The organism is Salmonella sp. NW884 (assembly GCF_051700745.1).
In the GTDB taxonomy this organism is placed as follows: Bacteria; Pseudomonadota; Gammaproteobacteria; order Enterobacterales; family Enterobacteriaceae; genus Salmonella; species Salmonella enterica.
Genome location: NZ_JAMMDE010000004.1, coordinates 239,029 through 354,371 on the forward strand (window position 1 = coordinate 239,029; position 115,343 = coordinate 354,371).

The window sequence follows — 115,343 nt, forward strand, 5'->3', positions numbered from 1 at the left end:
GTGGCGCTGAGCCTGTTCGCCACCACTTCAATTGGGATTTTTATGGGCACCATCGCCCGTTCGATGCCGCAGCTGGGGTTATTAATGATTCTGGTGCTGTTGCCGCTACAAATGCTCTCCGGCGGTTCCACGCCGCGCGAAAGTATGCCGCAGGCGGTGCAGGATATTATGCTGACCATGCCGACGACGCATTTTGTCAGCCTTGCCCAGGCTATTCTTTATCGCGGCGCAGGTTTGAGTATCGTCTGGCCGCAGTTCCTGACCCTGCTGGCGATAGGCGGCGTGTTCTTCCTGATAGCGCTGTTACGCTTCAGAAAAACGATTGGCACAATGGCGTAAACATTATTGCCGGATGGCGGCTGCGCCTCATCCGGCCTACAAACGACGACGTGCGAACGTAGGCCGGGCAAGCGAAGCGCCCCCGGCAAAGCGCTGGGGCGTTAGTCTTCTTTCGGCAAACACTGCAAGTGGCCGTGGCGCACGCCGCGCTGGGCGATAACATCATCGGCAAAATGCTGTACGTCGCCCATATCGCCCTTCAGAACGGCGATCTCCAGACAGTCATCGTGGTTGATATGGACGTGCAGCGTGGCGACGGATAAATCATGATGATGATGCTGGGTGGAGACGATGCGGCTGGCTAAATCCCGTTTCTCATGTTCATAAACATATGAAAGTACCGCGAAACCCTGTGTGCCGTGTTCCTGAGTGGCCTCCTGCGCCAGAGCGCCGCGCAGAATATCACGGATCGCTTCGGAGCGATTGTTATAGCCGCGTCGCTGGCTCAGGCTGTCCAGCGTTTCCAGTAAATCGTCATCGAGGGTGATGGTGACACGTTGCATCTGACTTAAACCTTTTGGTATGGCGCGTCGGCGCATGGGAAGCTCCGCATTTTGTAACACACGTCCGCCGCCAGAGGGAAAAATTAATGTGTCATAGCGCTTTCGTTATCGTCTGCGGCGTCAGCGTAAACGGTGTGGGGGTACAGACTGCCAGACTGAGCGTATCGAGCTGACACTGGCTGACCGACAAGGCAGAGGGCAACGTGCTGTCCACGCTGACGATTTGCCAGGCGCTGCCGCCGCGTTGTTTTACGATGGCTTCTTTACGCGTCCAGATACGCCAGAATGCCGCCAGTTGTTGCTCCGGACGTTCCGCTTCCATTTCAGCATGTTCGCCGAGGCTGAATACCGCATTTGCCAGCGAACGCCAGTTATCGCGCGGGCGGATCACTTCAATATCGCAGCCGACTTCACCTTCGTCGCTAAGCAACAGAGCAATAGTGTCGCCGCTATGGCTGAGGTTAAACCACAGCGGCGTTCCGGCGGAAAAAGCCGGTTTACCCTGTTCGCCATACACCATCTCCGGTAGCGGCGAGAGCGCACGGGAAAGCAGCACGCGCCCGGCCAGCCAGCTTGCCCGGCGAACGCCCTGCGGCGCCTGAGCGATTAACGCGTCGGGCAATTGACCTGCGCTTAATGTTGACACTTTTCCCAGAACGACCTGGTACATATCAGGACCAACGTTGCCTATGAAGAAGAGGAGATTGTAGCATCTGTCGCCTCATCCCGGTAAACGGCTTTTCGGTCGGCCTGGCCCCAGTAAGATCGCCAGTTTGCTGCCGCCTTTAGTGGTTTCCATCCAGATTTTGCAGACGCTGGTCAAAGGAACGGACAAGAGCATCCCGACCGGGCCTAATAGCCATCCCCAGACCAATAACGAAAGAAATACCACCAGCGTGGACATTCCCAGACGATGGCCCATCATGCGTGGCTCCATAATGTTGCCAATCACCATATGGACCACCAAAAAGAGCGCGCCGACCAGTACGCATTCGTAAAAGCCGTTAAATAACAACGCCTGAATCATGGGGGGAACGGCGGAAATCACCGAGCCGATATTAGGAACGTAATTGAGCAAAAAGGCCAGTACGCCCCACATTAGCGCAAACTGAATACCCATTAACGCCAGCCCCAGCCAGATAATCGCGCCCGTCCATAAACTGAGCAGCGTTTTCAGCGCCAGATAATGCGAGACGCCTTTCAGGGCGCGGTGCAGGCCGGCAATATGAATTTGTGGATTGTTTAGCGCGAAACGTAATTTATAAGGCACGTGGCGCACCTCAAATAGCATAAAAACCACGGTCATCACCAGCAGCACAATGCTTGCCATCGCGCCCGATACGCCGGTCATTAATGTTGTGGTGAAGAGCATGATTTTATCGGAATCCATCCCGCGGAGCATACGTTCCGGCGACATATGTAAATTCAGGAAGGGCATTAACTCCTGAAGGTGTAAGACTTTACGCGTCAGCTCCTTGCTGTATTTAGGCAGCATAGCGATAAATTCATTAAGCGATGCGGCAAGCACACCCACCAGCGCGGTAAGCACGATCAGCATGACGACCACCACGATAGTAATCGCCAGCGGTCGCTTCACGCCCCGACGAATAAACCAGGTCACTAATGGATTAAGAACAATGGCGAAAAAGAGCGCCAGCAAGAGTTGTACAATAATATCCGCCGCGGCATGAATCCCGGCGAGAATAATAACCAGGGAGGCCAGTTTCAGCAGAATATGCATACCCGTTTTGTCGGGTTGAGCGGTTGCCATGAAGTTTTCCTTGTTGTGTTTTTTTCTAAGTGTAGCGGCTGCCCTGATACCGATAATCTGAATCTCACTACTGATTTTCACCGCGCGCCATGATAGAAAAGAAAACATGTTGTAAAAATGCGGTGATACTCATGCCCGAACCCGTCGCTGAACCGGCGCTAAACGGATTGCGCCTCAATCTGCGTATTGTCTCCATTGTGATGTTTAACTTTGCCAGCTACCTGACCATCGGCCTGCCGCTCGCCGTCTTGCCCGGCTATGTGCATGATGCGATGGGATTCAGCGCGTTCTGGGCGGGGCTTATTATCAGCCTGCAATACTTCGCCACTCTGTTAAGCCGTCCCCATGCCGGGCGGTATGCGGATGTATTAGGGCCGAAAAAAATCGTTGTCTTTGGCTTATGCGGCTGTTTTTTAAGCGGACTCGGCTACCTGCTGGCGGATATCGCCAGCGCCTGGCCGATGATCAGTTTGTTGCTACTGGGGCTGGGTCGCGTGATTTTGGGGATTGGGCAAAGTTTTGCCGGCACCGGTTCGACACTGTGGGGCGTCGGCGTCGTCGGGTCGTTGCATATTGGTCGGGTCATCTCCTGGAACGGTATCGTCACCTACGGCGCAATGGCGATGGGCGCGCCGCTGGGCGTGCTGTGTTATGCCTGGGGCGGGTTACAGGGGCTGGCGCTAACGGTGATGGGCGTGGCGCTGTTGGCGATACTGTTAGCCCTTCCACGTCCGTCGGTGAAGGCGAACAAAGGCAAGCCGTTGCCGTTTCGCGCGGTGCTGGGGCGTGTCTGGCTGTATGGTATGGCGTTGGCGCTGGCCTCGGCAGGGTTTGGCGTCATCGCGACGTTTATTACCTTATTTTATGATGCTAAAGGCTGGGATGGCGCCGCCTTTGCGCTCACGTTATTTAGCGTCGCGTTTGTCGGCACGCGTTTGCTGTTCCCTAACGGCATCAATCGTTTAGGCGGGTTGAATGTCGCCATGATCTGCTTTGGCGTGGAGATTATTGGTCTGTTACTGGTGGGGACGGCAGCCATGCCGTGGATGGCCAAAATCGGCGTTTTACTCACGGGGATGGGGTTTTCGCTGGTCTTTCCGGCGCTGGGCGTGGTGGCCGTCAAAGCCGTGCCGCCGCAGAACCAGGGCGCGGCGCTGGCGACCTATACCGTCTTTATGGATATGTCTTTGGGGGTTACCGGGCCGCTGGCGGGGCTGGTGATGACCTGGGCGGGCGTGCCGGTAATTTATCTGGCGGCGGCCGGGCTGGTAGCGATGGCGCTATTGCTGACCTGGCGTTTAAAAAAACGGCCTCCGTCTGCACTGCCGGAGGCCGCATCATCATCGTAAAGGTTACTTAATAACTAACGTATTGATGATGTTTTCAGCCGTGGTTTGCGCTTTTTGCTGATTGTCCGCAGGCAGCGTGACCTGAATCGTCAGCAATTGGTTATCCACTTTGCCCAGCACGATGGAAGAGTACGCCGTCTGGCCCTTCGCGGAGATAATGCTGTCCAGTTGTTGCAACGTATGGCCTTTGAGCTCAATAGACTTATTGGTGACGACCTGAAGCTGCGGGTCGCGGCTACGCTGTTGCTCAAGCAGGCGGTTCGCCAGCACCGGCAACGCTTCATCGGTATTATCGCCGACGATAACAATCACCGCTTTCTGGCCCGTCGGGTCAGAATAAACGTGCATATTATTCGCCTGGGTGCCCAGCTTACCGCTTTGATCGGTCATATCCGCCGGCAGCGAGAAACTGAGTTTGCCATCCATCAGGCTGATGGGCTGACCGGAGGCCTGGCTTTCTGCGGCGGCGCTTTCTGCCGACGCTTTTGTATCGTTGTTATCACAGGCCGCAAGCCCCATAACCAGCAGGCCAATACCGGCATATTTAACCAAATTGCGCATTGACTTCTTCCTTTCGATAAACGGCCATAACGGCTCATTCGCTCATCTTATCACAACTCGGAAAACGAACCTTTAACTTGCCGGTAATGGGGAAATTTCAGATTTATCTGCCAGCTTTTTCAGCAACATATTCAGTAGAACGCCGTACATCGGCAGGAAGAAAATAATGCTGATGAGCACCTTAAAGCAATAATCCACCAGTGCAATTTCCATCCAGTGTTCGGCCATAAAGGCATCGGGGCTTCGCCAGAACGCAATGAAGAAAAAGGCAAGGGTATCGCTGATATTGCCAAACAGCGTTGAAGCAGTCGGCGCCAGCCACCAGCGACGATTTTGGCGCAGGCGGTTAAACACATGGACATCAAGGATCTGTCCCAGCGCGTAGGCCATAAAGCTGGCGGCGGCGATACGGGCGACAAACAGATTAAAGTCCGCCAACGCGGCGAAACCTTGCCAGGCGCCCATATAGAACAGCGATGACACCACATACGACACCAGCAGCGCAGGGATCATGACGGCGAAGATAATGCGGCGCGCCAGAGGTGCGCCAAAAATACGCACGGTAAGATCGGTGGCGAGAAAAATAAAAGGAAAACTAAACGCGCCCCAGGTCGTGTGGAAACCAAAAATAGTGATGGGGAGCTGCACCAGATAGTTACTGGAAATGATCACCAGTAAATGGAATAGCGATAGCCAGAACAACGCTTTTATGCGCTGTGATTGTGTAAACGGAGTCATATTGTGACCTTTTTGTTGGATGGGGTGAGGGAACCCAATAAAGAACCGCCGCATAATACTGTTTTGCGCTGGCATTGCAATGGCTAATTTTCACGCAATCGTTAACCTGCCTGGCTTACTGACGAAGATGGGCGTAAAATATCGCCGTTTTTCTACCATTGAGACGAAGATGAGCGATCTGTTTTCCTCCCCTGACCATACGCTTGACGCCCTGGGGCTGCGTTGCCCTGAACCGGTAATGATGGTGCGCAAAACGGTGCGCAACATGCAAACTGGCGAAACATTGCTGATTATCGCCGACGATCCGGCGACGACGCGTGATATTCCGGGGTTCTGTACCTTTATGGAACACGATTTGCTGGCGCAAGAGACGGAGGGTCTGCCGTACCGCTATTTATTGCGTAAAGCGCATTAACCGCACGGCAGATACTATTCTGATTAGAAGCTTTCCCAGTTCGCCTGTTCTGCGGCGGGCTGTGGCGTTAAGCCTTTGCTTAACGGCGTCGGCGACGCCTCCCGACGAGGTTGTTTCTGGATGCGGAACGCGGCGACCGCCTGACGAAGCTCGTTAGCCTGATCTTCCAGCGCCGCCGCCGCTGCTGCGGATTCTTCTACCAGCGAGGCGTTTTGCTGCGTCACGCTGTCCATTTCCGATACCGCCTGCGCCACCTGCTCAATGCCTTTGCTTTGCTCATCGGAGGCAGAGGCGATTTCGCCCATAATATCGGTCACGCGGGTCACGGCGTTGACGATCTCTTTCATGGTTTCTCCCGCTTCGCGTACCTGCGTAGAGCCGGTATCAATGCGCGACACGGAGTTTTCAATCAGCACTTTGATCTCTTTGGCGGCCTGCGCGCTACGGCTGGCCAACGTGCGTACCTCTCCGGCCACAACCGCGAATCCTCGCCCCTGTTCGCCGGCGCGGGCGGCTTCTACCGCGGCGTTCAGCGCCAGGATATTAGTCTGGAAGGCGATACCGTCAATCACGCTGGTGATGTCCACGATTTTTTCCGAGCTTTCGGCGATATCGTTCATGGTGTTCACTACGTTATCCACCACGCGTCCTCCTTTACGCGCGGTTTCTGATGCGGTTTTCGCCAGACCCGTCGCCTGTCGTGCGTTATCGGTGTTTTGCCGTACCGTGGCGGTTAACTGTTCCATGCTGGCGGCGGTCTCCTCCAGCGCCGAGGCCTGCTGTTCGGTACGGGAAGAGAGGTCGCTGCTGCCGGCGGAAATTTCGCCTGCGCCAGTATAGATAGAGTCTGCGTTATCGCGCACCGCGCTGACGGTACGGATTAACGACTGCTGCATCGTTTTGAGACCGGCAGCCAGTTGGCCCATTTCACTGCGTCCCTCAGCCTCTATCTCATGGGTAAGATCGCCGTCGGCGATCGTTTGAATGTGCGCCATAATCCGTTGCAGCGGGCGGAGTAGAACGCGTTGCAGCCCCAGCCAGATAAACACCAGCACGATGAGTACGATAAGTAGAATTATCCCCAGCGTCCATTGCATCTGGGTAAAACTGCTCTGATTCTGATCGCTGGCTAATTTTATTAATTGCGCATTTTGAGAGAGCCACTTGTCATATACCTGCTCCATGTCATCCTGCGCTTTTTGCGCGTCAAGGTTGCCATAGGCGGCGTAATTATCGGCTTTAAGATAGTGGATAGACTGCTGCAAAACGTCATACATCTGCTTAAAGCTGGCTTCGGCCTGGGCATCCAACGCCGGATCTTTGCCCGCGATCGCTTCGGAGTTCACGTAGTTGTTGAAATGTTTTTCCGCTTCGTTGAGCGACGCGCCAGCGTTGGTTAACAGCGTGTTCATGGCGTCCAGCGAGGCGGGATCGCGCTGATTTTTTAACATGCGTATCGCCACGCGGTTAATGGTGACGCGGGTTTCGATCAATGTCTGAAAACTGCCGCCCAGTTCCTGTTGTTGGTAACTCAGTGCGCTCGCATTCTGGAAATTCAGCCGATCGCTGCTGACGGCGGAATAAAACAGTATTCCTGTCACCAGCAATAAGGCGCTAAATATGCCCAGCGTCGCGATAACGCCGGTGATGACTTTGATATTTTTCATAGTGCCTAACATTCCTTATTTTGTAGACGGTATGATCAATATCGGTTGGATAAAAATTAACCTTACATCAAATCACGCTATTTCTGATTAATGGTTTGATAAGTAATAGAAAATAAATAATTTTCGCGTGAATAATATGTACAAAGAAAGGAATACCGCGGGATAACCCGGCGACACGACGCCGCCGGGCGGGAGAAGATTAGTTTTTACGCAGCAAACGTAGCGCGTTGGCGGTCACCAATACCGTGGCTCCCGTATCCGCCAGGATTGCCAGCCATAGCCCGGTAAAACCCAGTAGCGTCGTCACCAGGAAAATGGCTTTCAGCCCCAGCGCAATGGTGATGTTCTGCCGGATATTCGCGTGGGTAGCGCGCGCCAGCGTAATCATCTGCGCTAACCCGCGCAGACGGTTATGAGTAAGGGCGGCGTCAGCCGTTTCCAGCGCGACGTCAGTACCGCTGCCCATCGCAATTCCGATACTGGCGGCTTTCATCGCGGGCGCATCATTAATGCCGTCGCCCACCATCGCCAGCGGCGCTTGTTGGTTAAGGGCGGTGACTGCCCGCACCTTGTCTTCCGGCAGTAGTCCGGCTTTAAACGCCAGATCCAGCTCGCCGGCAATCGCTGCCGCCGCCCGTGGGTTATCGCCGGTCAGAATCACGCCGTTAACGCCTAACTGATGCAGTTCGCGGATGGCGTCGCGCGCATCGTCACGCAACGTATCCTGGAGGGCGAGGACGCCAACAACGGTCTCGTTACGTAGCACCAGAACCACCGTCTGCCCGGCGTTTTCCAGTTCGCTAATTTGCCCGGCAAACGCTGCCGCAGGCTGTTTTCCCGCCGCGCAAATCAGAATACGTTCGCCGTTAACCTGCGCTTCAATTCCGGTGCCGGCCAGCGTTCGCTGCGATTCCGCCGTCGGGATCGCCAGATCGCGTGTCTGCGCTTCGCGGACAATAGCCTGCGCCAGCGGGTGCGTAGCGCCTTGTTCTACGGCTGCCGCCAGCGCCAACAGTTCAGCCTCGCTGATACCGCTTGCCGGATGAATCGCCGTCACCCGTGGTTTACCGATGGTCAACGTACCGGTTTTATCAAAGGCAACCTGCGTGATACGGCCCAGTTGCTCCAGCGCTGCTCCGCCTTTAATCAATGCGCCGCGCCGTGCCGCCGCCGCCAGCCCGGAGGTAATGGCCGCGGGCGTGGAGATCACCAGCGCGCACGGGCAACCGATTAATAGCAGCGTCAGCCCTTTATAAATCCACTCCTGCCAGCCGCCATCGAACATCAGCGGCGGAATAAGCGTCACCAGCAGCGCGATGACCATAATGACTGGCGTATAGATGCGGCTGAAACGGTCAATAAACCGCTCAATGGGCGCACGGCGCTCTTCCGCCTCTTCAATCAGCGTCAGGATACGGTCAATCGCGCTGGCGCCAGGTTCAGATAGCACCTCCAGGGTGACGAGACGGTCAACGCTGGTCGCGCCTGCCGGGACTTTGTCGCCCGTTGCGCGCTCCACAGGGATAGACTCGCCGGTGAGCGCGCTTTCATCAAAGCTGGCGAAACCGGAAACCAGTTTACCGTCGGCGGGTAAACGCCCCCCGGCGGCGACTTCGATAATATCGCCCGGTCGCAGGGTATTAATCGCGACCTCTTCCCGTACGCCGTCGCGCAGACGGGTCGCCGTTTCCGGTTTAAGCGCCATTAACGCGCTGACGCCTTTACGGGCGCGGCTGGCGGCCCATCCTTCCAGGCGCTCGCCGATGAGGAACAGCAGCAATACCATTGCCGCCTCCGCCGTCGCGCCAATAAACAGCGCGCCAATGGCGGCGACGCTCATCAGCGTTTCAATAGCGAACCAACTGCCGCTTTTCATCAGCCGCAGCGCCTGGCGGGCAATAGGATACAGACCGACCAGGGTGGTGGCGATAAAGGCCAGTTGGCCGAACGGGTGGTTAAATTGCTCCAGCCCCCAGCTTATCGCCATCATAATGATCAGCGTAATAAGCGGCAGGTTCTCTTTAAGACGAGATTCAGGCGCGGCGTCGCGCGAATCTTCGCTACGCAAGGTATAACCCGCCTTCTGTACGGCGCGTTCAATTTGCGCGCGGAGGTCGGCGTCGGCATCGACCACTAACTTTTCGGTGGCGAACAGCACTTGCGCCTGGTTGACGCCGCGAATTTGGCGGACCGCATTCTCCACTTTTCGGGCGCAGGCGGCGCAGTCCATGCCGGAGATTTTCCAGGTATAGCGCGTGCCTGCCACGGCAGTAGAAACAGGCGCGCTGGACGCGCAATGTTCTTCGCAGCAGCAGCTATCGGCCTTCTGTATCGCCGGGGCTAATCTGAAGGAGGTAAAGGGCGGGACTTTTTTGCCATCGGTATCAGGGGTCGACATAACGTCCTCCGGTTGATGATAATTTTCTCATTAACCGGAGGATACACTCTGGAGTCGACTCCAGAGTCAAGCGCTATTATTTACAGGTACAGCGAGCGAACAATCAGGAAGTGTCCGGCAAAGTAGCAGGCGGCGGCAATCGCGTTATCCGCCCGGAAACGGCGGCGGTAATGGCTACCCAGCCAGACGATATTGCCGATAAACAGCAGCGTCGCGCCGGTAAAGGCCGAAAGGGCTGGCGCCGTTGGGCGGAAGAACCACAGTTCGCCCGCCAGCCAGACCATGACCAGAGTCATGGCGATAAAAGTACATACCGGCCAGCGTAGCTCCTCCAGTCGCGTCCAGATAACGGCGATAAGCAACGCGCCGACTATCAGTAACGCCAGCGGCAGCGGCCAGAAGAACGACAACGTCATTTGGCTGGCAAAATAAATGGTGTAGAGCAGATGCGATAAGAAAAATGCCCCGACGGCGTACAGCAGGCGTTGACGCGGCAAGAGCGTTAACGCATCGCCGACCAGCGAGGCGCACAGTCCGGCCAACACAAGATAACTGATGGCGTCAAACATCGGCGCTTGCCAGGCCAGTAACAGCAATAGTAATAACGTGACGGGCTTAAAAACCCAGCGTTGCCAGGCTGGCCCGCGATAGGAGGCGTCCACATACAGCCATGCGGACAGGCAGACAGCGATAAACGACCAAAGCATCTTAATTCCTTGAATTCGTTATTTTTTCGCAAACGGTATGCTTGCGGCTCTATTATTCAGTGTAGAGGCCGTGACGGTCAGATGACAACACTATAACGGGCAGGGTATGCTTATTTCCGCATTTTCTGACAGGTTAACAGTATGAGTAAGCCACCGCTTTTCTTCATTATAATCATCGCATTAATCGTGGTTGCCGCGTCGTTTCGCTTCGTTCAGCAACGGCGGGAAAAAGCCGCTAATGAGGCGGCGCCGTTACAGCAAAATCAGGTCGTGGTCAGCAATAAACGGGAGAAGCCGGTTAACGACCGACGCTCTCGCCAGCAGGAAGTGATCCCGGCGGGAACCAGTATGCGCTATGAGGCAAGTTTTAAGCCGCTCAATGGCGGTCTGGAAAAAACGTTCCGTTTACAAGCGCAGCAGTACCACGCTTTGACGGTGGGCGAACAAGGTACGCTGAGCTATAAGGGAACGCGGTTCGTCGGGTTTGTTAGCCGTACCCCGGATAACGAATGAACCGTCATCCGGCAGCAAACGTTATTTTTTGTTCTTAAACTTCTTCTGCCAGACCAGCAGCTCAAACACGCCGAACAGGAAAATGCGGATTTTTTCTCCCGTCGTCATCTGCGGACCCTCTTTCGGTATCGTTGATTTCAGCAGCGCCAGTTGCATACCGTGCATCAGCGCCATGAACACCAACGCCACGTTGACGAAGATATTGAGCGGGCGCGGGAAGGGATGCACCAGATTAAGAATCAAAAATGCCCACACGAAGAGCATTAATAAGCGGCCCAGATTAATCAACATCATTTTCTCCTTGCGCGTCGCGCTGATACAGACGATAAGCGACCTGTCCGGCCACCTTTTCTCGATACAATGCCCAGTTCGCCGGAACGGGCGGCAGACCGTTTTCCACCTCGCTTTCTACGTAGATTAGCGCGTCGTCGGCCAGCCATCCCTGGGTTTCCAGCAATTGTAACGTCTCTTCCAGCAGCCCTTTACGAAACGGCGGGTCGACAAAGACGACGTGATGCGGCGTCCCCGGCTGGCTGAGGAAGGTCAGAGTATTGGTATTGACGACGCGAGCATTGTTGGCTTTCAGCGTCGCCAGATTTTTTTGCAACTGCTGCGATACGGCGCGATCCATTTCCAGTAACGTTGCCTGGGCCGCATAACGTGATAGCGCTTCCAGACCCAGCGCGCCGCTGCCGGCAAAGCAATCCAGACAATGGGCGTCTACCATTACCGGAGCCAGCCAGTTAAATAACGTTTCGCGCACGCGATCGGTGGTGGGACGCAGACCCGGGCTGTCCGGAACCGGTAATTTACGGCCACGCCATTGCCCGCCAATAATGCGGATTTGGCCGCTGCCAGAGTGAGTCGGTTTTTTCATTTCTCTTGCTCGAACCGCCTGTTGCAAGTTATTCCAGGCGGTGATGTGAATTAAGTTAAGTGATAGACTATTTCATCATTTTTTTAGCTTCCATGTATATAGCGCCGCGAGGGGTGTAGTCGCAGATGGCAAAACAGAAAAAACGTGGCTTCTTTTCCTGGTTGGGCTTCGGTGATAAAGAGCAGAAGCAGGAACAGACCGAAGAACAGCAGATTGTTGAGGAACAACGACCGGTTGAGCCCCCTGTTGAAACGGCGGCAGACGTAGACGCGCAAACGCCCGCGCACAGCAAAGCAGAAACCGAAGCCTTTGCGGAAGAGGTGGTGGACGTTACTGAGAAAGTTCAGGAGAGCGAAAAACCGCAGCCGGTAGAGCCGGAGCCCGCGGCGGCCATTGAGACGGCAGCGCCGCAGATCGCAGTGGAACGCGAGGAATTGCCGCTGCCGGAAGAGGTCAAAGACGAGGCTATCTCGCCGGAAGAGTGGCAGGCCGAAGCGGAAACCGTAGAGGTCATTGCCGCGGTAGAAGAAGAGGGCGAAAACGCGGCGAAATTCACCGACGAAGAGCTGGAAGCGCAGGCGCTGGCCGCTCAGGCGGCGGAAGAGGCGGTGATGGTTGTTCCGCCGGCGGAAGAAGACGCGCCGGTGGAAGCGATCGTTCAGGAACAGGAAAAACCGACTAAAGAAGGTTTCTTTGCCCGCCTGAAACGCAGCCTGCTGAAAACCAAAGAAAATCTCGGTTCCGGATTTATCAGTCTGTTCCGCGGCAAGAAAATCGACGATGATTTGTTCGAGGAGCTGGAAGAGCAGTTGCTCATCGCTGATGTCGGGGTGGAAACCACGCGTAAGATTATCGCTAATCTGACGGAAGGCGCCAGCCGCAAACAGCTTAAAGATGCCGAGGCGCTGTATGGTCTGTTGAAAGACGAGATGGGCGAGATTCTGGCGAAGGTAGACGAACCGCTTAATATTGAAGGTAAAACGCCTTTTGTTATTCTGATGGTTGGCGTGAATGGCGTGGGTAAAACCACCACTATCGGTAAACTGGCGCGCCAGTTTGAGCAGCAGGGTAAATCAGTGATGCTGGCGGCGGGGGATACTTTCCGCGCGGCGGCGGTCGAACAGCTACAGGTCTGGGGACAGCGTAACAACATTCCGGTTATTGCCCAGCATACCGGCGCGGACTCCGCCTCGGTGATTTTTGACGCTATCCAGGCCGCGAAGGCGCGTAATGTGGATGTGTTAATTGCCGATACGGCAGGGCGTCTGCAGAACAAGTCGCACCTGATGGAAGAGCTGAAAAAAATCGTTCGCGTCATGAAAAAGCTGGACGAAGAAGCGCCGCATGAGGTTATGCTGACCATTGACGCCAGCACCGGACAGAACGCGGTAAGCCAGGCCAAACTGTTCCATGAAGCGGTAGGCTTAACCGGTATTACCCTGACCAAGCTTGACGGTACGGCGAAAGGCGGGGTGATTTTCTCGGTAGCTGACCAGTTTGGCATTCCTATCCGTTACATTGGCGTGGGCGAACGTATCGAGGATTTGCGTCCGTTTAAGGCGGACGATTTTATTGAGGCACTTTTTGCCCGAGAGGATTAACAATGATTCGCTTTGAACATGTCAGCAAGGCCTATCTCGGCGGGAGACAAGCGCTGCAGGGAGTGACATTCCATATGCGGCCAGGCGAGATGGCGTTTCTGACCGGCCACTCCGGCGCGGGGAAAAGTACCCTGCTGAAGCTAATCTGTGGGATTGAGCGGCCCAGCGCCGGCAAAATCTTCTTCAGCGGGCATGATATTACGCGTCTGAAAAACCGCGAAGTGCCGTTTTTGCGCCGCCAGATTGGGATGATTTTCCAGGATCACCATCTGCTGATGGATCGCACGGTCTATGACAATGTGGCGATACCGTTAATCATTGCCGGCGCCAGCGGCGATGATATCCGTCGTCGTGTGTCGGCGGCGCTGGATAAGGTTGGACTACTGGACAAAGCGAGAAACTTCCCGATTCAACTCTCCGGAGGCGAACAACAGCGCGTGGGCATCGCCCGCGCGGTGGTCAATAAGCCAGCGGTATTGCTGGCGGATGAACCGACCGGGAACCTGGACGACGCGTTGTCGGAAGGGATTTTACGTCTGTTTGAAGAGTTTAACCGCGTAGGGGTGACGGTACTGATGGCGACGCACGATATTGGACTTATCTCCCGTCGTTCCTATAGGCAGCTCGTCCTGAGCGATGGACATCTGCATGGAGGCCTGGCCAATGAATAGGCGCGACGCGATTAACCAAATCAGGCAGTTCGGCGGACGGTTGGATCGACTACGTAAGTCTCGCGGCGGAACAGGCGGCGGGCGCAACGCGCCAGGACGCCAGAAGCCGACGCCGAAACCGAACTCACGTAAAACAAATGTCTTTAATGAACAGGTGCGCTATGCCTGGCACGGCGCGCTGCAGGATCTGAAAAGCAAACCGCTGGCGACGTTTCTGACGGTGATGGTGATCGCCATCTCCCTGACGCTGCCCAGCGTCTGTTACATGGTCTATAAGAACGTCAACCAGGCGGCGACTCAGTATTACCCGTCGCCGCAGATCACCGTTTATCTGCAAAAAACGCTGGATGATGATGCGGCGGCACGGGTTGTTGGGCAGCTTCAGGCCGAGCAGGGCGTTGAGAAGGTCAACTACCTGTCCCGTGAGGACGCGTTGGGAGAATTCCGCAACTGGTCGGGTTTTGGCGGCGCGCTGGATATGCTGGAAGAGAACCCGCTGCCGGCGGTGGCGGTGGTGATCCCCAAGCTGGACTTCCAGAGTACCGCCTCGCTTAATACGCTGCGCGACCGTATCTCGCAGATTAACGGCATTGACGAAGTCCGCATGGATGATAGCTGGTTTGCGCGCCTGGCGGCGCTCACCGGGCTGGTGGGCCGCGTGTCGGCGATGATTGGCGTGCTGATGGTCGCGGCGGTCTTCCTCGTTATCGGCAACAGCGTGCGCCTGAGCATTTTTGCCCGTCGCGATACCATTAACGTGCAAAAGCTGATTGGCGCGACCGATGGCTTTATCCTGCGTCCGTTCCTCTATGGCGGCGCGTTGCTCGGTTTTTCCGGCGCGTTTCTTTCACTGATATTGTCTGAAATTTTGGTGATGCGTTTATCATCGGCGGTGACTGAAGTGGCGCAGGTCTTCGGCACGAAGTTTGATCTCAATGGCTTATCGTTCGATGAGTGCCTGTTGCTGCTGCTGGTCTGTTCCATGATTGGCTGGATCGCCGCCTGGCTGGCCACGGTGCAACATTTACGTCACTTTACTCCCGATTGATAAAATCGTGGTATAATCTTTCCCTGCAATGGGCTTCCGTTCGCAGGGAAAGAGTCCCTGTTGTCTCTTCCCCGCGCGTCATCTTTATGTCACAAGATTTGTGCAAATTATGCACAGTGTTACATTGAACTTGTGGATAAAATCACTGTCTGATAAAAGAGTGGGTGATATTCTCGTTGCTCATCGGCTTTGGCACGGTTGTTGCTCGCTGACGGTGCCAGGCAATACTGATTGAGAGGATTTGAATGACCAAAGAAATGCAAAATTTAGCTTTAGCCCCTGTTGGCAACCTGGAATCTTATATCCGGGCGGCGAACGCGTGGCCGATGTTATCGGCTGACGAGGAGCGGGCATTGGCTGAAAGGCTGCATTACCAGGGCGATCTGGAAGCAGCTAAAACGCTGATCCTGTCTCACCTGCGCTTTGTTGTTCATATTGCTCGTAACTATGCGGGCTATGGTCTGCCGCAGGCGGATTTGATCCAGGAAGGCAACATCGGCCTGATGAAAGCCGTACGCCGTTTCAACCCGGAAGTAGGCGTGCGCCTGGTCTCCTTCGCCGTACACTGGATTAAAGCAGAAATTCACGAATACGTGCTGCGTAACTGGCGTATCGTTAAAGTCGCAACCACGAAAGCGCAGCGTAAGCTGTTCTTTAATCTGCGTAAAACCAAGCAGCGTCTGGGCTGGTTTAATCAGGATGAGGTTGAAATGGTGGCGCGCGAACTGGGTGTTTCCAGTAAAGACGTGCGTGAGATGGAGTCGCGTATGGCGGCGCAGGACATGACGTTTGACATGTCTTCGGACGATGAGTCCGACAGCCAGCCAATGGCGCCGGTGCTGTATCTGCAGGATAAATCGTCTAACTTTGCCGACGGCATTGAAGACGATAACTGGGAAGAGCAGGCCGCCAACCGACTGACCGACGCGATGCAGGGGCTCGACGAGCGTAGCCAGGATATTATCCGCGCTCGCTGGCTGGACGAAGACAATAAGTCTACGTTGCAGGAGCTGGCCGATCGTTACGGCGTCTCCGCTGAGCGTGTGCGCCAGCTTGAAAAGAACGCCATGAAAAAGCTTCGCGCTGCGATCGAAGCGTAATCTTCGCGAATTGCCAATGAACCCTCGAATGTGAATTCGGGGGTTTTGTTTTTTGTAGGCCGGATAAGGCGTTTACGCTGCTATCCGGCAACACGTTTGCCCGATGGCGCTTCGCTTATCGGGCCTACGGGCCCTTCCTCTCCCCCACCGACACAAATCTGTTATCTGGATGTAAATTTAGCTATTCCAAAATAATAAAAATCGGGTATGTTTTAGCAGAGTATGCTGCTAAAGCACGGGTAGCTAGCCAATAATCGAAATAAAGTGCTGAACAATAACACCACAACACACGTAACAACCAGAATAATGGGGATTATCAGGATGAATATGAAGGGTAAAACGTTATTGGCAGGATGTATCGCCCTGTCATTAAGCCATATGGCATTCGCCGAGGACATTAAAGTCGCGGTTGTCGGCGCGATGTCCGGTCCGGTGGCGCAGTATGGCGACCAGGAATTTACCGGTGCGGAGCAGGCAATTGCCGATATCAATGCGAAAGGCGGTATTAAAGGCGATAAGCTCGTCGCGGTGAAATATGACGACGCCTGTGATCCGAAACAGGCGGTAGCTGTCGCTAACAAAGTGGTGAACGACGGCATTAAGTATGTTATCGGTCACTTATGCTCCTCTTCCACACAGCCAGCGTCTGATATCTACGAAGACGAAGGCATCCTGATGATAACCCCGGCGGCGACCGCGCCGGAGCTGACCGCACGCGGCTATAACCTGATTTTGCGCACGACCGGCCTGGACTCTGACCAGGGGCCAACGGCGGCAAAATATATTCTGGAGAAGGTAAAACCGCAGCGCATCGCGATTATCCACGATAAGCAGCAGTACGGCGAAGGGCTGGCGCGCGCGGTGCAGGACGGTCTGAAGAAAGGCGGCGTTAACGTCGTATTCTTTGACGGCATCACCGCCGGCGAAAAAGATTTCTCCACTCTGGTAGCGCGTCTGAAAAAAGAGAATATCGACTTTGTCTACTACGGCGGTTATCACCCGGAAATGGGGCAGATCCTACGCCAGTCCCGCGCCGCAGGGCTGAAAACCCAGTTTATGGGGCCGGAAGGGGTGGCGAACGTGTCGCTGTCTAATATCGCCGGAGAGTCAGCGGAAGGCTTACTGGTCACCAAACCGAAGAACTACGACCAGGTCCCGGCGAACAAACCGATTGTGGATGCTATCAAAGCCAAGAAACAAGATCCTAGCGGCGCGTTTGTCTGGACCACCTACGCCGCGCTGCAATCGTTGCAGGCGGGTCTGAACCAGTCTGACGATCCGGCGGAAATTGCCAAATACCTGAAAGGCGCCACGGTCGACACCGTAATGGGACCGCTGTCGTGGGATGAGAAAGGCGATCTGAAAGGATTTGAGTTCGGCGTGTTTGACTGGCATGCGAATGGTACGGCGACGGACGCCAAGTGATTTTCCTGGCGCCTTTCGCGCTGCAGGTGCGTTGGCTACGTTATTCAACCCCGGTCACTTACTTATGTAAGCTCCCGGGGATTTCATAACTTGCCGCCTGCCTGCAACGCGAAATTCTTGGAAAATTGCGAGGTGGTTTTTATCTTTTCTCCCGGCATGTAGGCCGGATAAGCGTCAGCGCCATCCGGCTTTCTTTTAGCGCTTCTCCCAGCCGTCATGCTGGGCGGTAAAACCTAACGCCTGCATAAACGCGGCCATCACGCTGCGGTCTTCAACACCGACATCCGCCATCCACCACGACGAGACGTTGGGATTATCGCGGATGACTTCTTCTACCAGATATTGCCCGACGCCGCGGCGGCGGGTGATTTCACGCACGCGTAAGGAATCCAGCGCGCCCTGCGTTCCGCTCAGCGTCACTCTTACGGCGCCCAACAAACGCTCGTTAAACCGCGCGGCATAAATCCGGTGCGTTTCATCTACGCTTAATGAGGAGGCGGAATATTCCGGCCAGATTTTGCCCAGATCGATCTGATCCTGAGCGCTAAAGTGTTCTAAACGAAGAATGGTCAGCTTCATCGACGGCTTGTCCCGATTTCAAAAGATGCGATCAGTGTACCGAAACAGGCAGGCCAGATGCTTTCTCTTTTTTGTGTCATTTACCAGGTTATTAATTTTTTAACAACGATAATTACAGTTTGAAGCATTAGAGAATGGAAAACAGGCAGCATAATTCCCTGAATGCTAGTGAATTATTCCGCTTAATATGCCGTTATTTTATGCTGACAAGCGTGCTTTTTTTTGTTTATCTATAGCGAAAAGCAGAATATTATCTTTTCTTAATAGACTGAAAAATAGAGATTTTAATCTTATTATGCTTTAAATGCTGCGCTAACTCATTAATGAGTCAGTAAAAAGCGCACCATTTATAAAAAGTACAGTCTGCTTTTTAACCAGCAAAAAACAAAACATATAACATCACGAATGGGGATACAGGCACATGAAACGGAAAGCGAAAACAATAATCGCAGGGATTGTTGCATTAGCAGTCTCGCAGGGGGCAATGGCAGATGATATTAAAGTCGCCATAGTCGGGGCGATGTCCGGCCCGGTAGCGCAATGGGGCGATATGGAATTTAACGGCGCGCGCCAGGCCATTAAAGACATCAACGCGAAAGGCGGGATTAAAGGCGATAAGCTGGTCGGCGTAGAGTACGATGATGCCTGCGATCCAAAACAGGCGGTGGCGGTGGCCAACAAAATCGTTAACGACGGTATTCAGTACGTTATTGGTCACTTGTGTTCTTCTTCTACTCAGCCAGCATCCGATATCTATGAAGATGAAGGTATTCTGATGATCTCCCCGGGGGCGACTAACCCGGAGCTGACCCAGCGCGGCTATCAGTACATTATGCGTACCGCCGGCCTGGACTCCTCCCAGGGGCCAACGGTCGCGAAATACATCCTGGAAACGGTGAAACCGCAGCGCATCGCTATCATTCACGATAAACAGCAATACGGCGAAGGACTGGCGCGCTCCGTGCAGGATGGCCTGAAGCAGGGCAATGCCAATATTGTCTTTTTTGATGGTATTACCGCTGGCGAAAAAGATTTCTCCGCCCTGATTGCCCGCTTGCAAAAAGAGAATATCGACTTTGTGTATTACGGCGGCTACTACCCGGAAATGGGGCAGATGCTGCGCCAGGCGCGGGCTAATGGCCTGAAAACGCAATTTATGGGGCCGGAAGGCGTGGGTAACGCGTCGCTGTCCAATATTGCGGGCGGTGCGGCGGAAGGCATGTTGGTGACGATGCCAAAACGTTATGACCAGGACCCGGCGAATAAAGCGATTGTTGAGGCGCTGAAAGCCGACAAGAAAGATCCCAGCGGTCCGTATGTCTGGATCACCTACGCCGCCGTCCAGTCGCTGGCGACCGCAATGACGCGTAGCGCCAGCCATGCTCCACTGGATCTGGTGAAAGATCTTAAAGCGAACGGGGCTGATACCGTTATTGGGCCGCTGAAATGGGATGAAAAAGGCGATCTTAAGGGATTTGAATTTGGCGTCTTCCAGTGGCACGCCGACGGCTCGTCAACCGTCGCGAAGTAATGCCAGAAGATAAGTTATCCCACCGCCCGCACGCCGGGCGGGTTTAAAAAGGTTACCTTATGTCCGAGCAGTTTCTCTATTTCTTGCAGCAGATGTTTAACGGCGTCACGCTGGGGAGCACCTACGCGCTGATTGCTATCGGTTATACGATGGTGTACGGCATTATCGGCATGATCAACTTCGCTCATGGCGAGGTGTATATGATCGGCAGCTACGTCTCTTTTATGATCATCGCCGCGCTAATGATGATGGGAATAGACACCAGTTGGCTCCTGGTGGCCGCTGGATTTATCGGCGCGATTATTATTGCCAGCGCCTACGGCTGGAGTATCGAGCGAGTCGCTTACCGGCCCGTGCGCAATTCCAAGCGCCTGATCGCCCTGATTTCCGCCATCGGGATGTCCATCTTTCTGCAAAACTACGTCAGCCTGACGGAAGGTTCGCGCGACGTGGCGTTACCCAGCCTGTTTAACGGCCAGTGGATTGTGGGCAGCAGCGAAAACTTTTCCGCGTCCATCACCACCATGCAGGCGGTTATCTGGATAGTCACCTTTCTGGCTATGCTGGCGCTCACCATTTTCATTCGCTACTCCCGGATGGGCCGCGCCTGCCGCGCCTGCGCGGAGGATCTGAAAATGGCCAGCCTGCTCGGCATTAATACCGACCGCGTCATTGCGCTAACGTTTGTTATCGGCGCGGCAATGGCGGCGGTGGCGGGCGTGCTGCTCGGCCAGTTCTATGGCGTGATTAACCCCTACATCGGTTTTATGGCCGGGATGAAAGCGTTCACCGCGGCGGTGCTGGGCGGGATTGGCAGCATTCCGGGCGCGATGATCGGCGGTCTGATTTTGGGCGTTGCCGAAGCGCTCTCGTCTGCATATTTAAGTACCGAATATAAAGATGTCGTATCGTTCGCTCTGCTGATTCTGGTACTGCTGGTGATGCCGACCGGTATCCTGGGGCGTCCGGAGGTAGAGAAAGTATGAAACCGATGCATATTGCGATGGCTCTGTTCTCTGCGGCGATGTTCTTCGTTCTGGCTGGCGTCTTCATGGGCGTACAACTGGAGCTGGACGGCACCAAACTGGTGGTGGATACCGCCGCCGACATCCGCTGGCAGTGGATCTTTATCAGTACGGCAGTGGTTTTTTTCTTTCAGTTGCTGCGTCCGATGTTCCAGAAAGCGGTGAAGCACGTCTCCGGACCGAAGTTTATTCTGCCGGCGATCGATGGCTCTACCGTTAAGCAAAAGCTGTTTCTGATGGCGCTGCTGGTTATCGCCGTGGCGTGGCCGTTTATGGTGTCGCGCGGTAGCGTGGATATCGCCACTATGACCATGATTTATATCATCCTCGGTCTGGGGCTGAACGTGGTGGTGGGGCTGTCCGGTCTGCTGGTATTGGGCTACGGCGGCTTTTACGCCATCGGCGCTTATACCTTTGCGCTGCTCAACCATTATTATGGTTTGGGTTTCTGGACCTGCCTGCCGCTGGCGGGATTGGTCTCCGCCGCTGCTGGTTTCCTGCTCGGCTTCCCGGTACTGCGTCTGCGCGGCGACTATCTGGCGATTGTGACGCTCGGCTTCGGCGAAATCGTCCGTATCCTGTTGCTCAATAACACTGAAATTACCGGCGGCCCGAACGGCATCAGCCAGATTCCCAAACCGACGCTGTTTGGTCTGGAGTTTAGCCGCAACACCCGCGAAGGCGGCTGGGATACCTTCAGCAATTTCTTTGGCGTGAAGTACGACCCATCCGACCGGGTCATTTTCCTCTATCTGGTGGCCCTGTTGCTGGTGGTCTTATCGCTGTTTGTCATTAACCGCCTGCTGCGTATGCCGCTGGGCCGGGCGTGGGAAGCGTTGCGTGAGGATGAGATCGCCTGTCGCTCATTAGGTTTAAGCCCGACGCGCATCAAGCTGACCGCTTTTACTATCAGCGCCGCGTTTGCCGGTTTCGCCGGGACGTTGTTTGCCGCCCGCCAGGGCTTTGTCAGCCCGGAATCTTTCACCTTCGCCGAATCCGCCTTCGTGCTGGCGATTGTGGTGCTGGGCGGAATGGGCTCGCAGTTTGCGGTGATCCTGGCGGCGGTTCTGTTGGTGGTGTCGCGCGAGTTGATGCGCGACTTCAACGAATACAGCATGTTGATGCTCGGCGGTTTGATGGTGTTGATGATGATCTGGCGCCCGCAGGGATTGCTGCCGATGACGCGTCCGCAGTTGAAGCTGAAAAGTGGTCAGGCGAAAGGAGAGCAGGCATGAGTCAGCCATTATTAGCGGTTAACGGCCTGATGATGCGCTTTGGCGGTTTGCTGGCGGTCAACAATGTATCGCTGGAATTGCGTGAGCGGGAAATTGTGTCGCTGATTGGCCCTAACGGCGCGGGTAAAACGACGGTGTTTAACTGCCTGACCGGTTTCTATAAGCCGACAGGCGGTACGATCATGTTGCGCGAGCGGCATCTGGAAGGATTGCCGGGCCAGCAGATCGCCCGCATGGGCGTGGTACGTACTTTCCAGCATGTGCGTCTGTTTCGCGAAATGACGGTGATTGAAAACCTGCTGGTGGCGCAGCACCAGCAACTGAAAACGGGCCTCTTTTCCGGCCTGTTGAAAACGCCCGCTTTCCGCCGCGCGCAAAGCGAAGCGCTGGACCGCGCGGCGACCTGGCTTGAGCGTATTGGCCTGCTGGAACATGCCAATCGCCAGGCCAGTAATCTGGCCTACGGCGACCAGCGCCGGCTGGAGATTGCCCGCTGCATGGTGACGCAGCCAGAAATTCTGATGCTCGACGAACCGGCGGCCGGCCTTAACCCGAAAGAGACCAAAGAGCTGGATGAGCTGATTGCCGAACTACGTAACCATCACAACACTACTATCTTGCTGATTGAACACGATATGAAGCTGGTGATGGGAATTTCCGACCGTATTTACGTGGTGAACCAGGGCACGCCGCTGGCGAACGGCACGCCGGAAGAGATCCGCAACAACCCGGACGTCATCCGCGCTTATCTGGGTGAGGCATAAGATGGAAAAAACGATGTTAACGTTTGAAAAAGTCAGCGCCCACTACGGCAAGATTCAGGCGCTGCACGACGTCAGTCTGCACATCAACCAGGGGGAAATCGTTACCCTGATTGGCGCTAACGGCGCGGGGAAAACGACGCTGCTTGGCACCTTGTGCGGCGATCCGCGCGCCTCCAGCGGACGGGTGGTGTTTGACGGTAAAGACATCACCGACTGGCAGACGGCGAAAATCATGCGTGAAGCGGTGGCGATAGTGCCGGAAGGGCGGCGCGTCTTCTCGCGGATGACGGTGGAAGAGAACCTGGCGATGGGCGGTTTTTTTGCCGAGCGCGATCGGTTTCAGGAGCGTATCAAATGGGTGTACGAGCTGTTTCCGCGCCTGCATGAACGCCGTATCCAGCGAGCGGGCACCATGTCCGGCGGCGAACAGCAGATGCTGGCGATTGGTCGCGCGCTGATGAGCCAGCCGCGCCTGTTGCTGCTGGATGAACCGTCGCTGGGGCTGGCGCCGATCATCATCCAGCAGATCTTCGACACCATTGAGCAGTTGCGCGAGCAGGGTATGACCATCTTCCTTGTCGAGCAAAACGCTAACCAGGCGCTGAAGCTCGCCGACCGCGGTTATGTGCTGGAAAACGGCCACGTAGTGCTATCCGATACCGGTGATGCGCTGCTGGCGAACGAAGCGGTGCGCAGCGCCTATCTGGGCGGATAAGGCGCAGTTTACAGCTGCCATCTGGCAAACGCGCCCGGTGGCGCTACCGCTTACCGGACCTGGCGGATTACTCGCCATTCGGCAAATCAGTAGAACATTTTTCGTACCAATATGTTATAGTTGAGAATAGTTATCAACTATAACCACCGAAGAAGGAGCAAGGATGATACGTTCAGGCGCCTGCATAATGGGAACGCTGTTGTTCGCGGCTTCGTTCAGTGTTAACGCCTTAACCTCAAACGATTTTGATCCCCGCGATCCTGCTATCTGGCAAGAAGAAACCGCAACGCCTTATCCACTGGCCGCAACGACCTGCGAAGTGCGTCATCATCCGGATTGTGCAACGTGGGAGGATGAAAAATCCGACATTCAGCGTGAACGCGAGCGGCGAGATCAGCGGCGCTTACAAAATCAGTACAAAAAGTATTCTCATCGTGATTAACTGCTGACGCCAGCCAAATAACGCATGTCTGGTCAGCATTACGCTGTCAGACGTGCCGTAGCTCCCACTTTTCTTTTCCGGCGCTTTCACTGCCTTGCCATCTCTCTGTCGCCTTACTATCTTTTTTTTGTAATAAAAAAGTTATTTTTCTGTCATTCGAGCATGTCATGTTACCCCCGCGAACATAAAACGCGTGATATCGCGCATCCCGGCACAAAAAGAGAGATAACCGATGATATCGTTACGACATACAGCTTTAGGACTGGCGCTGAGTCTGGCATTTACGGGTCAGGCGTTGGCTGTCACCACTATTCCATTCTGGCATTCAATGGAAGGGGAGTTAGGCAAAGAAGTTGATTCACTGGCGCAACGTTTCAACCAGGCCAATCCGGATTACAAAATCGTTCCGGTCTATAAGGGGAACTATGAACAGAACCTGAGCGCCGGGATCGCGGCATTCCGTACCGGCAACGCGCCGGCAATATTGCAGGTTTATGAGGTTGGGACGGCGACCATGATGGCCTCGAAAGCCATTAAGCCGGTTTATGAAGTGTTTAAAGACGCCGGTATTAACTTTGACGAGTCCCAGTTTGTACCGACCGTTGCAGGCTACTACACCGATGCTAAAAGCGGGCATCTGCTCTCCCAGCCCTTTAACAGCTCCACGCCGGTACTGTACTACAACAAAGACGCCTTTAAGAAAGCCGGTTTAGATCCGGAACAGCCGCCGAAAACCTGGCAGGAGCTGGCTGACTATACCGCGAAACTGAGAGCGGCAGGCATGAAATGCGGTTACGCCAGCGGCTGGCAAGGCTGGATCCAACTGGAAAACTTCAGCGCCTGGAACGGTCTCCCCTTCGCCAGTAAAAACAATGGCTTTGACGGTACAGATGCGGTGCTGGAGTTTAATAAGCCAGAGCAGGTGAAACATATCGCGCTGCTGGAAGAGATGAATAAGAAAGGCGATTTTAGCTATGTTGGGCGTAAGGACGAGTCTACCGAGAAGTTTTATAACGGTGACTGCGCGATGACAACCGCGTCCTCCGGCTCGCTCGCCAATATCCGCCAGTATGCCAAATTTAACTATGGCGTGGGTATGATGCCGTATGACGCTGATATCAAGGGCGCGCCGCAAAACGCCATTATCGGCGGAGCCAGCCTATGGGTCATGCAGGGTAAAGATAAAGAAACCTATACCGGCGTCGCCAAATTCCTCGACTTCCTGGCAAAACCGGAAAACGCTGCTGAATGGCATCAAAAAACCGGCTACCTGCCGATTACCACCGCCGCCTACGAGCTGACCCGAGAGCAGGGTTATTACGATAAAAACCCCGGTGCGGATATCGCCACTCGCCAGATGTTGAATAAGCCGCCGTTACCCTTCACCAAAGGCTTGCGTCTGGGCAATATGCCGCAGATTCGTACCATCGTGGACGAAGAGCTGGAAAGCGTCTGGACCGGGAAGAAAACCCCACAACAGGCGTTGGATACCGCGGTGGATCGCGGGAATCAGTTACTGCGTCGTTTTGAGAAAGCGAGCAAATCTTAAGTGTATAAGTGCCTGATGGCGCTGCGCTTATCAGGCCTACAGCGTTTGTAGGCCGGATAAGGTGCTTGCACCGCCATCCGGCACCTTCCAGGAAAAGAACCTTCATGTCATCATCCCGTCCGGTGTTCCGCTCGCGCTGGCTGCCGTATTTACTGGTTGCTCCGCAGTTGGTTATCACCGTTATTTTCTTTATCTGGCCTGCGGGCGAAGCGCTGTGGTATTCGCTGCAAAGCGTCGATCCGTTTGGTTTTTCCAGCCAATTTGTCGGGCTGGAGAATTTCGTCGCGCTTTTTCACGACAGTTATTATCTCGACGCCTTCTGGACGACGATTAAATTCAGCGCGCTGGTCACGTTTAGCGGCCTGCTGGTCTCATTGTTTTTCGCCGCCCTGGTGGATTACGTGGTGCGCGGCAGCCGTTTTTATCAGACGCTGATGCTGCTGCCTTATGCCGTCGCGCCCGCCGTCGCCGCCGTATTGTGGATTTTCCTGTTTAACCCGGGGCGGGGATTAATCACCCATTTCCTCGGCGAATTCGGCTATGACTGGAACCACGCGCAAAACAGCGGTCAGGCGATGTTCCTGGTGGTATTTGCGTCAGTCTGGAAGCAGATTAGTTACAACTTTTTATTCTTCTTTGCCGCGCTGCAATCCATTCCCCGCTCGCTGGTGGAAGCGGCGGCCATTGACGGCGCCGGGCCGATTCGTCGTTTCTTCCGGCTTTCTTTGCCGCTTATTGCGCCGGTCAGTTTCTTCCTGCTGGTGGTCAACCTGGTGTACGCCTTTTTCGACACCTTCCCGGTGATCGACGCCGCGACCGCCGGCGGGCCGGTACAAGCTACCACGACGCTGATTTATAAGATCTATCGCGAAGGGTTTACCGGCCTGGATCTCTCGGCGTCCGCCGCGCAGTCGGTGGTGTTGATGTTCCTCGTCATCATTCTGACGGTGGTGCAGTTCCGCTATGTGGAAAGTAAGGTGCGTTACCAATGATAGAGAATCGTCGCGGGCTGACAATATTCAGCCATACCATGCTGATTCTGGGGATCGCGGTCATTTTGTTTCCGCTGTATGTCGCGTTTGTCGCGGCGACGCTGGACGACCGCGCGGTGTTTGAGACGCCGATGACGCTGCTTCCCGGCACGCAGTTACTGGAGAATATCAAAACTATTTGGGTCAACGGCGTCGGTGTTAATAGCGCGCCATTCTGGCTGATGATGCTTAACAGTTTCATTATGGCGTTCAGCATTACGGTAGGCAAAATCACGGTATCTATGCTTTCCGCATTCGCCATCGTCTGGTTTCGTTTTCCCCTGCGTAACCTGTTCTTCTGGATGATTTTTATCACCCTGATGTTGCCGGTTGAAGTGCGTATCTTCCCGACGGTGGAAGTGATCGCCAACCTGAAAATGCTCGACAGCTATGCCGGTCTGACGCTACCGCTGATGGCGTCCGCTACCGCCACTTTCCTGTTTCGTCAGTTCTTCATGACGCTTCCGGATGAACTGGTGGAGGCGGCCCGTATTGACGGCGCGTCGCCGATGCGCTTTTTCCGCGACATCGTGTTGCCGCTGTCAAAAACCAACCTGGCGGCGTTATTCGTCATCACCTTTATCTACGGCTGGAACCAGTATCTGTGGCCGCTGTTGATTATCACCGACGTGAATCTTGGCACTGCCGTAGCGGGTATCAAAGGGATGATCGCCACCGGCGAAGGTACCACGCAATGGAACCAGGTGATGGCGGCAATGCTGCTCACCCTTATCCCTCCGGTCGTAATTGTGTTAGCCATGCAACGGGCGTTTGTGCGTGGTTTAGTGGACAGTGAGAAATAAAAATGGCTGGTTTAAAACTACAGGCAGTAACCAAAAGCTGGGACGGCAAAACCCAGGTCATTCAACCGCTGACGCTGGACGTGGCGGATGGCGAATTTATCGTGATGGTCGGGCCGTCCGGCTGCGGCAAATCAACGTTGTTGCGGATGGTGGCCGGTCTGGAACGCGTGACCAGTGGCGATATCTGGATTGATCGCAAACGGGTCACCGAGATGGAGCCCAAAGATCGCGGCATCGCGATGGTATTTCAGAACTATGCTCTCTATCCCCATATGAGCGTAGAGGAGAACATGGCGTGGGGACTAAAAATTCGCGGTATGAGCAAAGCGCATATTGAAGAACGTGTGCGGGAGGCGGCGCGCATTCTGGAGCTGGACGGCCTGCTTAAACGCCGTCCACGCGAGCTTTCCGGCGGTCAACGGCAGCGCGTGGCAATGGGGCGCGCGATCGTCCGCGAGCCGGCAGTCTTCTTATTCGACGAACCGCTCTCTAACCTCGACGCCAAGCTGCGCGTGCAGATGCGTCTGGAGTTACAACATCTGCATCGTCGCCTTCGTACCACCTCGCTCTATGTTACTCACGATCAGGTAGAGGCGATGACGCTGGCCCAGAGGGTGATGGTGATGAATAAAGGCGTCGCAGAACAGATTGGCACGCCGGTAGAGGTGTATGAAAAACCGGCCAGTCGCTTCGTGGCGAGCTTTATCGGCAGCCCGGCGATGAATCTGTTGGACGGTGTTATCAGCGCTTCCGGCGACCGTTTCGAATTGCCTGGCGGTCTGGCGTTGCCGATTGGTGCGGGCTATCGGGGTCATGCCGGACGTAAAATGACGCTGGGTATCCGCCCGGAGCATATTGCGTTAAGCTCGCAGGCGGAAGGCGGCGTGCCGTTAACGGTAGACACGCTGGAGATTCTGGGCGCGGATAATCTGGCGCATGGGCGCTGGGGCGATCAGAAACTGGTGGTGCGGTTGGCGCATCAGCAACGCCCGGCGGCGGGCAGTACGCTATGGCTGCATCTGCCGGAACATCAGCGGCATCTTTTTGATGGCGAAACAGGACAACGTGTATGAGTAACTGGCCTTATCCCCGCATTGTCGCCCATCGCGGCGGCGGTAAACTGGCGCCGGAAAACACTCTGGCGGCGATTGACGTGGGCGCGCGATACGGGCACACCATGATTGAGTTTGATGCCAAGCTGTCGAAAGACGGCGAAATTTTCCTGCTGCATGACGATAACCTGGAGCGCACCAGCAATGGTTGGGGCGTGGCGGGCGAGTTGAACTGGCAGGATTTATTGCGTGTGGACGCTGGCGGTTGGTTTAGCGGCGAATTTAAAGGCGAGCCGCTGCCGCTGCTCTCGCAGGTGGCGGAGCGCTGCCGTAAACACGGCATGATGGCGAATATTGAGATCAAACCGACAACGGGGAGCGAAAGGCTAACAGGACGCGTCGTGGCGTTGGCCGCCCGCGAACTGTGGGCCGGGATGACGCCGCCGCTGCTCTCTTCCTTTGAGATAGAGGCGCTGGAAGCGGCTCAGGCGGCAGCACCTGAACTGCCGCGCGGGTTACTGCTGGATAAATGGCGTGAAGACTGGCGTGAACTGACGACCCGTCTGGGCTGTGTTTCCCTCCATCTCAACCATAAATTACTCGATGAGACGCGAGTGCAAGAGATTAAGGCCGCGGGTCTGCGGATTCTGGTGTATACCGTCAATCAGCCCCAGCGGGCGGCAGAGCTGCTGCGCTGGGGCGTGGATTGTATCTGCACCGATCGCATTGATGACATCGGCCCTCACTTTCAGTTTTAAGGGCTGTCAGTTTTAAGGGCTGATGGTTTTCAGCGGGATGTCAGGCTGCGGCGTCCCGCTGTCCTGCTGCAACATTGGCTGGGAATGGTTTAGCATCCGGTCCGGATTTCCGCTGCCGCTGAGCATTCCGCCCTGCGTATTGGGCAGCGTTTGCTGACCGAGCATACCGTTGCCCGGCTGTCCCTGCTGAACCCGCTGCGTATTGGCATTCAACTGCGACTGTAGATTTTGCTGCTGGCTGCGCGCCTGCGTTTGCATCTGTTGTTTCAACATACCCTGCTGCTGAATCTGCTGCGTTTGCATCTGCGTCTGCATACGCTGCTGGCTGGGAATCTTATAACCTGGCTGATTAGGATTATTCATAGTGTTAATTGGCTGGGCCAATACAGCAAAGGGTAACAAAGCCGTAATAAGTAGTAAGCGTTTCATTGTCGTCTCCTCCCGATGAGGCCTCTTTTTAAGTGTACCTCTATTTCGCCATGATGATGATTTTTTAAGCGTTGTGGACCAGGATTAAACGGGACATACACCCATTTATCTGGAGAAAAACAACGATGAAACCAACGTTTATGCGCTGGGTGGCGATCGCCGCTCTGCTGGCCGGGGGGACGTTTAGCGCGGTGGCCAATCCTCCCGTCGCGCCGCCAGTCTCCTATGGTGTTGAAGAAGATGTCTTTCATCCTGTGCGGGCGACGCAAGGGATGGTGGCGTCCGTGGATGCAATGGCGACGCAGGTTGGCGTGGATATCTTAAAGCAGGGCGGTAATGCCGTGGATGCCGCCGTCGCCGTGGGCTATGCGCTGGCTGTCACGCATCCGCAAGCCGGGAATCTGGGCGGCGGGGGATTTATGCTGCTGCGCACCAAAGACGGTAACACGACGGCGATTGATTTTCGTGAAATGGCGCCGGCTGCCGCGACCCGTGATATGTTCCTCGACGATCAGGGTAACGCCGATGCGAAAAAGTCGCTGACGTCGCATCTGGCATCCGGTACGCCGGGTACCGTGGCGGGGTTCTCGCTGGCACTGGAGAAATACGGCACGATGCCGCTGAATAAAGTGGTGCGTCCGGCGATGAAGCTGGCGGAAGAGGGTTTTGTGGTTAACGATGCGCTGGCCGACGACTTAAAAACTTACGGCAGCGAAGTGATCCCCAACCATGAGAACAGCAAAGCCATTTTCTGGAAAGACGGCGAGCCGCTGAAAAAAGGCGATAAGCTGGTCCAGAAGAATCTGGCGAAAAGCCTGGAAATGATTGCCGAAAACGGCCCGGCTGCGTTTTATAAAGGGGCGATTGCCGACCAGATTGCCGGGGAAATGCAGAAGAACGGCGGTCTGATGACCAAAGAGGATTTAGCCAGCTATAAAGCCGTTGAGCGTACGCCAATCAGCGGTGACTATCGCGGGTATCAGGTTTTCTCCATGCCGCCGCCGTCCTCGGGCGGTATTCACATCGTGCAAATCCTCAATATTCTTGAAAACTTCGATATGAAGAAGTACGGCTTTGGCAGCGCCGATGCCATGCAAATCATGGCGGAAGCGGAAAAATATGCCTACGCTGACCGCTCAGAGTATCTGGGCGATCCGGACTTTGTGAAAGTGCCGTGGCAGGCGCTGACCAACAAAGCCTATGCGAAAACGTTGGCCGATCAAATTGATATCAACAAGGCCAAACCTTCCAGCCAGATAAAACCTGGCAAGCTCGCCCCGTATGAAAGCAACCAGACCACCCACTTCTCGGTGGTGGATAAAGACGGCAATGCCGTGGCGGTGACCTATACCCTGAACACCACCTTCGGCACAGGAATTGTGGCGGGAAATACCGGTATTCTGCTGAATAATCAAATGGATGATTTTTCTGCTAAACCCGGTGTACCCAATGTTTATGGCCTGGTGGGCGGCGATGCTAACGCGGTCGAACCAAAAAAACGTCCGCTGTCGTCGATGTCGCCGACTATCGTGGTAAAAGACGGCAAAACCTGGCTGGTGACCGGCAGTCCTGGCGGGAGTCGAATCATCACTACCGTGCTGCAAATGGTAGTGAACAGCATTGATTTTGGCATGAACGTCGCCGAAGCGACCAACGCGCCGCGTTTCCATCATCAATGGTTGCCGGACGAACTGCGGGTAGAAAAGGGCTTCAGCCCCGATACGCTAAAGTTGCTGGAACAGAAAGGGCAGAAAGTGGCGCTGAAAGAGGCGATGGGCAGCACACAAAGTATTATGGTTGGGCCGGATGGCGCACTGTATGGCGCGTCCGACCCGCGTTCCGTAGATGACTTAACGGCGGGATACTGATTTTTAATACCAGGCCCGGTGTCAGGCACCGGGCTATTTGCAGATTATGCCGTGAGTAATCGGGCTGGATTATCAATACAGAGCTTGCGCAGAGTATCGTTGTCTACTCCACGGGCAGCCAGATAGGCGAGGAAGACATTCGGGACAAACCCCCAGCCATTTCCGCCATTTTTCGCCCACATCTGTTTGAGAAAAACGTCATGGCTTAAAACGATTTGGTCGGCGTAACCTAACTCAATCAGATGTGCTACCGCATCAGCTGTCTCCTGAACGCCCGGCGCGACACCTTCTTTTGGGAAGGTAATGTCCAGACCAATCATGTCAAATTCAAGCCATACGCCGCGGTCGAGCATTTTACGTTGATAGGCGACATCTTTTCCTGAAGGGTCCGAATGCGCCAGCGAGACTTTTGCCGGAGAGACGTTCATTTCTTCCAGCACGATATCCAGCACCTCATCACCCAGTCGCAGCCACCCTGGCATATGGATATTCATCGCCGTGTGGGGGTTGTTACATTGTGCCAGAGACGCTGCCCGCAGGCTGTTACGCTCCGCTTGGGTAAACGCGGGAGATACGCCGATTTCACCGATCATGCCAGCGCGAATATCCGTCTCGCCAATACCCTGATTCAGTTCTTTATCAATGAGTGAGGCTAACAGCTCAACAGGTTTATGGATCCGGGTACTTTCAAATTTCTCCAGATAAGGTCCGGATGACGCAACGATATTCAAACCCGTTTTTAAGGCAACTTCTCGCAGCGCTGAGGCGTCCCGTCCAATGGATTCTGATCCGGTGGCGTCGACAATCGTCCTGCCGCCCAAAGACATAAAGTTATTGATTTCGAAGATAACATCATCAATCTCTTTGCGGTCCATGTTATCGGCGCAGCAGTATGGGTCGTGTTTCAGCCCCCACTGCAGGTCAGCACTGACTTTCTTTCCCACCAGTTGCTGTGAAAAAGCATAATGTGGCTCGTCTACGACCGAAGACAGATCGTTAAACAGATGTTCATGCGGTAGCGTCAGCCCCATATCCGTATGCGCCACCGGGCCTGTTACGGTTTGCAGGAAACCTTTCATTCTGACACCTCCATTCTTTGCGCCATTTTGGATGCTCTGTATTCAGGGATGGTGGTCACAATCGCACCGACTAACGCGAACAGCGTACCGATGATGGTGACCAGGTAGACCGTATTGCCTAATGAAGGGATCAATTCATCAATTAGCACTGAGCCAAGCAGTTGGCCTGCTGTTGACGCTACGCCCAGCATCAATAGCCCTAAGCCTCTCACCAGAATCGCCATTAGCCCGATGGACAGCAGACCCAGCGGACCACCGAGATACATCCACCATGTATCGGGTAACTGAATGGTGACATGGCCTAATGCGATACGTATCGCCAGCGCCGCGCCCAGGACACAAAAGCCGACGATGAAGTTCCATGTAATGGACACCAGCATGGAGCCCGTTGCCTCGGCGACTTTCGCATTTCCCGCAGGCTGCCAGCCAGCGAGTAACCCTGCCAAAAAGGGGAGGATAGCGAGCAGGATAAACGAGGTTGAGTGCCACTGTGGCGACACGACAAAAATGGTGGCGATAACGGCGAATAATGCGCCAGTAATGCGCCATGGCGTAAAATATTTCTTCTCCTCCACACCGATGCCAAAACGGTCGCACAGCAGGCCGGAAAGAAGCAGAGCGGAAATTAATGCCGTTTGAAAGGTGGCAACGCCCAGCGCGCTGGCGGATGCGCCTTCAGAAAATACGACCATCGCCCCGCATAATCCTGCAAACCAATTCCATAGCGGGATTTTTCTCTTTTTAATCAGAGTAGGGATTGAGGCGAATTGCTGGCGTGTTTCTTTGCGCGCAATAATAATAAAAAACATGACGACCAGACCGCTGGCAAACGAGATTACTGCGCAAGCATTACCGTCTTGTAACCAATGTCCTAACTGCCCATTAACGGCAGACTGCATCGGGGAAAGCATACCGGCTAAGATGGTGGCAAGCATCAGTAAGGGGGTTGAGTACTTATTCTTGTTCATACATCAATCCTTATATTTTATAAAAGGAGTAACTTTCGTTACTCCATTGTTTTTTATTTTCTGGCGATGAATTGAAGCGTGTTGACCCACAGGTCGGTATAAAACGGCCATGACATAAACTGCTGGGTTCCCCAGTGTGGGGAGCAGTCACTCATAAAGCAGGCGGTTTTACCCTGTTGGTATTCACCGAACACTAACAATGGGTCATTATTTATTGTTAATACGACATCGGCATCGTCTCTGGCGACGGCCTGGTTATATCCAAGAAATACCGGATAATCTGAGAACCCGTTAACAACAGGATGTTCAGGTGAGACAGCCTCAGCACAGATACCCTCGGGCTTTTCTACCCGGTCATCGCCATCAAGCATAATAACTGGCAGAACCTCAGCAAGAACGGTGTTCTTATAATTGGCTTTTGCCTCAATACCCATGAACGACAGATAGCCACCAATCATGAGTAGTCCACCGCCATTTTTGACGTACTCTTTAATGGACTCCAGAGCGTTTGGTTTTATTTTTAGCTGATAAAATGTCTCGTTTTGCAACAGGAAGGTATTACTACCAATGTCGCTAATAACAATAACATCGTAACGGTTTAATTCGTCAATACTCTCTGGAAAGGCAATTTGTACCGTGTGGGCAGGCATGTAATCAATATCAACGCCGCCTTTCCTCAAGCATTCCAGTAACCATGTAGCGCCTTCTTCATATTTACTGGAGGTGAAACTGTCATAACCTTTTGAATGAATCATATGAATATGCCAGGATTCTCCAATAAAGAGCACCTTTAGTTTTTTCTGCGTATTGTTCATAGTCTGCTCCTTGATTTAGTGAGTAGAGATAGTTTGTTTGTAATGTGAACCCTGAATACGATGAAGAACGGAGTCGTTTTCCGGCATATCAGAGGCATTAGGCGTTTCAACCGCAAGTGAGGCAAATGCGCTGGCGTAGCACAATGCGGATGCCAGTGACTTTCCTTTTGCAAGACCAGATGCGAGGGCGCCATTGAAAGCGTCACCCGCTCCCGCCGTATTTTTTACAACTGCCGGAAATGCCGGGGAATAGATGAATTGTGTGCCATCATAAGCAAGCGAACCTTTGCTACCTAATGTAATAATGGTATTTTTGACGCCTTTCTGATGAATAATTTTGGCCGCGCATTTGGCTGATTCGATATCATTAACCGCCATATTGGCCAGCAGGCCTGCTTCCGTTTCATTTGGCGTAATATAGTCAATGTTATCAATGATGGTGTTAACCATGTCATTGTACGGCGCTGGATTGATGATGACCGGTATGTCATTTTTTTGTGCGAGACGAATTGTTTGCTGCAGCGCTTCGTAATTCGTCTCCAGTTGGACAAGAACAATATCTGAATGAACAATGGCTTCTTTCTGAATGGTGATTTCATCAGGGGAAATTGTCATGTTGGCGCCAGGGTAGATAGCGATGACGTTATCTCCGGTATCTCCATTCACCATGATGGTTGCTGTACCTGTTTGTGTTTCTTTGGTCTGGTAGATAACACTTTTATGGATTTTTGATGAGTTTATAAAATTAATGGCGTAATCACTAAAATGATCTGAGCCGACTTTAGTAATAAAATGCACATCAGAATCGGCATAGCTTGCTGCTAATGCCTGATTACATCCCTTACCGCCGGGTGAAAAAATAAATTTATCGGCCAGCAATGATTCTCCCGTTGAGGGTAATCTCGGTAGATAACTGATGATATCAACATTGAACGAGCCAATAACACATACATTATTTTTCATGGCAGAGAGACCTTTTTTTATTTTCTGCGCTGATTCATATTTTTCCAGCACATAAGCAATTTCATTTTTTGCGACGTTATCAAGAGAATCAAGGGTAATAAATGCACCACCATGACAGCGAGTAAGATATCCCTGTCCGGCAAGTTCATTGAGATCTGAACGAATAGTTTCCTTTGTTACCTTGAGACTTTTCGCCAGATTTGAAACTTTTACAACTCCCGAAATACTGAGTTCCTTCAATATTCTATGATGGCGTTCAAATTTCATTTTTTACCTCACCGTGGTTAAATTAGTCCCGGGAGGAGTATATTGTTGTGATTGTCACCATAAAGTGATGGCAGAAACCAAAAAAAAACAAAAATGTAATATTAATATTGCTAAAATTACGGAAAAAACGGTGATAAAGCTTAAAGTGGTAATAACCATTAAATTCAGATGGTTATTGTTTTGATATAGGGGAAGTAGGCTGCAATAACTGGAATGTTGTGAAGGTTTGTGACGTTTCGCCCCACAGGGTGGGGCGGGGAAGCGCTATTTCACGCGCGCCATAAAGTACGCATCAACGTACTCACCGTTGCGCAGGCCGTATTTCTTACCAGTGCCTTCGATTTCAAAGCCGTACTTCTTATACACCGCCACCGCGGGCTCGTTATCAACAAACACCGTTAACTCGATACGGTCAACGCGCAGCCAGTTGTCACACATGTCGATCATCGTGCGGATCAGCGCGCTGGCAATGCCGCGATTGTGCCACCGGGCATCCACGCAGATACCAAAATCGGCCACGTGGCTGCGACGGGGACGTTGGGTGACCTGAATAGAAAGATGGCCAACGACAATATCGTCAATGCAGGCAACCAGTTGTTTAACCCCGGCTTGCTCGGTTAGCCGCGCCTGCCACATTTCGAGGGAAGGATGAGGAACCTGTAGCGTGTTGTGGTACACCTCCGGCTGGGCGTGGATCTGACGAATGGCGTCGTAATCTTTCGGTTCAGCGTGGCGTATCACTATTTCACTCATTCCTTATCTCCTGCAGGGTTAATTGTGTATTTACACTCGCTGAGAAAGAAAATTCCGTCAACCGCATTTTTTTGCAAAAAGAAGTAGACAAGTGCGAATGAGAATGATTATTATTGCCTTGCGTTCAGGGGAACCCCTACGGAGAACCTGAAAGCACGACATTGCTCACATTGCTTCCAGTATTATTTTGGCCAGCTTTTGCTGGCTTTTTTTTTGGGTTTTGTTTCAGCCTGGCTTACTTGTCATTTTGTCCCCGGGAAGTGCTCGTGCTCCTCACGTACATTTAGTACGCTCCGGGCCCTGCGCGCTTGCCGTGAACAATCTGCCTGCGCCACTTACGCCCGATCTTGAGGCATCTGCTTTTGTAGGCCCAAAAAGGCAACGCCGCATCCGGCAAAGAATCCAACATTCAGTCTCCTCACGCTTTGCGCTATGGTGTAAACAATCATCTTCAAAAGGATCGTCTCATGACCTTACACTGCGCATTTATTGGATTCGGCAAAAGTACCACCCGTTATCATCTCCCCTATGTTCTGAATCGTAAAGATACCTGGCATGTCGCACATATTTTCCGTCGTCACGCTAAACCGGAAGAGCAGGCGCCACAGTATTCACATATTCACTTCACCAGCGATCTGGATGAGGTGTTGGGCGATCCGCAGGTAAAGCTGGTGATCGTCTGTACGCATGCTGACAGCCATTTCGAATACGCCAAACGCGCGCTGGAAGCGGGTAAAAATGTGCTGGTTGAGAAACCTTTCACGCCGACGCTGGCGGAGGCAAAAGTGTTGTTCGACCTGGCGCGAAGCAAAGGACTGACCGTCACGCCGTATCAGAATCGGCGTTTTGATTCCTGTTTTCTCACGGCTAAAAAAGCGATTGAGAGCGGGAAACTGGGCAAGATTGTCGAAATTGAAAGCCATTTCGATTATTACCGCCCGGTAGCAGAAACCAAACCGGGCCTGCCGCAGGACGGCGCATTCTATGGACTTGGCGTCCACACCATGGATCAAATTATTTCGCTATTTGGCCGTCCGGATCATGTCGCGTATGACATTCGTAGCCTGCGTAATAAAGCGAATCCGGATGACACCTTTGAAGCGCAACTGTTTTATGGCGATTTGAAGGCTATCGTTAAAACCAGCCATCTGGTGAAAATCGACTATCCGAAGTTTATTGTTCACGGCACCAAAGGTTCGTTTGTGAAATACGGTATCGATCAACAAGAAACCGGCCTGAAAGCGAACATTATGCCTGGCGAGCCGGGTTTTGCCGCTGACGAATCCGTCGGTGTGCTGGAGTATGTCAATGACGACGGCGTTACGGTGAAAGAAGAGGTGAAACCGGAAACGGGTGACTATGGTCGTGTTTATGATGCGCTGTACCAGACGTTGACCGTCGGTACGCCTAATTACGTCAAGGAATCTGAAGTTCTTACCAATCTGGAAATCCTCGAGCGTGCTTTCGAACAGGCATCGCCTGCGACGATAACCCTCGCTAAATAGCCCTTACAGACTCCTCTGCGCTTATTCATATTTTTTGAACAGAGGAGTCAATTTTCACCCTCTATGATCCCGGACGGAATGAGTCCACACTTATTCCATCGAAAACATCTGGGGATGAACACAATGATCTACTTACGCAAAGCAAACGACCGCGGTCATGCGAATCATGGCTGGCTTGACTCCTGGCATACTTTTTCTTTTGCCGATTATTACGATCCGAACTTTATGGGGTTCTCGGCGCTGCGTGTGATTAACGACGATGTGATCGACGCAGGCCAGGGGTTCGGCACGCATCCGCATAAAGACATGGAAATTTTGACCTATGTGCTGGAAGGTGCCGTAGAACACCAGGACAGTATGGGCAATAAAGAACAGGTTCCGGCCGGTGAATTCCAGATTATGAGCGCCGGGACCGGCGTTCGCCACTCCGAGTACAACCCGAGCAAAACGGATCGTCTGCGGCTGTACCAGATCTGGATCATTCCGCAAGAAACCGGCATCACGCCGCGCTACGAACAGCGTCGCTTCGACGCCGCGCAGGGCAAGCAACTGGTGCTTTCGCCAGATGCTCGCGATGGTTCGCTGAAGGTCCACCAGGATATGGAGCTGTACCGCTGGGCGCTGCTCAAAGATGAGCAGTCGGTGCATCAGATTGCCGCTGAGCGCCGCGTCTGGATACAGGTGGTAAAAGGTAACGTGACTATTAACGGTACTAAAGCCACCACCAGCGATGGCCTGGCGATTTGGGATGAGCAGGCAATCTCGATTCATGCCGATAGCGACAGTGAAGTGTTGCTGTTTGACTTGCCGCCAGTTTAACGTGCTGTAACCTTTTGTAGGCCGGATAAGACGCGAAAGCGTTGCCATCCGGCTTTTCATCGTTTGTCATTAATTCCGCACGTCCGTGGTAAACTGGGCAAATCTATCCCTTTTATACCTTTCAGGACGATGAAAAAGAAAAGACCCGTACTTCAGGATGTAGCCGACCGCGTGGGCGTGACCAAAATGACGGTCAGCCGCTTTTTGCGTAACCCGGAGCAGGTCTCCGTGGCGCTGCGGGGCAAAATTGCCGCTGCACTTGATGAGCTGGGTTATATTCCCAATCGCGCTCCTGATATCCTTTCTAACGCCACCAGTCGCGCTATCGGCGTGCTGTTACCGTCTCTCACCAACCAGGTTTTTGCGGAAGTGTTACGCGGCATTGAGGCCGTCACCGACGCGCATGGTTATCAAACCATGCTGGCGCACTACGGCTATAAGCCCGAAATGGAGCAGGAGCGCCTGGAGTCGATGCTCTCCTGGAATATCGACGGTCTTATCCTCACTGAGCGTACCCATACGCCGCGCACCTTAAAAATGATCGAAGTCGCCGGGATTCCGGTGGTGGAACTGATGGACAGCCAGTCGCCGTGTCTGGATATTGCCGTTGGTTTTGATAACTTCGAGGCCGCCCGTCAGATGACCGCCGCGATTATCGCGCGTGGTCATCGTCATATCGCCTATCTGGGGGCGCGCCTCGACGAACGTACTATCATCAAGCAGAAGGGCTATGAACAGGCGATGCGGGACGCAGGCCTGGTTCCTTACAGTGTGATGATGGAGCAATCTTCATCCTACTCTTCCGGTATCGAACTCATGCGCCAGGCGCGACGTGAATACCCACAGCTTGACGGTATTTTTTGCACCAACGATGACCTGGCGGTGGGGGCGGCCTTCGAATGCCAGCGCCTGGGGCTAAAAATCCCGGACGACATGGCGATCGCCGGGTTCCACGGTCATGACATCGGCCAGGTGATGGAACCGCGTCTGGCAAGCGTCCTGACGCCGCGCGAGCGAATGGGCAGCATTGGCGCGGAACGTTTGTTAGCCCGCATTCGCGGCGAAACGGTCACGCCGAAAATGTTAGATTTAGGTTTCACCTTGTCACCGGGCGGATCTATTTAGTCTGACAACTTTGAAGTAGCTCACACTTATTCACTTTTGGCACGAATGGTCATTGCGTCGTGAATGGTGCGGTTGGACAATGTTACCGATAACAGTTACCCGTAACAAATTTTGCAACTTGTAGAGTGGGGGCCCGCTTTGAGCACGACTAATCATGATCACCACGTTTACGTTCTGATGGGCGTATCAGGCAGCGGTAAATCCGCTGTCGCAAGCGCCGTGGCGCATCAGCTTCATGCCGCGTTTCTGGACGGCGATTTTCTGCATCCGCGCTGCAATATTGAAAAAATGGCTTCCGGCGAGCCGTTGAATGACGATGACCGCAAACCGTGGTTACAGGCGCTGAACGACGCCGCTTTCGCGATGCAGCGTACCAATAAAATCTCGCTGATCGTCTGCTCCGCACTGAAAAAACATTATCGTGACCTGCTGCGCGAGGGAAACCCGAACCTCTCCTTTATCTACCTGAAAGGTGATTTCGACGTCATTGAAAGCCGTCTGAAAGCGCGCAAAGGTCATTTCTTCAAAACCCAGATGCTGGTGACGCAGTTTGAAACGCTGCAAGAGCCGGGTGCCGACGAACGCGATGTTCTGGTGGTGGATATCGACCAGCCGCTGGAAGGCGTCGTGGCGAGCACCATTGAGGTCATCAATAAAGGCAGTACGCTGTGAGTACATTAACACTGGTTTTAACCGCCGTCGGTTCCGTCTTACTGCTGCTGTTTTTGGTGATGAAGGCGCGTATGCACGCCTTCGTCGCGTTAATGGTCGTCTCGATGGGCGCGGGGCTTTTTTCAGGGATGCCGCTTGATAAAATCGCCGCGACCATGGAAAAAGGGATGGGCGGCACGCTGGGATTCCTGGCGATTGTGGTCGCGCTGGGGGCGATGTTCGGCAAGATTCTGCATGAAACCGGCGCGGTCGATCAGATAGCCGTCAAGATGCTTAAATCCTTTGGTCATAACCGCGCGCACTATGCGATTGGCCTGGCCGGGCTGATTTGCGCGCTTCCGCTGTTCTTTGAAGTGGCGATTGTGCTGCTGATAAGCGTGGCATTCTCTATGGCGCGTCATACCGGCACAAACCTGGTGAAGCTGGTCATTCCGCTGTTTGCGGGCGTGGCGGCAGCCGCGGCGTTTTTGTTGCCTGGGCCTGCGCCGATGCTGCTGGCTTCCCAGATGCATGCTGATTTCGGGTGGATGATCCTGATTGGGCTGTGCGCCGCCATTCCTGGCATGATTATCGCCGGGCCGCTGTGGGGGAATTTTATCAGCCGTTATGTTGAGCTGCGTATTCCTGACGACATTACCGAGCCGCATCTGGGTGAAGGTAAAATGCCTTCTTTCGGCTTCAGCCTGTCGCTGATCCTGCTGCCGTTGGTGCTGGTAGGGCTGAAAACGATCGCCGCGCGTTTTGTGCCGGAAGGTTCCACCGCTTACGAATGGTTTGAGTTTATCGGCCACCCCTTCACTGCGATTCTGGTCGCTTGTCTGGTAGCGATTTACGGCCTGGCGATGCGCCAGGGGATGCCGAAAGACAAAGTGATGGAAATCTGCGGCCACGCGCTGCAACCGGCGGGCATTATCCTGCTGGTGATTGGCGCAGGCGGGGTGTTCAAACAGGTACTGGTTGACTCCGGCGTCGGCCCGGCGCTGGGCGAAGCGTTAACCGGTATGGGACTGCCGATTGCCATTACCTGCTTTGTGCTGGCGGCGGCGGTGCGCATCATTCAGGGTTCCGCGACCGTGGCGTGTTTAACCGCGGTCGGTCTGGTGATGCCGGTCATAGAGCAACTGAATTTCTCCGGCGCGCAGATGGCGGCGCTCTCTATCTGTATCGCCGGCGGTTCAATTGTGGTTTCTCATGTTAACGACGCTGGCTTCTGGCTGTTCGGTAAATTTACCGGCGCGACCGAAGCGCAGACGTTAAAAACCTGGACGATGATGGAAACTATCCTCGGCACGGTCGGCGCGATTGTCGGGATGATTGCTTTCCAACTGCTGAGCTGAGTCTTGTTGCCCGGTGGCGCTGTGCTTACCGGGCCTGGAAACGGGCACATATCGACACCGTAAGCCGGGTAAGGCGTAATCGCTACCCGGTTTTTTTATTGAGGTGTGCATGGCAATCGCCCAACGATATTTTGCCTCGCCATGTTTCAGTACGCGCATAAAAGCAGGAAAATTTCTACGCTGATCCATAATTAGGATCAATAAAACAGCGACGGAAATGATTCCCTTCCTAACGCAAATTCCCTGATAATCGCCACTGGACTTTCTGCTTGCGCGGTAAGGCAGGATAAGTCGCATTACTGATGGCTTCGCTATCATTGATTAATTTCACTTGCGACTTTGGCTGCTTTTTGTATGGTGAAGGATGCGCCACAGGATACTGGCGCGCATACACAGCACATCTCTTTGCAGGAAAAAAACGCTATGAAAAATGTTGGTTTTATCGGCTGGCGCGGAATGGTCGGCTCTGTTCTCATGCAACGCATGGTAGAGGAGCGCGATTTCGACGCTATTCGCCCTGTTTTCTTTTCTACCTCCCAGTTTGGACAGGCGGCGCCCACCTTCGGCGACACCTCCACCGGCACGCTACAGGACGCTTTTGATCTGGATGCGCTAAAAGCGCTCGATATCATCGTGACCTGCCAGGGCGGCGATTATACCAACGAAATTTATCCAAAGCTGCGCGAAAGCGGATGGCAGGGTTACTGGATTGACGCGGCTTCTACGCTGCGCATGAAAGATGATGCCATTATTATTCTCGACCCGGTCAACCAGGACGTGATTACCGACGGCCTGAACAATGGCGTGAAGACCTTTGTGGGCGGTAACTGTACCGTTAGCCTGATGTTGATGTCGCTGGGCGGTCTCTTTGCCCATAATCTCGTTGACTGGGTATCCGTCGCGACCTATCAGGCCGCCTCCGGCGGCGGCGCGCGCCATATGCGCGAGCTGTTAACCCAAATGGGTCAGTTGTATGGCCATGTCGCCGATGAACTGGCGACGCCGTCTTCCGCAATTCTTGATATTGAACGCAAAGTTACGGCATTGACCCGCAGCGGCGAGCTGCCGGTTGATAACTTTGGCGTACCGCTGGCGGGAAGCCTGATCCCCTGGATCGACAAACAGCTCGATAACGGCCAGAGCCGCGAAGAGTGGAAAGGCCAGGCGGAAACCAACAAGATTCTCAATACTGCCTCTGTGATCCCGGTTGATGGTTTGTGTGTGCGCGTCGGCGCGCTGCGCTGTCACAGCCAGGCGTTCACCATTAAGCTGAAAAAAGAGGTATCCATTCCGACGGTGGAAGAACTGCTGGCGGCACATAATCCGTGGGCGAAAGTGGTACCGAACGATCGTGATATCACTATGCGCGAATTAACCCCGGCGGCGGTGACCGGCACGTTGACTACGCCGGTTGGTCGTCTGCGTAAGCTGAACATGGGGCCAGAGTTCTTGTCGGCGTTTACCGTAGGCGACCAGTTGTTATGGGGCGCCGCCGAGCCGCTGCGTCGAATGCTGCGCCAGTTGGCGTAGTGGCTATTGCAGCGCTTATCGGGCCTGCGTGTGGTTCTGTAGGCCGGATAAGGCGCGTCAGCGCCGCCATCCGGCGGGGAAATTTGTGTTAAACCAGGGGTGCATCGTCACCCTTTTTTTTGCGTAATACAGGAGTAAACGCAGATGTTTCATTTTTATCAGGAGTTAAGCAGAGCATTGGCTATTCTTTAAGGGTAGCTTAATCCCACGGGTATTAAGCCTAACCTGAAGGTAGGACGACGCAGATAGGATGCACAGTGTGCTGCGCCGTTCAGGTCAAAGAAGTGTCACTACCTGATGTTGAATTCAGTGAGATGGAGTGACGCCACAAAACAGGATGACAAACCATGTCCAGTCGTATCGATAGAGACGTGATTAATGCGCTAATTGCAGGACATTTTGCGGACCCTTTTTCCGTACTCGGAATGCACCAGACCCAAGCCGGACTAGAAGTCCGCGCCCTATTACCTGACGCCACCGACGTATGGGTGATTGAACCCAAAACCGGACGTAAAGTCGGCAAACTGGAATGTCTCGACGCTCGCGGTTTTTTCTGCGGCGTTTTACCCCGACGTAAAAATTTCTTTCGCTATCAGCTCGCCGTGACCTGGCACGGACAGCAGAACCTCATCGACGATCCTTACCGTTTTGGTCCATTAATACAGGAAATGGATGCCTGGCTATTGTCGGAAGGCACCCACCTGCGTCCTTATGAAACGCTGGGCGCGCACGCCGATACGATGGATGGCGTCACCGGCACCCGTTTCTCCGTCTGGGCGCCTAATGCTCGTCGCGTTTCGGTTGTCGGGCAATTCAACTATTGGGATGGGCGTCGCCACCCGATGCGTCTGCGCAAAGAGAGCGGTATTTGGGAGCTGTTTATCCCCGGCGCGCATAATGGACAACTGTATAAATTCGAGCTGCTTGATGCGAACGGTAATCTGCGCATTAAAGCCGATCCCTATGCTTTTGAGGCGCAGATGCGTCCGGAAACGGCGTCGATGATTTGCGGACTGCCGGAGAAAGTGACGCCAAGCGAAGAACGACAAAAAGCCAATCAGTTTGATGCGCCGATCTCGATTTATGAGGTGCATTTAGGTTCATGGCGCCGCCATACGGATAACAATTTCTGGCTGAGCTATCGTGAGCTGGCGGATCAGCTTGTGCCTTACGCCAAATGGATGGGCTTTACGCACCTTGAACTCTTGCCAGTCAACGAACATCCGTTTGACGGCAGTTGGGGCTACCAGCCGACCGGCCTCTACGCGCCGACCCGCCGCTTTGGTACGCGGGACGACTTCCGCTATTTCATCAATGCGGCCCACGCGGCGGGCCTTAACGTCATTCTCGACTGGGTGCCGGGCCATTTCCCGTCCGATGAATTTAGCCTCGCGGAGTTTGACGGCACCCACCTCTATGAGCACAGCGACCCGCGCGAGGGCTATCACCAGGACTGGAATACGCTGATCTACAACTATGGTCGTCGTGAAGTCAGTAATTATCTGGTGGGTAACGCCCTGTACTGGATGGAGCGTTTTGGGATTGATGCGCTGCGTGTCGATGCGGTGGCCTCTATGATCTACCGCGACTACAGCCGCAAAGAGGGCGAGTGGATACCGAACGAGTTCGGCGGTCGTGAAAACCTGGAAGCCATTGAGTTTCTGCGTAATACCAACCGCATTATTGGCGAGCAGGTGCCCGGCGCGGTCAGCATGGCGGAAGAATCGACAGACTTCTCTGGCGTGACGCGTCCACCGGAAACGGGCGGCCTGGGGTTCTGGTACAAGTGGAATCTGGGCTGGATGCACGACACGCTGGACTACATGAAGCTGGACCCGGTGTACCGCCAGTATCATCACGACAAGCTGACCTTTGGTATGTTGTACAACCATACCGAAAACTTTGTTCTGCCGCTGTCGCACGATGAGGTGGTTCACGGCAAGAAATCCATTCTCGATCGTATGCCGGGCGATGCGTGGCAAAAATTCGCCAACCTGCGCGCCTATTATGGCTGGATGTGGGCCTTCCCCGGCAAGAAACTGCTGTTTATGGGGAATGAGTTTGCCCAGGGACGCGAGTGGAACCATGACGCCAGCCTCGACTGGCACCTGCTGGAGGGGAGCGATAACTGGCACCACGGAGTTCAGCGTCTGGTACGCGATCTCAACCACACCTATCGCCACCATAAAGCGTTGCATGAGCTGGATTTCGATGCTTACGGCTTTGAGTGGCTGGTGGTCGATGACAATGAACGCTCGGTACTGATTTTTGTACGCCGTGATAAAGCCGGTAACGAGATCATCGTCGCCAGCAACTTTACGCCCGTTCCTCGCCACGACTACCGTTTTGGCATCAATCAGCCGGGACGCTGGCGTGAAATTCTCAATACTGATTCGATGCATTATCACGGTAGCAACACCGGCAATGGCGGCGTGGTGCACAGCGATGAGATCGAAAGCCATGGCCGTCAGCACTCTCTTAACCTGACGTTACCGCCGTTGGCGACGATCTGGCTGATGCGGGAGGGGGAATGACGCAGCTTGCGATCGGCGAAGCAACGCCGCATGGCGCAACGTATGACGGTCATGGCGTGAATTTCACGCTCTTTTCCGCTCATGCGGAGCGCGTAGAGCTGTGCGTTTTTGATTCCCGAGGGAATGAGCGTCGCTATGACCTGCCAGGACGTCGCGGCGATGTCTGGCATGGTTATCTGGCAGGAGCCAGGCCAGGTTTGCGCTATGGCTATCGCGTACATGGCCCGTGGCAGCCAGCGCAGGGGCATCGGTTTAATCCGGCGAAGTTACTGCTTGACCCTTATGCGCGCCGGGTCGAGGGCGAACTAAAAGATCATCCGCTGTTGCACGGCGGACACGATGAACCGGACTACCGCGATAACGCGGCGGTGGCGCCGAAAAGCGTGGTAATCAGCGACCATTATGACTGGGAAGATGACGCCGCGCCGCGCACGCCGTGGGGAAAAACGGTCATCTATGAAGCGCATGTCAAAGGGCTTACCTACCTGCATCCGGAACTCCCCCAGGAGATACGCGGCACCTATAAAGCGCTCGGTCATCCGGTCATGGTGGCGTACTTCAAACAGCTTGGCATTACGGCGCTGGAACTGTTGCCGGTGGCGCAGTTTGCCAGCGAGCCGCGTCTGCAACGTATGGGGCTGACCAATTATTGGGGTTATAACCCAATGGCGATGTTTGCGCTGCATCCCGCCTGGGCCAGTTCGCCCGAGACGGCGCTGGACGAGTTTCGCGATGCGGTGAAAGCGCTGCATCGCGCGGGGATTGAGGTCATTCTGGACATCGTATTAAACCATAGCGCCGAGCTGGATCTGGACGGTCCAACCTTCTCCCTGCGCGGAATTGATAACCGTAGCTATTATTGGATAAGGGACGATGGCGATTATCACAACTGGACGGGGTGCGGCAACACGCTCAATTTAAGCCATCCCGGCGTGGTGGAATACGCGTGCGAGTGTTTGCGCTATTGGGTGGAAACCTGTCATGTCGATGGTTTTCGTTTTGATTTGGCGTCCGTCATGGGGCGCACGCCGACGTTTCGCCAGGATGCGCCGCTGTTCGCCGCGATTAAAGCGTGTCCTGTGTTATCAACGGTCAAGCTGATTGCTGAACCGTGGGATATTGGCGAGGGCGGCTATCAGGTCGGGAATTTTCCGCCACCGTTTGCCGAGTGGAACGACCATTTTCGCGATGCGGCCCGCCGATTCTGGTTGCCGCGTAACCTGACGACCGGGGAGTTTGCCTGTCGTTTCGCCGCTTCCAGCGATGTGTTTAAACGCAATGGCCGCGCGCCCGGCGCCTCTGTCAATCTGCTCACGGCGCATGACGGTTTTACGCTCCGGGACTGCGTCTGTTTCAATCAGAAACACAATGAGGCGAACGGTGAGGAAAATCGCGACGGCACCAACAGCAATTACAGCGACAATCATGGTAAAGAAGGATTAGGCGGTCCGCTTGATTTAATGGAGCGGCGGCGCGACAGCATTCATGCCCTGCTGGCGACGCTACTGCTCTCTCAGGGAACGCCGATGCTGCTGGCAGGCGATGAACACGGCCATAGCCAGCATGGCAACAATAACGCCTACTGTCAGGATAATGCCTTAACCTGGCTGGACTGGCAGCAGGCAAATCGTGGGTTAACCACGTTTACCGCCGCGCTGATTCGTTTGCGTCAGCAGATACCGGCTTTAACCGGCAATAGCTGGTGGGAAGAAGGCGATGGCAACGTGCGTTGGCTGAATAAAAACGCGCAACCCTTGAGTGCGGATGAGTGGCAAAACGGGCCTAAGCTGATGCAAATTCTGTTGTCGGACCGTTTTCTGATTGCGATAAATGCCACGCTTGAGGTGACAGATATAGTTTTACCCGAAGGGGAATGGCGCGCCGTTCCCCCATTCGCTGGAGAGGATAATCCGGTGATAACGGCGGTCTGGCAGGGACCTGCGCATGGACTGTGTGTGTTCCAGAGAGGATAAAAAAGGAGTTAATCATGGTGAGTTTAGAGAAGAACGATCGTGTAATGTTGGCGCGCCAGCTGCCATTGAAATCTGTTGCCCTAATCCTGGCCGGCGGCCGCGGCACGCGTCTAAAAGATTTAACGAACAAACGCGCCAAACCAGCCGTCCACTTTGGTGGGAAGTTCCGCATCATCGATTTCGCCTTATCTAATTGTCTGAACTCCGGGATTCGCCGTATCGGCGTGATCACTCAGTATCAGTCCCATACGCTGGTGCAGCATATTCAGCGCGGCTGGTCACTGTTTAGCGAAGAGATGAACGAATTTGTCGATCTGCTGCCAGCCCAACAGCGTATGAAGGGCGAAAACTGGTATCGCGGCACGGCAGACGCGGTGACCCAGAACCTGGATATTATTCGTCGCTATAAAGCGGAATATGTCGTCATCCTGGCAGGCGATCATATCTACAAGCAGGACTACTCGCGTATGTTGATCGATCACGTTGAAAAGGGCGCGCGTTGCACGGTGGCCTGTATGCCGGTGCCGATCAAAGAAGCGACGGCGTTCGGCGTGATGGCGGTCGATGAAAGCGACAAGATTATTGATTTTGTCGAAAAACCGGCGAATCCCCCCGCAATGCCTGGTGACGCCAGCAAATCGCTGGCCAGTATGGGCATTTACGTTTTTGACGCCGATTACCTGTATGAATTGCTGGCGGCAGACGATAAAGATGACGCTTCCAGCCACGATTTCGGTAAAGACATTATCCCCAAAATCACCCGCGAAGGTATGGCTTACGCGCATCCTTTCCCGCTCTCCTGCGTGCAGTCCGATCCACAAGCCGAACCGTACTGGCGCGATGTAGGTACGCTGGAAGCTTACTGGAAGGCGAACCTGGATTTAGCCTCGGTGACGCCGGAGCTGGATATGTATGACCAGAACTGGCCTATCCGTACGCATATGGAATCGCTACCGCCTGCGAAATTCGTGCAGGACCGCTCCGGTAGCCACGGTATGACGCTGAACTCGCTGGTCTCCGGCGGCTGCATTATCTCTGGTTCGGTGGTGGTGCAATCTGTGCTCTTCCCCCGGGTGAGAATAAATTCTTTTTGTAATATTGATTCGGCAGTGTTGTTACCTGAGGTTTGGGTAGGGCGCTCCTGCCGTTTACGTCGCTGTGTTATTGACCGTGCCTGTATTATCCCGGAAGGCATGGTGATTGGTGAAAATGCGGAAGAGGACGCTCGTCGTTTCTACCGTTCAGAAGAAGGTATTGTACTGGTCACGCGTGAAATGCTGCGCAAACTGCAGGTCAAACAGGAGCGATAATGCAGGTTTTACATGTATGTTCAGAGATGTTCCCCCTGCTGAAGACTGGGGGGCTGGCGGATGTGATAGGCGCGTTGCCTGCGGCACAAATTGCGGATGGTGTTGATGTTCGCGTTCTGCTTCCAGGGTTTCCCGATATCCGTCGGGGGATACCCGATGCGCATGTGGTGAGCCGCCGCGATACTTTCGCAGGTAAGATATCGCTGCTGTTCGGGCATTATAACGGCGTGGGTATTTATCTGATCGACGCGCCGCATCTGTACGAGCGTCCAGGCAGTCCCTATCACGATACGAATTTATATGCCTATACCGATAACGTGCTGCGCTTTGCCCTGTTAGGGTGGGTCGGCTGTGAAATGGCCTGCGGACTTGATCCATTCTGGCGCCCCGACGTGGTGCACGCCCATGACTGGCACGCCGGGCTGGCGCCCGCCTATCTGGCGGCGCGCGGGCGGCCGGCGAAATCGGTCTTTACCGTACACAACCTGGCCTATCAAGGCATGTTTTATGCAAAGCATATGGATGACATCGAACTGCCGTGGTCATTCTTTAATATGCATGGGCTGGAGTTCAACGGACAACTCTCCTTTTTGAAGGCCGGTTTGTACTATGCCGACCATATTACGGCGGTGAGCCCGACCTATGCGCGTGAAATTACCGAACCGCAGTTTGCTTATGGCATGGAAGGCCTGCTGCGTCAGCGTCATCTGGAAGGGCGCTTGTCCGGCATACTGAACGGCGTGGATGAGAAGATCTGGAACCCGGAATCCGATCTGCTGCTGGCGTCGCGCTACACGCGCGATACCCTGGAAGAGAAGGCGGAAAACAAACGTCAGCTACAAATTGCGATGGGGTTGAAGGTTAACGACAAAGTGCCGCTGTTCGCCGTGGTAAGCCGTCTGACCAACCAGAAAGGTCTGGATCTGGTGCTGGAGGCGTTACCGGGGCTGCTGGAGCAGGGCGGCCAGTTGGCGCTACTCGGCGCGGGCGATCCGGTGCTTCAGGAAGGGTTCCTCGCGGCGGCGGCGGAACACCCAGGGCAGGTTGGCGTACAGATCGGCTATCACGAAGCTTTCTCGCATCGCATTATGGGCGGCGCGGACGTTATTCTGGTGCCCAGTCGTTTCGAACCGTGCGGCTTAACGCAGTTATATGGCTTAAAGTATGGCACGCTGCCTCTGGTGCGGCGTACCGGGGGGTTGGCCGATACGGTCTCCGACAGTTCGCTGGAAAATCTGGCGGACGGTATCGCCAGCGGTTTTGTCTTTGAAGACAGTAATGCCTGGTCGTTGCTACGCGCGATTCGGCGTGCTTTTGTGTTGTGGTCACGGCCTTCGCTTTGGCGGTTTGTACAACGGCAGGCGATGGCGATGGATTTTAGCTGGCAAGTTGCCGCGAAATCATACCGCGAGCTGTACTATCGCTTGAAATAGTCATCCAGGAATCATTTATATGAATGCTCCGTTTACTTATGCATCGCCCACTCTCAGCGTTGAGGCGCTTAAGCATTCTATTGCCTATAAGCTGATGTTTACGATTGGTAAAGACCCGGTCATTGCCAATAAACACGAATGGCTGAACGCCACGTTGTTCGCGGTGCGCGATCGTCTGGTGGAGCGCTGGCTGCGTTCTAATCGAGCCCAATTATCGCAGGAAACCCGGCAGGTTTATTACCTGTCGATGGAGTTTTTGATTGGTCGTACCCTCTCTAACGCGCTGCTCTCGCTGGGCATTTATGATGACGTTAAAGGCGCGCTGGAGGCCATGGGCTTAGATCTCGAAGAGCTGATCGATGAAGAGAATGACCCAGGGCTTGGCAACGGCGGCTTAGGACGGCTGGCGGCTTGCTTCCTGGACTCGCTGGCGACGCTAGGATTACCGGGTCGCGGGTATGGCATTCGCTACGACTATGGCATGTTTAAGCAGAATATTGTCGACGGGCGGCAAAAAGAATCTCCGGATTACTGGCTGGAATATGGCAACCCGTGGGAGTTCAAGCGCCACAATACGCGCTATAAGGTGCTTTTTGGCGGGCGCATTCAGCAGGAAGGTAAAAAAGCGCGCTGGATTGAGACGGAAGAGATTCTGGCCGTCGCGTATGATCAGATCATCCCCGGTTACGACACCGACGCCACTAACACACTGCGGCTGTGGAATGCGCAGGCCAGTAGTGAAATCAACCTCGGTAAATTCAACCAGGGCGACTACTTTGCGGCGGTGGAAGATAAAAACCACTCTGAGAACGTTTCACGGGTGCTCTACCCGGACGATTCCACCTATTCCGGACGCGAGCTACGCCTGCGCCAGGAGTATTTTCTGGTCTCGGCGACGGTACAGGATATCCTGCACCGTCATTATCAACTGCATAAAACCTATGAGAATCTGGCGGATAAAATCGCCATTCACCTCAATGATACGCATCCGGTGCTGTCAATTCCGGAGCTGATGCGCCTGCTGATTGATGAACATAAATTTAGCTGGGGCGACGCGTTTGAGGTGTGCTGTCAGGTCTTCTCTTATACCAACCATACGTTGATGAGCGAGGCGCTGGAAACCTGGCCCGTCGATATGCTGGGGAAAATTCTGCCCCGTCACCTGCAGATTATCTTCGAGATTAACGACTATTTCCTGAAAACGTTGCAGGAGCAATATCCCAACGATACCAGCCTGCTTGGACGCGCGTCGATTATTGATGAGTCGAACGGTCGCCGGGTACGGATGGCCTGGCTGGCAGTGGTAGTCAGCCATAAAGTCAACGGCGTTTCTGAACTCCATTCCAACCTGATGGTGCAGTCGCTGTTCGCGGATTTTGCGAAGATTTTCCCGACCCGTTTTTGTAACGTCACGAACGGCGTTACGCCGCGCCGCTGGCTGGCGCTGGCAAACCCGCCGCTTTCTGACGTGCTGGATGAGAATATTGGTCGTACCTGGCGTACCGATCTTAGTCAGCTCAGCGAGCTGAAGCAGCATTGTGATTATCCGCTGGTCAATCATGCGGTGCGTCAGGCGAAGCTGGAAAATAAAAAGCGGCTGGCGGTAGTGATAGCGCAACAACTGAATGTGGTGGTGAACCCTAAAGCGTTATTTGACGTGCAGATTAAGCGTATTCACGAATACAAGCGGCAGTTGATGAACGTACTGCATGTCATTACCCGCTATAACCGCATTAAAGAAAATCCGGAGGCCGACTGGGTGCCGCGGGTGAATATTTTTGCCGGTAAGGCGGCTTCTGCCTATTACATGGCAAAACACATTATTCATCTGATCAACGACGTGGCGAAAGTGATTAACAACGATCCGCAGATTGGCGACAAGCTGAAAGTAGTGTTTATCCCGAACTACAGCGTCAGCCTGGCGCAGGTAATCATTCCCGCTGCCGACCTGTCTGAGCAGATTTCGCTGGCAGGGACAGAAGCTTCCGGCACCAGTAATATGAAATTTGCCCTGAACGGCGCGCTCACCATTGGTACGCTGGATGGCGCGAACGTAGAGATGCAGGAGCATGTCGGCGAGGAGAATATCTTTATCTTCGGTAATACTGCCGAAGAGGTGGAAGCGTTGCGCAGGCAGGGTTATAAGCCTCGCGACTATTATGAAAAAGATGAAGAGCTACATCAGGTACTGACGCAGATTGGTAGCGGCGTCTTTAATCCGGAAGAGCCAGGCCGTTACCGCGATCTGGTAGATTCGCTGATTAACTTTGGCGATCACTATCAGGTGCTGGCGGACTACCGCAGCTACGTGGACTGCCAGGATAAGGTGGATGAGTTGTATCGTCGCCCGGAAGAATGGACGACGAAAGCGATGCTCAACATTGCCAATATGGGCTACTTCTCATCGGACAGAACCATCAAAGAGTATGCCGAAAATATCTGGCATATTGATCCGGTGCGGTTGTAAATCCCGATGCCGACGGCGCTTCGCTTGCCCGGCCTACGTTTATGTATCCTTGTAGGCCGGATCAGGCGTTAGCCGCCATCCGGCATTTTTCTCAGGACGCCATTGAAAGTTGGTGTTTCTCAACATACGCCGCCAGCCACTGGGTGATGCGGGATTGCTGCTCGGCGGTCAGCCACATGCCTTCTTTGGTGCGACGCCAGATAGCATCTTCAGTACGGCGCACCCATTCGTGATCCACCAGGTACTTGAGTTCCGCTTCGTAAAACTCATGACCGAAATTTTCGCCTAAATCAAGCAGCGACGTGGCTTCGCCGAGAATCCACTCCGTGTTGCTGCCGTAAGTGCGCGAATAGTGGCGCGCCAGCGATTCCGTCAGGAACGGATAACGACGACGCAGCTTCGCCGCGTAATCTTCGCGGCTGCCGTCGATGTCGCCGCCGGGCAGTACGCACGTTTTGGTCCATGCCGGGCCGATGCCTGGATAATAAGACGCCAGTTTTTCCATCGCATGTTCGGCCAGCTTACGGTAGGTCGTGAGCTTACCGCCAAACACGGAAAGCAGCGGCGCTTTGCCGTTTTCATCATGAATATCAAGGGTATAATCGCGAGTGATCGCCTGCGGTGAGTCGGACTCATCATCGCACAGCGGACGGACGCCGGAGTACGTCCAGACGATGTCATCGCGCCCCAGTTGTTTCTGGAAGTGCGCGTTATAAACCTTCAACAGGTAATTAATTTCGCTCTCTTCAATTTTTACCGCTTTCGGATCGCCTTTATATTCGACATCGGTCGTGCCAATGATCGAAAACTCTTCCATCCACGGAATGACAAAGACGATACGCTTATCTTCGTTTTGCAGAATATACGCCTGCTTCTGATTATGGACGCGTGGCACGACGATATGGCTGCCTTTGATCAGGCGGATGCCATACGGCGACGGCAGGTGCATCCCTTCGTCGAAGAACTGTTTGACCCACGGTCCGGTGGCGTTAACCAGTCCGCGCGCCTGCCAGACATATTTTTTACCGGTGTCGATATCTTCCGCTTCGACAATCCACAGGCCATTTTCCCGACGAGCGGCGGTTGCGCGAGTACGGGTAAGGACTTCGCCGCCTTTACGCACCACCATCTGTGCGTTAGCCAGCACCAGACGCGCATCGTCTACCCAGCAGTCGGAATATTCGAATCCGCGCACGATTTCCGGTTTGAGCACCGAATCTGCGCCAAACCGCACACCGGTGGAACCGGGTAAACTGGTACGTTTGCCGAGGTGATCGTACATAAACAGACCGATACGGATCATCCAGGCCGGACGTAAATGCGGGCGGTGCGGCAGACGAAAACGCATCGGGAAGGCGATGTGCGGCGCCATTTTCAACAGCACTTCACGTTCTGCCAGCGCTTCGCTGACCAGACGGAACTCGTAGTGCTCAAGGTAGCGTAAGCCGCCGTGGATAAGTTTCGAACTGGCGGAAGAGGTTGCGCAGGCCAAATCCTGCGCTTCCAGCATGAGTACGGACAAACCGCGTCCGGCGGCATCAGCCGCGATGCCTGCACCGTTAATGCCCCCGCCTATCACGATCAGATCTTTGGTTTCCATGCTGCCCTCTTGCACTTTCGTTAAAGTTCAAAAATGTTCGTTATCGAACATAATAGCAAAGAAACGCGCTATTGGTAACATCGAAAAAACATTTTAGAGTGATATGTATAACATTATGGCGTTAAGCTACTCCGTCAACGTACACTGGGCGATAAAATGCCTTAATTGGCTTCACCGGCAATAATGAAAGAGCGATTCATGGAACAATTTGAATGTATCACTGTAGAAGAGGCGTATCAGAAACTGCACCAGGGCGCGGCGGTGCTGGTCGATATTCGCGATCCGCAAAGTTATGCCATGGGTCATGCGCCGCAGGCGTTTCACTTGACTAACGATACGCTGGGCGCGTTTATGCGTGAGCATGGTTTCGATACCGCCGTGATGGTAATGTGCTATCACGGCAACAGTAGTAAAGGCGCCGCGCAGTATCTGCTCCAGCAAGGCTATGATGCGGTTTACAGCATTGACGGCGGGTTTAAGGCCTGGCATCGCCGTTTCCCTGCCGATGTCGCGAATGGCGCGTAATCCCATAAAGATGCAGCCTCCGACGAGAAGGGTATATATACTGTCTTCTTTTGTATGGACTAAGCGACAGCAATAATGTTGATGATTACTTCCTTTGCGAATCCTCGCGTGGCGCAGGCATTTGTTGATTACATGGCCACCCAGGGCGTCATTCTTACTATTCAGCAACATAATCAAAGCGATATCTGGTTGGCAGATGAATCGCAGGCCGAACGTGTGCGGGTCGAGCTGGCGCGGTTTATAGAAAATCCCGGCGATCCGCGTTATCTGGCGGCTAGCTGGCAGTCCGGGCAGACTAACAGCGGACTGCGCTACCGCCGTTTTCCCTTTCTTGCCACGCTGCGTGAACGAGCCGGCCCTGTTACCTGGATCGTGATGCTCGCCTGCGTGGTGGTCTATATCGCGATGAGTCTCATCGGCGATCAGACGGTGATGGTGTGGCTGGCGTGGCCGTTCGATCCGGTTTTAAAATTTGAAGTCTGGCGCTACTTCACCCATATCTTTATGCACTTCTCACTGATGCATATTCTTTTTAACCTGCTGTGGTGGTGGTATCTCGGCGGGGCGGTAGAGAAGCGCCTGGGCAGCGGTAAATTAATCGTCATTACGGTGATAAGCGCGCTGCTAAGCGGCTATGTACAGCAGAAATTTAGCGGCCCGTGGTTTGGCGGGCTGTCCGGCGTCGTCTATGCGCTGATGGGGTACGTGTGGCTGCGCGGAGAGCGCGATCCGCAAAGCGGAATTTACCTCCAGCGCGGCTTAATTATTTTTGCATTATTGTGGATAGTCGCTGGTTGGTTTGACTGGTTTGGCATGTCTATGGCGAACGGCGCGCACATCGCCGGGCTTATCGTCGGTTTAGCGATGGCCTTTGTTGATACGCTGAATGCGCGAAAACGAACGTGAGGCGTATCCGGCCTGTGGTCGAGATATTTTTCCAGGCCGGGTAGGGCGAATGCCGCTATCCGGCGCAAGGTTGGTTACTTTCAGAGATTATTCATGAAACAAACACAACGGCATGACGCGATCATTGAACTGGTAAAAAAACAGGGGTACGTCAGTACGGAAGAGCTGGTGGAGCATTTTTCTGTCAGCCCGCAAACCATTCGTCGGGATCTTAATGATCTGGCGGAACAGAATATGATTTTGCGCCACCACGGCGGCGCGGCGTTGCCCTCCAGCTCGGTGAACACGCCGTGGCACGATCGTAAGGCGACGCAAACGGAAGAAAAAGAGCGCATCGCTCGCAAAGTCGCGGCCCAGATCCCCAATGGTTCAACGCTGTTTATTGATATCGGCACGACGCCGGAAGCCGTAGCGCACGCCCTGTTAGGGCACAGTAATTTGCGGATCGTGACCAACAATTTGAACGTAGCGAACACGCTAATGGCGAAAGAGGATTTTCGTATTATCCTCGCTGGCGGCGAACTCCGTAGCCGCGACGGCGGCATTATTGGCGAAGCGACGCAGGACTTTATCGCCCAGTTCCGTCTCGATTTCGGCATTCTCGGTATTAGCGGTATTGATAGCGACGGCTCGTTGCTGGAATTTGACTACCATGAGGTACGCACCAAGCGTGCGATTATCGAAAATTCGCGCCATGTGATGCTGGTGGTGGATCACTCTAAATTTGGCCGTAACGCGATGGTAAACATGGGCAGCATTAGTATGGTCGATGCGGTCTACACCGATACCCTGCCGCCGCCGGGCGTGATGCAGGTGTTGACGGAGAACCATATCCAACTGGAGCTGTGTTAATTCTGTAAAACGTCCCACGTCAGACCAAAACGCGCCAGGTACTTACGCAGCCGGTCAGCGTCATTCACCGTGGCTTTCCCCTGACGGGAAACGTTGAATAGCTGCCGCCCGGCGTCGGAAAGGGTTTTCGCCTGGCGGCAGACCGCAACGACGTTTTCCAGTTGCATACGGTCAAACAGATCCAGCGCCGTTGCGTCAATGCCCGGCAGTCCGTCGAGCGCGGAGGGGCGATGGTCATTCCAGCTATAGCGCAAACGCGCGATTTCATCGTCTACCGTTTCGACCGTGATTCGCCCGTTGTCCGCCAGCGTCGCCATGCGGGTGACGCTGGCGGAGAGTTCGCGGAAGTTACCGCGCCAGGCGGCCTGCGGCGAGGTGGCGAAGCTCAGCCAGGCGCGGCGCGCTTCGGTATTAAAACGCACGCTGTCGCCGGTTAGCGCCGCGTGGCGTTCCAGTTCGTAGTCAAGGTTTGGCTCAATATCTTCCTGGCGCTGACGCAGGCCCGGTAGTTCGAAGGTCCAGAGATTAATACGCGCGTACAGGTCTTCGCGGAATGTCCCCTCCGCCACCCGCTGGCGCAGGTCGCGCACCGTGCCGGCAATCAACTGGAAATCGCTGCTGACCTGCTGGTCGCTGCCGAAAGGGTAAAAGCGTTTTTCTTCAATGGCTTTCAGCAACATGGCCTGTTCATCCGCGCCCAGTTCTCCCACTTCGTCAAGAAACAACATGCCGCCGTCGGCGCTGCGCAGCAGCCCTGCACGCTCCTCTCTCGCGCCGGTAAACGCCCCCTTAACGTGGCCGAACAGCGCCGACATCGCCGTGTCGCCGCGCAGGGTGGCGCAGTTCACTTCGACAAACGGGCCGCTGAACTGGTGGCGGGCCAGTTTTAGTTCATAGATGCGACGGGCGAGAAACGACTTGCCCGCGCCGGTCGGGCCATTGAGCAGGATTGGCGAACGGGAGCGTATCGCGACGCGCTCAATTTGCTCAATCATCCGGTTGAAACACGGGTTGCGGGTTGCAATGCCGGACTTCAGGAAGTTGAGCGTCTCCACCCGCTCCTGGGCGAAGCGGGTGGCGATATCATTGTAGCGGCTGAGGTCGAGGTCAATAATCGTCACGTCGCCCGTGCTATGCGGTTTATCTTTTTTGCGCGGCGGCGAGGTCTGCGCTAATCGCGCCGGAAGATAGCGCGCCTCCGCCAGCAGGAACCAGCAGATCTGCGCGACGTGGGTGCCGGTGGTGATGTGAATCAGATAGTCTTCATCTTCGGGATGAAAAGTATGGCTGCGGGCGAAATCGTGCAGGCAGGCGTAAACCTCTTCGAAGTCCCACGGGTTGCGGATCGCGATTTCTACGCCGACGACTTCCGTTTCCGGCGAGACGCTGGCGATATCCTTCTTTAATCCTTCAAACAGCGAGCGAGAGCGGGCATCGTACAGCAGTTCCAGGCGGTGAACGACCAGCGTCTCCTGCTGGCACAGACACAAAGTAGGGCGCCATTTTTCCCAACGTTGACTGCCGCGTCCTGCATAGTCGAGTACCGTACCGACAAAACCAAAGGCCACCGTTTTTCGCATCTTAGATTTCCTTCTAAAAGACGAGATAATTTTATCGCTTTTTAATGACTACCGTGCAGGCATTTTTCTTTCACTTGAACGCTAAAGAAATAAATCAATTAAAAATCAATAGATTAAAAAATAATTTATTTTCTGGCACGCTGGTTGCAATAACCATGGCATGGAGAATAACGGAATGGGAAAAACAAATGGCTAATCCACTTTTGTTCCGTTCGCTGTTAAGGGACGTGCCGCTGGCCAACGCCAGCAATCAGCAAGGCGCAGCGGCCTTTGCCTTCACCCCGCGCCATAAACTGGCGCAAATGGTGATGACCGGCTGCATGAACGAGACTTTTTATGCCAGCGGCCAGGCGCAGCTAAATGATGTTCTGGCGACGGCGAAAGATCTCGACGATCTGTTTTTAGCGCAACTGGCGATTTATGGCCGCGAACGCGGGATGATGAAGGATATGCCCGCGCTGTTGACCGCCATTCTGGCGGCGCGTGGTTCGGCGCTGCTGCCGGTAGTATTTGCGCGGGTGATCAACAATGGCCGGATGCTGCGTAACTTTGTGCAAATTTTGCGCAGCGGCGTGACCGGGCGGCGCTCGCTGGGGACGCGGCCAAAGAAGCTGGTGCAGCGTTGGTTACAGAACGCCAGCGAAGAGCGTTTATTGCAGGCATCGGTGGGCAATGCGCCGTCGCTGGCGGATATCGTCAAAATGGTGCACCCACGGCCGCAAGCGGCGTGGCAGGAAGCCTTCTTCGCCTGGCTGATTGGTAAGCCGTGCGATAAGACGCAACTGCCGGAAAAAACGCGCGCGCTGCTGGCGTTTCGTGAAGGCGACATGGGCGCGGCCTTACCCGATGTGCCGTTTTTACTGCTGACCAACGCGCCGCTGAGTCGCGAACAGTGGGCACAACTGGCGCAGCGGATGAGTTGGCAAACGTTGCGGATGAATTTGAATACGCTGGCGCGTCATGACGTGTTTGAGAATACAACGCTTGCCGCCAGCGTGGCGCAGCGGCTGGCGGACAGAGCGCAGGTGCGCCAGTCCTGGGTTTATCCTTATCAGTTGCTGTCGGCGTGGAGCAATCTGCAAAGCGGCGTGCCGCAGGTTATTCGCGAGGCTTTAGCGCAGGCGATGGAGTACGCGCTGGAGAACATTCCGCCGTTTCACGGCAATGTGGTGGTCTGCCCGGACGTGTCGGGGTCGATGAAGTCGTCGATAACCGGCTATCGCAAGGGGGCGACCAGTAAGATCCGCTGCGTGGACGTTGCCGGGCTGATCGCCGCCGCCGTGCTGCGTAATCATCCGCAGGCCCGCGTGCTGCCGTTTGAATGCGATGTGGTTGACGTGCAGCTTGATGCGCGCCAGTCGGTTATGCACAACGCGCAAAAGCTGGCGGCGGTTGGCGGCGGCGGCACCAACTGCTCCGCGCCGCTGCGTAGGTTGTTGAACGAGCGGGCGCGGGTGGATCTGGTGATTATGGTGTCGGATAACGAATCGTGGGTTGATAAGTCGCGCCATGGCTCAACGGCCACCATGGAATGCTGGATCGAACTGAAAAAGCGCAACCCGCAGGCGCGCCTGGTGTGTATCGATCTGCTGCCTTACGGTACCACCCAGGCGGCGGAACGAAGCGATATTTTGAACGTCGGCGGCTTCAGCGACGAGGTGTTTACGGTGATAGATAACTTTGTTAACGGTCGCTATGGCAGCGCGCACTGGCTGGAAGAGATTGAAGCCGTGACGCTGTAAAGAGTATTCAGCGCGGCGCGAATGCTGGCCGGGATTACATCTTTCCCGATGCGTATCATCCCGGCTATGAATTTGTCGCGCGGCGCTGAAGGCACGAATGCTGGTGGATCTACACCTTGTATGGCCAGACGCAGGTTCGAACCCTGCCGGGGCTTAGCCCTGTAGCTCAACGGTAGAGCGGGTGATTCACCTTAACTTGTCGTGCCACCCTATTTTGGCGAATGCCTGTGGATCTACATTTGTTGCGGGTTCGAGACCCGTCAGAGCCCGGCTCTGTAGCTCAATGGTAGAGCGGTGTATTCACATAAACTTGTCGCCACCCTAATGATTAAAACGAGAAAAAAATGATGAATTACGAATTGATGACCACCCAGAACGCACCGGTAAAAATGTGGACCAAAGGCGTACCGGTAGAAGACGATGCCCGTCAGCAGCTGATCAATACGGCGAAAATGCCGTTTATTTTCAAACATATTGCCGTTATGCCGGATGTGCATTTGGGGAAAGGATCGACCATCGGTAGCGTGATCCCGACGAAAGGGGCGATTATTCCGGCGGCGGTGGGCGTGGATATCGGTTGTGGGATGAACGCGCTGCGTACCAGTTTAACGGCGGCCGATCTGCCGGAAAACCTGGCGGAACTGCGTAGCGCCATAGAGGCCGCTGTGCCTCACGGGCGTACCACCGGACGCGGGCATCGCGATGTGGGCGCATGGGGAAACCCGCCCGCCAACGTTGATGAAAAATGGGCGCAACTGGAAGCGGGATATCAGTGGTTAACGCAAAAATATCCGCGCTTTTTGAATACCAATAACTATAAGCACCTGGGAACGTTGGGAACCGGTAACCACTTTATTGAGATCTGTCTGGATGAAACCGATCGGGTATGGATCATGCTGCACTCCGGTTCGCGCGGGATCGGTAACGCCATCGGCACCTATTTTATCGGCCTGGCGCAGCAAGAAATGCAGGAGCAGTTAGAAACGCTGCCGTCCCGCGATCTGGCGTATTTTAATGAAGGAAGCGAATATTTTGATGATTATCTGAAAGCGGTACACTGGGCACAACAATTCGCCAGCCTGAACCGCGAGGCGATGATGGAAAACGCGCTGGCGGCGCTCCAGCGCTGCGTGGAAAAACCGATCGCCCTCGATATGGACGAGATAAACTGCCACCATAACTATGTGCAAAAAGAGCAGCACTTTGGCGAAGAGATCTATGTGACGCGTAAAGGGGCGGTTTCGGCGCGGCGCGGTGAGTTCGGTATCATTCCTGGTTCGATGGGGGCGAAAAGCTTTATCGTGCGCGGGCTGGGTAACGAAGAGTCGTTCTGTTCGTGCAGCCACGGCGCCGGGCGCGTGATGAGCCGAACGAAAGCGAAGAAACTGTTTAGCGTTGACGATCAGATTCGCGCCACCGCGCATGTCGAATGCCGTAAAGATGCGGACGTGATCGACGAGATCCCAATGGCGTATAAAGATATTGATGCGGTGATGGCGGCGCAGTCTGACCTGGTGGAAATCATGTACACCCTGCGGCAGGTGGTGTGCGTTAAAGGATAGAAAATGGCAAGGATCATCGCGCTGGATGGCGCACAGGGAGAGGGTGGCGGGCAGATTTTGCGCTCGGCGCTGAGTTTATCAATGATAACCGGCCAGCCGTTTGAAATGAGCGGCATCCGCGCCGGGCGCGCTAAACCGGGGCTGCTACGCCAGCATTTAACGGCGGTGCGGGCGGCAACGGAAATCTGCGGCGCGCGGGTGAACGGCGACGAGCTGGGCTCGCAACAGTTGCGTTTTACGCCGGGGCCGATTCGCGGCGGCGAGTACCGTTTCGCGATTGGTAGCGCGGGCAGTTGTATGCTGGTGCTGCAAACCGTCCTGCCCGCGCTGTGGTTTGCCGACGGTTCATCTCGCGTGGAGGTTCACGGCGGGACGCATAATCAGGCCGCGCCCAGCGCCGATTTTATTTGCCGCGTCTGGGAGCCTCTGTTGGCGAGGATGGGTATCAACCAGCGCACCACGCTGATAAAACACGGCTTTTATCCGGCAGGCGGCGGTGCGGCGGCAACGGTCGTCGAACCGGCAGCGTCTTTACGCGGGCTAACGCTGATATCGCGCGGCGAGACGCGGCGTATCACCGCCGAAGCTTTGCTGGCGGCGGTTCCTTACCACGTTGGCGAACGTGAAGTCGCAACGCTGGAAACCCACTTCCCGCAGGCGGAGAAAAACGTCGTTGCGCTGGAAGGCGGCTGCGGGCCGGGCAACGCGCTGTCGCTGATGATTCAAAGCGAACAGTTGACCGAACTGTTCGCCGCGTTCGGCGTAAAAGGCACCAGCGCGGAAGCGGTAGCTAATCAGGTTGCGCATGAAGCGCGGCGCTATCTCGCAAGCCCGGCGGCGGTGGGAGAGCATCTGGCCGACCAACTGATTTTACCGCTGGCGCTGGCGGGCGAAGGCGCGTTTACAGTGGCACGGGCCTCCGCTCACTTGCTTACCAATATTGCGGTGGTGGAACGGTTTTTGCCGGTAATGTTCAACCTGGAGGAGGCGAGGGGGATGGTGCAGGTTATGGTAAGTAAAAAGGATAGCGGATCATGACATACCACGCTGATTTCCTTGATGCTGAACAACGCGTTGCTGACGCCATCCCGGAGAGGGATGTTAATCCCTTTTCCGGCCCTTCAACGATGCGGCGAAGAGTGCTGGTGAGTCAGGACGGCGAGCCGGTTATCGTGCTGTGTCTTTTTGTCGCGCTGGAAGAGGGGCGCTGGATCGTTGAGCAGTGCTTCAGCGGCATCATGAATAATGATAAGACTATTGCGATATTATACGGTCAGCACGTTCACTTATTTGATACGGATTCACATCAGGTTAAGAGCCTGTTTCTTGATGATTATGTTGGCCATATTTATTCAATACCCGATGTTTGGGATCATAAGGCCTCGCTGAGCGAGAATTTCCTGGTCACAACCTTTCAGTATACGTTTCTTATCCACGTGAGTTCCGGCATTATCTGGCGATCGGAACCGTGTGGTATTGATGGCGTCATTATTCACGATATCCGGGAGGGTATTATTTATGGCAGTGGTGAGTGGGACCCGCCGGATGGATGGGTGCCATTTAACCTGCGGCTGAGCGACGGCCATCGGGCCTGAAGCCAACTCAGCGTCTGGATTTACGTTTATGCCGGATGGCGGCTACGCCTCTACGCCTTACCCGGCCTACAAAACCAGCAATATCAATATGTTTTAAAATGACTCTACAGGCCTGATAAGTGAAGCGCCATCAGGCACACGTTAAACCCCATACCCCATCATCTTCAGCAACTGCTGCGCGTGCTGTACCGCGTCCTGACGGTGCGCGACGCCGAGTTTTTGGTAGAGGTTGCGGATATGCGTCTTAATGGTGGTTGCGGCCACCGCCAGTTCGCCGGCAATCTGTTCGTTGCTGTAACCGGAATAGATAAGCCCTAACACCTGCCATTCACGTTGGGTGAGCGGGCTGGTGCGAATAAGCTCCGGGACATCCGGATGGTTAAGCAGGCGCTCGACGAAGCCTTCGTCAAAATGGGCGAATTTATGCCGGTGATGTTGGTTAATCTCTCGCAGGATGCGCTGCGCGCGATGCTGCTCCATCTCCGGCAGCGTATTGAGCTGGATAAGCTGACGCAATTGTTGCGCCATGGCTTCGCCTTCAATCACAAAATGGCTGATAAATCCGGTCCGGTTGGCGAGCTGTAAGGCATCAAGCAATACGCGCTGGGCGTCGTTTTTCCGCCCGGATTGCCAGTAAAGCTGATTGAGTAACAGCAGATTGCGGTTTAAATCGCTCATTAAGCGCAGGCTACGGGCATTCTCATTTAACTCTTCCAGCACGATTTCCGCAGGCTCGAATTCGCCCAGCAGGATCTGCGCGCGGGCGATATTCCGCCATTGTCCTTGCAGAAAATGGTTATTGGCAAATGCCGGTTTTGGCGTATGACGTAACCAGTTGGCGGCGGATTTTTTGTCGCCGGTTAACTGCCAGTAAATGACACGCACCTTATCGGCGTTAGAGATCCAGTCGCAGTGATAACGACCATTGCCTAATAAATTTTCCAGTCGGTTAAGCTGACTACGGGCATTATCCAGATCGCCGCGCGCCAGCGAGCACTGCACCAGTAACGTCAGGCACTGCAACTGTTGTTGCGGCTGGAAGGTGGACAGCACAGCGATACCGCTGCGCGCCGAGGCTTCCGCTTCGTCAAGGCGCGCCCACGCCCACAGCAATTGCGCGCGGATACGTACCAGAAACTCATGCATCGGCAGTTGTTCCAGATGTTGCTCTTTGATCAACTGGAAGGCTCTCTCCTGCGTTTCCCATGCGGCCTGCAGGAATCCCTGGGCGAACTGAATTTCGCTTTGTTGAATTAAGCTCCACAGCGCGTAATGCCAGACGTCATGATGGCGCGCCATTTGTTCGGTTTGCTGCATCAGCGATAAAGACTGGCTGAGATCGCCTTTACAGTGCAGCACTTCACCGTGAACGGAGGTCGCGACAATACGGCTATAAAACCAGGCGAGAGGAAGCTCATCCAGCGCCAGTTTCGCCAGCCGCTCTGCCTCTTCCGGATTGCCGTCGTTGATGGCGACCTGGGCGCGCAGCGCGTTAAATTCAGCATGCAGCGTGTCGTCCATGACCCCTTTGATCTCTTGCTCGGCGCGCGCCAGCAACGTATTCACTTCGCTGTAGCGGTGTTGGCTTTGCATCAGCCAGGCCTGTAACAACACCAGCCGCGGATTTTCCAGCAGGCTTTCCCACGGCAGCGCTTTTAATGACTCTTCCAGCAGCGCCAGTTCACTGTGATTAAACAGCCCCCACGCATGGTTAAGCAGGATATCGCGCAGCATTTGCGCGTCACCCGCCGCCAGCGCATGATGAATAGCTTCGCTGGGAAAACCTTGTTCCATCCAGCTTTCCGCGGCCGCGCGGTGAATCTCCGGCAGTTCCGCCGCCAGTTCCCACTGGCAACGCTGGCGCAGAAAGCTACCAAACAACGGGTGATAGCTAAACCATTCGCCCGTGTCGTCCATGCGTTGCAGGAATAACCCCTGGCGCTCAATCTCCTCCAGCCGCATCTGACCGTTTTCTTCGCCGGTCACGCGCACAATCAACGCGTCATTCATTGAGCGTAAGATCGCGCTTTTAAGTAAAAAATGTCGGGTGCTGACATCCACGTTATCCAGTACTTCGTCCACCAGATAATCAGAAAGGTGGCTGGCATTAATCCCGGCAAGACGGCGGGCGGAGTGATGCGCAGAGGTATGGTTCTGGCGCGCGGAGAGGGCGATCAACTGTAGCGCAGTGGCCCAACCGGCCACATCATCGCACATGCGGCTGCTCTCAGCGGCTTCAATGGGCGACGAAAGACGACGGTCAAAAAATTGCTTTGCTTCCTGATGGTTAAAAGCCAATTGCTGGCTGCCGATTTCCAACAGCTGATCGCGCACGCGCAGATTAGCGATGCCCAGTTGCGGCAAATTACGCGATAACACCACCAGGGTGAAATTTTCCGGCTGATGCCGTAAGAAAAAGCGCATCGCGTCGTGAATCACCGGATTGGTAATCAAATGGTAGTCGTCAATCACCAGATAAAGCGGGCGATGCCATTGCGCCAGTTCAATAAAGAGCTGTGCGAAGAGAGACGTCAGGCTGGCGTACTGACGTTTTTGCGCCATCGCTTCGCTGGTAGAGCAGTGTCCGCCGGTGGCCTGTTGGATAGCGGCAATTAAGTAACTGGCGAATCGCTCTTGCTGGTTATCGCCTTCGTCGAGAGAGTACCAGCCTAATTCATTTTTGCCCGCCGCCCACTGTGAGACAAGCGTGGTTTTCCCATAGCCAGCAGGACTGGTTACCAGGGCGAGCCTGAAATTGTTCGCGCCGGAAAGTTTAGCCAACAGCCGCTCACGAACCACGGTATGGTCGAGACGAACCGGACGACTTAATTTAGACGGAATCAACATAGCAATCACTTCACTGTGGGAAATGGGGGGAACTGCGATTTTTTTGCGCTTCGTAATTAATAGATATAAGGTCGGCCAGAAAGCATTTTAATGCAAGCTAAGCAGACTTTTTATGTGTCTGAATTTGCACTCTGTCACAATTCTAAATAACGGTATTAAAAAAGTATTCGGCGCGGTTGAAACGAGCGTCAGAGCTGGGCTGAGGTCATATTTCCGTTATTGTAAATAATGTCCTGGACATGATGCGGATTTAACACAATGGCGATACCAGGCGTTTAATTAATTATGTTAAGTTAGTGAACCTCCCGCTGCTGAATATTTCAGGTAAGAAACTATTTCGGCGTTCATATAATCTTCGAAAATACCCCTTCGCGATTTACTGTTATTTCTGTTTATTCATTTGATTATGCGTAACACTGGGTGTCGTTGACAGGAATCGGCGCGTTTATACAGGGGTAAGTGGCGGCGATCACACTTTTATGCTCATCCCCGCTCCTCCTCCCTCCCTAATCATTGCCGGGAGGAGGAAGGTCAACATCGAGCCTGGCAAACTAGCGATAACGTTGTTTTATTACCCGAGGACGGATTTCCTATGTCACAGCCAACCTTCAATAAAGATCAATTCCAGGCCGCCCTGACGCGTCAGTGGCAGCGTTTCGGTTTACTGTCGGCGTCCGACATGACGCCTCGTCAGTGGTGGCAGGCCGTTAGCGGCGCGCTGGCGGAATTACTGAGCGCGCAACCGGTAGCGCAGCCGACGAAAGGCCAGCGTCATGTGAACTACATTTCGATGGAATTTTTGATTGGCCGCCTGACGGGAAATAACCTGTTAAATCTGGGGTGGTACCAGGACGTTAGCGATGTGCTGAAAGCGCACGATATTAATCTGACCGATCTGCTGGAAGAGGAAGTCGATCCGGCGCTCGGCAACGGTGGTCTGGGACGTCTGGCCGCCTGCTTCCTCGATTCGATGGCCACCGTCGGGCAGTCCGCTACGGGCTATGGTCTGAACTACCAGTATGGGCTGTTCCGTCAGTCATTTGTTGAAGGCAAACAGATGGAAGCGCCGGATGACTGGCATCGCGGCAGCTATCCGTGGTTCCGCCACAACGAGGCGCTGGACGTCCAGGTTGGGATCGGCGGTAAAGTCACCAAAGAAGGGCGCTGGGAGCCCGGTTTTGTGATTACAGGCCAGGCCTGGGATCTGCCGGTGTTAGGCTATCGTAACGGTGTCGCGCAACCGCTGCGTTTGTGGCAGGCGACCCACGCGCATCCGTTTGATCTGACCAAATTCAACGACGGCGCTTTCCTGCGGGCGGAACAGCAGGGTATCGATGCGGAAAAACTGACGAAGGTGCTTTATCCCAACGATAACCACACGGCTGGCAAAAAACTGCGCCTGATGCAGCAATACTTCCAGTGCGCCTGCTCGGTAGCGGATATTCTGCGCCGCCATCATCTGGCCGGACGCAAGCTGCATGAGCTGGCGGATTATGAGGTCATTCAGCTAAATGATACCCACCCGACTATTGCCATCCCTGAACTGCTGCGCGTATTGCTGGATGAACACCAGATGAGCTGGGATGACGCCTGGGCTATCACCAGCAAAACCTTCGCCTACACCAACCACACCCTGATGCCAGAAGCGCTGGAGTGCTGGGATGAGAGGTTAATCAAAGCGCTGTTGCCGCGTCATATGCAGATTATCAAGCAGATTAACGACAGCTTTAAGAAGCTGGTCGATAACACCTGGCCTGGCGATAAGCAGGTATGGGCAAAACTGGCGGTGGTGCATGACCGTCAGGTGCGCATGGCCAATATGTGCGTGGTCAGCGGCTTTGCGGTCAACGGTGTGGCGGCGCTGCACTCCGATCTGGTGGTGAAAGATCTGTTCCCGGAATATCACCAGCTTTGGCCGAACAAATTCCACAATGTCACCAACGGCATTACACCGCGTCGCTGGATCAAACAGTGCAATCCGCAGCTTGCGGCGTTGCTGGATAAAACGCTGAAAAAAGAGTGGGCTAACGATCTCGACCAGTTGATCAACCTCGAAAAATACGCTGACGATGCGAAGTTCCGTCAGCAGTATCGCGACATCAAACGGGCGAACAAAGAACGGCTGGTGAAATTTATCCAGGCCCGTACCGGGATTGAGATTTCGAGCCATGCGATTTTTGATATTCAGATCAAACGTCTGCACGAGTACAAGCGTCAGCATCTGAATCTGTTGCATATTCTGGCGCTGTACAAAGAGATCCGCGAAAACCCGCAGGCTGACCGCGTACCGCGCGTATTCCTGTTTGGCGCGAAGGCGGCGCCGGGCTATTACCTGGCGAAGAACATCATTTTTGCTATCAATAAGGTTGCGGAAGTCATTAATAACGACCCGGCGGTGGGTGACAAGCTGAAGGTGGTTTTCCTGCCGGATTACTGCGTCTCGGCGGCGGAAATGCTCATTCCGGCGGCGGATATTTCCGAGCAAATTTCTACCGCCGGGAAAGAGGCGTCCGGCACCGGCAACATGAAACTGGCGCTGAACGGGGCGTTGACTGTGGGAACGCTGGACGGCGCTAACGTTGAAATCGCTGAGAAGGTGGGTGAAGAGAATATCTTTATCTTTGGCCATACTGTGGAAGAGGTCAAGGCGCTCAAAGCCAAAGGCTACGATCCGGTGAAATGGCGTAAAAAAGACAAAGTGCTGGATGCGGTGCTAAAAGAGCTGGAAAGCGGTCAATACAGCGATGGCGATAAACATGCCTTTGACCAGATGCTGCATAGCCTCGGCAAACAGGGGGGCGATCCGTACCTGGTCATGGCGGACTTCGCCGCTTATGTCGAGGCGCAAAAGCAGGTGGATGCGCTGTATCGTGACCAGGAAGCGTGGACGCGCGCCGCGATCCTCAATACCGCGCGCTGCGGTATGTTCAGTTCCGATCGCTCTATTCGCGATTATCAGGCCCGTATCTGGCAGGCAAAACGCTAAGGGAGCGCGATGGAAAATAAACGTCTCGATAGTGCCGCGCTGGCGGCGGGGATCAGCCCCAGTTACATCAATGCTCATGGCAAACCGCAGTCTATTGGCGCTGAAACCAAGAGACGTTTGCTGGCGGCGATGCACGGCACGACAACAGGACCACAGGCGGTCGTGCCGAATGTGAAGGTTTATACCGCGGGTAAAAAAATGGCGTTGCCGGTAGAGGGGCGCGGCGAGTTTGCCTGGCTGCTGACTACGGAAGAGGGCGTGCATTACAAAGGGCGCGTGACGGGCGGTAAAAAACTTAACCTTCCGGCTACATTGCCGGAGGGCTACCACACCCTGACGTTGACCCAGGATGAACAGCGTACGCACTGCCGGATTATCGTCGCCCCGCCGCGATGCTATGAGCCGCAGGCGCTGCTGGAAGGGAAAAAACTGTGGGGGGCCTGCGTCCAGCTTTATACTCTGCGTTCAGAAAAAAACTGGGGTATTGGCGATTTCGGCGATTTGAAGTCGATGCTGGTCGACGTGGCGACACGCGGCGGCGCGTTTATCGGCCTGAATCCGATCCACGCGCTTTATCCGGCGAATCCGGAGAGCGCCAGTCCCTACAGCCCCTCGTCTCGTCGCTGGCTGAACGTGATATATATCGACGTCAACGCCGTCGAAGATTTCCGCCTGAGCGAAGAGGCGCAGGCATGGTGGCAAATGCCCGCCACACAGCAAAAGCTGCGACAGGCGCGCGATGCGCAATGGGTGGATTACGCTACCGTTACCGCGCTGAAAATCACGGCGCTGCGGATGGCGTGGACGCGGTTTGCCGCTCGCGACGATGCGCAAATGGCGGAGTTTCGTCACTTTATCGCCCGCGAAGGCGAGAGCCTTTACTGGCAGGCGGCATTCGACGCGCTGCATGCGTATCAGGTAAAAGAGGATGAGCAGCGCTGGGGCTGGCCAGCCTGGCCGGAGGCGTACCAGTCGGTAGAGTCTCCCGCGGTAAAACAATTCTGTGAAGCGCACCGCGAAGAGGTGGAGTTTTACCTCTGGCTTCAGTGGCTGGCCTGGCGCCAATTCGCCGCCTGCTGGGATACCTGCCAGAGTTTTAAACTACCGATTGGTCTGTACCGCGATCTGGCGGTTGGCGTAGCGGAAGGCGGCGCGGAAACCTGGTGCGACCGGGAGCTGTACTGCCTGAAAGCATCTGTCGGCGCGCCGCCGGATATCCTCGGCCCGCTCGGTCAGAACTGGGGGCTGCCGCCGATGGACCCGCATATCATTGTCGCCCGGGCGTATGAGCCCTTTATCGACCTGCTGCGCGCCAATATGCAAAACTGCGGCGCGTTGCGCATTGACCATGTCATGTCGTTGCTGCGCCTGTGGTGGATACCGTATGGCGAAACAGCGGATCAGGGGGCTTACGTCCATTATCCGGTAGATGATTTGCTTTCTATTCTGGCGCTGGAGAGCCAACGTCACCGCTGTATGGTGATAGGCGAAGATCTGGGGACGGTGCCAGTTGAGATTGTCGGCAAGCTGCGCGATAGCGGGGTCTATTCTTATAAAGTGCTGTGGTTTGAAAATGACCTTGAGAAAAACTTCCGCGCGCCAGGCGCATATCCGCAACAATCGATGGCTGTCGCCTCGACGCACGATCTCCCCACGCTGCGCGGCTATTGGGAATGCGGTGACCTGACGTTGGGTAAAGCTCTGGGGCTTTATCCGGATGAAGTGATTCTGCGCGGGCTGTATGAGGATCGCGAGCGGGCGAAACAGGGGCTATTGGACGCGCTGCATAAATATGGCTGTCTGCCAAAACGCGCCGGGCATAAGGCATTGTTAATGTCGATGACGCCAACGCTAAATCGCGGACTTCAGCGCTATATCGCCGACAGTAACAGCGGTCTGTTGGGGCTTCAGCCGGAGGACTGGCTGGATATGGCCGATCCGGTTAACGTACCGGGCACCAGCGATCAGTATAAAAACTGGCGGCGGAAATTGTCTGCATCTCTTGAGGCTATGTTTGCCGATGAGGGCGTAAACAAGCTGATTAAGGACTTGGATAAGCGCCGAAAAGCGGCCGCGAAGAAGAAGTAATAAAGCCGGGGATTTCCCCGGCTTTATGATGGTGAGAGCACGTAGGTCTGATAAGCGCAGCGCCATCAGGCAATCCTGGCGCACATTGCTGCCTTATCCGGCCTACAAGCCGCCTCGCTTAAACCACCATACCCAGTAGCAGACAGCCGATCAGGCCGCAGACGGAGATGATCGTTTCCAGCATCGACCAGGATTTAATGGTCTCGCCGATAGTCAAATTGAAATACTCTTTGAACAGCCAGAAGCCCGGGTCGTTGACGTGAGAGAAAATCACGCTCCCGGAACCGACCGCGATAACCATCAGTTCAGGGCTAACGCCGGTAGTGGCGATCAGCGGCGCCGCAATGCCGCCTGCGGTAATCGCCGCGACAGTCGCAGAGCCCAGCGCGATACGCAGCACCGCCGCGATAGACCACGCCATCAACAGCGGAGAGACATTGGTTTCATGCATCATTGAAGCGATGTATTTATCCACGCCGCTATCGACCAGCACCTGCTTGAACGCGCCGCCGCCGCCGATGATCAGCAGCATCATGGCGATAATTTTGATGGAAGAGACTAGCGTATCGTTAATCTGATCCATTGAACGCCCGCGGTTCAGGCCAAAGGTGAACATCGCAATCAGTACGGCAATCAACGTAGCCATTACCGGGTCGCCCAGGAACTCGGCAACGGGCAGGAAAGCGTGGCCTTTTGGCAGAATCATCTCGGCAACCGCACGCATCGCCATCAGAATCACCGGAACCAGCGACGTCCAGACGCTGACGCCAAAGCCCGGCATCTCTTCTTCCGTAAAGGTTTTCGCGCTGTACAGGCCTTCCGGGATCGGCTTATCGATACCTTTCAGGAAACGGGCGTAAACCGGTCCGGCAAGGATCACGGTCGGGATTGCCAGAATCGTACCAAACAGCAGCGTCTTACCCATATCGGCATGGAAAATCGTGGCGATTGCGGTTGGGCCCGGGTGCGGCGGCAGGAAGCCGTGTGTGACGGAAAGCGCCGCGGCCATCGGCACGCCGACGTACAGTAACGGGATATTCGCCGCTGCGGCAATGGTGAATACCAGCGGCAGCATCAGAACGAAGCCCACTTCATAGAACAGAGCGAAGCCGACGGTAAAGCCGGTTAACACTACGGCCCACTGAATATGCTTTTTACCAAATTTCGCGATCAGGGTAGTGGCGATACGTTGAGCGCCGCCGCAGTCGGCAAGCATTTTGCCCAGCATGGCGCCGAACCCCATAATCAGGGCCAGACTGCCAAGCGTACCGCCGACACCGGCTTTGATGGAGCCGATGACTTTATCCAGCGGCATTCCCTGCATCAACCCGACAGCGAGCGCTACCAGGACAAGGGCGATAAATCCGTTCATTTTGAAGCGGATCATCAGAAGAAGTAACAAGATAACACCGATAGCAACGATGACTAATGGCATGATTTACCTGGCCTTTACTTTGTTATGGGTAACGTCATTGTTTCGACGACAAATTCCTGTTGTTCCCGACGGGAACAGAGTCGCAATAGCACCAATACTGATTACCGTTGAAACGAATGAGCGTAGTCAGATGTTATATGGATGTTAGGTGCCCATAAGAATGATACGGGTAACATGTGGGTGTTGAAAATGACCCTGGCAGGCAAAATTTAAATTATGAGACACAGGTCATGTTATCGGCGAAAGAAGAAGGACCATCGTTCTGAGATGTGGCTGATGGCGCAGGATGGCGGCGTAGACGCCTTATTCGGCCTACGGTGGGGCAGATAAGGCCCGACAGGCGCAAGCGCCATCGGGCATGGATGCGGGGAAAATCTTAGTAGTAGGAGTGCTCGCCGCGCTGGTGTTCGGTCAGATCGCGAACCCCTTTCAGCTCCGGGAATTCATTCAGCAACTGTTTCTCGATCCCTTCTTTCAGCGTGACGTCAACCATCGAGCAACCGTTACAACCGCCGCCAAACTGCAGAATTGCATAGCCTTCATCGGTAATTTCCATCAGCGAGACGCGACCGCCGTGGCCCGCCAACTGCGGGTTAATCTGCGATTGCAGAGCATATTCCACGCGCTCCATCAGCGGCGCGTCATCGGCCACTTTGCGCATCTTCGCGTTTGGCGCTTTCAATGTGAGTTGAGAACCTAGCTGGTCGGTCACGAAATCAATTTCCGCGTCTTCCAGATAGGGCGCGCTCAGCTCGTCGACATAAGCGGTCAACAGGTCAAATTTCAGTGCAGTATCGGTGGCTTCTACGGCGTCGGGCGGACAATAAGAAACGCCGCACTCTGCGTTAGGAGTGCCGGGATTAATGACAAATACGCGGATTTGCGTCCCTTCTTCCTGATTTGCCAGCAGTTTGGCAAAGTGCGCTTGTGCAGCATCGGAAATACGGATCATAGTAATGGCCTAATAGTTGACTATTTTAGTTGGTTATAATACGCCCATCATCGAGGCTCTACAAGGTTCGACACAGGCACCATACCTGGACAGTCGCTGCGCCGTTGCGCAAAAGCAGTTGCGCGATTTCCGCGACGGTACTTCCGGTAGTGACGACATCATCCACAATAACCATATGGAGACCCTGTACCGGCAATTCAAGGCGAAACGCGTTTTTCAAATTGCGCTTACGTAACCTGGCGCTGAGATGATGTTGTGTTGCGGTCGCCCGTACCCGCGTGATGGTCTGGCTGTCCCACGCGCAGCCCAGCCAGTGCGCTAACGGTTGGCATAACAGATCGCTTTGGTTAAATCCCCGCCGCCAGTGTCGGCGCGACCAGAGCGGAACGCTGACGATTCTGTCGGGAAGCTGCAAGCCAGTGCTGCGGCGCGCCATGAGGACTTCCTGCAACAGTAGACGCGCCAGAGCGGCGGCAATTTCGTTACGGCGGGTAAATTTAAGCTGATGCACCAGTAAACTCAAGGGCGGCGTATAGTTACTGACGCTCACCAGACGCTGCCAGGGCGGCGGTTTTTGCAGGCAGCGACCGCAGGGGAGCGAAGGATGCCTGGCGGGTAATCCACATTGCGGACACACGCTGACGCGCTGGCGGACGGCGCGCGCGCATACGGAACAAATCCCCCAGTGGCTTAACGCCAGCGGCATTCGGCATAGCCAGCATAATCCCGGTACTGTTAGCATAGGTGCATCCTTGTTAGACAAAAGAGAACAGTAACTGATGAATGACATCTGGTGGCAGACCTACGGCGAGGGAAATTGTCATCTTGTGCTGCTGCACGGATGGGGATTGAACGCGGAGGTATGGCATTGCATTCGCGAGGAACTCGGCTCGCATTTTACGCTGCATCTGGTCGACTTGCCGGGCTATGGTCGCAGCTCGGGGTTTGGCGCCATGACGCTTGAAGAGATGACGGCGCAGGTAGCGAAAAACGCGCCGGACCAGGCTATCTGGCTTGGCTGGAGCCTGGGCGGCCTGGTGGCGAGTCAGATGGCGCTCACCCACCCTGAACGCGTCCAGGCGCTGGTGACTGTCGCCTCTTCGCCATGCTTTAGCGCGCGTGAGGGGTGGCCGGGAATAAAACCAGAAATCCTCGGCGGATTCCAGCAGCAGCTTAGCGACGATTTTCAGCGCACGGTGGAGCGTTTTCTGGCGCTGCAAACGTTAGGGACGGAGACGGCGCGTCAGGATGCCCGCACCTTAAAAAGCGTAGTGCTGGCGCAGCCTATGCCGGATGTAGAGGTGCTCAATGGCGGACTGGAAATCTTAAAAACGGTCGATCTACGAGAAGCGCTTAAAAATGTGAACATGCCGTTTTTGCGTTTGTATGGTTATCTGGACGGTCTGGTGCCGCGTAAAATCGCGCCTTTGCTCGATACGTTATGGCCGCACAGTACATCACAGATAATGGCGAAGGCGGCCCATGCGCCGTTTATCTCGCATCCGGCGGCGTTTTGTCAGGCGCTGATGACGCTAAAATCATCGCTGTAACCAGGGCGTTGCCGGGCCCGGACCATTCTGCAAGATTAATGACTTTCAGACGCCAGATCGGCAGGTGCCAGCCCGGTAACCCTAAGCACGGTATCGCGATCGAAACCATCGTTTAGCATGGAGCGGGCAATGCGCAATGCGGCGAGCCGTTGGCCTTCCTGCTTGCCTTGCTGTAACCCGTTACGATGTCCTTCCTGACGTAATCTGTCTGCGATAGTCATGATCTTCTCCTTATGCTGTGGGATACGCATAGCCACCTGGCGGATAAACGTATTGAAGCGCGCGGCGTCGCCAGTGTGCATCATGTAATTAAACAAACTTTGAAGCTGGGTGTCATTAGCGTATCCCTTAACCAGCAGGGCGACCAGCTGTTCGACAAGCCCCATCAGATCGCGCTGGCGGATGTGTTTTTGTATGAGTTCCAGCAGCGCGACCCGTCGGTGTCGCATAATCTCGTCGTCCGGCACGACCGTAATATCGACCAGAGGAAAGGCGGTGGCGTATAGCTTACGCGCCATCACCGGGTCGGCAAATTCATCCAGCCAGCATAATGAGAACGGATACGGGCTGCGGTTTCCGTGATAAAACAGCATTGGCACCACTAACGGCAACGTCTTATGCCCGGCCTCCAGGTGCCGTTGCATTGCAGCCATTGCGTAACGCATCAGCCGAAATGCCATATGCGCGTCCGGCGTACTCTGATGTTCAATAACCACGTAAATGTAACCTTCACCTTCACTTGTTTCCAGCGACCACAGAATATCGGAATAATGGGGGCGTAAATCCTCTTCAATAAAGCTACCGGACTCCAGCCGTAACGTATTCAGATTACAGATTTGACGTAATGTCGACGGGAGATGGATTTCCAAAAAATCCCGTGCAGTATCGGGGTGGCATAAAAACTGTTTGAATACCGCGTCATGCGGCGTGGATGTTGTTGAGGTCGCCATATCGATCCGTCATCGGTGAAGTTCAATGGCGTGACACTACGCGCAGACCGGGCTGATTGCAGTAGAGGATTAGTGCGCTTGCGAGGCGCGTGGGGAGATAAATGCGCACGGCGGTAACGCTTTCATCTTTGTGGAAGGCATGACGCAAAATTGCCCGGCAGCGTGACGCGTACCGGGCAATATAACGCGGGATAAAGGCCGGATAAGACGCGTTACGTCGCTACCCGGCGAAGGCTAACGCAAGGCCCACCATTCGCGCAGGCAGGCTTTACCTTCCGGACAACTTTTACAGCTGCCTGAAAGGCAGCCGTCCGGTTCTTCCGGGATACGTACCGCTTTACCCATGATCTCCAGTTGATTCAGCATGGCGTCGATCATGGGCTGCGGAGCGTGCAGCGTATGGCTGATTTGCGTTGCTTCCATACGCCCCCGCAGCGCCAGTAGATCGCGAACCTGTATCAATGAAGCCATTTTTTACATCCCTTAGTGACAATTGCCCGCAGTGCCCGAACAACAGGAACTGACGTTTTTGCGGGTTGCCAGCAGTTCAATGTCTACACGGCTGCGGGCGCGGCGTAACAGGCTTAACACCACAACGTTAAAGACGATCACTGCCAGAATACAGATCAGGCTGTACGTCGGGTGCTGACTGAAGCTGGTAACCTGGTAGAACAGCGTGGCGAGCGAATAGGCGATATTCAGTCCCCACAGGATGGAGAAGCCCATCCAGCCGCGGCTGGACTCGCGGGCGATAGCGCCCATTACCGAGATACACGGTACGTAAAGCAGGACGAAAATCAGGTAACTGTACGCCGCCGCGGCGCTGCCGAATTTTTGATCCATCACGCCCATCGCGCCGGTCGCCATTTCGCCGTCGCCTTTACTCGCTTCGATCGGGTTAGCCAGTACGCTCAGGCTAAAGGTGTCTTTCAGGCTTTGCCAGGTATCGTCAACCGCGCCCAGCAGTTCATCGCCGAGGTGGAAGTCGGCAGGATTAAACGCTTCGTCCTGAATATTTTCGGCGGTGTAGAGCGTGTTCAGCGTACCGACGACAACTTCTTTAGCCATGGCGCCCGTAAACAGACCCACGGTCGCTTGCCAGTTATCCTCATGGACGCCGATCGGTTTAAAGACTGGCGTGATGACCCGGCTTACAGAGGCGAGGGCGGAGTCATTAATGTTATCGACGATTTTGCCGCTCAGCGAGAAACTGTTAAACGCGCTCAGGAAAATACTCACGATGATAATGACTTTACCGGCGCGTAGTACAAAACCTTTCAGGCGTTGCCAGGTCTGGATGATCAGGCTCTTGATATGCGGGACGTGGTAAACCGGCAGCTCCATCACAAACGGAGAGGCTTCGCCGCGCATAATGGTATGCTTCAGCATCAGGCCGGTTAATACCGCCATGACAATACCCAGCACGTACAGCGAGAAGACCGCCAGCGCGCCGTTTTGCCCGAAGAAGGCGGCGGCAAAGACGGCGAAAATCGCCAGGCGCGCGCCACAGGACATAAACGGCGCCATCATGATGGTCATCAGACGTTCGCGCGGAGCGTCAAGCGTGCGGGCGCCCATCACGGAAGGCACGTTACAGCCGAAGCCGACAATCAGCGGCACAAAGGATTTACCCGGTAGTCCCAGCGCCTGCATCAGGCGATCCATGACGAAGGCCGCGCGCGCCATATAACCGGAGTCTTCAAGGAAGGAGAGGAACAGGTACATCATCCCGATTTGCGGCACCAGCGGCAGGACGGTATTGATCCCGCCGCCAAGACCTTGCGCCAGGAAGATGGTTAACCAATCCGGGAAGTGCAACGTGTAGCCAATCCATTGAATGCCATGAATAAAGATGGCGACGGAACCGGCATCAAACAGGGGTTGCAACGCGCCGCCGATGTTAATGGCGAGCAGGAACATCAGGTACATCACGAACAAAAAAATCGGTAAGCCGAGGAAGCGGTTCAGGATAATTTTATCGACCGCCCTGGTGAAGCGGCTGGGTTCGGCTGTCAGGGTATTGCTGACCACGTCGCAAATAGCGGCGATACACTGATAACGGGCGTCGGCGATATGCAGCGCCGGGTCGTCCATTTCGTCCTTCAGACGGGCAAGGGAGGTGTCCAGGTTTTGCGCCGCCTCGCCTGCGTAAGCCCGGCTGTAGATATCGCCCTCCAGCATTTGCAGACCCAGCCAGCGGCGCTGTTGTAAAGGCATCTCCTGGGCCATCGCGTCGGCCAGGAAACCCGCTTCGCGCAGCAGCGGCTGGGCATAATGCACCAGTTCGACGTTGTCGTTAGCGTTGTGACGGTCAATGGCCAGTTTCAGCGCCTCGATACCGCGGCCGCGAGTCGATACCAGCGGTACGACAGGGCAACCCAGACGCGTGGACAGAGCGTCGACATCAATACGAACCTGCTGTTTTTCGGCGATATCCAGCATGTTGAGCGCGACAATACAGGGGATACCCAGCTCCAGCAGCTGCAGTGTCAAATAGAGGTTGCGCTCCAGATTGGAGGCGTCCACAACGTTTATCAACAGGTCGGCGTCGCCGCTCAGGATGTAGTGGCAGGCGATCTGTTCGTCGAGAGAGGTTTGTGACGAGATGGTCGTCAGAGAATAGGTGCCGGGTAAATCTACCAGCGTGACCTGGTGGTCAGTTGTCGCGAACTGGCCCTCTTTACGCTCGACGGTGACGCCCGCCCAGTTCCCCACGCGCTGACGCGCGCCGGTCAGTTGGTTAAATAAGGTGGTCTTGCCGGAATTAGGATTACCAATTAAACCAATGGTTAATTTTTTCATTTTTATAGACTCACTGTATTAACAGGAAACCGCTTCCACTTCTATTAACGCCAAATCCTTTTTACGTAAAACCAGACTCACGCGTCGTGTTTCGATATGGATCGGATCGCCTAAGGGCGCGACGCGGACGACATTAAATGAAGAGCCGGGCAACATGCCGAGCGAAAGCAGTTTTTGACGATACGCCGGGCTGATTTCACGCGCAAAGCCGGTGATTTTCCACGCAGTGTCAGGAGTGAATTGCATACGACCTACTTGTTTCTTACTAACTGGATGTATACCTCATGCGGCGCTCAGGGGGGCGGCAGGAGACCCGATGTTTAGCCAACGAAGGAAAGAGTAAATAATCAACAACACAATGATAATGAGAATGGTTTCTATCTTCAACGATTAAAATGTGACGGAATGTACAAATAAGCGATAATTTGCGCCGATGTTGATATGGCTCAACATTTATTTGTCTTTTTGCAAATACCCCTAATGTGCAAATATCCACCGTTTTTAATGTTTAATTAAGGTTTCATCTGTTAATAAAGTGATAATTAATAGTGCGGATAGCAGAAGAAAATTAATTAACAGGTTCTAATGGGTAAGATTTAATTGTTAATTAAAAAAGAAAGGGTTGGACGTATTGCAAAATCGCAGGCCGGATAAGAAGTAACCCGGCCTGCGTATTACCCGATTAGCGTTTTTTTCCCATTGCGGCTGCCAGCGCGTCCATCATGGCGCTGTTACCGGCTGGCTGAGCGTCACGACCGCGCGGTTTCGCCGCTTTAGATGCCGGGCGGTTGCCCTGCGCGCGATCGGCGGCGCCGCCGCGGCGAGCGGCGGTTTCGCCGGGCTGTTCGTCCAGACGCATCGTCAGCGCAATACGCTTACGTTGCAGATCCACTTCCAGCACTTTCACCTTCACAATATCGCCCGCTTTCACCACGGTGTGTGGATCTTCAACGAACTTATTCGAGAGCGAGGAGATATGCACCAGGCCATCCTGATGAACGCCGATATCGACAAACGCGCCGAAGTTAGTGACGTTAGTGACCGCCCCTTCCAGAATCATCCCCGGTAGCAGGTCGTTCATGGTTTCGACGCCATCGGCGAATTGCGCGGTTTTAAATTCAGGACGCGGGTCGCGGCCCGGTTTTTCCAGCTCTTTGATGATATCGCTCACGGTCGGCACGCCGAATTTATCGTCGGTAAAATCAGCGGCCTTGAGGTGGCGTAATTCGTTGCTGTTGCCCATCAGATCTTTTAGCGCTTGCTGCGTCGCCGCCAGAATGCGTTCGACAACCGGATAGGCTTCCGGGTGGACGGTGGACGCATCCAGTGGGTTATCGCCGTGGTTAATACGCAGGAAGCCCGCGCACTGCTCAAACGCTTTCGGCCCCAGACGGCTCACCTTCAACAGTTGCTGGCGGTTCTGGAACTGACCGTTCTCATCGCGCCAGGCGACGATGTTTTGCGCCATCATGCGCGTTAAGCCCGCGACGCGGGTCAGCAGCGGCACGGAGGCGGTATTCAAATCGACGCCGACGGCGTTTACGCAGTCTTCGACCACCGCATCCAGTTTACGGGCCAACTGGGTCTGGCTGACATCGTGTTGATATTGGCCGACGCCGATCGATTTCGGATCGATTTTCACCAGTTCCGCCAGCGGATCCTGTAGACGACGCGCGATAGAGACCGCGCCGCGCAGGGAGACGTCGAGATCCGGAAACTCCTGCGCCGCCAGCTCAGAAGCGGAATACACGGACGCCCCCGCTTCGCTGACGATCACTTTCTGCGCCGTCACGTTCGGGAACTGTTTCTGTACGTCGAGATAGAAGCGTTCGGTTTCACGCGAGGCCGTACCGTTGCCAATCGCGACCAGTTCGACATGGTATTTTTCGCACAGCGCGGCGATCACGGTAGCCGCTTTGGCCGCCTGACCGGTATGCGGATAAATGGTATCCGTCGCCACCAGCTTACCGGTGCCGTCAACGACAGCGACTTTTACGCCAGTACGCAGGCCAGGATCAAGGCCCATCGTGGCACGCAGGCCTGCGGGGGCTGCCATCAGCAGGTCGTGCAGGTTACGGGCAAACACGTTAATCGCTTCGTCTTCCGCACGTTCGCGCACGGTGCCCATCAGTTCGGTTTCGAGGTGCATTAAAACTTTGATACGCCACGTCCAGCTCACTACGCCTTTGCGCCAGCTATCTGCCGGGGCGTTATTTAGCCGCAGGCCGAGATGGTCCATGATGATTTGCTCGCAGTAGCTCTCTTTCGGCGGCTCATCAAACTGTGGGTCGGCATTGAGCGAAAGTTGCAGAATGCCTTCGTTACGACCACGGAACATGGCCAGCGCACGGTGAGACGGGACGTTAGCAATGGGCTCATGATGGTCGAAATAGTCGCGGAATTTTGCCCCTTCTTCCTCTTTGCCGTTCACGACCGTGGCGACCAGATGGGCGTTCTTCCACAGGTAATCACGCACTTTCGCCAGCAATGCGGCGTCTTCGGCAAAGCGCTCCATCAGAATGTAGCGTGCGCCGTCGAGCGCGGCTTTCGTGTCCGCCACGCCTTTGTCGCCATCAATGTACTTTGCCGCTTCCACGTCAGGATCGTGGGACGGCTCGTTCCAGAGCAGATCGGCCAGCGGCTCAAGGCCGGCTTCAATGGCGATTTGTCCACGGGTGCGGCGTTTAGGTTTATAGGGCAGGTAGAGGTCTTCGAGCTCGGTCTTACTTAACGTAGCGTTGATGGCGCCAGCCAGCTCATCGGTCAGTTTGCCTTGTTCGGAAATGGACTTGAGGATAGCCTGACGCCTGTCTTCCAGCTCACGCAGATAGCCCAGACGCGTTTCCAGGTTACGCAACTGCGTGTCATCCAGACCGCCGGTGATTTCTTTACGATAACGTGCGATAAACGGCACGGTGTTCCCTTCGTCAAGCAGGCGAACGGCAGCTTCAACCTGCCCGGCATTTGCCTGGATTTCACCCGCAATAATGCGGCAGAAAGAATCATTCATCATGGGTTAGCTTCGTCTTCAGGATAAAAATCAGGGGATAGTTATACGGATTGGCTGGCAAAAATGCCAGCCATCAGCAGGGGCTTAGGATTCTTCTTGTCTTATTTGACGTATTCGATCGCATTGACGTACCAGTTTGCTTCGCCGACAGGGGTGTTGACCACTGCCAGATCGCCCACTTCTTTTTTCAGTAGCGCCCGCGCCATCGGCGAGTCGATAGAGATGTAATCCTTACGTCCGAAAATTTCATCGTAGCCGACAATGCGGAACTTCAGCGTATCGCCGTCATCATTTTCGATTTCCACCCAGGCGCCGAAGAAGACTTTGCCCTCCTGCTGCGGGGAATAATCCACGATTTTGAGATTTTCCATGCATTTGGTCAGATATCTGACGCGTCTGTCGATCTCACGCAGGCGCTTTTTATTATACTGATAGTCGGCATTCTCGCTGCGGTCGCCCAGACTCGCAGCCCAGGTCACTTTTTTGGTGACCTCCGGGCGCTCTTCACGCCAGAGATAATTGAGCTCTTGTTTGAGTGTTTCGTACCCTTCGCGGGTGATCAGGGGCGTTTTCATCTCGTTGATTTACCTTTGCTGTCGATATTGCGCACACGGGGTATAACGTGATCGTCCCGACAGAATAAATAATGGGGTTGCCGATTAATTGTATATTTAAGCTGCTGTTAAATATGCTTTGTAACAATTTAGCCTGAAATTCATACCAGAATTTGCTGGTGACTCACGTGAGCTTTTTTAAGAATACACACTTACATTTGTTGCGAACCTTTGGGAGTACAGACAATGCAAGAGAATTATAAGATTCTGGTGGTTGATGACGATATGCGTCTGCGGGCGCTACTGGAACGTTATCTGACCGAGCAGGGCTTCCAGGTTCGAAGCGTCGCTAACGCCGAGCAGATGGATCGTCTGCTGACCCGTGAATCTTTCCATCTCATGGTACTGGATTTAATGCTGCCAGGTGAAGATGGTCTGTCGATTTGTCGTCGCCTGCGTAGTCAAAGTAATCCAATGCCGATCATTATGGTCACGGCGAAGGGTGAAGAGGTTGACCGTATCGTCGGGCTGGAAATCGGCGCCGATGACTACATTCCTAAACCGTTTAACCCGCGCGAGCTGTTGGCGCGTATCCGTGCCGTGTTACGTCGTCAGGCAAACGAACTGCCCGGCGCGCCGTCGCAGGAAGAGGCCGTTATCGCGTTCGGTAAGTTTAAACTGAACCTCGGTACGCGCGAGATGTTCCGTGAAGATGAACCGATGCCGCTGACCAGCGGGGAGTTTGCGGTACTGAAAGCGTTAGTCAGCCATCCGCGCGAGCCTCTCTCTCGCGACAAGCTGATGAATCTGGCCCGTGGCCGCGAGTATTCCGCGATGGAACGCTCCATCGACGTCCAGATCTCCCGCCTGCGCCGTATGGTGGAAGAAGATCCGGCGCATCCGCGTTATATTCAGACCGTCTGGGGCCTGGGCTACGTCTTCGTACCGGACGGTTCTAAAGCATGAGGCGAATGCGCTTCTCGCCGCGAAGTTCATTTGCCCGCACGCTGTTGCTCATCGTCACCTTGCTGTTCGTCAGCCTGGTGACGACCTACCTGGTGGTGCTGAACTTCGCGATTTTGCCGAGCCTCCAGCAGTTTAATAAGGTTCTGGCTTACGAAGTCCGTATGCTGATGACCGATAAGCTGCAACTGGAGGACGGCACGCAGTTAGTCGTGCCGCCTGCGTTTCGCCGGGAAATCTATCGCGAGCTGGGGATCTCTCTCTACACCAACGAAGCCGCTGAAGAGGCCGGGCTGCGTTGGGCGCAACACTACGAATTCTTAAGCCACCAGATGGCGCAGCAATTAGGCGGCCCGACGGAAGTGCGCGTTGAGGTCAACAAAAGCTCGCCCGTCGTGTGGCTCAAAACCTGGCTGTCGCCCAATATCTGGGTGCGCGTGCCGCTGACCGAGATTCATCAGGGCGATTTTTCTCCGCTTTTCCGTTACACGCTGGCGATCATGCTCCTGGCGATAGGCGGCGCGTGGCTGTTTATTCGTATACAGAACAGACCGTTAGTGGATCTTGAACATGCCGCCTTGCAGGTAGGGAAGGGAATTATTCCGCCGCCGCTGCGTGAATATGGCGCCTCTGAGGTGCGCTCTGTGACCCGGGCGTTTAACCATATGGCAGCCGGCGTGAAACAATTGGCCGATGACCGTACGCTATTGATGGCGGGCGTCAGCCACGACTTACGCACGCCGCTGACCCGTATTCGTCTGGCGACGGAGATGATGGGCGAGGAAGACGGTTATCTCGCGGAGTCGATCAATAAAGACATCGAAGAGTGTAACGCCATTATCGAACAGTTTATTGACTATCTGCGTACCGGTCAGGAAATGCCAATGGAGATGGCGGATCTCAATTCCGTGCTGGGCGAGGTGATTGCGGCGGAAAGCGGCTATGAGCGTGAGATTAACACTGCGCTTCAGGCAGGCAGCATCCAGGTGAAAATGCACCCGCTCTCGATTAAGCGCGCGGTGGCGAATATGGTGGTCAATGCTGCCCGCTATGGCAACGGCTGGATTAAGGTCAGCAGCGGCACCGAGTCGCATCGCGCCTGGTTCCAGGTAGAAGATGACGGGCCGGGCATTAAGCCGGAGCAGCGTAAACATCTGTTCCAGCCTTTTGTGCGCGGCGACAGCGCCCGTAGCACCAGCGGCACAGGGCTGGGGCTGGCGATTGTGCAGCGCATTATTGATAACCATAACGGGATGCTGGAGATTGGCACCAGCGAGCGTGGCGGATTGTCGATTCGCGCCTGGCTGCCGGTTCCTGTGGCTCGCGTCCAGGGGACGACAAAAGAGGCATAAGAAAGGGAGGTATTACCCTCCCTTTCTTCTCAACGCCGGATGACGCCGTTCAACGCCGCCATCCGGCCTGTTCCTTACAGCTTCGGTCCGGCGCTAACCAGCGCTTCGCCTGCCGGGGTATCCGTATACTTCTCGAAGTTCTCAATGAACAGTTTCGCCAGCGCGGTGGCTTTTTCCTGCCATTGTTCCGGCGACGCGTAGGTGTTACGCGGGTCGAGAATGTGGGTATCCACGCCTGGCAGTTCAGTCGGGATCGCCAGATCGAACAGCGGCAGACGGAAGGTTTCCGCGTTATCAAGAGAACCGTTCAGAATGGCGTCGATAATTGCGCGCGTATCTTTGATGGAGATACGTTTGCCGGTGCCATTCCAGCCGGTGTTAACCAGATAAGCCTGCGCGCCTGCTGCCTGCATACGTTTCACCAGCACCTCAGCATACTGCGTCGGGTGCAGCGTCAGGAACGCGGCGCCGAAGCAGGCGGAGAAGGTGGGGGTCGGTTCGGTGACGCCGCGTTCGGTGCCGGCCAGTTTAGCGGTGAAACCCGACAGGAAGTGGTACTGCGTCTGGTTAGCGGTTAAACGGGAAACCGGCGGCAACACGCCGAAGGCGTCCGCCGTCAGGAAGATAACCTTCGTGGCGTGACCTGCTTTGGACACGGGCTTAACGATGTTATCGATATGATAGATCGGGTAAGAGACGCGGGTGTTTTCGGTTTTGGAACCATCGTCGAAATCAACGGTGCCGTCTTCGCGCACGGTGACGTTTTCCAGCAACGCATCACGGCGAATCGCATGATAAATTTCTGGCTCCGCTTCTTTCGACAGTTTGATGGTTTTGGCGTAGCAGCCGCCTTCAAAGTTGAACACGCCGTCGTCATCCCAACCGTGCTCATCATCGCCAATCAGACGACGTTTCGGGTCGGTGGAGAGAGTGGTTTTTCCGGTACCGGAAAGGCCGAAGAAGACCGCGACATCGCCTTTTTCACCCACGTTGGCGGAACAGTGCATTGAGGCGATACCTTTGAGCGGCAGCAGGTAGTTCATTACCGAGAACATCCCTTTTTTCATTTCGCCGCCGTACCAGGTGCCGCCAATAAGCTGAATACGTTCAGTCAGGTTGAACGCCACGAAGTTTTCCGAGTTCAGCCCTTGCTCTTTCCACTGCGGGTTGGTGCACTTCGCGCCGTTCATGACAATAAAGTCAGGTTTGAAGCCTACCAGCTCTTCGTCCGTTGGGCGAATGAACATATTTTTAACGAAGTGGGCCTGCCAGGCGACTTCCGTAATAAAGCGCACGGAAAGACGCGTATCAGCATTTGCGCCGCAGAACGCATCAACAATGAATAAGCGTTTACCGGAAAGCTGATGCGTCACCAGACCTTTCAGGTGTTGCCAGGTTTCCTGGGAAAGCGGCTTATTATCGTTTTTACCTTTACCCTTATCGGACCACCACAGCGTATCACGCGTGGTGTCGTCGCGAACAATATACTTATCCTTAGGCGAACGACCGGTAAAAATACCGGTATCAACGGCAACAGCGCCCAGGTTAGTTAACACGCCACGCTCATAGCCTTCCAGACCAGGATTAAGTTCTTCCTGATAAAGGGTGTCGTAGCTGGGATTGTAAACGATATCCTGGACGTCGTTGATACCATAAGCCTTGAGATCTTGCGGGGTTAAATTGTTAACGCGCATATCACTGCTCCTTAGCCAATATATATTACCGAAAATAGTAAGGTTTTTTGAGGTTGGTTAACCGCGACAAGGCTCATAGATTTACGTATCTGGACAAAATCACGATTGACGAAAAACACTGTGACTCCTGTCACGCAGCGGCGGTTATTATGGCAGGAAACCTACTTTTGTTGTGGAAAATGTTCTGAAAACGTTAAAAGGAAGTGTTTTTGACCGACATAATGTGACTGTAATCGCATTCATGTAAGAAAGTTACGTAACACCAACATTAACAATATCGATTCACCTCTCTGCGTTTTTTTCTGAATTATGCATGACGACGCCTGGCGGTGAACAGATGATGCAATAATGCGACTTTCTCATCATTCTGGATAACGACATGGAAAGTGTAGCGCTTTCACGTACTACTCGCTGGGGTATGTTGCTCACCGGTTTGCTGCAGGGCGTCTTGTGCTACCTGCTGATGGCCTGGCTGGTACCACAAAATAGCGACTGGCTGTTCTATGGTATGCCTGCGACGATAGCGTTGTCGTCAATGCTATTGCTTACCGTGGTCTCTTTTAAACAGCGCGCGCTGTGGGGCTGGCTGGGGCTGATCTTTGTGGTCGTGCTGGCAATGAGCGGCTGGCTGAAATGGCAGGTTGAGGCGGTGGAGAAATGGCGCCTGGCCGAGCTCCTCTGGCTGTATGGTCTCCGGCTTGTGTTGATGGCGATGCTGGTATTACCCTGGATGCAATATCAGTTACATTCGCAAACCGGTTCGGCGCGTTATCCCCAGTTTTATCTGCGGTTATGGCATAACGTACTGACATTGTTTATCGTCCTGGTCGCCAACGGACTGTTCTGGCTGGTGCTTCTGCTCTGGAGCGCGCTATTCAGGCTGGTGGGCATCCGCTTTTTCAGCACCCTTTTCTTTGAAACTGAAGCCTTTATTTATGTGACCATCGGCCTGATTACGGCGCTGGCGGTCATTCTCGCCCGCACGCAGTCGCGCCTTGTGGCGGCGGTGCAAAAGCTGCTGACGCTGATCGCGACAGGTTTACTGCCGGTGGTGTCGCTGCTGGCCTTGCTGTTTATTGTGACGTTACCCTTTACCGGACTGGAGGCGATTTCTGCGCGTGTTTCCGCTGCGGGGCTGCTATCCACGCTGACGCTGATGCTGCTGCTCCTCGTGGCGATTGTCAACGAACCGCAAAAGCGCGTATTACCCTATCCGCGCGTACTACGCGGCATGATTAGCGCCTCGCTGTGCGTTGCCCCGATATATATGCTGCTGGCGGGCTGGGCGTTATGGGTACGTATTCAGCAATACGGCTGGACGCCGGATCGTCTGTATGGCGCGCTGACGGTGTCTGTCTTGCTGGTATGGTCCTTCGGTTATCTGATCGGTCTGTTACGCCGCGGACGCGACCCTGGTGAGTGGCAAGGCAAGGTGATACTGAGCGTCTCTTTGTTGACGCTGGTGATATTGCTGTTGCTGGCCTCGCCTGTACTTGATGTCTGGCGTATTAGCGTCAACAGCCATATGGCGCGTTACCATAGCGGTAAAATTACTGCGGATCAGATCAGCCTGTATATGCTGGATCACAGCGGCAAACCTGGCCAGGAAGCGCTGAAATCGTTGCGGGATGACGAGGCGTTTACGCAGAACAGAAAGCGCAATCGTGAACTGATGACGTTTTTGCAGAGAAATAAGGTCTCTCCGACGGCGGACGATTTAGCGCGGGTGGTGATGATTGCGCCCGGTAGCCAGAAGCCGGATGCCGCATTTTGGGCGTTTGTCAAAGAGCAGAGTTATTCGGGCGCTTCCTGCCTTGAACCGGATGCCTGCGTGCTGGTGAGTCAGGATCTTAACGGCGACGGTCAGCCTGAGCAGGTGCTGTATAACTTTATTGTTGCCGAGAGCCAGGTCTACGGCTTAAAAGAGGGGAAATGGACGCAGAAAGCGTTCGCCCGATTGCCGGACGGGTTTTCTAAGACGCAACTGTTGCACGCGATTGCCGGGCATCAGTTATACTCAGCCCCCAAAGCCTGGCGCGATATCATTGTTAATGGTAAGCGGTTGGATGTGGATTACTACAACGAGTAAGCTTTTTGCCGGATGGCGGCATAAATGCCTTATCCGGCCTACGGAGCAGGATGCTGTAGGCCAGATAAGCGCAGCGCCATCAGGCAATGACGTTGCCGACTACGAGGCGATTAATGAACCTGTGGATCGGCAGGAGAGGCGTTGTTACGGATCTCCGCGATATCCATCGCATTGAACAGGTAATGATTGCCGCAGTAATCGCAGTGCATATCGATTTCACCTTCTTCCGCCAGAATGCTGTCCACTTCTTCATCCGGCAATGTTTTCAGCGCGCCCGCGCAACGTTCGCGTGAACAGGTGCATTTGAATTCAACATCTTGCGGATCGTAGAGCGTGACTTCTTCTTCGTGATACAAACGCCACAGCACGTCATTTGCCGGTAACGTCAGCAGCTCTTCGCTTTTAATGGTTTCCGTCAACATGGCCAGATGGTCGAAATCCTCCGCCTGCGCGTTCTGTGCCGGCATCACCTGGAGCAACATTCCACCTGCCGCCGGTTTACCGTCGACATCGCCGGTACGGATAAACAGGCGCGTCGGCAACTGCTCGGAGCGCAGGAAGTAATCTTCCAGGCACGCCGCCAGAGTATCGCCTTCCAGACCCACCACGCCCTGATAGCGTTCACCCTCTTCCGGCGTAATGGTGATCACCAGATAGCCGTTGCCAACCAGCGTTTTGAGATCCGCATTGTCAGGGATATCGCCCTGAACGCGAGCCACGCCGCGCATCTGCTGCTGATTATTGCCATTGATCACCGCCAGGCTTAACGGCCCGTCGCCCTGGAGCTGTACCGTAATGTCGCCGGCAAACTTCAGCGTTGCGGTCAGCAGGCTAGTGGCGACCAGCAGTTCGGCCAGTACGGTTTTCACCGGCTGCGGGTAGTTATGATTGTCGAGGATCTGTTGCAAGGTTTCCGAAACGGTCACCAGCTCGCCGCGAACGGCAAAGTTTTCAAACAGATAACGATGTAATTGGTCATGTTGCGGCATAATCATCTCTCTTGCGGGTGACAGTTATTCGCTGTCGCCGTGTTTAAATCGTAACAGGTCGCGGCGCTCTTTTTTGTCCGGTCGCCTGTCCGGATGCGGCATAGTCAGGGCGTTAAGCTTGCGCGCCTGCGCCATTTTTTCGCGTTTTTCCACGCTTTCCGCCGTCTCTTCATACAGAGCGACGGCTTCGCTGGCCGGACGGCGCTGTTCGGTGATGGCTTTAACGATCACCGTCCGTTCGTCATTTCCCTGACGCAGGGTAAGGGTTGCGTTCAGCTCGACGATTTTGCTCGGCTTACTGCGCTGGCCGTTGTAATGCACCTTACCGCCTTCAATCATCTCGCGGGCCATCGCGCGGGTTTTATAAAAACGCGCGGCCCACAGCCATTTATCCAGTCTGACCTCAACGGAGGACTTTTCTTTCATGGCGTCTCCTTCACATCAGCGAGGGGATCAGACGGCGGTAGTCGTTCAGGGACGGATGGCGCGTATAGTGCTTTTCCGCCAGGCCGGAATCGGGATTCGTCACGCCAAGGCAGTAGCGAATACCAAACCGGGCGGCGGCGTCGAGAATCGGTTCGCTGTCATCGATAAACAGCGTTTTCTCTGCGCTTATTCCCGTTTCCTCAGTGACAGCGCGCCATAACCGCTGATCCTCTTTGGGATAACCAAATGTGTGGGTGGAAAGTAATAAATCAAGGTGTGAGGCCAGACCGGTATGCTCCAGCTTCACCGCCAGGTTATGTGGATGCGCATTGGTGAGCAGAATCCGACGTTTTCCGCTGGCTTTTAACGCATTCAGAAACGGTACGGTATCGTCGCGCAAAACGGCGCGCGGCCCTTGCGCCGTCGTCATGGCGCAAATATCCAGACCCAGACGCTCGCTCCAGTAATCCAGACAGTACCAGTTTAGCGTATGCTGTACGGCATGATACTGCTGGCGAATATATTCCTGCGCGTCCTGCGGCGAAATACCCTGCTGCGCGCCGTAGGTTTCCGGTACCAGCTTTTGCCAGAAATAGTTATCGAAAGCGAGATCGAGCAGCGTGCCGTCCATATCCAGCAAAACGGTATCCACGTTTTGCCAGTCAATATCAATATGCATGGGGAACTCCAGGGTAACGCAATTTGCGCGACAGGGTAGCATACCCTGTCGCACGGCGGCGCTATCAGATGAGATTTTCCGGAGAGACGGTTAACCTGGGATTGAGGCAGCTTTCATAGTATTCCTGGATGTCCGCCATACGGGTACGGTGGCGTTGATAACGTCTGAACGCCTGAATGCCGTTGTAGACCGCGCTCACTATCATTGCCAGCATCAGCAGCGTGGTGCCGAGGTAACGCCACCAGCCGGATTTATCGGGGATACGATGCAGGCTGATATGCTGCGTGCCGTTGGCATCGGTATACACGCTGGTGACAATGCCCTCGGCGCTAAATGGCGTCTGCATGAGCGTTTGCGCCAGACGCTGGAAGGCGCTCCACTGTTCCTGCGCGGGATAGTCATACAGCGGCGTTGACGGCCAGGCCTGATCAACCAGTTCGCTGCCTTCATCGCTGGCGATCAGGAATCCGCCGGGAGCGGGGCTATTCAGCGACTGGGCGGCACGCGCGGTCTCGCGAGAAATAAACGGCGCCGTTGAGGTCGTGACCAGATTTTCCAGCGACTCTGCGCTTACGGGGCGTAGCAGCACGTTGACGCCGTCCAGTTTGCCGGCGTTCGCGCGTTTCACCAGCGCGTTCCAGTCCTTACTGTTACCGAGATTAACCAGCGCATTTTTCAGACGCACGCACTCGTCTTCCGCCGCGCACAAATCAGCGGTTTTCAGAACAATATCGCCAAAGTCATCTAATAATACCATGCCCGATTTTTGGATCGCGGAGCGTAAAGATGCGCTGACGCGCGAGTCGTCTTCGGGTTTTGGATGGAGCTGACGATTTACCGCCTGGCTTAGCGCCATCGCTTTATTCACCAGGTCTGATTCCGGTAGCGGTAACGCAGGCGCGTCATTCCAGATGATTTGCGAGCAATCGAACGGCATAAACGGTGAGTTAGACTGGCCGCTCCAGGTCGCGCCGGAATGAATATTACACATTCCTTTACCGCTCAGGTGCAGCGTATCGCCCACCCGCACGCCAGCTTTTTCAAGCTGTTTTACCGTTGTCGCTTCAATGGTTTGCGCGCCTTTCATCCACGATAGCGTGAACTTGATTGGCATATCCAACGGGATCCAGAACAGCAGCATAAACAACACCAGCAGCGAACCGATAGCAATAACAGTGCTGCGTAACCAGTGCTGCAACGGAAAGTTTTTCACTTCATCATGCAGGGATAAAAAACGGCCCTGGCGCGCGACATGGCGATCAAGGTAAATATCAATATCCGTTTGTTGCCCAAGATCCTGCGTAATGTAGGGTTGCCAGTGGGCAGGGTAAATAAGGTCGATGATGCCCAGCGAAATATTGTTAATCTGCTCCTGATTATTCTCCCCAAACAGTCCCCAGCGGCGGGGCGTTCCCCGCAGACAGTGAATTTCCCGCAGCGCGCTTTTCGACGGCGGCGCAAAAAGCCCCCAAAGTCCGGCTGCCAGCAGCAGGATTGCGCCGCCTATCATCCACGGTACAAAAACGTCTGGCGTTATCAGACAGAAAAAGAATAACAAAAAGGAGGCGACGATTAACAACGCTTCGCGCAAGCCAGCTGGGCGGCTGAGCGCATATTCTTCGTGGGTCTCCTGACGGATATTCAACAGCTCAATCTGCTCGCTCTCTTCGCCGCGAATCGACGCCTGCGTAGAGGCCGTATTCTGTAGCGCGTAGCCACGCGACTCCTGCATATACTCTTGCAGCGTATGGCCGTTTAAAGAGATCACCAGCGGCAGCGTATCCGTGAGGATCAGCTCAACGTTGTTTTCATCATTGATGTACTGTTCCCAGAAAGGCGGCAGATGGACTTCGACGGAGTCGAGGTAGTAGCGCCATTTATTAGGATCGTCAGTGGTAATGCCGTAGCGGGTGATGGAGTGAGTCAGTATCACGACACTGTTGCTTTCCGCGTTCAGCGTCAGCGAGATGGGCGCAGCACTGGCGCCTGTCGGCCCCGGAACTTGCTGGATCTGGCTAAGGTTATCGAGATAGTTTTCTACCGCGCTGCGCTCTTCGGGCAACAGTTTACGCGTTTGCGCGTCCTGAAAGGCGCTGATCCACGGTAAACTCCCTCGTCTGGACTTTACCCGGAACCGCCATATTGCCAGTAGAGAGCAGGCCAGCAAAGCAGCTATAAAAATCAGAATGGTGCTCATGCTTTCCCCATCTTACTAAGTCTGTCAGGCGTGGTCAGTCGCACCCTGTCCAATAAACATTTTTCTGTGGTTGGCTATCGGCAAGCGTGGAGTTGAACTTGAGCATTGTAAAGCGCATCCCAGTGAAGGCAAATCATAGCAATACCACCAAAAACGGAATATCAGCAAATTCCTGGAGTTATTTCAACCTATTGACTTTTAATTTGAAATAAGAATTAATTTTTATTACGTTACATAAATGTAAATAAACGGCAATTCGCATTGCCGAAACCGTGCGGTATGTCGCACAATGACCACAGATTACACTGCAAAGATTCTCACAATGAGCAAATCATTACAAAAACCCACCATTCTGAAAGTGGAAACCGTCGCACAATCCCGACTGTTTAACGTAGAAAGCGTGGATCTGGAGTTCAGCAACGGCGTGCGTCGCGTGTATGAACGTATGCGACCATCAACCCGTGAGGCGGTAATGATTGTGCCGATCGTTGATGAGCATCTGATTCTTATTCGTGAGTATGCGGTGGGAACCGAATCCTATGAGCTGGGCTTCTCGAAAGGATTGATCGACCCGGGTGAGACCGTTTTTGAAGCGGCGAACCGGGAGCTCAAAGAAGAGGTCGGGTTTGGCGCGCATAACCTGACCTTCTTAAAAAAACTCAGCATGGCGCCCTCTTATTTTTCCAGCAAAATGAATATCGTGGTGGCGGAAGATCTCTATCCGGAGTCGCTGGAAGGCGACGAGCCTGAGCCATTGCCGCAGGTACGCTGGCCGCTGGCGCATTTAATGGATCTGCTGGAAGACCCCGATTTTAACGAGGCCCGCAACGTCAGCGCGCTGTTTCTGGTACGCGAGTGGTTGAAAGCGCAGGGCCGAATTGCCTGATGGCGCGGCGTTGATCAAGCCAACGGAAAGTTTGTCTCCCCGTTCGCCGTCATCCGCTAAACACAATAAAAAAGGCGCCGGAGCGCCTTTTTTGATCAGAACAGTTCGTGTGTTTCACCATTATCAATAATGGTAGTTCCCACCTCGTGTACCGCCTGTTGTGTCGGCTGCGTGCCTTCGATGAAATACTCTTCACGGCTGTTACCGCCGCTCGCCAGTTGTCCGGTACTGCGGTCGATATTCACCGTGACGATGCCCGGCGGCGGCGTTAGCGGCTGTTCCGGCACGCCTTCCAGCACGGCTTTCATATAGGCGTCCCATGCAGGTTGCGCGCTCTTCGCGCCGCCCTCATAGCCGGAGATTTGATCTTTGATCGCGCCGGAAGCGGTGGTGCGGCCTAAATCACGGCGGTGATCGTCAAAGCCGATCCATACGGAAGTGACGACGCCAGGACCATAGCCGGAGAACCATGCGTCTTTCGAGCTGTTGGTTGTACCGGTTTTGCCGCCGATATCGCGACGTTTAAGATCGCGCGCCGCACGCCAGCCGGTACCCATCCAGCCGGGTTCGCCGAAGATATTGGTGTTCAGCGCGCTTTTAATCAGAAACGCCAGCGGCGTATTGATCACATGCGGCGCGTACTCCTGCGTGCCGTTTTGCGCGACCAGCGCCTGGTTTGCCTGTTCCAGCTCAGGCATCGGTACGGCGCTGTTTTGCTGCTCTTGCGAAACCGCGACCTCTTCCACATTGGTGTTTTCCAGCACATCGGATTTCTGCGTATTGCCGTAAATGACCGGGATATCGCACTCCGGGCAGGCGATTTTCGGTTTCGCTTCGAAGATCACGCCGCCCTGATCGTTCTCAATCTTGCTGATGAAATACGGATCGATCAGGAAACCGCCGTTCGCCATCACCGCATAACCGCGCGCAACCTGCATCGGCGTGAAGGAGGCGGAGCCCAGCGCCAGCGATTCGGTATGCACGATATTCTGCGCCGGGAAGCCGAAGCGTTGTAGATACTCCGCCGCATAGTCGACGCCCATGGCGCGCATGGCGCGTACCATCACCACGTTTTTCGACTGCCCCAGCCCCTGGCGTAAACGAATCGGTCCGGCGTACTGCGGCGGGGAGTTTTTCGGACGCCAGTCTGAACCTGCCCCGGCGTCCCAGCGGGAAATCGGCACATCGTTGAGCATACTGGCGAGCGTCAGCCCTTTATCCATTGCGGCGGTGTAGAGGAACGGTTTGATGTTCGACCCCACCTGACGCAAAGCTTGCGTCGCGCGGTTAAATTTACTCTGATTAAAATCGAAACCGCCGACCAGCGCCAGTACCGCGCCAGTTTGCGGGTTAAGCGAAACCAGCGCGGAGTTCACTTCCGGTACCTGCGCCAGCCACCAGTCGTTATCCACCTGACGAACCCAGATTTGCTGGCCTGTCTGGACGACATCGGTAACTTTACGCGGCGTCGGCCCCTGCTGCGTATCCGAGCGGTAAGGCCGCGCCCAACGCATTCCTTCCATATGTAGCGAAACGGACGTACCGTCGGCAAGCGCAGCGGTCGCCTCTTGCGGATTAGCGCTAGTGACCACGGCGGGAAGCAGCGGTCCGTAGGTCGGCAACGCTTTCAACGTATCGGTAATTTTTTTACTGTCCCACGCCGTTTCGCCCACTTTCCATAGCACATTCGCCGGGCCGCGATAACCGTGGCGCATGTCATAGTCCAGCACGTTATTACGCACCGCCTGTTGCGCGGCCTGCTGCACTTTGCGGGTGATGGTCGTGTAAATACGATAACCATCTTCATAGGCGCTTTCGCCATAACGGTTATACATTTCCTGGCGCACCATTTCCGACAGATAAGGCGCGGAGAAGGCGATTTCTGGCGCGTGATAATTTGCGTCAATAGGTTCGCTACGGGCCTGATCGTACTGCGCCTGAGTGATATATCCCTCGCTTAACATTCGCGAGAGCACTACGTTACGGCGCGCTATCGCCCGATCCATCGAGTAGAGCGGGTTAAAGGTAGAAGGCGCTTTCGGTAGCCCGGCGATAACCGCCATTTCGCTTAAACTAAGCTGGTCGACCGTCTTACCAAAGTAGACCTGTGCCGCCGCGCCAACGCCATAGGCGCGGTAGCCGAGATAGATCTTGTTCAGATAGAGTTCGAGGATCTCATTTTTATTCAGCAACTGCTCAATACGAATCGCCAGAAACGCTTCCTTGATCTTGCGCATCAGCGTGCGCTCGGGGCTAAGGAAGAAGTTTCGCGCCAGTTGCTGGGTAATGGTACTTGCTCCCTGCGATGCGTGACCGGAGAAGAGCGCGACGCTGGCCGCACGGAAAATACCTACCGGGTCAATGCCGTGATGCTCATAAAAGCGGCTATCTTCGGTGGCGATAAAGGCGTTGATCATTTCCGGCGGAATTTGATCGAGCGTAACGGGAATACGGCGTTTTTCGCCATATTGCGCGATAAGTTCGCCATCCGCGCTGTAAACCTGCATCGGAATTTGCAAACGCACATCTTTCAATGTCGCGACGTCAGGTAGCTGCGGCTCAATATAGCGATAAAGGCCATAAATCGAGCCTGCTCCCAGCAGGATGCAACATACTGCAAGGATCAATAAATACTTTACGAACTTCACTGGAGATTTCCCATTTAGTGTCATTTGGGCAGTTTATAAACAAACGCGCGGTAGTATAAAGGCAAGCCAGACGCATTGATATACCCGTTAACGCGACGGGTGATAAGGAGATCGACCGTTATGGCTTTTAAAACCTGGCAAATAGGATTGCATATTCAGCAGCATGAAGCGCTGGCCATCGCCGTTATTCGCGGCGCATCGGGCTGGTCCCTGCAACGTTGGTGGCGACTGCCGCTAATGAACGCCTCCACGGCAGAGGGTACGATTCCTGACCCGCAATCGCTGGCTCACGTACTGCGACCCTGGAGCCGCGAGCTGCCGCTACGTCACCGTATTTATCTCTCTTTTCCCGCAAATCGGACATTGCAACGCGCTTTTCCACATCCGCCGATGCGTCTGCGGGAACGTGAGCAAGTCGCATGGCTTTCACAAACGATGGCGCGTGAGCTGGATATGGATCCGGACTTATTGCGTTTCGACTTTCAGGACGATGCGCTGAGCCCCGCGTTCAACGTTACCGCCGTGCAAAGCAAAGAAATTTCAGCGCTGTTAACGCTGGCGCAAACGCTCAATGTGCGCATCGCTGCTGTAACGCCCGATGCCTGCGCGTTACAGCGCTTGCTGCCGTTTATACCTTCGGGGCGGCAATGTCTGGTCTGGCGCGATGAGAGCCAGTGGCTGTGGGCGACGCGCTATGCATGGGGGCGTAAATCGGCGCGAGAGGCGATGACGCTGCATGACCTTGCCGCGACGTTATCCGTCGTGCCGGAACATATTTCGTTATGCGCCGAAGGCGAATTCGACCCCTGGCGCGCCGTTACCGTCCGCCAACCGCCGGTTCCGCCGGACGGTTATCGCTTTGCGATTGCGCTGGGTTTAGCCATGGGGGAAATACGCTGATGGCGCATTCTGTCAATTTGCTCCCCTGGCGGCGCCAACATTATGTAGCGCGTCTGCGGCTGTGGTGCGTGGTATGGGGCGCGTCCCTGCTGCTGATAGCAAGCCTCGCGACGATCGTCCGGTTGGTTTTTTGGCAAGAGGGGAGGATTAATGAACTGCTACTGACGGCGGAAAACGGACGCACGACGGCGCTTGCGGCGAACATACCGCAGTTGCAGCAGCGTCAGCGACAGCAACAGGCGCGATTACAACGTCAGGCGCAGCGTGAACTGACGCAAGCCTGGCAATCTATCTTGACTGACCTTGCCAACCTGTTGCCAGAGCAGGTATGGCTGACAAGCCTCAATTATCAGCAAGAGACGCTAGAGCTGGAAGGGCTGGCGAGAACGTTTGACGCCCTGCTCACGCTTGAGACATCGCTTCGTCACTATGTCAGTTTTCCGCTAAACCGCACGGGCGCCACGCGGCAGGATGCGCAAGGGCGCTGGCAGTTCCATTATCAGTTAACGAGGAGCGCCGCCCGTGAACGCGCTCTTTGATATCTGGTACGGGATGTCGCGCCGTGGTCGGGTTTTTGGTTGGTGTGCAGGCGTGCTGTGCCTGACGCTGACGGTCGCGTTATCTGTGGGCTATCCCGGCTGGAAGACGCTGGATACGCAACATGCGCGGTTAAGCCAACAGCGCGAGGCCGCCCGGCAACAGTGGCGTCATCTGCGCCGTCTGAGCGTCGCGGCTGAACCGCTTTTCGGGGGCTCCGTTGAAAATCCGCGTCCTTTTTCGCCGTTAGATTTCCAGGCGCCTCCCTTGCGTTTGCTGCACTGGCAGCCATCGGCGCAGGGGGGAGAAATGGCGCTGAAAACGTCCTGGGATGCGGTGCCGTCGCTGTTTGTCCGGTTGGCCGAAAGCGAGATGATCGTAAGTCGGTTTTCATTGCGTAAAGAGGGGGCGGAATTATTGATGACGCTGCAACTGGAGCGCCTGGCGAATGAAGGCTAGCCGCAGTGTATTGCTCTGTTTTTGTTTGCTGACGTTGACGGGAATGCGCGATCCCTTCCGCCCGCCGGAAGATCGCTGCCGGATAGCGGAACTCTCGCAGTGGCGGTATCAGGGCACGGTGCGTAAAGGCGAGCGATGGACAGGCATTCTTAAAGACAGTCAGCAAAAATGGCGACGAGTGGAAGAAGGGCAGACGCTGGAAAACGGTTGGACGATTGTCCGCCTGACGGCGGAAGCCTTAACGTTAACGACCGGTAAAAATTGTGCGCCGCCGCAGTGGCGGTGGCTACGTCAGGGAGCGGACAATGAAGCGATGGATAGCCATAATACTGATAGCCTTGATGCCCGCCGCGCAGGCGGGAAAAGCGGCGAAAGTGACGCTGGTGGTTGATGACGTTCCTGTGGTGCAGGTTTTGCAGGCTTTAGCCGAACAGGAGCGGCAGAATCTGGTGGTGTCGCCGGACGTCAGCGGGACATTATCGCTACATCTGACGGATGTGCCGTGGAAACAGGCGCTTCAGACGGTGGTCAATAGCGCGGGGCTTGTGTTGCGTCAGGAGGGGAATATTCTCCATGTTCATTCACAGGCCTGGCAGAAAGAACACAGTGCGCGGCAGGATGCCGAGCGGTTGAGGCTTCAGGCTAATTTACCGCTGGAAAACCGCAGCATTAGCCTGCAATACGCCGATGCCGCCGAACTGGCGAAAGCGGGCGAGAAACTCCTGAGCGCGAAGGGAACCATCATGGTAGATAAGCGTACCAACCGCCTGCTGTTGCGCGATAACCGCGCGGCCCTGGCGGAGCTGGAAAAATGGGTATCGCAAATGGATCTGCCGGTGGCGCAGGTGGAGCTGGCGGCGCATATCGTCACCATTAACGAAAAGAGTCTACGGGAACTGGGCGTAAAGTGGACGCTGGCTGACGCGACGCAAGCGGGCGCGGTGGGTGACGTGACGACGCTTTCCAGTGATTTATCCGTCGCCGCCGCCACCTCACGCGTCGGGTTTAACATCGGGCGCATTAACGGACGCCTGCTGGATTTAGAGCTGTCAGCGCTGGAGCAAAAGCAGCAGTTGGATATTATCGCCAGCCCCCGGCTGCTGGCTTCGCATTTACAGCCAGCCAGTATCAAGCAAGGCAGCGAAATTCCTTATCAGGTTTCCAGCGGCGAAAGCGGCGCGACCTCCGTGGAATTTAAAGAAGCGGTACTGGGAATGGAGGTGACGCCCACCGTTTTGCAAAAAGGGCGCATCCGCCTGAAGTTACATATCAGCCAGAATGTTCCCGGTCAGGTACTACAACAGGCTGACGGCGAAGTGCTGGCGATAGATAAACAGGAAATTGAAACGCAGGTAGAGGTAAAAAGCGGCGAGACGCTGGCGCTGGGCGGTATTTTTTCGCGAAAAAATAAATCGGGTAGCGATAGCGTGCCGCTGTTGGGGGATATTCCCTGGCTTGGTCAGCTCTTCCGCCATGACGGTAAAGAGGACGAGCGACGCGAATTAGTGGTGTTTATCACCCCCAGACTGGTGGCGACAGAATAATTTATGCATAAAAAAGCGCTGTTTTTGCACTGAACGCATCTGCGGGATTTGACGTGCGGATGTATTTAGCATACAAGGAGTACCGATTTGAGAGTCGTGCTTTTCGTTGCTTACGCATTGATTAATGCGCTTTGCCTTGCCGAAGGTGTGCATAAGACCGATGATAAACGGCTGAATGTCCGCTGATGCAGACGTATTGGTTCTGCGGATTGCGCACAATTGTTTGAAAGTAGAGCAATTTGTAAGCCGGATATGTTGTTCTGGTCGCCATCCGGCAACGCTAACTCGGGTTTTGCAACAATCAGGCTTGGTGATTTATTCAGTTGCCAAACCCGCTTGAGTATTGAGATAATTTTCAGTCTGACTCTCGCAATATCTTATGAGGTTTCAGTTCATGTCCTGCTGCGCTGGGTGTCTGTGAAGCGGGTTTACCATTAACGAATAGTCTTAGTAGTACCGAAAAAATGGCAGAGAAACGCAATATCTTTCTGGTTGGGCCTATGGGTGCCGGAAAAAGCACTATTGGGCGCCAGTTAGCTCAACAACTCAATATGGAATTTTACGATTCTGATCAAGAGATTGAGAAACGAACCGGAGCTGATGTGGGCTGGGTCTTCGATGTTGAAGGTGAAGACGGCTTCCGTAATCGTGAAGAAAAAGTTATCAACGAATTGACGGAAAAACAGGGTATTGTGCTGGCAACCGGCGGTGGCTCTGTAAAATCGCGTGAAACGCGTAACCGTCTCTCCGCGCGTGGCGTCGTGGTCTACCTTGAAACGACCATCGAAAAACAACTGGCGCGCACGCAGCGTGATAAAAAACGCCCGCTGTTGCAGGTTGAAGCACCGCCTCGCGAAGTTCTGGAAGCGCTGGCTAACGAACGCAATCCGCTGTACGAAGAGATTGCCGACGTCACCATTCGCACCGACGATCAAAGCGCTAAGGTTGTGGCAAACCAGATTATTCATATGCTGGAAAGCAACTAATTCAAGCAGAATACGCTGGGTAAGCGGGCACAAGTAACTAAGGTGGATGTCGCGTCATGGAGAGGATTACAGTCACTCTCGGGGAACGTAGTTACCCGATCACCATCGCGGCTGGTTTGTTTAACGAACCAGCTTCATTCTTGCCGCTGAAATCAGGCGATCAGGTCATGTTAGTGACCAACGAAACCCTGGCGCCGCTTTATCTGGACAAGGTTCGCGGCGTACTTGAACGGGCGGGCGTTAACGTAGACAGCGTGATTCTTCCTGACGGCGAGCAGTATAAGAGCCTGACGGTGCTGGATACGGTGTTTACGGCGTTACTGAAAAAACCGCATGGTCGTGATACCACGCTGGTCGCGCTTGGCGGCGGCGTGATTGGCGATCTTACCGGTTTTGCGGCGGCCAGCTACCAGCGAGGCGTACGTTTCATCCAGGTGCCAACTACCTTACTGTCGCAGGTTGATTCTTCCGTGGGCGGGAAGACCGCCGTCAACCATCCCCTTGGCAAAAACATGATTGGCGCGTTTTACCAACCCGCTTCTGTGGTTGTCGATCTTGATTGCCTGAAAACGCTTCCCGCACGCGAACTGGCATCGGGACTGGCAGAGGTGATCAAATACGGCATTATACTTGACGCGGACTTCTTCACTTGGCTTGAGGATAATCTGGATGCGCTGTTGCGTCTGGACGGCCCGGCGATGGCGTACTGTATTCGTCGTTGTTGCGAGCTGAAAGCCGAAGTTGTTGCCGCCGACGAGCGTGAAGCGGGCTTACGTGCTTTACTGAATCTTGGACATACCTTTGGCCACGCCATTGAAGCGGAAATGGGATATGGCAATTGGTTACATGGTGAAGCCGTTGCCGCAGGTATAGTGATGGCTGCGCGCGCATCCGAGCGTTTGGGGCAGTTCAGTTCTGCTGATACGCAGCGCATCATCGCTCTACTCGAACGGACCGGGCTGCCAGTCAATGGCCCTTGCGAGATGTCCGCGCAGGACTATTTGCCGCACATGCTGCGAGATAAAAAAGTGTTAGCGGGGGAGCTGCGTTTAGTGCTTCCGCTGGCCATAGGGAAAAGTGAAGTGCGCGGCGGAGTGTCGCACGAAGTCGTTCTTAGCGCGATTGCTGACTGTCAGCAGGCGTAACAACAAGAAAGGTCAGACTGATATTGCGTAGATGTCAGTCTTTTAGCTTCAGGTTATGTGCAATGTCGTAAGCATTAACCTTTGAGTGGGGTGTTAAATGGATGAATTCAAACCAGAAGACGAGCTGAAACCCGATCCCAGCGATCGTCGTACTGGTCGTTCTCGTCAATCTTCAGAACGCGATAATGAGCCGCAGATCAACTTTGATGACGTTGATCTGGATGCCGACGATCGCCGTCCGACGCGTACGCGTAAAGCACGTAGTGAAGAACCTGAAGTTGAAGAAGAGTACGAATCCGATGAAGACGATACGGTGGACGAAGAGCGTGTTGAACGCCGCCCACGTAAGCGTAAAAAAGCGGCCCATAAGCCAGCCTCTCGTCAGTACATGATGATGGGCGTTGGCGTACTGGTGCTGCTGCTGTTGATTATCGGTATCGGCTCCGCGCTGAAAGCCCCCTCTACGTCTTCCAGCGAGCCGTCGGCCTCTGGCGAAAAGAGTATCGATCTTTCCGGTAACGCCGCCGATCAGGCGAATGCGACCCAGCCTGCGCCGGGCGCCACCTCCGCAGAACAAACCGCGGGCAATACGTCGCAGGATATTTCGTTGCCGCCGATTTCTTCAACGCCGACGCAGGGACAGTCGCCTGTGGTCGCTGACGGTCAGCAGCGCGTGGAAGTGCAGGGCGATCTGAATAATGCGCTGACGCAGAATCCAGAGCAGATGAACAATGTTGCGGTGAACTCTACGTTGCCGACGGAGCCTGCAACCGTCGCGCCAGTTCGCAATGGCAGCACGACGCGTCAGGCGGCGGTTAGCGAACCTACTGAGCGTCATACCACGCGTCCGGAACGTAAACAGGCCGTCATTGAACCTAAGAAACCGCAGACCACGGCGAAAACCACGCCTGCGGAACCGAAGAAACCGGTCGCGCCAGTGAAACGCACGGAACCGGCAGCGCCAGCCGCGACGCCGAAAGCGACCACCACGACGACTGCGCCGCAAGCGACGGCAAGCGCTGCGCCGGTACAAACCGCGAAGCCAGCGCAAGCCTCGACGACGCCTGTCGCAGGCGGCGGGAAAAGCGCTGGCAACGTTGGCGCATTAAAGAGCGCGCCATCCAGCCACTACACATTGCAGCTCAGTAGTTCTTCAAATTACGACAACCTGAACGGTTGGGCGAAGAAAGAGAACCTGAAAAATTATGTGGTATACGAGACGACGCGTAATGGACAACCGTGGTATGTGCTGGTAACGGGGATGTATGCTTCGAAAGAAGATGCTAAACGTGCGGTGTCCACCTTACCTGCCGATGTGCAGGCGAAAAACCCGTGGGCAAAACCGTTGCATCAGGTTCAGGCCGATCTGAAATAATCCAGGCTGTGTCCTGCAATTGCCTGTGAGTGTCGCTGACAGCTATTTTTGTTCAGGACAGGCGCGAGGGGCGCATTTGCTACCGTCAAATGCGCCGTAAAGCAACGCGGCACAGCCTAAAGCGCAGGATGCTGTCGGAGCTTTCTCCACAGCCGGAGAAGGTGTAATTAGTTAGTCAGCATGAAAAAAAATCGCGCTTTTTTGAAGTGGGCAGGGGGAAAATACCCTCTGCTTGATGATATCAAACGACATTTGCCAAAAGGCGAGTGCCTTGTCGAACCTTTTGTGGGTGCCGGATCGGTGTTTCTTAACACCGACTTTTCTCGTTATATCCTCGCCGATATCAACAGCGACCTTATCAGCCTCTATAACATCGTGAAGTTACGTACTGACGAGTACGTACAGGCTTCGCGCGAGCTGTTTATGCCTGAAACTAACCAGGCTGAGGTCTATTACCAACTCCGTGAGGAGTTCAACACCTGCCAGGACCCCTTTCGTCGGGCGGTACTGTTTTTATATCTGAATCGCTACGGTTATAACGGACTCTGTCGCTATAACTTGCGCGGGGAATTTAATGTACCGTTTGGTCGTTATAAAAGACCTTACTTCCCGGAAGCGGAGTTGTACCACTTTGCAGAAAAAGCGCAGAATGCGTTCTTTTACTGTGAGTCATACGCAGACAGTATGGCGCGTGCGGACAAGTCGTCGGTGGTCTATTGCGATCCGCCTTATGCGCCGTTGTCCGCCACGGCTAACTTCACAGCGTATCACACCAATAGTTTTAGCCTGACGCAACAAGCGCATCTGGCGGAAATCGCTGAGAATCTGGTCAGTAACCGGATACCGGTGCTCATTTCCAACCATGATACGGCGCTCACACGCGAGTGGTATCAACTCGCAAAATTGCATGTCGTCAAAGTTAGACGCAGTATAAGCAGCAACGGCGGCACACGTAAAAAGGTGGACGAACTGCTGGCTCTGTACCAACCAGGAGTCGCAACGCCTGCAAGAAAATAATTCTCAAGGAGAAGCGGATGAAACAGTATTTGATTGCCCCCTCAATTCTGTCGGCTGATTTTGCTCGCCTGGGTGAAGACACCGCCAAAGCGCTGGCTGCCGGTGCTGATGTTGTACACTTTGACGTCATGGATAATCACTATGTGCCGAACCTGACTATCGGCCCGATGGTGCTGAAATCCCTGCGTCAGTACGGTATTACCGCGCCTATTGATGTCCACCTGATGGTCAAGCCAGTCGACCGTATCGTGCCCGACTTTGCCGCCGCTGGCGCGAGCATCATTACCTTTCACCCGGAAGCCTCCGAACATGTTGACCGCACGCTACAGCTGATTAAAGAACACGGCTGTAAAGCGGGGCTGGTATTCAACCCGGCAACGTCGCTCAGTTATCTCGATTACGTCATGGACAAACTGGATGTGATCCTGCTGATGTCCGTGAACCCAGGCTTCGGCGGCCAGTCTTTTATTCCGCAGACGCTGGATAAACTGCGCGAAGTGCGTCGCCGCATTGATGCCTCCGGTTACGACATTCGCCTGGAAGTGGACGGCGGCGTGAAGGTGAACAATATCGGCGAGATCGCCGCAGCAGGTGCGGACATGTTTGTTGCGGGGTCGGCAATTTTCGATAAGCCTGACTACAAAAAAGTGATTGATGAAATGCGCAGTGAGCTGGCAAAGGTAAGTCATGAATAAGTTGCAGAATATTCGGGGCGTCGCCTTTGATCTTGACGGTACGCTGGTGGATAGCGCGCCGGGTCTTGCCGCGGCGGTGGATATGGCGCTGTATGCGCTGGAACTGCCGGTCGCGGGCGAGGAGCGCGTGATTACCTGGATTGGTAACGGCGCAGACGTATTGATGGAACGCGCGCTGACCTGGGCTCGCGAGGAGCGCGCCACGCTGCGTAAGACGATGGGGAAACCGCCCGTTGATGAAGATATTCCTGCCGAGGAACAGGTACGCATTCTGCGTAAACTGTTCGACAGGTATTATGGCGAAGTGGCGGAAGAGGGCACCTTTTTATTTCCGCATGTCGCCGACACGCTGGGCGCGCTGCACGCCAGCGGATTGTCATTAGGTCTGGTGACGAATAAGCCGACGCCGTTCGTCGCGCCGTTGCTGGAATCGCTTGATATCGCCAAATACTTTAGCGTGGTTATCGGCGGCGATGATGTGCAAAATAAGAAGCCGCATCCAGAGCCGTTGTTGCTGGTGGCAAGCCGACTGGGCATGATGCCGGAGCAGATGCTTTTTGTCGGCGATTCGCGTAATGATATTCAGGCCGCAAAAGCGGCGGGCTGCCCTTCGGTTGGCCTGACATACGGCTACAATTATGGCGAAGCGATCGCCCTTAGCGAGCCGGACGTCATTTATGACAGTTTTAACGACCTTTTGCCCGCACTTGGGCTTCCGCATAGCGATAACCAGGAAATAAAAAATGACTAAGCCCATCGTTTTTAGTGGCGCACAGCCCTCAGGTGAATTGACCATTGGCAACTATATGGGGGCATTGCGTCAGTGGGTAAACATGCAGGATGACTATCATTGCATCTACTGCATCGTAGACCAACATGCTATTACCGTGCGTCAGGACGCGCAGCAGCTACGTAAAGCGACGCTGGATACGCTGGCGCTGTACCTGGCATGTGGTATTGATCCTGAAAAGAGCACTATTTTCGTTCAGTCCCATGTGCCGGAACATGCGCAGCTTGGCTGGGCGCTGAACTGCTATACCTATTTCGGCGAGCTGAGCCGTATGACGCAGTTTAAAGATAAATCTGCGCGCTATGCGGAAAACATTAACGCCGGTCTGTTTGATTACCCGGTGCTGATGGCGGCAGACATCCTGCTGTACCAAACCAATCTGGTGCCGGTAGGCGAAGATCAGAAGCAGCATCTGGAACTGAGCCGTGATATCGCCCAGCGTTTTAACGGGCTGTATGGTGATATTTTCAAAGTACCGGAACCGTTTATTCCAAAATCCGGCGCGCGCGTGATGTCGTTGCTGGAGCCGACGAAGAAAATGTCCAAATCGGACGATAACCGTAATAACGTAATCGGCCTGTTGGAAGATCCGAAATCGGTAGTGAAGAAAATCAAACGAGCGGTCACTGACTCCGACGAGCCGCCGGTAGTGCGTTATGATGTGAAAGAGAAAGCGGGTGTCTCTAACCTGCTGGATATTCTTTCCGCCGTGACCGGTCAGAGCATTCCTGAACTGGAAAAACAGTTTGAAGGTAAAATGTATGGCCATTTGAAAGGCGAAGTGGCGGAGGCGGTTTCCGGAATGCTGTCTGAGTTGCAGGAGCGCTATCACCGTTTCCGCAACGACGAAGCGTTCTTGCAGAAGGTGATGAAAGACGGGGCGGAAAAAGCCAGCGCACGTGCGGCCGAAACGCTGAAAGCCGTTTACGAAGCCATTGGCTTTGTGGCGAAACCGTAACGGTAATTGCTTGCCCGATGGCGCTAGCTTATCGGGCCTACCAACGAGCGTAAGTTGGACAAGGCATCTGTGCCGTACCGTTTATCAGACCTGTAAAAAAACCGGGAAAATCCCGGTTTTTTTGTATCTGCGCAGTCGTTTCTATTATTGATCGGCAGCCGGGCCGCAACCGCCAATAATTTTAGAAATAGAAATTGCAGGGTGCAGCAAATAATCGTAGCTGCAGTTATTTTTTTTGTTTTCGATATGACCAGTACAAGCAGTGAGCGTCGCCAGAACCCCTGCCACAACGGCAATTTTTACAAATTTAAACATTTCAAAATCCTTGTTGATAAAACGAGCACTACTGGTGGAATAAATATAAGATCTATTTAGCGTATAGTACGATAGCAATTATTAAACTATACAGGTAGTCCAAATAAGGACTTTATCTTTACCAGGGGATATGATTTAAAAAGGCCGCTTAATAATAAGCGGCCTGTATTAGTGTTATATAATGTCGTTTATTTAACGAAATGTTTTCTTAACGTTAAGCATAAAGCCTTTATCGCTGATACCGTCCTCCTTCCACTGGTATGCATCCAGATGTAGCGCGGTATCATTGCTGCTGTATTTCACGCCGATGGTTGCCAGACCATTAACGCCGCCGCCTTTTTGACCGTCATCCACGCCGAACGATTGACCTGCCGCACCCTGTAATGACGCTGTACGCTGGCTCTTGCTGTAGCTCAGGTTCGGGCCGCCTTCCAGGGTAGCGGTGGCGCTCCAGCCGTCTTTCCCGGCGTAATCCAGCTTCATACCCACAATGGAATCCACCGCCGTTTCGCTGCCAGAGTTCATCGACAGGTTAAAATCGCCAGCGTTGCGCTCTTTGTAGCCATCTTCCATGGTGTGACGGAATTTCACCCCTGCATACGGCGTCACTTTCAGCGCATCGTCCATCAGGGAGAAGGTTTTCGCCCCCTCGCTACGGAATTCCATGTACTGCTGACGAGCATCGGAATCGGCAATTTTGTTAACATCGCCATAGGCGACAGAACGGCTGCTGTCGAGGTTGTGTACGTCATAACGTAGGCTGTTATTCCACGCCAGACCTTCATCAAACGCCATGCTGTGCTTCAGACCAAAGAACTGGCTGTAGCCGCCGGTCAGGCCGTTGTCGCCCGCTTTTTGCGAACCATCGCCGTCCAGACGGGCGATACCGTATTCCAGCGTCAGGTTCTGGTTTTCGGTTAAGTCCAGTTTCTGACGCAGCGCCAGCATGTCGTACTGGGTGTCGTTGCCCAGCTCGGCGCGTGGGTCGCCTTTCGCCACCACGTTAAACGCCAGGCCGTCTTTAATCTGCGGCGCGGCGTCGGCCAGCATATTGAAGCGGTTGCTTAACACCCGGGCTTCACGGAATACCGTGGTGGCCTGGCTGCCGCTGACCTGTTTCAGGGCGCTGTTCAGCTCGGCGGTAGTACCCACGTTGAGGCTGGTGTACAGCTCGTTGTTGGTGTAGCCGGCGTCCAGCGCCTGCGCCACGTCAGACACGCTACCGTCGGTCGCCACATCGGCATAGGCGTTTTTGGTCATGGTGACGTCAACGTTGCCGTCGCTGTCCTGGCTGCCCTGGGCGTTCCACACCACGCTGGTGGACTGGATAGCGGAAGCGTCGGTGAGGTTGCTGCCTTCCACCACGTTGTCAAAGCTGACGGTGGTGTCGGCGGTGCCTGCGGTGAAGCCGGTATTGATGCCCACGCCGTCCATGCTGGCGTTGCTGACCTTAAGCTTACCAGCGCTACCGTCGGCGCTGGTACCAACCACGTAACCGTTCAGGTCGTTGGACGCGCCGGACGTGTCGCCGGCGGCGGAGCCGGAGGTCGTGTTGCTGCCGGGTTCAACAGGCGTTCCCGGTAACGTATAGTCGGCATAATGCGCCTCGTCGCTGTTGCCGTTATTACCGTTTGTCCCTTCGACGTTAACGCTGTCACCCTGTTTAATAATACCGGAACCCGTTACGCCATCGGCAATGACTACCGTCCCGTTATTAACCACATGCCCCGCACCCGCCACGCTAAACGCGTAAGAGTTATTAGCGTAAATATTAATGGTGCCGTTGTTCTCAATGACAGCATCAGCGGTGGCATTTTTATCCAGCGCCATCGCGACCATGCCGGTGTCGGTGGTGCCTTCAGTACCTAAATTGATCGTATTGTTATTGACCAGTTGCGCATTCTTGCCGCCATACATGCCGTAAGCGTTATTACCGCTGATATTCATGGTGCCGTCGTTGACCGCCACGTAATTGTTATAGGCGGAGAAATCGACGGCGCGGCCATTATCCGCATCGTAATTGATTACGCCGTTTGACTGGTTCCAGAAGAAAGCGTGTTTATCCGGGGCGTTACCTGCGCCACCGCCAGCATAAGCCAGTGCCGCAGTAGTGGCATTTACCGTACCGTCATTGATAAATGCCGCTCCCGCGCCCCAATAGTTAATCGCGCCCTTATTGGAGGTTGCCGTAAGCTCCATCGTCCCGGTGTTGTACAGCGTTCCGTTATTCGCATTCAGGTGAATGGCATTTTTGTTGTTATCAAGGATTAACGTACCGGTATTAAAGAATTGCGCGAAATCATTGATTTCCAGCATGGACGCATTTTTAGCGTCAGTCGCGGAGCCAAGATAGAACGTGCCGTCGTTAATGATTGCACTGTTAGCGCCAGTCACTTTTGCGCCGGAAGTCATCGTGCCATCCGTGCCGTTAGTTAATACGCCGTTGGTCGTCAGGCTACGGCTGTCAATGGTGCCATTATTAACGATATCGCCGCCATTTTGCGTCAGCGCACCGTTTATGACGCCGTCATTGACAAGGTTGCCGGATACCGTGGTGTTGCTATTGATAACGCCGCTGTCGTTGTTGGTCAGCGTGCCGCTATCCAGGACGGTAATGGACTCGCCGCTGACCACTCCGGCATTATTAACGTCTCCTGTCACAATCGCTTTATTACCAAGCGTTGTACTTGTTCCGGCATCGGCAATCGTAGCGCCGTCTGTGTAAGGGATAGAAACGTCACTGTTTGTTGGATTGTACTCGTCGCTGTCCTGGCAATCGTCGCCAAAACAGACGGTGCCGTAGTTAACAATCAGGCTATTGCCGTCGGTCAAGAAAGGCTTGCCGTAATCGGCATAAGTATTGATTTTGCCTGTGGTATCGTTGACAACGGTTCCGCCGTTGAGCGCCGCCATGCCTACCAGTTGATTCGGGTCGGTCCCTTCAACGCCCGCATCAGCGGTCAGATTAATCACCCCCTGGTTAATGGCGGTGCCGCCGTTAAGCGCCATCATGCCGAACCCGGCGTTATTGACGTTAATGGTGCCGGTGTTGGTGGCGGTGGCATCGCCATAACCGCTGTCGGTGGTGCCTGCGACCATTGCGGCGCTGGTGACATAAAGTTTCGGTGGCGTCCAGTAAGTTTTGTCGGTGATGTTATTTTCATCATCCAGCGTCGGGACAAAGCCGTCCAGGTAGATATCACCAGCGTTGAGCGCCGTGCCTTTGCTGGCGGATACGCCGTATACCCCTGCGCCCTGCAAATATATGGTGGCGCCGGCGTCGTTACTCACCTCGCCGTAGCCCTCTGCCAGCATGGCGTACAGGGTATTTTTGTACCAGATTAGTGGGAAGTTGCCCGCGCCGGTATTTGAAAACGGAGTTAATGATGAAACTAAGGTGATTGTCCCTTCCGCTTCATTATTAACGGTGGAACCCTGGCCGTTAGCCGCGGCGATCGCATTACGGCTGGACGTCCCTGTTGTGGCATACGCGGTAATCTTGCCGCTGTTTTGTGCCTGTGCGCCGCTATCCGCCAGTAATAAAGCGACGGCGCCATCGTCAACGACAGTGCCCTGATTATTGATTGAGGAGCCCTCGCCGCTGGCGGTTAACAGGGCCTGCGTCATGTAATAATTAGAAAGAATAACCGTTTCATTGATATTAACCGTTGAGTTTTGATCTAACGTTAAGTTGCCGCCATTTCTCACATTCGCCAGCGTCACCGCGCCGCCGGGGACGGTGGCAATATTGAGCGTGGATTCACCGCTTAGCGTTACGCTACTGTCTCCGCTGATGTTTATACCGGTAACGGCTGATTCGAGGCCGTCAGCATCTTCGGTGTAGTTGATATTAATACCGCCGGCTAAGTCCACGGTATTGCCATCACCTGCCACATCAAGGCCAACGGTATTCAGATATTGTTCGTCCACGTTACTCATATCGCTGACGTTAATATTGAGCGTGCCGCTCAGGTCCACCGCATTATTGCTGCCGCTGATAGACATCCCCATAAGGGTATCGCTGCTGCCGGCCATCACGCTGTCTTTGTCATAGTCGCCGTTGACCGTGACGCTGCCGATAATATTCAGCGTGTTGTTATTCCCCGTCATGTCGAGGCCCGTCGCGCCACGATAAACGTTATCCCCGTCCTCTGTTGCGGTGACATTAATATCGCCATCCAGCGTCGCCTGCGACGCATTGCCGCTCACCAGCGCGCCGGTGCCGTTAAGGCTGATGTTAATATTCCCCTTGTTTTTGAAGGTGTTTTGTTCGCCTGCGACCACAAACCCCACTGAGTCTGCATCACGCACGGTGGCGTTGCCGGTATTTTTTGCCTCATTTCCGGTGCCGTAGGTGATGATGCCCATCGCGCCGCCGGTGACCAGCAGATCGCCCGCCTGGGTCAGGCTGCTATTGTCGCCATTAATAATCGCCGCCGCAGAGCCTGCGCCATCGACGGCGATATCGCCGGTATTGGCGATACGGGCGTCGTTGCCGTCAATTCGCGTACCAATGGCGCCGCCGGAAATAGTCTGATTACCTTCATTGATAATGAGCGCATTGTCGCCGTCGATATACAGCGCCGTTGAGCCCGTGCCGCTGACGGTGGTGTCCCCGGCGTTATCGATAACCGCGTTATCGCCGGTGATGTGAGCACCGGTGCCGCCATCGGTGATGGTCATATCACCGTCATTGTTGACGCGGGCGTTATTGCCGTCAATGACGGTGCCGGTGGAGCCTGTGCCGTTGATGGTGGAGGTACCAGTATTCTTAATCGTGGCGTTGTCGCCGTCGATGATGATGGCGGTGCCGCCGCCGCTCACGGCAATGTCACCGGCGAAATTGGTGGTGGTTCCGTTGCCGGAAATCAGCGCGCCGGTGGCGTTGTCCACCGTTGAGTGGCCTGAAATGGTGTTGGTGGTGCCATCGCCAGTGATCACCATGCCGATGGCGCCGTCGGTCACACTGGAACCCCCGGTGAGCGTGTTGACGGTTCGATCGCCGGAAATAATCACGCCGGTGCGATCCTGACCGCTGATATCCATGCCGCGATCGGAGGTATGCGCCTGGTCATCGCCGCTGATAACGGTGGTTTTATCGTCGGCAAGGATCAGATAGCCCCGGCTGTCATACTTCCAGTAGAGACCGTTTTCCTGGGTGCCTTCAATCACGGCGGCATTGGCGTCGGTCACGTCCCAGCCGGTGACGTTCAGCGTTTTGCCGTCCAGGGTGGTGAGCTGCCACTGGTTGTTCTGTTCTGAATAATTCCACACGGCACCCTCGAGAACGCTGCCGCTATCCAGTTTGAAGCTATCGAAGGCCAGGGTGTCTTTGCCTTTATCGATGGTGACGCCGTTGCTGAAGGTTATAACAGAGTCATCCGGGGGCGTGTCGTCGTCATCGGGCGGGGTCACATCGTCATCGCCGCTATCATCGGGCGGGGTCACATCGTCATCGCCGCTATCGTCGGGCGGGGTCACATCGTCATCGCCGCTATCGTCGGGCGGGGTTACATCGTCATCGCCGCTATCATCGGGCGGGGTTACATCGTCATCGCCGCTATCATCGGGCGGGGTTACATCGTCATCGCCGCTATCGTCGGGCGGGGTGACATCGTCATCGCCGCTATCATCGGGCGGGGTCACATCGTCATCGCCGCTATCGTCGGGCGGGGTGACATTGTCATCGCCGCTATCATCGGGCGGGGTCACATCGTCATCGCCACTATCGTCGGGCGGGGTCACATTGTCATCGCTGCCATCGTCAGGCGGGGTGACATTGCCGCCATCGTCGGGCGTAGGGGGAATATAAGAATGAGTAGAATCTCCGCCACCGTTATTTTCAACGCCAATAGCCACACCCGCGACCAGTGCGGCAACGCCGCCAGCAACCCAGCCCCAGTGATTATCATTTTCAGGTGTAGCAAGGCAGGTCGGTGAGAGTTTTGCGCGTTTTTCTTTAGGCAGGGAGGAGATATTACTGGGACATTCTTTTTCATCATCGTTATTTTCTGCGGCGATGGCCGGAATGTAATAACTTTGTAGCGTTAAAGCGATAGCGATAGAAATAAGTTTTTTCTTTTGCATAGGGTTCATCCTTAATTAATATTTTCCTTGCGTACTAAACATATGCAGAGAGCGATACAGGCAATGATGAAATGGCCAGAAGAAAAATTATGATTTAGTGTTTATTTTATCACCCGATAACCAGGCCAGGTCAAATTGAAGGCTTAACGATATTATTTGTTGGGTGAATGAATAATGGGTGAATTTGACGAATGAAAGGGTTTTTACGCAATATAATTGCTATTTAAATTCGTTTGGTGTATTTAAAATGGATTGCTTAATTCAATTTTAAGTAAAAATAATTTTAGATTACGAGTAGTTGTAAAATAAAGCCCTGAATAACAGGGCGTTATTTTAATTAATGATTAGAGAACCAATTTAATTTATCGCGTAAGGCTACCACGCGACCAACGATAATCAGCGCCGGGCTTTCAACCTGTTGCGCTAATTCACCGAGCTGCGTCAGCACACCGTGGACGACGCGTTGCTTCACGGAGGTACCGTTTTCTACCAGCGCAACCGGCATATCGGCCTGCATACCGAATGCGATCAGTTTTTCCTGGATAGTCGCTGCCTGATTCAGCCCCATGTAGAACACCAGCGTCTGTTTTTCTGCCGCCAGGTTTTCCCAGTCCAGCTCGCCGCCGGTTTTCAGGTGGCCCGTGACCAGACGTACGCTCTGTGCGTAATCGCGATGGGTTAGCGGAATACCGGAGTAGGCGGAGCAGCCGGAAGCCGCGGTAATCCCCGGTACTACTGAGAAAGGAATACCGGCATGACACAGCGTTTCCAGCTCTTCGCCGCCGCGACCAAAGATAAAGGGATCGCCGCCTTTCAGGCGTACCACGCGTTTACCTTTTTGCGCTTCACGCAGCAGGATCTGGTTGATTTCCTCTTGTGGGACGCAGTGGTAACCCGCGCGTTTCCCCACAAAGACCCGATCGGCATCGCGGCGTACCAGGTTCATAATGTCGTCGGAAACGAGGCGATCGTAAACCACGATATCCGCCTGTTGGATTTGTTGTAATCCTTTCAGCGTAAGCAGCCCGGCATCGCCCGGCCCGGCGCCGACCAGCACGACTTCGCCACGGTGATCCAGCGGTTCGCTAAACAGGCGTTCGGTTGTCGCGTTAACCGCTTTCTCATCGGCATTCGCCAGCGACTGCGCCAGCCGGTCATTGACGAAAAATTTTTCCCAGAAGCGACGACGTTCGCCCATGGTGGCAAACTGCTTTTTCACCCGGGCGCGGAGTTGCCCGGCATAGCGCGCGACCTGCCCCAGATGCTGCGGCAGCAGCGATTCCAGCTTCTCGCGCAGCAGACGCGCCAGCACCGGGGAAGTGCCGCCCGAGGAGACGGCGACCATCAGCGGCGAGCGGTCAATAATGGAGGGCATGATAAAGCTGGCGGCTTTCGGCGCATCCACCACGTTGCAGAAGATACGGCGTGACTCCGCCGCGTCGCTGACACGCTGGTTGACGGTATCGTCGTCAGTGGCCGCGATCGCCAGCCAACACGAGTCGAGAAGCGTTTCGTCGAACGGTCCCTCAACCAGAGTCAACATGCCTTCATTTGCCCATACGGTGAACTGTGGAATAAAGGTCAGCGCATTGACCGTTAAACGTGCGCCTGCTTCCAGCAATAACCGTGCTTTGCGTTCTGCGACATCGCCACCGCCGACGATCAGACAGTCGCGGTCGCGTAATTGACAAAATATAGGCAAATGGTCCACGACATTACCCCTTAATGGTTGGCTGTAACCTTAATTTGGTTGGTTTTTTGCGGAACAGGACGCTCCGATTTCGGCGTAGCATACCAATAACCCAATCCCATGAACACGACGCCGGACAAAGTATTGCCCAGAGTGACCCATAATAGATTGTGTCCGATTCCGGACAGGGTATAGGCGTCGCTGTGATGACCAAACCAGGAGAGGGCAAACAGCGTCATATTCGCGACGGAGTGCTCGTAGCCGGAAGCGATAAACGCCAGCAGACACCACCAGATAGCAAGAAATTTTGCCGTACCTTCGGTGCGGATTGCCATCCAGATTGCCAGACAAACCAGCCAGTTACACAGCGCG

At 54.4% G+C, this 115,343-nt stretch carries 99 protein-coding genes (2 of these 99 only partly in view); 58 read left to right on the forward strand and 41 right to left on the reverse strand.

Translation table 11 applies throughout. The features are described 5' to 3' along the window. Positions 1 to 339 carry the 3' portion of an ABC transporter permease gene (locus NA197_RS11720; protein WP_001214750.1) on the forward strand. 786 nt of this gene lie to the left of the window's left edge, so 339 of the gene's 1,125 nt are visible here — the last part of the coding sequence; the start codon falls outside the window, past its left edge; its stop codon occupies positions 337 to 339. Positions 340 to 440: 101 nt separating this feature from the next. Here the strand turns inward: NA197_RS11720 and nikR are convergent, their stop codons facing one another. From nikR to NA197_RS11735, 3 genes are all read right to left on the reverse strand, one after another. Next, complete coding sequence (gene nikR, locus NA197_RS11725; RefSeq protein ID WP_001190057.1) at positions 441 to 842, reverse strand: nickel-responsive transcriptional regulator NikR; 402 nt, start codon at positions 840 to 842, stop codon at positions 441 to 443. Between the two features lie 91 nt (positions 843 to 933). Next, on the reverse strand, positions 934 to 1,512 hold the full coding sequence (gene acpT, locus NA197_RS11730; protein ID WP_000285379.1) for a 4'-phosphopantetheinyl transferase AcpT: 579 nt from the start codon (positions 1,510 to 1,512) through the stop codon (positions 934 to 936). A 51-nt stretch (positions 1,513 to 1,563) separates the two neighbouring features. After that, positions 1,564 to 2,613: an AI-2E family transporter gene (locus tag NA197_RS11735; protein WP_000179589.1), complete on the reverse strand. Its 1,050-nt coding sequence runs from the start codon at positions 2,611 to 2,613 to the stop codon at positions 1,564 to 1,566. An 89-nt stretch (positions 2,614 to 2,702) separates the two neighbouring features. On the opposite strand from NA197_RS11735, the gene NA197_RS11740 reads away from it, so the two are divergent. Continuing rightward, positions 2,703 to 3,962, forward strand: a complete 1,260-nt coding sequence (locus NA197_RS11740) for an MFS transporter (protein WP_077684039.1) — start codon at positions 2,703 to 2,705, stop codon at positions 3,960 to 3,962. Between the two features lie 3 nt (positions 3,963 to 3,965). Here NA197_RS11740 and NA197_RS11745 read toward each other — a convergent pair whose 3' ends face one another. After that, positions 3,966 to 4,523: a DcrB family lipoprotein gene (locus NA197_RS11745; protein ID WP_001245277.1), complete on the reverse strand. Its 558-nt coding sequence runs from the start codon at positions 4,521 to 4,523 to the stop codon at positions 3,966 to 3,968. 72 nt (positions 4,524 to 4,595) lie between these two features. Beyond that, positions 4,596 to 5,261: a 7-cyano-7-deazaguanine/7-aminomethyl-7-deazaguanine transporter gene (locus NA197_RS11750; protein WP_001533906.1), complete on the reverse strand. Its 666-nt coding sequence runs from the start codon at positions 5,259 to 5,261 to the stop codon at positions 4,596 to 4,598. A gap of 169 nt (positions 5,262 to 5,430) precedes the next feature. Here NA197_RS11750 and tusA point away from each other — a divergent pair, with 169 nt between their 5' ends. Continuing rightward, entirely contained in the window at positions 5,431 to 5,676 is a 246-nt protein-coding gene (tusA, locus tag NA197_RS11755; RefSeq protein WP_001541054.1) for a sulfurtransferase TusA, read from the forward strand. 23 nt (positions 5,677 to 5,699) lie between these two features. Here the strand turns inward: tusA and tcp are convergent, their stop codons facing one another. From tcp to NA197_RS11770, 3 genes are all read right to left on the reverse strand, one after another. Beyond that, positions 5,700 to 7,343: a methyl-accepting chemotaxis citrate transducer gene (gene tcp / locus NA197_RS11760; RefSeq protein WP_064042891.1), complete on the reverse strand. Its 1,644-nt coding sequence runs from the start codon at positions 7,341 to 7,343 to the stop codon at positions 5,700 to 5,702. A 199-nt stretch (positions 7,344 to 7,542) separates the two neighbouring features. Further along, the gene (gene zntA / locus NA197_RS11765) at positions 7,543 to 9,741 is read right to left on the reverse strand and encodes a Zn(II)/Cd(II)/Pb(II) translocating P-type ATPase ZntA (protein WP_023243430.1); all 2,199 of its coding nucleotides are present in this window, start codon (positions 9,739 to 9,741) and stop codon (positions 7,543 to 7,545) included. An 80-nt stretch (positions 9,742 to 9,821) separates the two neighbouring features. Further along, complete coding sequence (locus tag NA197_RS11770) at positions 9,822 to 10,448, reverse strand: lysoplasmalogenase (RefSeq protein ID WP_000964735.1); 627 nt, start codon at positions 10,446 to 10,448, stop codon at positions 9,822 to 9,824. Between the two features lie 141 nt (positions 10,449 to 10,589). On the opposite strand from NA197_RS11770, the gene NA197_RS11775 reads away from it, so the two are divergent. Beyond that, complete coding sequence (locus NA197_RS11775; RefSeq protein ID WP_023227421.1) at positions 10,590 to 10,961, forward strand: DUF2500 domain-containing protein; 372 nt, start codon at positions 10,590 to 10,592, stop codon at positions 10,959 to 10,961. Positions 10,962 to 10,982: 21 nt separating this feature from the next. Here the strand turns inward: NA197_RS11775 and NA197_RS11780 are convergent, their stop codons facing one another. Continuing rightward, positions 10,983 to 11,252, reverse strand: a complete 270-nt coding sequence (locus NA197_RS11780; RefSeq protein ID WP_000906759.1) for a DUF1145 family protein — start codon at positions 11,250 to 11,252, stop codon at positions 10,983 to 10,985. Continuing rightward, positions 11,242 to 11,838 carry a 16S rRNA (guanine(966)-N(2))-methyltransferase gene (gene rsmD, locus NA197_RS11785; RefSeq protein WP_000743277.1) on the reverse strand — a complete coding sequence of 199 codons (597 nt, stop codon included), beginning with the start codon at positions 11,836 to 11,838 and terminating at the stop codon, positions 11,242 to 11,244. The genes NA197_RS11780 and rsmD overlap by 11 nt, the downstream gene beginning before the upstream one ends. A 125-nt stretch (positions 11,839 to 11,963) precedes the next feature. On the opposite strand from rsmD, the gene ftsY reads away from it, so the two are divergent. The 5 genes from ftsY (at position 11,964) to livJ (ending at position 17,683) form a co-directional block, all read left to right on the forward strand. Then, positions 11,964 to 13,439: a signal recognition particle-docking protein FtsY gene (ftsY, locus tag NA197_RS11790; protein ID WP_001118686.1), complete on the forward strand. Its 1,476-nt coding sequence runs from the start codon at positions 11,964 to 11,966 to the stop codon at positions 13,437 to 13,439. 2 nt (positions 13,440 to 13,441) lie between these two features. Beyond that, positions 13,442 to 14,110: a cell division ATP-binding protein FtsE gene (gene ftsE / locus NA197_RS11795; protein WP_000617729.1), complete on the forward strand. Its 669-nt coding sequence runs from the start codon at positions 13,442 to 13,444 to the stop codon at positions 14,108 to 14,110. Then, positions 14,103 to 15,158, forward strand: a complete 1,056-nt coding sequence (ftsX, locus tag NA197_RS11800; protein WP_001081707.1) for a permease-like cell division protein FtsX — start codon at positions 14,103 to 14,105, stop codon at positions 15,156 to 15,158. Before ftsE ends, ftsX begins: the two co-directional genes overlap by 8 nt. A gap of 245 nt (positions 15,159 to 15,403) precedes the next feature. After that, complete coding sequence (gene rpoH, locus NA197_RS11805; RefSeq protein ID WP_000159621.1) at positions 15,404 to 16,258, forward strand: RNA polymerase sigma factor RpoH; 855 nt, start codon at positions 15,404 to 15,406, stop codon at positions 16,256 to 16,258. 321 nt (positions 16,259 to 16,579) lie between these two features. Further along, positions 16,580 to 17,683 (forward strand): branched chain amino acid ABC transporter substrate-binding protein LivJ, encoded by a 1,104-nt coding sequence (gene livJ / locus NA197_RS11810; RefSeq protein WP_001533929.1) that lies wholly within the window; start codon positions 16,580 to 16,582, stop codon positions 17,681 to 17,683. Between the two features lie 83 nt (positions 17,684 to 17,766). On the opposite strand, the gene NA197_RS11815 is transcribed toward livJ, so the two are convergent. Both NA197_RS11815 and panM read right to left on the reverse strand, forming a co-directional pair. Next, complete coding sequence (locus NA197_RS11815; RefSeq protein WP_001517957.1) at positions 17,767 to 17,901, reverse strand: hypothetical protein; 135 nt, start codon at positions 17,899 to 17,901, stop codon at positions 17,767 to 17,769. Continuing rightward, on the reverse strand, positions 17,879 to 18,262 hold the full coding sequence (panM, locus tag NA197_RS11820) for an aspartate 1-decarboxylase autocleavage activator PanM (protein ID WP_000778873.1): 384 nt from the start codon (positions 18,260 to 18,262) through the stop codon (positions 17,879 to 17,881). The genes NA197_RS11815 and panM overlap by 23 nt, the downstream gene beginning before the upstream one ends. 421 nt (positions 18,263 to 18,683) lie before the next feature. Here panM and livK point away from each other — a divergent pair, with 421 nt between their 5' ends. The 11 genes from livK to ugpQ all read left to right on the forward strand — a co-directional run bounded on the left by livK (position 18,684) and on the right by ugpQ (position 29,167). Beyond that, on the forward strand, positions 18,684 to 19,793 hold the full coding sequence (gene livK, locus NA197_RS11825) for a high-affinity branched-chain amino acid ABC transporter substrate-binding protein LivK (protein WP_438796690.1): 1,110 nt from the start codon (positions 18,684 to 18,686) through the stop codon (positions 19,791 to 19,793). Between the two features lie 59 nt (positions 19,794 to 19,852). Continuing rightward, entirely contained in the window at positions 19,853 to 20,779 is a 927-nt protein-coding gene (livH, locus tag NA197_RS11830; protein ID WP_000003007.1) for a high-affinity branched-chain amino acid ABC transporter permease LivH, read from the forward strand. Next, entirely contained in the window at positions 20,776 to 22,053 is a 1,278-nt protein-coding gene (gene livM / locus NA197_RS11835) for a branched chain amino acid ABC transporter permease LivM (protein ID WP_064042889.1), read from the forward strand. Before livH ends, livM begins: the two co-directional genes overlap by 4 nt. Beyond that, the gene (livG, locus tag NA197_RS11840) at positions 22,050 to 22,817 is read left to right on the forward strand and encodes a high-affinity branched-chain amino acid ABC transporter ATP-binding protein LivG (RefSeq protein ID WP_000082080.1); all 768 of its coding nucleotides are present in this window, start codon (positions 22,050 to 22,052) and stop codon (positions 22,815 to 22,817) included. Before livM ends, livG begins: the two co-directional genes overlap by 4 nt. Position 22,818: 1 nt before the next feature. Then, positions 22,819 to 23,532, forward strand: coding sequence for a high-affinity branched-chain amino acid ABC transporter ATP-binding protein LivF (gene livF, locus NA197_RS11845; protein WP_000416114.1), 714 nt, complete (start codon positions 22,819 to 22,821; stop codon positions 23,530 to 23,532). A 163-nt stretch (positions 23,533 to 23,695) separates the two neighbouring features. After that, entirely contained in the window at positions 23,696 to 23,974 is a 279-nt protein-coding gene (locus NA197_RS11850; protein WP_020838617.1) for a hypothetical protein, read from the forward strand. A 232-nt stretch (positions 23,975 to 24,206) separates the two neighbouring features. Then, a complete protein-coding gene (gene ugpB / locus NA197_RS11855) occupies positions 24,207 to 25,523 on the forward strand; it encodes a sn-glycerol-3-phosphate ABC transporter substrate-binding protein UgpB (protein ID WP_000624747.1) in 1,317 nt (438 codons plus the stop codon). 104 nt (positions 25,524 to 25,627) lie between these two features. Then, positions 25,628 to 26,515, forward strand: coding sequence for a sn-glycerol-3-phosphate ABC transporter permease UgpA (gene ugpA / locus NA197_RS11860; RefSeq protein ID WP_000099303.1), 888 nt, complete (start codon positions 25,628 to 25,630; stop codon positions 26,513 to 26,515). Beyond that, a complete protein-coding gene (gene ugpE / locus NA197_RS11865) occupies positions 26,512 to 27,357 on the forward strand; it encodes a sn-glycerol-3-phosphate ABC transporter permease UgpE (protein WP_000572196.1) in 846 nt (281 codons plus the stop codon). Before ugpA ends, ugpE begins: the two co-directional genes overlap by 4 nt. A gap of 2 nt (positions 27,358 to 27,359) precedes the next feature. Further along, complete coding sequence (locus tag NA197_RS11870) at positions 27,360 to 28,430, forward strand: sn-glycerol-3-phosphate import ATP-binding protein UgpC (protein ID WP_000907842.1); 1,071 nt, start codon at positions 27,360 to 27,362, stop codon at positions 28,428 to 28,430. Continuing rightward, a complete protein-coding gene (ugpQ, locus tag NA197_RS11875) occupies positions 28,427 to 29,167 on the forward strand; it encodes a glycerophosphodiester phosphodiesterase (RefSeq protein ID WP_064042888.1) in 741 nt (246 codons plus the stop codon). The genes NA197_RS11870 and ugpQ overlap by 4 nt, the downstream gene beginning before the upstream one ends. Before the next feature lie 12 nt (positions 29,168 to 29,179). Here the strand turns inward: ugpQ and NA197_RS11880 are convergent, their stop codons facing one another. Beyond that, complete coding sequence (locus tag NA197_RS11880) at positions 29,180 to 29,596, reverse strand: DUF2756 family protein (protein ID WP_023224168.1); 417 nt, start codon at positions 29,594 to 29,596, stop codon at positions 29,180 to 29,182. A gap of 125 nt (positions 29,597 to 29,721) precedes the next feature. Between NA197_RS11880 and ggt the strand changes: the two genes are divergently transcribed. Further along, positions 29,722 to 31,464 carry a gamma-glutamyltransferase gene (gene ggt / locus NA197_RS11885; RefSeq protein ID WP_064042887.1) on the forward strand — a complete coding sequence of 581 codons (1,743 nt, stop codon included), beginning with the start codon at positions 29,722 to 29,724 and terminating at the stop codon, positions 31,462 to 31,464. A 44-nt stretch (positions 31,465 to 31,508) separates the two neighbouring features. On the opposite strand, the gene NA197_RS11890 is transcribed toward ggt, so the two are convergent. From NA197_RS11890 to yhhY, 5 genes are all read right to left on the reverse strand, one after another. Next, positions 31,509 to 32,543: a phosphotriesterase family protein gene (locus NA197_RS11890; protein ID WP_023233972.1), complete on the reverse strand. Its 1,035-nt coding sequence runs from the start codon at positions 32,541 to 32,543 to the stop codon at positions 31,509 to 31,511. Then, positions 32,540 to 33,511 carry a DMT family transporter gene (locus NA197_RS11895; protein WP_001038949.1) on the reverse strand — a complete coding sequence of 324 codons (972 nt, stop codon included), beginning with the start codon at positions 33,509 to 33,511 and terminating at the stop codon, positions 32,540 to 32,542. The genes NA197_RS11890 and NA197_RS11895 overlap by 4 nt, the downstream gene beginning before the upstream one ends. A gap of 53 nt (positions 33,512 to 33,564) precedes the next feature. Further along, the gene (locus tag NA197_RS11900) at positions 33,565 to 34,326 is read right to left on the reverse strand and encodes a glutamine amidotransferase (protein WP_001066509.1); all 762 of its coding nucleotides are present in this window, start codon (positions 34,324 to 34,326) and stop codon (positions 33,565 to 33,567) included. Between the two features lie 15 nt (positions 34,327 to 34,341). After that, on the reverse strand, positions 34,342 to 35,556 hold the full coding sequence (locus NA197_RS11905) for a PfkB family carbohydrate kinase (RefSeq protein ID WP_000667440.1): 1,215 nt from the start codon (positions 35,554 to 35,556) through the stop codon (positions 34,342 to 34,344). A gap of 264 nt (positions 35,557 to 35,820) precedes the next feature. After that, positions 35,821 to 36,309, reverse strand: coding sequence for an N-acetyltransferase (gene yhhY / locus NA197_RS11910; protein WP_001290278.1), 489 nt, complete (start codon positions 36,307 to 36,309; stop codon positions 35,821 to 35,823). A gap of 467 nt (positions 36,310 to 36,776) precedes the next feature. Here yhhY and NA197_RS11915 point away from each other — a divergent pair, with 467 nt between their 5' ends. From NA197_RS11915 to gntU, 5 genes are all read left to right on the forward strand, one after another. Continuing rightward, on the forward strand, positions 36,777 to 37,814 hold the full coding sequence (locus NA197_RS11915; protein ID WP_023193919.1) for an oxidoreductase: 1,038 nt from the start codon (positions 36,777 to 36,779) through the stop codon (positions 37,812 to 37,814). A gap of 123 nt (positions 37,815 to 37,937) precedes the next feature. Then, a complete protein-coding gene (locus tag NA197_RS11920) occupies positions 37,938 to 38,633 on the forward strand; it encodes a pirin family protein (protein WP_000639789.1) in 696 nt (231 codons plus the stop codon). Positions 38,634 to 38,762: 129 nt separating this feature from the next. Beyond that, positions 38,763 to 39,758, forward strand: coding sequence for a gluconate operon transcriptional repressor GntR (gene gntR / locus NA197_RS11925; RefSeq protein WP_000730239.1), 996 nt, complete (start codon positions 38,763 to 38,765; stop codon positions 39,756 to 39,758). Between the two features lie 138 nt (positions 39,759 to 39,896). After that, the gene (gene gntK, locus NA197_RS11930) at positions 39,897 to 40,430 is read left to right on the forward strand and encodes a gluconokinase (protein ID WP_000108342.1); all 534 of its coding nucleotides are present in this window, start codon (positions 39,897 to 39,899) and stop codon (positions 40,428 to 40,430) included. Further along, positions 40,427 to 41,767 carry a gluconate transporter gene (gene gntU, locus NA197_RS11935; RefSeq protein WP_000105950.1) on the forward strand — a complete coding sequence of 447 codons (1,341 nt, stop codon included), beginning with the start codon at positions 40,427 to 40,429 and terminating at the stop codon, positions 41,765 to 41,767. Before gntK ends, gntU begins: the two co-directional genes overlap by 4 nt. Here the strand turns inward: gntU and NA197_RS11940 are convergent. Further along, positions 41,684 to 42,064 (reverse strand): MarC family protein, encoded by a 381-nt coding sequence (locus tag NA197_RS11940; RefSeq protein ID WP_077950651.1) that lies wholly within the window; start codon positions 42,062 to 42,064, stop codon positions 41,684 to 41,686. The genes gntU and NA197_RS11940 overlap by 84 nt on opposite strands. 126 nt (positions 42,065 to 42,190) lie before the next feature. Between NA197_RS11940 and asd the strand changes: the two genes are divergently transcribed. The 6 genes from asd to glgP all read left to right on the forward strand — a co-directional run bounded on the left by asd (position 42,191) and on the right by glgP (position 53,014). Next, entirely contained in the window at positions 42,191 to 43,297 is a 1,107-nt protein-coding gene (gene asd, locus NA197_RS11945) for an aspartate-semialdehyde dehydrogenase (RefSeq protein WP_000799940.1), read from the forward strand. A gap of 347 nt (positions 43,298 to 43,644) precedes the next feature. Next, a complete protein-coding gene (glgB, locus tag NA197_RS11950; protein ID WP_023233969.1) occupies positions 43,645 to 45,831 on the forward strand; it encodes a 1,4-alpha-glucan branching enzyme in 2,187 nt (728 codons plus the stop codon). Then, positions 45,828 to 47,804: a glycogen debranching protein GlgX gene (glgX, locus tag NA197_RS11955; RefSeq protein WP_000192491.1), complete on the forward strand. Its 1,977-nt coding sequence runs from the start codon at positions 45,828 to 45,830 to the stop codon at positions 47,802 to 47,804. Before glgB ends, glgX begins: the two co-directional genes overlap by 4 nt. Before the next feature lie 14 nt (positions 47,805 to 47,818). Next, positions 47,819 to 49,114, forward strand: coding sequence for a glucose-1-phosphate adenylyltransferase (gene glgC, locus NA197_RS11960; RefSeq protein WP_000253995.1), 1,296 nt, complete (start codon positions 47,819 to 47,821; stop codon positions 49,112 to 49,114). Continuing rightward, complete coding sequence (gene glgA, locus NA197_RS11965) at positions 49,114 to 50,547, forward strand: glycogen synthase GlgA (protein WP_001197669.1); 1,434 nt, start codon at positions 49,114 to 49,116, stop codon at positions 50,545 to 50,547. Before glgC ends, glgA begins: the two co-directional genes overlap by 1 nt. A 19-nt stretch (positions 50,548 to 50,566) precedes the next feature. Beyond that, positions 50,567 to 53,014: a glycogen phosphorylase gene (gene glgP / locus NA197_RS11970; protein ID WP_064042886.1), complete on the forward strand. Its 2,448-nt coding sequence runs from the start codon at positions 50,567 to 50,569 to the stop codon at positions 53,012 to 53,014. A gap of 91 nt (positions 53,015 to 53,105) precedes the next feature. Here glgP and glpD read toward each other — a convergent pair whose 3' ends face one another. Next, on the reverse strand, positions 53,106 to 54,614 hold the full coding sequence (gene glpD / locus NA197_RS11975) for a glycerol-3-phosphate dehydrogenase (protein WP_064042885.1): 1,509 nt from the start codon (positions 54,612 to 54,614) through the stop codon (positions 53,106 to 53,108). Between the two features lie 198 nt (positions 54,615 to 54,812). Between glpD and glpE the strand changes: the two genes are divergently transcribed. From glpE to NA197_RS11990, 3 genes are all read left to right on the forward strand, one after another. Beyond that, complete coding sequence (gene glpE / locus NA197_RS11980) at positions 54,813 to 55,139, forward strand: thiosulfate sulfurtransferase GlpE (protein ID WP_064042893.1); 327 nt, start codon at positions 54,813 to 54,815, stop codon at positions 55,137 to 55,139. A gap of 75 nt (positions 55,140 to 55,214) precedes the next feature. Continuing rightward, positions 55,215 to 56,045, forward strand: coding sequence for a rhomboid family intramembrane serine protease GlpG (gene glpG / locus NA197_RS11985; RefSeq protein ID WP_000928705.1), 831 nt, complete (start codon positions 55,215 to 55,217; stop codon positions 56,043 to 56,045). Between the two features lie 93 nt (positions 56,046 to 56,138). Then, entirely contained in the window at positions 56,139 to 56,897 is a 759-nt protein-coding gene (locus NA197_RS11990; RefSeq protein WP_000815085.1) for a DeoR/GlpR family transcriptional regulator, read from the forward strand. On the opposite strand, the gene rtcR is transcribed toward NA197_RS11990, so the two are convergent. Beyond that, on the reverse strand, positions 56,894 to 58,477 hold the full coding sequence (gene rtcR / locus NA197_RS11995; protein ID WP_064042884.1) for an RNA repair transcriptional activator RtcR: 1,584 nt from the start codon (positions 58,475 to 58,477) through the stop codon (positions 56,894 to 56,896). The two genes, NA197_RS11990 and rtcR, sit on opposite strands and share 4 nt — an antisense overlap. A 188-nt stretch (positions 58,478 to 58,665) precedes the next feature. On the opposite strand from rtcR, the gene NA197_RS12000 reads away from it, so the two are divergent. The 4 genes from NA197_RS12000 to NA197_RS12015 all read left to right on the forward strand — a co-directional run bounded on the left by NA197_RS12000 (position 58,666) and on the right by NA197_RS12015 (position 63,376). After that, positions 58,666 to 60,219 carry a vWA domain-containing protein gene (locus NA197_RS12000; protein WP_064042892.1) on the forward strand — a complete coding sequence of 518 codons (1,554 nt, stop codon included), beginning with the start codon at positions 58,666 to 58,668 and terminating at the stop codon, positions 60,217 to 60,219. 347 nt (positions 60,220 to 60,566) lie between these two features. Next, the gene (rtcB, locus tag NA197_RS12005) at positions 60,567 to 61,781 is read left to right on the forward strand and encodes an RNA-splicing ligase RtcB (RefSeq protein WP_017441600.1); all 1,215 of its coding nucleotides are present in this window, start codon (positions 60,567 to 60,569) and stop codon (positions 61,779 to 61,781) included. A gap of 3 nt (positions 61,782 to 61,784) precedes the next feature. Next, positions 61,785 to 62,819 (forward strand): RNA 3'-terminal phosphate cyclase, encoded by a 1,035-nt coding sequence (gene rtcA, locus NA197_RS12010; protein WP_000101035.1) that lies wholly within the window; start codon positions 61,785 to 61,787, stop codon positions 62,817 to 62,819. Then, positions 62,816 to 63,376, forward strand: a complete 561-nt coding sequence (locus NA197_RS12015; protein ID WP_000220920.1) for a hypothetical protein — start codon at positions 62,816 to 62,818, stop codon at positions 63,374 to 63,376. Before rtcA ends, NA197_RS12015 begins: the two co-directional genes overlap by 4 nt. 141 nt (positions 63,377 to 63,517) lie before the next feature. Here the strand turns inward: NA197_RS12015 and malT are convergent, their stop codons facing one another. Next, complete coding sequence (gene malT, locus NA197_RS12020) at positions 63,518 to 66,223, reverse strand: HTH-type transcriptional regulator MalT (protein ID WP_000907028.1); 2,706 nt, start codon at positions 66,221 to 66,223, stop codon at positions 63,518 to 63,520. 592 nt (positions 66,224 to 66,815) lie between these two features. On the opposite strand from malT, the gene malP reads away from it, so the two are divergent. Both malP and malQ read left to right on the forward strand, forming a co-directional pair. After that, positions 66,816 to 69,209: a maltodextrin phosphorylase gene (malP, locus tag NA197_RS12025; protein ID WP_079849383.1), complete on the forward strand. Its 2,394-nt coding sequence runs from the start codon at positions 66,816 to 66,818 to the stop codon at positions 69,207 to 69,209. 9 nt (positions 69,210 to 69,218) lie between these two features. Next, on the forward strand, positions 69,219 to 71,297 hold the full coding sequence (malQ, locus tag NA197_RS12030) for a 4-alpha-glucanotransferase (protein ID WP_064042882.1): 2,079 nt from the start codon (positions 69,219 to 69,221) through the stop codon (positions 71,295 to 71,297). Between the two features lie 118 nt (positions 71,298 to 71,415). Here the strand turns inward: malQ and gntT are convergent, their stop codons facing one another. From gntT to gntX, 3 genes are all read right to left on the reverse strand, one after another. Then, a complete protein-coding gene (gene gntT / locus NA197_RS12035; RefSeq protein WP_001131741.1) occupies positions 71,416 to 72,732 on the reverse strand; it encodes a gluconate transporter in 1,317 nt (438 codons plus the stop codon). Positions 72,733 to 73,108: 376 nt separating this feature from the next. Beyond that, positions 73,109 to 73,684: a Fe-S biogenesis protein NfuA gene (nfuA, locus tag NA197_RS12040; RefSeq protein WP_000619387.1), complete on the reverse strand. Its 576-nt coding sequence runs from the start codon at positions 73,682 to 73,684 to the stop codon at positions 73,109 to 73,111. Between the two features lie 58 nt (positions 73,685 to 73,742). Beyond that, positions 73,743 to 74,426 (reverse strand): DNA utilization protein GntX, encoded by a 684-nt coding sequence (gene gntX, locus NA197_RS12045; protein ID WP_000958742.1) that lies wholly within the window; start codon positions 74,424 to 74,426, stop codon positions 73,743 to 73,745. A gap of 37 nt (positions 74,427 to 74,463) precedes the next feature. Between gntX and bioH the strand changes: the two genes are divergently transcribed. Next, positions 74,464 to 75,234 carry a pimeloyl-ACP methyl ester esterase BioH gene (gene bioH / locus NA197_RS12050; RefSeq protein ID WP_000998145.1) on the forward strand — a complete coding sequence of 257 codons (771 nt, stop codon included), beginning with the start codon at positions 74,464 to 74,466 and terminating at the stop codon, positions 75,232 to 75,234. 35 nt (positions 75,235 to 75,269) lie between these two features. Here the strand turns inward: bioH and NA197_RS12055 are convergent, their stop codons facing one another. From NA197_RS12055 to greB, 6 genes are all read right to left on the reverse strand, one after another. Further along, complete coding sequence (locus NA197_RS12055; protein WP_000235946.1) at positions 75,270 to 76,184, reverse strand: Rpn family recombination-promoting nuclease/putative transposase; 915 nt, start codon at positions 76,182 to 76,184, stop codon at positions 75,270 to 75,272. Between the two features lie 234 nt (positions 76,185 to 76,418). Then, positions 76,419 to 76,655, reverse strand: coding sequence for a [Fe-S]-dependent transcriptional repressor FeoC (gene feoC, locus NA197_RS12060; protein WP_000157589.1), 237 nt, complete (start codon positions 76,653 to 76,655; stop codon positions 76,419 to 76,421). Positions 76,656 to 76,667: 12 nt separating this feature from the next. Next, positions 76,668 to 78,986: a Fe(2+) transporter permease subunit FeoB gene (feoB, locus tag NA197_RS12065; RefSeq protein ID WP_000736983.1), complete on the reverse strand. Its 2,319-nt coding sequence runs from the start codon at positions 78,984 to 78,986 to the stop codon at positions 76,668 to 76,670. Between the two features lie 18 nt (positions 78,987 to 79,004). Continuing rightward, positions 79,005 to 79,232 carry a ferrous iron transporter A gene (gene feoA / locus NA197_RS12070; protein ID WP_001160955.1) on the reverse strand — a complete coding sequence of 76 codons (228 nt, stop codon included), beginning with the start codon at positions 79,230 to 79,232 and terminating at the stop codon, positions 79,005 to 79,007. A 436-nt stretch (positions 79,233 to 79,668) separates the two neighbouring features. After that, complete coding sequence (locus tag NA197_RS12075; RefSeq protein ID WP_064042881.1) at positions 79,669 to 81,999, reverse strand: Tex family protein; 2,331 nt, start codon at positions 81,997 to 81,999, stop codon at positions 79,669 to 79,671. Positions 82,000 to 82,097: 98 nt separating this feature from the next. Next, positions 82,098 to 82,571: a transcription elongation factor GreB gene (gene greB / locus NA197_RS12080; RefSeq protein WP_000856695.1), complete on the reverse strand. Its 474-nt coding sequence runs from the start codon at positions 82,569 to 82,571 to the stop codon at positions 82,098 to 82,100. Positions 82,572 to 82,796: 225 nt separating this feature from the next. Between greB and ompR the strand changes: the two genes are divergently transcribed. Beyond that, the gene (gene ompR / locus NA197_RS12085; RefSeq protein ID WP_001157751.1) at positions 82,797 to 83,516 is read left to right on the forward strand and encodes an osmolarity response regulator transcription factor OmpR; all 720 of its coding nucleotides are present in this window, start codon (positions 82,797 to 82,799) and stop codon (positions 83,514 to 83,516) included. Then, positions 83,513 to 84,865, forward strand: a complete 1,353-nt coding sequence (gene envZ / locus NA197_RS12090; RefSeq protein WP_001253818.1) for a two-component system sensor histidine kinase EnvZ — start codon at positions 83,513 to 83,515, stop codon at positions 84,863 to 84,865. Before ompR ends, envZ begins: the two co-directional genes overlap by 4 nt. Positions 84,866 to 84,939: 74 nt before the next feature. On the opposite strand, the gene pckA is transcribed toward envZ, so the two are convergent. Then, positions 84,940 to 86,559: a phosphoenolpyruvate carboxykinase (ATP) gene (pckA, locus tag NA197_RS12095; RefSeq protein WP_001265689.1), complete on the reverse strand. Its 1,620-nt coding sequence runs from the start codon at positions 86,557 to 86,559 to the stop codon at positions 84,940 to 84,942. 379 nt (positions 86,560 to 86,938) lie between these two features. On the opposite strand from pckA, the gene NA197_RS12100 reads away from it, so the two are divergent. After that, a complete protein-coding gene (locus tag NA197_RS12100) occupies positions 86,939 to 88,648 on the forward strand; it encodes a DUF4153 domain-containing protein (RefSeq protein ID WP_064042880.1) in 1,710 nt (569 codons plus the stop codon). Positions 88,649 to 88,758: 110 nt separating this feature from the next. Here the strand turns inward: NA197_RS12100 and hslO are convergent, their stop codons facing one another. From hslO to igaA, 4 genes are all read right to left on the reverse strand, one after another. Beyond that, positions 88,759 to 89,637: an Hsp33 family molecular chaperone HslO gene (gene hslO, locus NA197_RS12105; RefSeq protein ID WP_001748865.1), complete on the reverse strand. Its 879-nt coding sequence runs from the start codon at positions 89,635 to 89,637 to the stop codon at positions 88,759 to 88,761. A gap of 24 nt (positions 89,638 to 89,661) precedes the next feature. Continuing rightward, positions 89,662 to 90,063: a ribosome-associated heat shock protein Hsp15 gene (gene hslR, locus NA197_RS12110; protein ID WP_000660723.1), complete on the reverse strand. Its 402-nt coding sequence runs from the start codon at positions 90,061 to 90,063 to the stop codon at positions 89,662 to 89,664. Positions 90,064 to 90,073: 10 nt separating this feature from the next. Beyond that, complete coding sequence (gene yrfG, locus NA197_RS12115) at positions 90,074 to 90,742, reverse strand: GMP/IMP nucleotidase (RefSeq protein WP_001520508.1); 669 nt, start codon at positions 90,740 to 90,742, stop codon at positions 90,074 to 90,076. Between the two features lie 64 nt (positions 90,743 to 90,806). Further along, on the reverse strand, positions 90,807 to 92,939 hold the full coding sequence (gene igaA / locus NA197_RS12120; protein ID WP_000104092.1) for an intracellular growth attenuator protein IgaA: 2,133 nt from the start codon (positions 92,937 to 92,939) through the stop codon (positions 90,807 to 90,809). A 322-nt stretch (positions 92,940 to 93,261) separates the two neighbouring features. On the opposite strand from igaA, the gene nudE reads away from it, so the two are divergent. Further along, positions 93,262 to 93,825: an ADP compounds hydrolase NudE gene (gene nudE / locus NA197_RS12125; RefSeq protein ID WP_000045725.1), complete on the forward strand. Its 564-nt coding sequence runs from the start codon at positions 93,262 to 93,264 to the stop codon at positions 93,823 to 93,825. 95 nt (positions 93,826 to 93,920) lie between these two features. On the opposite strand, the gene mrcA is transcribed toward nudE, so the two are convergent. Next, positions 93,921 to 96,473, reverse strand: coding sequence for a peptidoglycan glycosyltransferase/peptidoglycan DD-transpeptidase MrcA (gene mrcA / locus NA197_RS12130; protein WP_000673808.1), 2,553 nt, complete (start codon positions 96,471 to 96,473; stop codon positions 93,921 to 93,923). Between the two features lie 120 nt (positions 96,474 to 96,593). Between mrcA and NA197_RS12135 the strand changes: the two genes are divergently transcribed. The 12 genes from NA197_RS12135 to trpS all read left to right on the forward strand — a co-directional run bounded on the left by NA197_RS12135 (position 96,594) and on the right by trpS (position 106,879). Continuing rightward, positions 96,594 to 97,373 carry a hypothetical protein gene (locus NA197_RS12135; RefSeq protein ID WP_000874738.1) on the forward strand — a complete coding sequence of 260 codons (780 nt, stop codon included), beginning with the start codon at positions 96,594 to 96,596 and terminating at the stop codon, positions 97,371 to 97,373. Continuing rightward, positions 97,373 to 97,912, forward strand: coding sequence for a PilN domain-containing protein (locus tag NA197_RS12140; protein ID WP_000951396.1), 540 nt, complete (start codon positions 97,373 to 97,375; stop codon positions 97,910 to 97,912). The genes NA197_RS12135 and NA197_RS12140 overlap by 1 nt, the downstream gene beginning before the upstream one ends. Further along, positions 97,896 to 98,369: a hypothetical protein gene (locus NA197_RS12145; protein ID WP_064043395.1), complete on the forward strand. Its 474-nt coding sequence runs from the start codon at positions 97,896 to 97,898 to the stop codon at positions 98,367 to 98,369. The genes NA197_RS12140 and NA197_RS12145 overlap by 17 nt, the downstream gene beginning before the upstream one ends. Further along, entirely contained in the window at positions 98,359 to 98,760 is a 402-nt protein-coding gene (locus NA197_RS12150) for a HofP DNA utilization family protein (RefSeq protein WP_064043394.1), read from the forward strand. Before NA197_RS12145 ends, NA197_RS12150 begins: the two co-directional genes overlap by 11 nt. Beyond that, on the forward strand, positions 98,675 to 99,913 hold the full coding sequence (gene hofQ, locus NA197_RS12155; protein ID WP_023165842.1) for a DNA uptake porin HofQ: 1,239 nt from the start codon (positions 98,675 to 98,677) through the stop codon (positions 99,911 to 99,913). Before NA197_RS12150 ends, hofQ begins: the two co-directional genes overlap by 86 nt. 464 nt (positions 99,914 to 100,377) lie before the next feature. Then, positions 100,378 to 100,899 carry a shikimate kinase AroK gene (gene aroK / locus NA197_RS12160; RefSeq protein ID WP_000818621.1) on the forward strand — a complete coding sequence of 174 codons (522 nt, stop codon included), beginning with the start codon at positions 100,378 to 100,380 and terminating at the stop codon, positions 100,897 to 100,899. A 56-nt stretch (positions 100,900 to 100,955) separates the two neighbouring features. After that, complete coding sequence (gene aroB, locus NA197_RS12165) at positions 100,956 to 102,044, forward strand: 3-dehydroquinate synthase (RefSeq protein WP_064043393.1); 1,089 nt, start codon at positions 100,956 to 100,958, stop codon at positions 102,042 to 102,044. A 97-nt stretch (positions 102,045 to 102,141) separates the two neighbouring features. Beyond that, positions 102,142 to 103,419 carry a cell division protein DamX gene (damX, locus tag NA197_RS12170; protein WP_064043392.1) on the forward strand — a complete coding sequence of 426 codons (1,278 nt, stop codon included), beginning with the start codon at positions 102,142 to 102,144 and terminating at the stop codon, positions 103,417 to 103,419. A gap of 180 nt (positions 103,420 to 103,599) precedes the next feature. Beyond that, on the forward strand, positions 103,600 to 104,436 hold the full coding sequence (dam, locus tag NA197_RS12175) for an adenine-specific DNA-methyltransferase (RefSeq protein WP_000742132.1): 837 nt from the start codon (positions 103,600 to 103,602) through the stop codon (positions 104,434 to 104,436). A gap of 17 nt (positions 104,437 to 104,453) precedes the next feature. Further along, positions 104,454 to 105,131: a ribulose-phosphate 3-epimerase gene (gene rpe, locus NA197_RS12180; RefSeq protein ID WP_000816285.1), complete on the forward strand. Its 678-nt coding sequence runs from the start codon at positions 104,454 to 104,456 to the stop codon at positions 105,129 to 105,131. Further along, the gene (gene gph, locus NA197_RS12185) at positions 105,124 to 105,882 is read left to right on the forward strand and encodes a phosphoglycolate phosphatase (protein WP_001038037.1); all 759 of its coding nucleotides are present in this window, start codon (positions 105,124 to 105,126) and stop codon (positions 105,880 to 105,882) included. The genes rpe and gph overlap by 8 nt, the downstream gene beginning before the upstream one ends. Then, positions 105,875 to 106,879, forward strand: coding sequence for a tryptophan--tRNA ligase (trpS, locus tag NA197_RS12190; protein WP_000165562.1), 1,005 nt, complete (start codon positions 105,875 to 105,877; stop codon positions 106,877 to 106,879). The genes gph and trpS overlap by 8 nt, the downstream gene beginning before the upstream one ends. Before the next feature lie 144 nt (positions 106,880 to 107,023). Here trpS and NA197_RS12195 read toward each other — a convergent pair whose 3' ends face one another. From NA197_RS12195 to nirC, 4 genes are all read right to left on the reverse strand, one after another. Continuing rightward, on the reverse strand, positions 107,024 to 107,194 hold the full coding sequence (locus NA197_RS12195) for a YhfL family protein (RefSeq protein ID WP_000472323.1): 171 nt from the start codon (positions 107,192 to 107,194) through the stop codon (positions 107,024 to 107,026). 192 nt (positions 107,195 to 107,386) lie between these two features. Next, entirely contained in the window at positions 107,387 to 113,281 is a 5,895-nt protein-coding gene (locus NA197_RS12200) for an autotransporter adhesin BigA (RefSeq protein ID WP_438796691.1), read from the reverse strand. A 337-nt stretch (positions 113,282 to 113,618) separates the two neighbouring features. Next, positions 113,619 to 114,992, reverse strand: a complete 1,374-nt coding sequence (cysG, locus tag NA197_RS12205; RefSeq protein WP_000349895.1) for a siroheme synthase CysG — start codon at positions 114,990 to 114,992, stop codon at positions 113,619 to 113,621. 11 nt (positions 114,993 to 115,003) lie between these two features. Then, positions 115,004 to 115,343: the final stretch of a nitrite transporter NirC gene (gene nirC, locus NA197_RS12210; protein ID WP_000493576.1), read on the reverse strand. 470 nt of this gene lie beyond the right edge of the window; only the last 340 of its 810 coding nucleotides appear in the window; its start codon lies beyond the right edge, outside the window; the stop codon is at positions 115,004 to 115,006.

Coding starts and splice junctions, on each gene's coding strand:
- livH (WP_000003007.1), top strand. CDS start 19,853: ATGTCCGAGCAGTTTCTCTATTTCTTGCAGCAGATGTTTAACGGCGTC.
- envZ (WP_001253818.1), top strand. CDS start 83,513: ATGAGGCGAATGCGCTTCTCGCCGCGAAGTTCATTTGCCCGCACGCTG.
- ompR (WP_001157751.1), top strand. CDS start 82,797: ATGCAAGAGAATTATAAGATTCTGGTGGTTGATGACGATATGCGTCTG.
- damX (WP_064043392.1), top strand. CDS start 102,142: ATGGATGAATTCAAACCAGAAGACGAGCTGAAACCCGATCCCAGCGAT.
- bioH (WP_000998145.1), top strand. CDS start 74,464: ATGAATGACATCTGGTGGCAGACCTACGGCGAGGGAAATTGTCATCTT.
- glpE (WP_064042893.1), top strand. CDS start 54,813: ATGGAACAATTTGAATGTATCACTGTAGAAGAGGCGTATCAGAAACTG.
- tcp (WP_064042891.1), bottom strand. CDS start 7,343: ATGAAAAATATCAAAGTCATCACCGGCGTTATCGCGACGCTGGGCATA.
- NA197_RS11780 (WP_000906759.1), bottom strand. CDS start 11,252: ATGTTGATTAATCTGGGCCGCTTATTAATGCTCTTCGTGTGGGCATTT.
- NA197_RS11770 (WP_000964735.1), bottom strand. CDS start 10,448: ATGCTTTGGTCGTTTATCGCTGTCTGCCTGTCCGCATGGCTGTATGTG.
- NA197_RS12195 (WP_000472323.1), bottom strand. CDS start 107,194: ATGTTTAAATTTGTAAAAATTGCCGTTGTGGCAGGGGTTCTGGCGACG.
- tusA (WP_001541054.1), top strand. CDS start 5,431: ATGAGCGATCTGTTTTCCTCCCCTGACCATACGCTTGACGCCCTGGGG.
- feoA (WP_001160955.1), bottom strand. CDS start 79,232: ATGCAATTCACTCCTGACACTGCGTGGAAAATCACCGGCTTTGCGCGT.
- zntA (WP_023243430.1), bottom strand. CDS start 9,741: ATGTCGACCCCTGATACCGATGGCAAAAAAGTCCCGCCCTTTACCTCC.
- feoB (WP_000736983.1), bottom strand. CDS start 78,986: ATGAAAAAATTAACCATTGGTTTAATTGGTAATCCTAATTCCGGCAAG.
- NA197_RS11940 (WP_077950651.1), bottom strand. CDS start 42,064: ATGCGACTTATCCTGCCTTACCGCGCAAGCAGAAAGTCCAGTGGCGAT.
- NA197_RS11890 (WP_023233972.1), bottom strand. CDS start 32,543: ATGAAAGGTTTCCTGCAAACCGTAACAGGCCCGGTGGCGCATACGGAT.
- NA197_RS12000 (WP_064042892.1), top strand. CDS start 58,666: ATGGCTAATCCACTTTTGTTCCGTTCGCTGTTAAGGGACGTGCCGCTG.
- malP (WP_079849383.1), top strand. CDS start 66,816: ATGTCACAGCCAACCTTCAATAAAGATCAATTCCAGGCCGCCCTGACG.
- livK (WP_438796690.1), top strand. CDS start 18,684: ATGAAACGGAAAGCGAAAACAATAATCGCAGGGATTGTTGCATTAGCA.
- ftsX (WP_001081707.1), top strand. CDS start 14,103: ATGAATAGGCGCGACGCGATTAACCAAATCAGGCAGTTCGGCGGACGG.
- malT (WP_000907028.1), bottom strand. CDS start 66,223: ATGTTGATTCCGTCTAAATTAAGTCGTCCGGTTCGTCTCGACCATACC.
- malQ (WP_064042882.1), top strand. CDS start 69,219: ATGGAAAATAAACGTCTCGATAGTGCCGCGCTGGCGGCGGGGATCAGC.
- NA197_RS12075 (WP_064042881.1), bottom strand. CDS start 81,999: ATGATGAATGATTCTTTCTGCCGCATTATTGCGGGTGAAATCCAGGCA.
- NA197_RS11900 (WP_001066509.1), bottom strand. CDS start 34,326: ATGAACAATACGCAGAAAAAACTAAAGGTGCTCTTTATTGGAGAATCC.
- ugpE (WP_000572196.1), top strand. CDS start 26,512: ATGATAGAGAATCGTCGCGGGCTGACAATATTCAGCCATACCATGCTG.
- livG (WP_000082080.1), top strand. CDS start 22,050: ATGAGTCAGCCATTATTAGCGGTTAACGGCCTGATGATGCGCTTTGGC.
- NA197_RS11815 (WP_001517957.1), bottom strand. CDS start 17,901: ATGACGGCTGGGAGAAGCGCTAAAAGAAAGCCGGATGGCGCTGACGCT.
- NA197_RS11735 (WP_000179589.1), bottom strand. CDS start 2,613: ATGGCAACCGCTCAACCCGACAAAACGGGTATGCATATTCTGCTGAAA.
- aroB (WP_064043393.1), top strand. CDS start 100,956: ATGGAGAGGATTACAGTCACTCTCGGGGAACGTAGTTACCCGATCACC.
- feoC (WP_000157589.1), bottom strand. CDS start 76,655: ATGGCTTCATTGATACAGGTTCGCGATCTACTGGCGCTGCGGGGGCGT.
- rtcA (WP_000101035.1), top strand. CDS start 61,785: ATGGCAAGGATCATCGCGCTGGATGGCGCACAGGGAGAGGGTGGCGGG.
- NA197_RS12100 (WP_064042880.1), top strand. CDS start 86,939: ATGGAAAGTGTAGCGCTTTCACGTACTACTCGCTGGGGTATGTTGCTC.
- gntT (WP_001131741.1), bottom strand. CDS start 72,732: ATGCCATTAGTCATCGTTGCTATCGGTGTTATCTTGTTACTTCTTCTG.
- livJ (WP_001533929.1), top strand. CDS start 16,580: ATGAATATGAAGGGTAAAACGTTATTGGCAGGATGTATCGCCCTGTCA.
- NA197_RS11750 (WP_001533906.1), bottom strand. CDS start 5,261: ATGACTCCGTTTACACAATCACAGCGCATAAAAGCGTTGTTCTGGCTA.
- dam (WP_000742132.1), top strand. CDS start 103,600: ATGAAAAAAAATCGCGCTTTTTTGAAGTGGGCAGGGGGAAAATACCCT.
- aroK (WP_000818621.1), top strand. CDS start 100,378: ATGGCAGAGAAACGCAATATCTTTCTGGTTGGGCCTATGGGTGCCGGA.
- rpe (WP_000816285.1), top strand. CDS start 104,454: ATGAAACAGTATTTGATTGCCCCCTCAATTCTGTCGGCTGATTTTGCT.
- trpS (WP_000165562.1), top strand. CDS start 105,875: ATGACTAAGCCCATCGTTTTTAGTGGCGCACAGCCCTCAGGTGAATTG.
- ugpB (WP_000624747.1), top strand. CDS start 24,207: ATGATATCGTTACGACATACAGCTTTAGGACTGGCGCTGAGTCTGGCA.
- NA197_RS12150 (WP_064043394.1), top strand. CDS start 98,359: ATGAAGGCTAGCCGCAGTGTATTGCTCTGTTTTTGTTTGCTGACGTTG.
- rtcR (WP_064042884.1), bottom strand. CDS start 58,477: ATGCGAAAAACGGTGGCCTTTGGTTTTGTCGGTACGGTACTCGACTAT.
- hslR (WP_000660723.1), bottom strand. CDS start 90,063: ATGAAAGAAAAGTCCTCCGTTGAGGTCAGACTGGATAAATGGCTGTGG.
- igaA (WP_000104092.1), bottom strand. CDS start 92,939: ATGAGCACCATTCTGATTTTTATAGCTGCTTTGCTGGCCTGCTCTCTA.
- pckA (WP_001265689.1), bottom strand. CDS start 86,559: ATGCGCGTTAACAATTTAACCCCGCAAGATCTCAAGGCTTATGGTATC.
- rsmD (WP_000743277.1), bottom strand. CDS start 11,838: ATGAAAAAACCGACTCACTCTGGCAGCGGCCAAATCCGCATTATTGGC.
- ugpQ (WP_064042888.1), top strand. CDS start 28,427: ATGAGTAACTGGCCTTATCCCCGCATTGTCGCCCATCGCGGCGGCGGT.
- livM (WP_064042889.1), top strand. CDS start 20,776: ATGAAACCGATGCATATTGCGATGGCTCTGTTCTCTGCGGCGATGTTC.
- NA197_RS12200 (WP_438796691.1), bottom strand. CDS start 113,281: ATGCAAAAGAAAAAACTTATTTCTATCGCTATCGCTTTAACGCTACAA.
- panM (WP_000778873.1), bottom strand. CDS start 18,262: ATGAAGCTGACCATTCTTCGTTTAGAACACTTTAGCGCTCAGGATCAG.
- hofQ (WP_023165842.1), top strand. CDS start 98,675: ATGAAGCGATGGATAGCCATAATACTGATAGCCTTGATGCCCGCCGCG.
- glpD (WP_064042885.1), bottom strand. CDS start 54,614: ATGGAAACCAAAGATCTGATCGTGATAGGCGGGGGCATTAACGGTGCA.
- livF (WP_000416114.1), top strand. CDS start 22,819: ATGGAAAAAACGATGTTAACGTTTGAAAAAGTCAGCGCCCACTACGGC.
- rpoH (WP_000159621.1), top strand. CDS start 15,404: ATGACCAAAGAAATGCAAAATTTAGCTTTAGCCCCTGTTGGCAACCTG.
- nfuA (WP_000619387.1), bottom strand. CDS start 73,684: ATGATCCGTATTTCCGATGCTGCACAAGCGCACTTTGCCAAACTGCTG.
- nudE (WP_000045725.1), top strand. CDS start 93,262: ATGAGCAAATCATTACAAAAACCCACCATTCTGAAAGTGGAAACCGTC.
- NA197_RS11905 (WP_000667440.1), bottom strand. CDS start 35,556: ATGAAATTTGAACGCCATCATAGAATATTGAAGGAACTCAGTATTTCG.
- nikR (WP_001190057.1), bottom strand. CDS start 842: ATGCAACGTGTCACCATCACCCTCGATGACGATTTACTGGAAACGCTG.
- NA197_RS11740 (WP_077684039.1), top strand. CDS start 2,703: ATGATAGAAAAGAAAACATGTTGTAAAAATGCGGTGATACTCATGCCC.
- ftsY (WP_001118686.1), top strand. CDS start 11,964: ATGGCAAAACAGAAAAAACGTGGCTTCTTTTCCTGGTTGGGCTTCGGT.
- NA197_RS11915 (WP_023193919.1), top strand. CDS start 36,777: ATGACCTTACACTGCGCATTTATTGGATTCGGCAAAAGTACCACCCGT.
- glgB (WP_023233969.1), top strand. CDS start 43,645: ATGTCCAGTCGTATCGATAGAGACGTGATTAATGCGCTAATTGCAGGA.
- hslO (WP_001748865.1), bottom strand. CDS start 89,637: ATGCCGCAACATGACCAATTACATCGTTATCTGTTTGAAAACTTTGCC.
- greB (WP_000856695.1), bottom strand. CDS start 82,571: ATGAAAACGCCCCTGATCACCCGCGAAGGGTACGAAACACTCAAACAA.
- gntR (WP_000730239.1), top strand. CDS start 38,763: ATGAAAAAGAAAAGACCCGTACTTCAGGATGTAGCCGACCGCGTGGGC.
- gntX (WP_000958742.1), bottom strand. CDS start 74,426: ATGCTAACAGTACCGGGATTATGCTGGCTATGCCGAATGCCGCTGGCG.
- NA197_RS12015 (WP_000220920.1), top strand. CDS start 62,816: ATGACATACCACGCTGATTTCCTTGATGCTGAACAACGCGTTGCTGAC.
- asd (WP_000799940.1), top strand. CDS start 42,191: ATGAAAAATGTTGGTTTTATCGGCTGGCGCGGAATGGTCGGCTCTGTT.
- NA197_RS11870 (WP_000907842.1), top strand. CDS start 27,360: ATGGCTGGTTTAAAACTACAGGCAGTAACCAAAAGCTGGGACGGCAAA.
- NA197_RS11990 (WP_000815085.1), top strand. CDS start 56,139: ATGAAACAAACACAACGGCATGACGCGATCATTGAACTGGTAAAAAAA.
- glgP (WP_064042886.1), top strand. CDS start 50,567: ATGAATGCTCCGTTTACTTATGCATCGCCCACTCTCAGCGTTGAGGCG.
- NA197_RS11920 (WP_000639789.1), top strand. CDS start 37,938: ATGATCTACTTACGCAAAGCAAACGACCGCGGTCATGCGAATCATGGC.
- NA197_RS11775 (WP_023227421.1), top strand. CDS start 10,590: ATGAGTAAGCCACCGCTTTTCTTCATTATAATCATCGCATTAATCGTG.
- glgC (WP_000253995.1), top strand. CDS start 47,819: ATGGTGAGTTTAGAGAAGAACGATCGTGTAATGTTGGCGCGCCAGCTG.
- NA197_RS12135 (WP_000874738.1), top strand. CDS start 96,594: ATGGCTTTTAAAACCTGGCAAATAGGATTGCATATTCAGCAGCATGAA.
- NA197_RS12140 (WP_000951396.1), top strand. CDS start 97,373: ATGGCGCATTCTGTCAATTTGCTCCCCTGGCGGCGCCAACATTATGTA.
- ggt (WP_064042887.1), top strand. CDS start 29,722: ATGAAACCAACGTTTATGCGCTGGGTGGCGATCGCCGCTCTGCTGGCC.
- yhhY (WP_001290278.1), bottom strand. CDS start 36,309: ATGAGTGAAATAGTGATACGCCACGCTGAACCGAAAGATTACGACGCC.
- glgA (WP_001197669.1), top strand. CDS start 49,114: ATGCAGGTTTTACATGTATGTTCAGAGATGTTCCCCCTGCTGAAGACT.
- NA197_RS12055 (WP_000235946.1), bottom strand. CDS start 76,184: ATGGCGACCTCAACAACATCCACGCCGCATGACGCGGTATTCAAACAG.
- acpT (WP_000285379.1), bottom strand. CDS start 1,512: ATGTACCAGGTCGTTCTGGGAAAAGTGTCAACATTAAGCGCAGGTCAA.
- NA197_RS11850 (WP_020838617.1), top strand. CDS start 23,696: ATGATACGTTCAGGCGCCTGCATAATGGGAACGCTGTTGTTCGCGGCT.
- rtcB (WP_017441600.1), top strand. CDS start 60,567: ATGAATTACGAATTGATGACCACCCAGAACGCACCGGTAAAAATGTGG.
- NA197_RS11895 (WP_001038949.1), bottom strand. CDS start 33,511: ATGAACAAGAATAAGTACTCAACCCCCTTACTGATGCTTGCCACCATC.
- glgX (WP_000192491.1), top strand. CDS start 45,828: ATGACGCAGCTTGCGATCGGCGAAGCAACGCCGCATGGCGCAACGTAT.
- glpG (WP_000928705.1), top strand. CDS start 55,215: ATGTTGATGATTACTTCCTTTGCGAATCCTCGCGTGGCGCAGGCATTT.
- yrfG (WP_001520508.1), bottom strand. CDS start 90,742: ATGCATATTGATATTGACTGGCAAAACGTGGATACCGTTTTGCTGGAT.
- ftsE (WP_000617729.1), top strand. CDS start 13,442: ATGATTCGCTTTGAACATGTCAGCAAGGCCTATCTCGGCGGGAGACAA.
- gph (WP_001038037.1), top strand. CDS start 105,124: ATGAATAAGTTGCAGAATATTCGGGGCGTCGCCTTTGATCTTGACGGT.
- NA197_RS11880 (WP_023224168.1), bottom strand. CDS start 29,596: ATGAAACGCTTACTACTTATTACGGCTTTGTTACCCTTTGCTGTATTG.
- NA197_RS11745 (WP_001245277.1), bottom strand. CDS start 4,523: ATGCGCAATTTGGTTAAATATGCCGGTATTGGCCTGCTGGTTATGGGG.
- ugpA (WP_000099303.1), top strand. CDS start 25,628: ATGTCATCATCCCGTCCGGTGTTCCGCTCGCGCTGGCTGCCGTATTTA.